The 115,343-nt window shown below is 42.2% G+C and carries 105 protein-coding genes, 7 pseudogenes and 1 other annotated feature (1 of these 113 running past the window's edge); of the genes and pseudogenes, 85 read left to right on the top strand and 27 right to left on the bottom strand.

The features are described from left to right. The 5 genes from FJU10_RS09060 to FJU10_RS09040 form a co-directional block, all read left to right on the top strand. Positions 1–1,417: the 3' portion of a beta-glucoside-specific PTS transporter subunit IIABC gene (locus FJU10_RS09060; protein ID WP_223273008.1), read on the top strand. It extends 353 nt beyond the left edge of the window; only the last 1,417 of its 1,770 coding nucleotides appear in the window; its start codon lies beyond the left edge, outside the window; its stop codon occupies positions 1,415–1,417. An 88-nt stretch (positions 1,418–1,505) separates the two neighbouring features. Continuing rightward, complete coding sequence (locus FJU10_RS09055) at positions 1,506–2,948, top strand: glycoside hydrolase family 1 protein (RefSeq protein ID WP_140965694.1); 1,443 nt, start codon at positions 1,506–1,508, stop codon at positions 2,946–2,948. A gap of 1 nt (position 2,949) precedes the next feature. Beyond that, positions 2,950–4,410 carry a glycoside hydrolase family 1 protein gene (locus tag FJU10_RS09050; protein WP_140965693.1) on the top strand — a complete coding sequence of 487 codons (1,461 nt, stop codon included), beginning with the start codon at positions 2,950–2,952 and terminating at the stop codon, positions 4,408–4,410. A gap of 247 nt (positions 4,411–4,657) precedes the next feature. After that, positions 4,658–4,858 (top strand): cold-shock protein, encoded by a 201-nt coding sequence (locus FJU10_RS09045; RefSeq protein WP_005225331.1) that lies wholly within the window; start codon positions 4,658–4,660, stop codon positions 4,856–4,858. A 583-nt stretch (positions 4,859–5,441) separates the two neighbouring features. Further along, on the top strand, positions 5,442–5,795 hold the full coding sequence (locus FJU10_RS09040; protein WP_086293129.1) for a nuclear transport factor 2 family protein: 354 nt from the start codon (positions 5,442–5,444) through the stop codon (positions 5,793–5,795). Positions 5,796–6,244: 449 nt separating this feature from the next. On the opposite strand, the gene FJU10_RS09035 is transcribed toward FJU10_RS09040, so the two are convergent. Beyond that, positions 6,245–7,645 carry a metallophosphoesterase gene (locus FJU10_RS09035; protein ID WP_140965692.1) on the bottom strand — a complete coding sequence of 467 codons (1,401 nt, stop codon included), beginning with the start codon at positions 7,643–7,645 and terminating at the stop codon, positions 6,245–6,247. Positions 7,646–8,036: 391 nt separating this feature from the next. Between FJU10_RS09035 and FJU10_RS09030 the strand changes: the two genes are divergently transcribed. Next, positions 8,037–9,413 (top strand): CHAP domain-containing protein, encoded by a 1,377-nt coding sequence (locus tag FJU10_RS09030; protein WP_223080545.1) that lies wholly within the window; start codon positions 8,037–8,039, stop codon positions 9,411–9,413. A gap of 142 nt (positions 9,414–9,555) precedes the next feature. Here the strand turns inward: FJU10_RS09030 and FJU10_RS09025 are convergent, their stop codons facing one another. Beyond that, positions 9,556–11,694: a HelD family protein gene (locus FJU10_RS09025; protein WP_081118386.1), complete on the bottom strand. Its 2,139-nt coding sequence runs from the start codon at positions 11,692–11,694 to the stop codon at positions 9,556–9,558. A gap of 263 nt (positions 11,695–11,957) precedes the next feature. Between FJU10_RS09025 and FJU10_RS09020 the strand changes: the two genes are divergently transcribed. The 10 genes from FJU10_RS09020 to FJU10_RS19040 all read left to right on the top strand — a co-directional run bounded on the left by FJU10_RS09020 (position 11,958) and on the right by FJU10_RS19040 (position 18,634). Further along, positions 11,958–12,995 carry an NADH:flavin oxidoreductase/NADH oxidase gene (locus FJU10_RS09020; RefSeq protein WP_140965691.1) on the top strand — a complete coding sequence of 346 codons (1,038 nt, stop codon included), beginning with the start codon at positions 11,958–11,960 and terminating at the stop codon, positions 12,993–12,995. 214 nt (positions 12,996–13,209) lie between these two features. Beyond that, positions 13,210–14,154 carry a tocopherol cyclase family protein gene (locus tag FJU10_RS09015; protein WP_081118393.1) on the top strand — a complete coding sequence of 315 codons (945 nt, stop codon included), beginning with the start codon at positions 13,210–13,212 and terminating at the stop codon, positions 14,152–14,154. A 78-nt stretch (positions 14,155–14,232) separates the two neighbouring features. Continuing rightward, a complete protein-coding gene (locus FJU10_RS09010) occupies positions 14,233–16,212 on the top strand; it encodes an alpha/beta hydrolase family protein (RefSeq protein ID WP_140965690.1) in 1,980 nt (659 codons plus the stop codon). A gap of 297 nt (positions 16,213–16,509) precedes the next feature. Continuing rightward, complete coding sequence (gene rpmG, locus FJU10_RS09005; RefSeq protein WP_005225339.1) at positions 16,510–16,662, top strand: 50S ribosomal protein L33; 153 nt, start codon at positions 16,510–16,512, stop codon at positions 16,660–16,662. 16 nt (positions 16,663–16,678) lie between these two features. Beyond that, positions 16,679–16,948, top strand: coding sequence for a 30S ribosomal protein S14 (rpsN, locus tag FJU10_RS09000; protein WP_005225340.1), 270 nt, complete (start codon positions 16,679–16,681; stop codon positions 16,946–16,948). A 15-nt stretch (positions 16,949–16,963) separates the two neighbouring features. Next, positions 16,964–17,098 carry a putative metal homeostasis protein gene (locus tag FJU10_RS08995; RefSeq protein WP_005237325.1) on the top strand — a complete coding sequence of 45 codons (135 nt, stop codon included), beginning with the start codon at positions 16,964–16,966 and terminating at the stop codon, positions 17,096–17,098. A gap of 29 nt (positions 17,099–17,127) precedes the next feature. Further along, entirely contained in the window at positions 17,128–17,298 is a 171-nt protein-coding gene (rpmF, locus tag FJU10_RS08990; protein WP_086293118.1) for a 50S ribosomal protein L32, read from the top strand. Positions 17,299–17,335: 37 nt separating this feature from the next. Next, positions 17,336–17,731, top strand: a complete 396-nt coding sequence (locus FJU10_RS08985) for a hypothetical protein (protein WP_140965689.1) — start codon at positions 17,336–17,338, stop codon at positions 17,729–17,731. Between the two features lie 25 nt (positions 17,732–17,756). Continuing rightward, positions 17,757–18,164: a NusG domain II-containing protein gene (locus FJU10_RS08980; RefSeq protein ID WP_005237322.1), complete on the top strand. Its 408-nt coding sequence runs from the start codon at positions 17,757–17,759 to the stop codon at positions 18,162–18,164. Between the two features lie 302 nt (positions 18,165–18,466). Then, positions 18,467–18,634, top strand: a complete 168-nt coding sequence (locus FJU10_RS19040; protein WP_005237320.1) for a hypothetical protein — start codon at positions 18,467–18,469, stop codon at positions 18,632–18,634. 43 nt (positions 18,635–18,677) lie between these two features. Here the strand turns inward: FJU10_RS19040 and FJU10_RS08975 are convergent, their stop codons facing one another. Beyond that, complete coding sequence (locus FJU10_RS08975) at positions 18,678–19,283, bottom strand: TetR/AcrR family transcriptional regulator (RefSeq protein ID WP_005237309.1); 606 nt, start codon at positions 19,281–19,283, stop codon at positions 18,678–18,680. Between the two features lie 174 nt (positions 19,284–19,457). Between FJU10_RS08975 and FJU10_RS08970 the strand changes: the two genes are divergently transcribed. Together FJU10_RS08970 and FJU10_RS08965 are read left to right on the top strand one after the other, a co-directional pair. After that, entirely contained in the window at positions 19,458–23,684 is a 4,227-nt protein-coding gene (locus FJU10_RS08970; RefSeq protein ID WP_140965688.1) for a 2-hydroxyacyl-CoA dehydratase, read from the top strand. Between the two features lie 198 nt (positions 23,685–23,882). Continuing rightward, the gene (locus tag FJU10_RS08965) at positions 23,883–24,590 is read left to right on the top strand and encodes a GntR family transcriptional regulator (protein WP_005228765.1); all 708 of its coding nucleotides are present in this window, start codon (positions 23,883–23,885) and stop codon (positions 24,588–24,590) included. A gap of 200 nt (positions 24,591–24,790) precedes the next feature. Here FJU10_RS08965 and FJU10_RS08960 read toward each other — a convergent pair whose 3' ends face one another. Beyond that, positions 24,791–25,432, bottom strand: coding sequence for a YigZ family protein (locus FJU10_RS08960; protein WP_081118399.1), 642 nt, complete (start codon positions 25,430–25,432; stop codon positions 24,791–24,793). 110 nt (positions 25,433–25,542) lie between these two features. On the opposite strand from FJU10_RS08960, the gene FJU10_RS08955 reads away from it, so the two are divergent. From FJU10_RS08955 to cls, 16 genes and pseudogenes are all read left to right on the top strand, one after another. Continuing rightward, entirely contained in the window at positions 25,543–25,836 is a 294-nt protein-coding gene (locus FJU10_RS08955; protein ID WP_005237305.1) for a hypothetical protein, read from the top strand. Between the two features lie 72 nt (positions 25,837–25,908). Further along, positions 25,909–26,229, top strand: a complete 321-nt coding sequence (locus tag FJU10_RS08950) for a PTS sugar transporter subunit IIB (protein ID WP_005228768.1) — start codon at positions 25,909–25,911, stop codon at positions 26,227–26,229. Positions 26,230–26,335: 106 nt separating this feature from the next. After that, on the top strand, positions 26,336–27,646 hold the full coding sequence (locus FJU10_RS08945; protein ID WP_140965687.1) for a DEAD/DEAH box helicase: 1,311 nt from the start codon (positions 26,336–26,338) through the stop codon (positions 27,644–27,646). Beyond that, entirely contained in the window at positions 27,636–28,319 is a 684-nt protein-coding gene (locus FJU10_RS08940; RefSeq protein WP_140965686.1) for a ComF family protein, read from the top strand. Before FJU10_RS08945 ends, FJU10_RS08940 begins: the two co-directional genes overlap by 11 nt. 137 nt (positions 28,320–28,456) lie before the next feature. Continuing rightward, positions 28,457–29,014 (top strand): ribosome hibernation-promoting factor, HPF/YfiA family, encoded by a 558-nt coding sequence (gene hpf / locus FJU10_RS08935; RefSeq protein ID WP_005237301.1) that lies wholly within the window; start codon positions 28,457–28,459, stop codon positions 29,012–29,014. 182 nt (positions 29,015–29,196) lie between these two features. Continuing rightward, on the top strand, positions 29,197–30,144 hold the full coding sequence (locus tag FJU10_RS08930; RefSeq protein WP_140965685.1) for a LacI family DNA-binding transcriptional regulator: 948 nt from the start codon (positions 29,197–29,199) through the stop codon (positions 30,142–30,144). A 155-nt stretch (positions 30,145–30,299) separates the two neighbouring features. Then, positions 30,300–31,565, top strand: coding sequence for an extracellular solute-binding protein (locus FJU10_RS08925; RefSeq protein ID WP_077453542.1), 1,266 nt, complete (start codon positions 30,300–30,302; stop codon positions 31,563–31,565). A 160-nt stretch (positions 31,566–31,725) separates the two neighbouring features. Next, positions 31,726–33,015, top strand: a complete 1,290-nt coding sequence (locus tag FJU10_RS08915) for a carbohydrate ABC transporter permease (protein ID WP_077453540.1) — start codon at positions 31,726–31,728, stop codon at positions 33,013–33,015. A gap of 2 nt (positions 33,016–33,017) precedes the next feature. Continuing rightward, complete coding sequence (locus FJU10_RS08910; RefSeq protein ID WP_077453539.1) at positions 33,018–33,851, top strand: sugar ABC transporter permease; 834 nt, start codon at positions 33,018–33,020, stop codon at positions 33,849–33,851. A 10-nt stretch (positions 33,852–33,861) separates the two neighbouring features. Continuing rightward, complete coding sequence (locus FJU10_RS08905) at positions 33,862–34,677, top strand: DUF1189 family protein (protein WP_140965684.1); 816 nt, start codon at positions 33,862–33,864, stop codon at positions 34,675–34,677. 247 nt (positions 34,678–34,924) lie between these two features. Continuing rightward, positions 34,925–37,309, top strand: a pseudogene (secA, locus tag FJU10_RS08900) (preprotein translocase subunit SecA); the annotation flags it as partial. 45 nt (positions 37,310–37,354) lie between these two features. Beyond that, positions 37,355–37,429 (top strand): annotated as a pseudogene (locus FJU10_RS19820) (SEC-C metal-binding domain-containing protein); the annotation flags it as partial. An 88-nt stretch (positions 37,430–37,517) separates the two neighbouring features. Beyond that, positions 37,518–38,625, top strand: a protein-coding gene (prfB, locus tag FJU10_RS08895) for a peptide chain release factor 2 (protein ID WP_140965683.1) whose coding sequence is annotated in 2 segments (ribosomal slippage) — positions 37,518–37,589 and positions 37,591–38,625 — 1,107 coding nt in all. Because the reading frame shifts where the segments join, the coding sequence is not laid out codon by codon here. 112 nt (positions 38,626–38,737) lie between these two features. Further along, the gene (gene ftsE, locus FJU10_RS08890; RefSeq protein WP_005237293.1) at positions 38,738–39,424 is read left to right on the top strand and encodes a cell division ATP-binding protein FtsE; all 687 of its coding nucleotides are present in this window, start codon (positions 38,738–38,740) and stop codon (positions 39,422–39,424) included. Beyond that, positions 39,417–40,301, top strand: coding sequence for a permease-like cell division protein FtsX (gene ftsX, locus FJU10_RS08885; RefSeq protein ID WP_077453536.1), 885 nt, complete (start codon positions 39,417–39,419; stop codon positions 40,299–40,301). The genes ftsE and ftsX overlap by 8 nt, the downstream gene beginning before the upstream one ends. Positions 40,302–40,423: 122 nt before the next feature. Next, positions 40,424–41,868, top strand: a pseudogene (gene cls, locus FJU10_RS08880) (cardiolipin synthase). Between the two features lie 60 nt (positions 41,869–41,928). Here cls and FJU10_RS08875 read toward each other — a convergent pair. Further along, positions 41,929–42,048: a DUF4044 domain-containing protein gene (locus FJU10_RS08875; RefSeq protein WP_005237290.1), complete on the bottom strand. Its 120-nt coding sequence runs from the start codon at positions 42,046–42,048 to the stop codon at positions 41,929–41,931. Between the two features lie 332 nt (positions 42,049–42,380). Here FJU10_RS08875 and FJU10_RS08870 point away from each other — a divergent pair. The 19 genes and pseudogenes from FJU10_RS08870 to FJU10_RS08780 all read left to right on the top strand — a co-directional run bounded on the left by FJU10_RS08870 (position 42,381) and on the right by FJU10_RS08780 (position 67,212). Beyond that, positions 42,381–42,750: pseudogene (locus FJU10_RS08870) on the top strand (DUF3397 domain-containing protein). A 198-nt stretch (positions 42,751–42,948) separates the two neighbouring features. Further along, on the top strand, positions 42,949–43,380 hold the full coding sequence (mraZ, locus tag FJU10_RS08865) for a division/cell wall cluster transcriptional repressor MraZ (RefSeq protein WP_005228792.1): 432 nt from the start codon (positions 42,949–42,951) through the stop codon (positions 43,378–43,380). A gap of 25 nt (positions 43,381–43,405) precedes the next feature. Continuing rightward, positions 43,406–44,365 (top strand): 16S rRNA (cytosine(1402)-N(4))-methyltransferase RsmH, encoded by a 960-nt coding sequence (gene rsmH, locus FJU10_RS08860; protein ID WP_077453533.1) that lies wholly within the window; start codon positions 43,406–43,408, stop codon positions 44,363–44,365. 5 nt (positions 44,366–44,370) lie between these two features. Next, on the top strand, positions 44,371–44,790 hold the full coding sequence (gene ftsL, locus FJU10_RS08855; RefSeq protein WP_077453532.1) for a cell division protein FtsL: 420 nt from the start codon (positions 44,371–44,373) through the stop codon (positions 44,788–44,790). Next, the gene (locus FJU10_RS08850) at positions 44,791–46,986 is read left to right on the top strand and encodes a penicillin-binding transpeptidase domain-containing protein (RefSeq protein WP_081118407.1); all 2,196 of its coding nucleotides are present in this window, start codon (positions 44,791–44,793) and stop codon (positions 46,984–46,986) included. A gap of 15 nt (positions 46,987–47,001) precedes the next feature. Beyond that, a complete protein-coding gene (gene mraY / locus FJU10_RS08845) occupies positions 47,002–47,964 on the top strand; it encodes a phospho-N-acetylmuramoyl-pentapeptide-transferase (protein ID WP_005237283.1) in 963 nt (320 codons plus the stop codon). Between the two features lie 12 nt (positions 47,965–47,976). Next, entirely contained in the window at positions 47,977–49,335 is a 1,359-nt protein-coding gene (murD, locus tag FJU10_RS08840) for a UDP-N-acetylmuramoyl-L-alanine--D-glutamate ligase (RefSeq protein ID WP_140965682.1), read from the top strand. Between the two features lie 15 nt (positions 49,336–49,350). Then, positions 49,351–50,445, top strand: a complete 1,095-nt coding sequence (murG, locus tag FJU10_RS08835; RefSeq protein ID WP_077453529.1) for an undecaprenyldiphospho-muramoylpentapeptide beta-N-acetylglucosaminyltransferase — start codon at positions 49,351–49,353, stop codon at positions 50,443–50,445. Positions 50,446–50,531: 86 nt separating this feature from the next. Beyond that, positions 50,532–51,518 (top strand): cell division protein FtsQ/DivIB, encoded by a 987-nt coding sequence (locus FJU10_RS08830; protein WP_140965681.1) that lies wholly within the window; start codon positions 50,532–50,534, stop codon positions 51,516–51,518. Positions 51,519–51,671: 153 nt separating this feature from the next. After that, the gene (gene ftsA / locus FJU10_RS08825; protein WP_081118410.1) at positions 51,672–52,994 is read left to right on the top strand and encodes a cell division protein FtsA; all 1,323 of its coding nucleotides are present in this window, start codon (positions 51,672–51,674) and stop codon (positions 52,992–52,994) included. A gap of 31 nt (positions 52,995–53,025) precedes the next feature. After that, positions 53,026–54,270 (top strand): cell division protein FtsZ, encoded by a 1,245-nt coding sequence (gene ftsZ / locus FJU10_RS08820; RefSeq protein WP_005237278.1) that lies wholly within the window; start codon positions 53,026–53,028, stop codon positions 54,268–54,270. A gap of 12 nt (positions 54,271–54,282) precedes the next feature. Then, positions 54,283–54,954 carry a YggS family pyridoxal phosphate-dependent enzyme gene (locus FJU10_RS08815; protein WP_077453525.1) on the top strand — a complete coding sequence of 224 codons (672 nt, stop codon included), beginning with the start codon at positions 54,283–54,285 and terminating at the stop codon, positions 54,952–54,954. A 16-nt stretch (positions 54,955–54,970) separates the two neighbouring features. Then, positions 54,971–55,624 (top strand): cell division protein SepF, encoded by a 654-nt coding sequence (locus FJU10_RS08810; RefSeq protein WP_077453524.1) that lies wholly within the window; start codon positions 54,971–54,973, stop codon positions 55,622–55,624. A gap of 26 nt (positions 55,625–55,650) precedes the next feature. Further along, a complete protein-coding gene (locus FJU10_RS08805; protein ID WP_005228822.1) occupies positions 55,651–55,914 on the top strand; it encodes a YggT family protein in 264 nt (87 codons plus the stop codon). An 18-nt stretch (positions 55,915–55,932) separates the two neighbouring features. Beyond that, complete coding sequence (locus tag FJU10_RS08800; RefSeq protein ID WP_016613826.1) at positions 55,933–56,715, top strand: RNA-binding protein; 783 nt, start codon at positions 55,933–55,935, stop codon at positions 56,713–56,715. Between the two features lie 20 nt (positions 56,716–56,735). Continuing rightward, complete coding sequence (locus FJU10_RS08795) at positions 56,736–57,491, top strand: DivIVA domain-containing protein (RefSeq protein ID WP_077453523.1); 756 nt, start codon at positions 56,736–56,738, stop codon at positions 57,489–57,491. Next, positions 57,487–57,715, top strand: a binding site (T-box leader). (Overlaps the previous gene by 5 nt.) A gap of 391 nt (positions 57,716–58,106) precedes the next feature. Further along, a complete protein-coding gene (gene ileS, locus FJU10_RS08790; RefSeq protein ID WP_140965680.1) occupies positions 58,107–60,902 on the top strand; it encodes an isoleucine--tRNA ligase in 2,796 nt (931 codons plus the stop codon). A gap of 363 nt (positions 60,903–61,265) precedes the next feature. Further along, complete coding sequence (gene gltB / locus FJU10_RS08785) at positions 61,266–65,771, top strand: glutamate synthase large subunit (protein ID WP_140965679.1); 4,506 nt, start codon at positions 61,266–61,268, stop codon at positions 65,769–65,771. Between the two features lies 1 nt (position 65,772). After that, complete coding sequence (locus FJU10_RS08780; RefSeq protein WP_081118413.1) at positions 65,773–67,212, top strand: glutamate synthase subunit beta; 1,440 nt, start codon at positions 65,773–65,775, stop codon at positions 67,210–67,212. Positions 67,213–67,295: 83 nt separating this feature from the next. Here FJU10_RS08780 and vanS read toward each other — a convergent pair whose 3' ends face one another. From vanS to FJU10_RS08725, 11 genes are all read right to left on the bottom strand, one after another. Beyond that, positions 67,296–68,426: a vancomycin resistance histidine kinase VanS gene (gene vanS / locus FJU10_RS08775; RefSeq protein WP_317615668.1), complete on the bottom strand. Its 1,131-nt coding sequence runs from the start codon at positions 68,424–68,426 to the stop codon at positions 67,296–67,298. Beyond that, a complete protein-coding gene (gene vanR-C, locus FJU10_RS08770) occupies positions 68,416–69,111 on the bottom strand; it encodes a vancomycin resistance response regulator transcription factor VanR-C (RefSeq protein WP_063856725.1) in 696 nt (231 codons plus the stop codon). Before vanR-C ends, vanS begins: the two co-directional genes overlap by 11 nt. A gap of 99 nt (positions 69,112–69,210) precedes the next feature. Beyond that, positions 69,211–71,313 carry a membrane-bound serine racemase VanT gene (vanT, locus tag FJU10_RS08765; RefSeq protein ID WP_140965678.1) on the bottom strand — a complete coding sequence of 701 codons (2,103 nt, stop codon included), beginning with the start codon at positions 71,311–71,313 and terminating at the stop codon, positions 69,211–69,213. Then, a complete protein-coding gene (gene vanXY / locus FJU10_RS08760) occupies positions 71,310–71,882 on the bottom strand; it encodes a D,D-carboxypeptidase/D,D-dipeptidase VanXY (RefSeq protein ID WP_140965677.1) in 573 nt (190 codons plus the stop codon). The genes vanT and vanXY overlap by 4 nt, the downstream gene beginning before the upstream one ends. Continuing rightward, entirely contained in the window at positions 71,879–72,931 is a 1,053-nt protein-coding gene (gene vanC / locus FJU10_RS08755; RefSeq protein WP_140965676.1) for a D-alanine--D-serine ligase VanC, read from the bottom strand. The genes vanXY and vanC overlap by 4 nt, the downstream gene beginning before the upstream one ends. Positions 72,932–73,270: 339 nt before the next feature. Further along, positions 73,271–73,819 carry a TIGR01440 family protein gene (locus tag FJU10_RS08750; RefSeq protein WP_189372282.1) on the bottom strand — a complete coding sequence of 183 codons (549 nt, stop codon included), beginning with the start codon at positions 73,817–73,819 and terminating at the stop codon, positions 73,271–73,273. Between the two features lie 5 nt (positions 73,820–73,824). Further along, positions 73,825–74,304, bottom strand: a complete 480-nt coding sequence (locus tag FJU10_RS08745) for an ECF transporter S component (RefSeq protein WP_015510153.1) — start codon at positions 74,302–74,304, stop codon at positions 73,825–73,827. Continuing rightward, on the bottom strand, positions 74,301–75,089 hold the full coding sequence (gene thiD, locus FJU10_RS08740; protein WP_081118417.1) for a bifunctional hydroxymethylpyrimidine kinase/phosphomethylpyrimidine kinase: 789 nt from the start codon (positions 75,087–75,089) through the stop codon (positions 74,301–74,303). The genes FJU10_RS08745 and thiD overlap by 4 nt, the downstream gene beginning before the upstream one ends. 103 nt (positions 75,090–75,192) lie before the next feature. Beyond that, the gene (gene zwf, locus FJU10_RS08735; RefSeq protein WP_140965674.1) at positions 75,193–76,719 is read right to left on the bottom strand and encodes a glucose-6-phosphate dehydrogenase; all 1,527 of its coding nucleotides are present in this window, start codon (positions 76,717–76,719) and stop codon (positions 75,193–75,195) included. A gap of 9 nt (positions 76,720–76,728) precedes the next feature. Then, positions 76,729–77,376: a metal-dependent transcriptional regulator gene (locus FJU10_RS08730; protein WP_140965673.1), complete on the bottom strand. Its 648-nt coding sequence runs from the start codon at positions 77,374–77,376 to the stop codon at positions 76,729–76,731. Positions 77,377–77,519: 143 nt separating this feature from the next. Continuing rightward, on the bottom strand, positions 77,520–78,755 hold the full coding sequence (locus FJU10_RS08725) for an aminopeptidase (RefSeq protein WP_140965672.1): 1,236 nt from the start codon (positions 78,753–78,755) through the stop codon (positions 77,520–77,522). Between the two features lie 230 nt (positions 78,756–78,985). On the opposite strand from FJU10_RS08725, the gene FJU10_RS08720 reads away from it, so the two are divergent. Then, a complete protein-coding gene (locus FJU10_RS08720; RefSeq protein WP_005228861.1) occupies positions 78,986–79,561 on the top strand; it encodes a TetR/AcrR family transcriptional regulator in 576 nt (191 codons plus the stop codon). A 54-nt stretch (positions 79,562–79,615) separates the two neighbouring features. Here the strand turns inward: FJU10_RS08720 and FJU10_RS08715 are convergent, their stop codons facing one another. After that, complete coding sequence (locus tag FJU10_RS08715) at positions 79,616–80,062, bottom strand: flavodoxin (RefSeq protein WP_086293074.1); 447 nt, start codon at positions 80,060–80,062, stop codon at positions 79,616–79,618. 176 nt (positions 80,063–80,238) lie between these two features. On the opposite strand from FJU10_RS08715, the gene map reads away from it, so the two are divergent. From map to FJU10_RS08675, 8 genes are all read left to right on the top strand, one after another. Beyond that, positions 80,239–81,003 (top strand): type I methionyl aminopeptidase, encoded by a 765-nt coding sequence (gene map, locus FJU10_RS08710; protein ID WP_008377375.1) that lies wholly within the window; start codon positions 80,239–80,241, stop codon positions 81,001–81,003. Positions 81,004–81,082: 79 nt separating this feature from the next. After that, entirely contained in the window at positions 81,083–82,006 is a 924-nt protein-coding gene (locus FJU10_RS08705; RefSeq protein WP_005237256.1) for a YihY/virulence factor BrkB family protein, read from the top strand. A gap of 19 nt (positions 82,007–82,025) precedes the next feature. Further along, entirely contained in the window at positions 82,026–83,246 is a 1,221-nt protein-coding gene (locus FJU10_RS08700) for a glycosyltransferase family 4 protein (RefSeq protein WP_140965671.1), read from the top strand. A 281-nt stretch (positions 83,247–83,527) separates the two neighbouring features. Continuing rightward, on the top strand, positions 83,528–84,514 hold the full coding sequence (locus tag FJU10_RS08695) for an aldose epimerase family protein (RefSeq protein WP_015510146.1): 987 nt from the start codon (positions 83,528–83,530) through the stop codon (positions 84,512–84,514). Between the two features lie 142 nt (positions 84,515–84,656). After that, positions 84,657–85,103 (top strand): CopY/TcrY family copper transport repressor, encoded by a 447-nt coding sequence (locus FJU10_RS08690; RefSeq protein ID WP_008377382.1) that lies wholly within the window; start codon positions 84,657–84,659, stop codon positions 85,101–85,103. Positions 85,104–85,140: 37 nt separating this feature from the next. Beyond that, positions 85,141–85,350: a copper chaperone CopZ gene (gene copZ, locus FJU10_RS08685; protein WP_081118423.1), complete on the top strand. Its 210-nt coding sequence runs from the start codon at positions 85,141–85,143 to the stop codon at positions 85,348–85,350. 126 nt (positions 85,351–85,476) lie between these two features. Beyond that, complete coding sequence (locus FJU10_RS08680) at positions 85,477–87,951, top strand: heavy metal translocating P-type ATPase (protein WP_081118424.1); 2,475 nt, start codon at positions 85,477–85,479, stop codon at positions 87,949–87,951. A gap of 101 nt (positions 87,952–88,052) precedes the next feature. Further along, positions 88,053–88,580 carry a type II toxin-antitoxin system Phd/YefM family antitoxin gene (locus tag FJU10_RS08675; protein WP_005237249.1) on the top strand — a complete coding sequence of 176 codons (528 nt, stop codon included), beginning with the start codon at positions 88,053–88,055 and terminating at the stop codon, positions 88,578–88,580. A gap of 161 nt (positions 88,581–88,741) precedes the next feature. Here FJU10_RS08675 and FJU10_RS08670 read toward each other — a convergent pair whose 3' ends face one another. After that, a complete protein-coding gene (locus FJU10_RS08670; RefSeq protein WP_081118425.1) occupies positions 88,742–89,461 on the bottom strand; it encodes a DUF2087 domain-containing protein in 720 nt (239 codons plus the stop codon). Positions 89,462–89,639: 178 nt separating this feature from the next. Between FJU10_RS08670 and FJU10_RS08665 the strand changes: the two genes are divergently transcribed. From FJU10_RS08665 to FJU10_RS08655, 3 genes are all read left to right on the top strand, one after another. After that, on the top strand, positions 89,640–90,809 hold the full coding sequence (locus tag FJU10_RS08665) for a pyridoxal phosphate-dependent aminotransferase (protein WP_140965670.1): 1,170 nt from the start codon (positions 89,640–89,642) through the stop codon (positions 90,807–90,809). Between the two features lie 187 nt (positions 90,810–90,996). After that, positions 90,997–91,905, top strand: a complete 909-nt coding sequence (locus tag FJU10_RS08660) for a phosphate ABC transporter substrate-binding protein PstS family protein (RefSeq protein WP_081118427.1) — start codon at positions 90,997–90,999, stop codon at positions 91,903–91,905. 121 nt (positions 91,906–92,026) lie between these two features. After that, complete coding sequence (locus FJU10_RS08655; protein ID WP_081118428.1) at positions 92,027–94,264, top strand: GH25 family lysozyme; 2,238 nt, start codon at positions 92,027–92,029, stop codon at positions 94,262–94,264. 67 nt (positions 94,265–94,331) lie between these two features. Here the strand turns inward: FJU10_RS08655 and pnpS are convergent. Together pnpS and FJU10_RS08645 are read right to left on the bottom strand one after the other, a co-directional pair. Beyond that, a pseudogene (gene pnpS, locus FJU10_RS08650) lies at positions 94,332–96,061 on the bottom strand (two-component system histidine kinase PnpS). Then, positions 96,061–96,765, bottom strand: coding sequence for a response regulator transcription factor (locus FJU10_RS08645; protein ID WP_081118430.1), 705 nt, complete (start codon positions 96,763–96,765; stop codon positions 96,061–96,063). The pseudogene pnpS and the gene FJU10_RS08645 overlap by 1 nt, the downstream one beginning before the upstream one ends. A 150-nt stretch (positions 96,766–96,915) precedes the next feature. On the opposite strand from FJU10_RS08645, the gene FJU10_RS08640 reads away from it, so the two are divergent. The 4 genes from FJU10_RS08640 (at position 96,916) to FJU10_RS08625 (ending at position 99,701) form a co-directional block, all read left to right on the top strand. Then, positions 96,916–97,389 (top strand): DUF523 domain-containing protein, encoded by a 474-nt coding sequence (locus tag FJU10_RS08640; protein ID WP_077453503.1) that lies wholly within the window; start codon positions 96,916–96,918, stop codon positions 97,387–97,389. Continuing rightward, a complete protein-coding gene (locus FJU10_RS08635; protein ID WP_005228897.1) occupies positions 97,379–97,717 on the top strand; it encodes a putative DNA-binding protein in 339 nt (112 codons plus the stop codon). The genes FJU10_RS08640 and FJU10_RS08635 overlap by 11 nt, the downstream gene beginning before the upstream one ends. 14 nt (positions 97,718–97,731) lie before the next feature. Next, on the top strand, positions 97,732–99,150 hold the full coding sequence (gene ffh / locus FJU10_RS08630) for a signal recognition particle protein (protein WP_005228902.1): 1,419 nt from the start codon (positions 97,732–97,734) through the stop codon (positions 99,148–99,150). 350 nt (positions 99,151–99,500) lie between these two features. Then, entirely contained in the window at positions 99,501–99,701 is a 201-nt protein-coding gene (locus FJU10_RS08625) for a CsbD family protein (RefSeq protein ID WP_081118431.1), read from the top strand. A gap of 46 nt (positions 99,702–99,747) precedes the next feature. On the opposite strand, the gene FJU10_RS08620 is transcribed toward FJU10_RS08625, so the two are convergent. The 3 genes from FJU10_RS08620 to FJU10_RS08610 are packed head-to-tail and all read right to left on the bottom strand — an operon-like array spanning position 99,748 to position 102,185. Continuing rightward, the gene (locus FJU10_RS08620; RefSeq protein ID WP_081118432.1) at positions 99,748–100,908 is read right to left on the bottom strand and encodes an ABC transporter permease; all 1,161 of its coding nucleotides are present in this window, start codon (positions 100,906–100,908) and stop codon (positions 99,748–99,750) included. Between the two features lie 12 nt (positions 100,909–100,920). Beyond that, positions 100,921–101,802, bottom strand: a complete 882-nt coding sequence (locus tag FJU10_RS08615; RefSeq protein ID WP_081118433.1) for an ABC transporter ATP-binding protein — start codon at positions 101,800–101,802, stop codon at positions 100,921–100,923. Then, positions 101,799–102,185 carry a GntR family transcriptional regulator gene (locus FJU10_RS08610; protein WP_170920129.1) on the bottom strand — a complete coding sequence of 129 codons (387 nt, stop codon included), beginning with the start codon at positions 102,183–102,185 and terminating at the stop codon, positions 101,799–101,801. The genes FJU10_RS08615 and FJU10_RS08610 overlap by 4 nt, the downstream gene beginning before the upstream one ends. Positions 102,186–102,285: 100 nt before the next feature. On the opposite strand from FJU10_RS08610, the gene FJU10_RS08605 reads away from it, so the two are divergent. Next, entirely contained in the window at positions 102,286–102,855 is a 570-nt protein-coding gene (locus tag FJU10_RS08605) for a DNA-3-methyladenine glycosylase I (RefSeq protein WP_077453498.1), read from the top strand. 13 nt (positions 102,856–102,868) lie between these two features. Next, the gene (locus FJU10_RS08600; RefSeq protein WP_081118434.1) at positions 102,869–103,402 is read left to right on the top strand and encodes a dihydrofolate reductase family protein; all 534 of its coding nucleotides are present in this window, start codon (positions 102,869–102,871) and stop codon (positions 103,400–103,402) included. Positions 103,403–103,484: 82 nt separating this feature from the next. Here FJU10_RS08600 and FJU10_RS08595 read toward each other — a convergent pair whose 3' ends face one another. Further along, positions 103,485–104,036, bottom strand: coding sequence for an NADPH-dependent FMN reductase (locus FJU10_RS08595; RefSeq protein WP_016613846.1), 552 nt, complete (start codon positions 104,034–104,036; stop codon positions 103,485–103,487). A 253-nt stretch (positions 104,037–104,289) separates the two neighbouring features. Between FJU10_RS08595 and rpsP the strand changes: the two genes are divergently transcribed. From rpsP to FJU10_RS08525, 14 genes and pseudogenes are all read left to right on the top strand, one after another. Then, a complete protein-coding gene (gene rpsP, locus FJU10_RS08590) occupies positions 104,290–104,565 on the top strand; it encodes a 30S ribosomal protein S16 (protein ID WP_005228917.1) in 276 nt (91 codons plus the stop codon). A gap of 11 nt (positions 104,566–104,576) precedes the next feature. Continuing rightward, positions 104,577–104,822 (top strand): KH domain-containing protein, encoded by a 246-nt coding sequence (locus tag FJU10_RS08585; protein WP_005228918.1) that lies wholly within the window; start codon positions 104,577–104,579, stop codon positions 104,820–104,822. Positions 104,823–104,934: 112 nt separating this feature from the next. Continuing rightward, a complete protein-coding gene (locus FJU10_RS08580; protein ID WP_081118435.1) occupies positions 104,935–105,192 on the top strand; it encodes a hypothetical protein in 258 nt (85 codons plus the stop codon). A gap of 87 nt (positions 105,193–105,279) precedes the next feature. Next, entirely contained in the window at positions 105,280–106,104 is an 825-nt protein-coding gene (locus FJU10_RS08575; RefSeq protein ID WP_081118436.1) for a hypothetical protein, read from the top strand. Positions 106,105–106,259: 155 nt separating this feature from the next. Continuing rightward, on the top strand, positions 106,260–106,784 hold the full coding sequence (gene rimM, locus FJU10_RS08570; RefSeq protein WP_081118437.1) for a ribosome maturation factor RimM: 525 nt from the start codon (positions 106,260–106,262) through the stop codon (positions 106,782–106,784). Further along, positions 106,774–107,520, top strand: coding sequence for a tRNA (guanosine(37)-N1)-methyltransferase TrmD (gene trmD, locus FJU10_RS08565; protein WP_077453494.1), 747 nt, complete (start codon positions 106,774–106,776; stop codon positions 107,518–107,520). Before rimM ends, trmD begins: the two co-directional genes overlap by 11 nt. A 166-nt stretch (positions 107,521–107,686) precedes the next feature. Next, entirely contained in the window at positions 107,687–108,034 is a 348-nt protein-coding gene (rplS, locus tag FJU10_RS08560; RefSeq protein WP_002357176.1) for a 50S ribosomal protein L19, read from the top strand. A 359-nt stretch (positions 108,035–108,393) separates the two neighbouring features. Next, positions 108,394–109,050 carry a hypothetical protein gene (locus FJU10_RS19035; protein WP_189372280.1) on the top strand — a complete coding sequence of 219 codons (657 nt, stop codon included), beginning with the start codon at positions 108,394–108,396 and terminating at the stop codon, positions 109,048–109,050. Between the two features lie 84 nt (positions 109,051–109,134). After that, the gene (locus FJU10_RS08550; RefSeq protein ID WP_411268836.1) at positions 109,135–109,473 is read left to right on the top strand and encodes a hypothetical protein; all 339 of its coding nucleotides are present in this window, start codon (positions 109,135–109,137) and stop codon (positions 109,471–109,473) included. Positions 109,474–109,676: 203 nt separating this feature from the next. Beyond that, a pseudogene (locus FJU10_RS08545) lies at positions 109,677–110,171 on the top strand (cell surface protein); the annotation flags it as partial. 23 nt (positions 110,172–110,194) lie between these two features. Continuing rightward, positions 110,195–110,692 (top strand): DUF3324 domain-containing protein, encoded by a 498-nt coding sequence (locus FJU10_RS19815; RefSeq protein WP_140965759.1) that lies wholly within the window; start codon positions 110,195–110,197, stop codon positions 110,690–110,692. Positions 110,693–110,795: 103 nt separating this feature from the next. After that, positions 110,796–111,566, top strand: a complete 771-nt coding sequence (locus FJU10_RS08535; RefSeq protein ID WP_140965669.1) for a WxL domain-containing protein — start codon at positions 110,796–110,798, stop codon at positions 111,564–111,566. Between the two features lie 21 nt (positions 111,567–111,587). Further along, entirely contained in the window at positions 111,588–111,902 is a 315-nt protein-coding gene (locus tag FJU10_RS08530; RefSeq protein WP_140965668.1) for an LPXTG cell wall anchor domain-containing protein, read from the top strand. A gap of 65 nt (positions 111,903–111,967) precedes the next feature. Beyond that, positions 111,968–112,306 carry a DUF7006 family protein gene (locus tag FJU10_RS08525; RefSeq protein WP_223273007.1) on the top strand — a complete coding sequence of 113 codons (339 nt, stop codon included), beginning with the start codon at positions 111,968–111,970 and terminating at the stop codon, positions 112,304–112,306. A gap of 582 nt (positions 112,307–112,888) precedes the next feature. Here FJU10_RS08525 and FJU10_RS08520 read toward each other — a convergent pair. The 3 genes and pseudogenes from FJU10_RS08520 to tnpA all read right to left on the bottom strand — a co-directional run. Further along, complete coding sequence (locus FJU10_RS08520; RefSeq protein ID WP_140965666.1) at positions 112,889–113,338, bottom strand: hypothetical protein; 450 nt, start codon at positions 113,336–113,338, stop codon at positions 112,889–112,891. A 257-nt stretch (positions 113,339–113,595) separates the two neighbouring features. Further along, positions 113,596–114,898 (bottom strand): annotated as a pseudogene (locus tag FJU10_RS08515) (ISL3 family transposase). A 202-nt stretch (positions 114,899–115,100) separates the two neighbouring features. After that, positions 115,101–115,343, bottom strand: a 243-nt coding sequence (gene tnpA / locus FJU10_RS08510; protein WP_140965665.1) for an IS200/IS605 family transposase, incomplete at its 5' end; no start/stop codon positions are given.

Here is a 115,343-nt window from a genome sequence, read left to right as displayed (position 1 = left end):
TAATCCAATCATTGTTGCTCTTGCAGGGGCAGGGATGTTGAAAGCTTTACTAGTTGTTTTTACAACCTATCATTTGATGGACGCGGAAGGAAGCACCTATAAAATATTAGCTGCTGCTGGCAATAGTGTCTTTTATTTCTTGCCTTTATTTTTAGCGATCAGTGCAGCGCGGATTTTCAAAGTCAATATGTTTATTGCTTTAGCAATCGTTGGGGCGTTGCTGGAGCCGAATTTTACAGCAATGGTGACGGAAAACGGTGTGACGGTCGATTTCTTTGGCATCCCAGCAGTGTTGATGGGGTATTCGGGTACCGTGATTCCAGCGATCGTTTCGATCTATATCTACTCGCACTTGGAACGCCTACTCAAACGGATCATTCCTAAGAGTATCGAGATTTTTGCTCTATCACTAGTAGCTCTTTTGATCATGGTGCCTTTGACCGTTTTGATCATTGGACCGGTCGGTGTAATGCTTGGGGACGGTTTAGGCAATGCCATGAACTTTATCAGCGACAAGAGCGGGCTGTTGGCTGGCTTGTTGATCGGTGGCGGTTGGACATTCTTAGTAATGATCGGGATCCATTGGGGAGTTGTACCGATTATGGTCAATAACCTAGCGGTATATGGCTATGATACGCTGCGCCCGATGATCGCAGCAGCAACATTTGCGAGTGCTGGGGTTGCTTTAGGTGTGTTTTTACGCTCTCGCAGAAAAGAAACCAAAGGCTTGGCGCTATCTTCTTTGCTTCCAGCATTGCTTGGAGGAATTACAGAGCCAATCGTCTATGGACTTTCGGTAAAATTTAAAAAGCCGTTGATTGCTCAAACCATCGTTGGTGCCCTTGCTGGTGCGTTTATGGGCATGATGCAAACCAAGGCCATCGTCTATGTTTTTCCAGCATTGACGACATTGCCAGCTTTCTTTGGGGACACCTTTGTGTACTATTTGATCGGCATTGCCTTTGCGTTCTTCGGTACTGCTATTTTGACCTATGTATTAGGATTTGAAGAAACGCTAGAACCTGTTTTAGAAGAAGGTGCAGGGCTGCAAGTGATGACACCAGTTGCTGGTGAAGCGATCACGCTTGATGATGTCAAAGATGAAGTATTTTCTTCTCGAGCAATGGGGGATGGATTAGCCGTTTATCCATCAGCCGGCGATATTTATGCGCCACTTACTGGTACGGTTGTGACAGTTTTTCCAACTGGACATGCTTTTGGGATCCAATCAGCTGCTGGGACGGAAGTGTTGGTTCATATCGGCTTAGACACGGTTGATTTAGCAAAAGGCGTGTTTGAGATTTCGGTGAAACAAGGGGATCAAGTCGTGAAGGGGCAAAAAATTGGCACCTTTGATTTAGCAAAAATTATTGAAAAGGATATGATCCGACAACCATGTTGGTCTTTACCAGTGTGATCAAAGAAGATGCATTGACAGTTGTGGATCAAGCGAAAAAAGACGTTACCGCATTGGTAGCAAATGATTTATTAAAAGGAGCGATTTCATGAGTGTATTTCCAAAAAATTTCCTATGGGGCGGCGCGATCGCCGCAAATCAAGCCGAAGGAGCTTATTTGGAAGGAGGAAAAGGATTAAGCGTAGCAGATATTTTACCAGTTGGTGAAAAACGTATTGAGCAAGTTTCACTGCAGCTTGAGGAGGACAACTTTTATCCGAGCCATGAAGCCATCGACTTTTATCATCGGTACCCAGAAGACATTGAACTGTTTGCGGAAATGGGCTTGAAGTGTCTGCGCACCTCAATTGCTTGGAGTCGCATTTTTCCGAATGGGGATGAAACGGAACCCAATGAAGCAGGTTTACAATTTTATGATGACTTATTTGATGCCTTGAATGAAAAAGGGATCCAACCAGTTGTTACGTTAGCTCACTTTGAGACACCACTGCATTTGGTGACGAAATATGGTGGTTGGCAAAATCGTGCACTGATCGATTTTTTTGATCGGTATACAAAAGTGGTTTTTGCACGCTATAAAGGGAAAGTGAAATATTGGATGACTTTCAATGAAATCAACCATACCCATACGATCCCGTTACTCGCAGCAGGTATCGATGTGTTTTCTTTCGAGACTGAAGAAGAAAAATTACAGGCACTTTATCAAGCGAGTCATAATATGTTTGTTGCAAGTGCCAAAGCAGTTTTGAATGGGAAGGCAGTAGATGAAAACAATCAGATTGGCTGTATGCTGTCACTGAGTCCGATTTACCCTGCCACGTGCAACCCGCAAGATGTTTTTGAATCGTATCAACTGCGCCGTCGTTCCTTGTTCTATAGTGATGTGCAATTGCGAGGAGCATATCCTGAATACTTCGAACGCATCGTGAAGGATAATCATCTGTTGCTGGACATTACAGAAGAAGATCTAGCGATCATTAAAGCGGGGACCTGCGATTATTTAGGCTTTAGTTTTTACCGTAGCTCATTGCATGAAGCAGGCATGAAAATTTTAGGTAATACTGGCGGATTATTGGGGAAAAAGAATCCTTACCTAAAAGAAACTGCCTGGGGATGGCCGATCGATCCGTTGGCATTACGCTATGTTTGCAGCGAATTGACTGATCGTTATCAAAAACCATTATTTATCGTTGAAAACGGAATTGGTTTAAAGGATGTTGTCAATGAAGATGGATCGATCGTCGATGAAGAACGGATGGCCTATTTGAAAGACCATATAGAAGCAATGGCGGAATCGATCAAAGATGGCGCAACGATTCTAGGCTATACATGGTGGGGACCAATCGATATCGTTTCTGCGGGGACAGGAGAGATGGAAAAACGATACGGCTTTATCTATGTTGATAAGCAAAATGATGGTAGCGGAGATCTTTCCCGCAAGAAAAAAGCTAGTTTTGCGTATTATCAGCAAGTGATCGCCACGAATGGGGAAGCGTTGGCGTACGAATCATTTTTGAAAGGCGGCAAGTAAAATGAAAAGTTATTTTCCAAAAGATTTCCTCTGGGGTGGAGCAACAGCTGCCAACCAAGTTGAAGGAGGTTCTGGGATCGATGGAAAAGGCTTGTCGGTTTCTGATGTCTATCTATTCGATTCCTCCATGCCGAAAGAACGATGGACTGACCAATGGCATATGATGACTCATCAGCAAGTTGCAGAAGCACAGGATCCAAACAGCACGAAATACTATCCGAAAAGACAGGGCATCGATTTTTATCATCACTTTAAAGAAGATATTCGTTTATTTGCTGAGATGGGCTTCAAAGCCTATCGGATGTCAATTGCCTGGACACGGATCTTTCCAAAGGGGGATGAGGTAGACCCAAACGAAGCTGGATTGGCATTTTACGACGCAGTCTTTGATGAGTGTTTGAAGTATGGGATCGAACCAGTAGTATCACTATCCCATTATGAAATGCCATTGTATTTAGTGACTGAGTATGGAGGATGGCCGAATCGGCAAGTGATCGACTTTTACGTCCGTTTTGCCAAGACGGTGATTGAGCGATACCAAAAGAAAGTCAAATACTGGGTGACTTTTAATGAAATCAATTGTGTCAAACACCATCCATATGTTAGTGTCGGGATCATTGAAGAAGGTCATCCTAATATTGAACAAGACAAGTACCAAGGGGCGCACCATCAATTTGTCGCCAGCGCAATCGTGACTGACTATTGCCATCGATTGATTCCGGATGCCAAGGTCGGCTGTATGATCAGCTATCAATTATTAACGCCGTACAGCTGTGATCCAGACGATGTTCAAAAAACAGTCGAAAGTCAACGAACCTCACTCTTTTTCAGTGATGTGCAGGCAAGAGGCTATTATCCAGCATATGCCAACCGCATGTTTGAAGAAAAAGGAGTGGAATTGGTGATCGAACCAGGAGACTTAGAAGTCATCCGGGAAAACCCTGTGGATTTTGTTTCCTTTAGTTACTATATGTCCAGTGCAGTCAGCGCGCATCCAGAACGATTGGAAAGTGCTGTCGGGAATTTGATTACTGGTGGGATCAAAAACCCCTATTTGCCAAGCAGTAAATGGGGCTGGCAGATCGATCCCAAAGGGTTGCGAACCGCATTGAATCAACTCTATGACCGCTACCAAAAACCTTTGTTTATTGCCGAAAACGGTTTGGGAGCAGAGGATGTCGTAAACGAAGATGGCACGATCGATGATTTTTATCGAATCGACTATCTGCGTCAGCATATTGAACAAATCAATGAAGCATTGCATGATGGCGTCGAGGTCTTTGGCTATACGGCATGGGGCTGCATCGATATCATCAGTGCTTCGACCTCACAAATGTCGAAACGCTATGGTTTTATCTATGTCGACCAAGACGATGAAGGCAATGGCACAAAGAAACGCATCAAGAAAGCGTCATTTGATTGGTACAAAAAAGTAATTGCTTCAAACGGCGCAACTCTTTGATTTTTGATTCTTCCAGATAAAGCAATTGCTAGGCTTAATCATAAGGTTTCTTAACAATTTCGCTTTTTATCAAGAAAAAAGCCCAACTTTATTTGCTATTTTATTTTAACCGTGCTATGATGAATAGGTAAAGTTCTGATATGTTAATACTTGTTTATCTTTTCTATTGATACACACTTCAATTACACATCATTTTCTATTACAAACAAATAAACACAGTCGATGTGTAATATGGAGGTATACGTTTATGAATAACGGTACAGTAAAATGGTTTAATGCAGATAAAGGTTTTGGATTTATTACAGGTGAAGACGGCAATGATGTATTTGCTCACTTCTCAGCTATCCAAGGCGACGGCTTCAAAACTTTAGAAGAAGGTCAAGCAGTGACTTTCGACGTTGAAGAAGGCCAACGTGGCTTACAAGCAACAAACATCGTTAAAGGTTAATTGACGTTAACAAGCGAGAATCCATTGGGTTCTCGCTTTTTTTTTTATTTTATATAAATATTGAAATGGATCGGGTTTTGTTGACCTGCTACAAGAGAATAGTTGCAGGTTTTGAGTACCTGACATGGTAAATAGTACATCTTTGATTTCACTATTCAACTAGCCCTAAGCGTTGCGTTAATCTTACCCATGATTTCTCATTCGATGATAAGCGTATCAAAAGAGGAAAAGAGAAAGAGGGCACTATACCGTATTCAATAAATAAATGCCGTTCAAAGTAAATGAAAAAGTGATTGAATAGGTTTAGGAACATCGCTATCAATAAAAGCAATGATCGCTCGTGATTCAAATGGCATGTCTCATTTGAATGGAATAAAGAAACAGGTACAATGGAAAATGCCACGATTCAATATATGGTCCCCCGTACTTATACAAGAGTAATCGATGTGAAAGATCGATAATTCTTATTCGTTTCATCGATATTGTCTTGAATGAATTGTAAAAGTAGAATATATTGATACAAATTAGCTACTTTTTTTATTGCGATTGGAACAAAGATGATTACATTTCGAGGGGGATTTATATGAAGCCAAAAGAAATACTTTGCCAATGGGTTGATGCGTTTAATCAGGCAGATGTAGAAAGTATTTCAGAATTATATGATGACAATGCAATCAATCATCAGGTTGCCAATGAGCCAGTTATTGGGAAAGAAGCGATAAAGCAGATGTTTGAGCAAGATTTTTCTAACGCAAAAATGGTTTGTATCGTGGAGAATATTTTCGAAGATGGACAATGGGCAATTTTAGAGTGGCGTGACCCTTTAGGTTTGAGAGGCTGCGGTTTTTTTCAAATAATAAATGATAAAATTTTATTTCAAAGAGGCTACTGGGATAAATTATCTTTTTTAAAACAGCACGACTTACCTATTGAATAAAAGGAATTCCTTTATACGAATGGTTAGCAGATATGCATGACAGGAAGGTTAATCGCTTCACGTAAAATTCTTAAAGGGCAACACTGTATGAAAACAAAGCTTTTTGTTTAAGTAATGTTTAAGAATAAGTACGTTTTCTTCCATTTGCACTCTGTCTCATGGTATAGTTATTTATAAGCGACAAATATTTTTGTACCACACGTTACTTGTTTTGAAGAAATTTATTCAAACCTGGCGTAACTTCAGAGTTACAAGGATACAATAGAGGTTAGGGATTGTATCGTTTAAATGAGAAATAAATAATAGTAGTAATAGTATGCTGCACTTTCAAAGAATAAATATTGACTCGTCAGATAGCCTTCTCGTTTACCCAAACGAGAGGGCTATCGTTCATTAGAAAAGAAAAAGTGTCTTTTTCCTAAAAGAAAGGAAGAAGACACTTTTTGGCTTTATTCTGCTGTGAGGGGGATCGTCAGCTTGCGATCATCGGTTTGATCGTCCAGCATTGAATCGACATATTGCTTCAAAAAGTAAGAATAGGTCGCTAACCACTGATACTCCTCGGAATCTTTGATGGCAGCTATTTTCTCGGCTGAGTAAGTATCATTGCCAGTAAAAAGGGCAGTGTTCAGCTTCGTGACAAACGTGCATAGTTGTGTGATCTGGGCATCTGACAGTTCAGACACGGCGGACAATTGGTCGCGAACCAGTTGGTCGGTATCATTTTCAAAAACACTCTTCTGGTAGTTTTGATAGTCCAGCAACTGTTCATCAGTTTGCTTCGTTTCAGCCGCCCAAGCATCGAGATCAATTTGACGAGCTTCATAGTCGATTTCCTTTTCGGAAAGAGAAAGGACGCCGTAGCCTAATTCTGCTGTTGAATAAGACCCAGTGACTGCTTCATAAAGCGAATCATTCCCTTCGTTAATGTCTTGAATGTGGATATGACCAGAGAAAACGGCTGGCACGTTGAAACGGTCCAACAAAGTGACAGTTTCGGAGGCATTGTCGAGAACATAACCGTCTTGTAACAACTCATTATGACTGAACAAGTTATGGTGTAAAAAGACCAGTGGTACTTGCTCTGCTTCTTTTGTCAGGGTTAATTGCTCCTCCAACCAAGTTAGAGTAGCTGGTTTCAACTCACCATTCGTTGTAGGATCATCCCAATTAACCTCAGAATCGTAGATACATGAATCGAGCAAAAAGAGGCGATACTTGTCATTTAACTGAATGCTGTAGCTAAGGGAAGACTTGTCGATACTGTTGGCTTTTTCGTAACCTTCAGCAAAAATCGTTTGAAAATCCTCAGGACTGATTTGATCGGCATAGTATTCCTTTTCACCTTTAAATGCTCGCGCCCAACCATTGTAAATCTCGTGGTTGCCAGGTAATGCTAAAACCATAATGTCAGCTTCTTGCAATGGTTCAAGTAATCTTGCCAACTCTTGAGCACTTGCTTTCTCGCCATTGAGCGTCATGTCACCAGTCAAAATAATTCCCGTGGGTTTCTCTTTTAAGGCTTGATCGGTGAAGGCCTCGATTGATTGTTCTTGATACGTCATCTCTTTGCCAGCAGCTCCTTGTGTGAAGGTCTGAAAGGCTTCGCCATTATCATGAAGCGTGGAGGAAAGAAAATGAATATCACTTAAGAGCCAAAACTCACTGTTGCTTGCCTGTTGCAATGGAGTATCGGCTTCATGCACCTTACGAAATTGAAAGAATAACAGGAAACAGGTGACTAAAAGTGTAAGAAGTGCCAATGGCCAAAACCATTTTTTGTGTGTACGAATCGCGATTCCCTCCTCGCTTGTTTTATTTATTATAGAAAGGAATAGGGATCTTGTCACATAAATGGTCTTTTTTTGAATGATTTCTTGTTTTCATAGTTTTTCTTTTAAGATAATTCCGAAAAAACTATAAATGCTATTAATTAGGTGTTTTTATGGGGAAAAAATAACTAAAATGGAAAGAACGTCACTTTTTGAAAATGAAAAGGAAACGCGGTGATTTATTCAGAAACGTTGATTTAACGGTCTTTAATTGTCCTGTTATTTATCGCTGAGATAAAGGGAGTGTTAGATTGAAACATTTTTGTAACATTTCCTTTATCTGTGTGTCATATCATTATGGTAGAATTCATTTGTCGTTAAATCGAACATTAAACTTTCTTAGACAAAATTAAGTTTTTATAAAGGCAGTTCATCTGTCAAATCAACCAGCTAGTCGGAGGAAAAACGAGTGAAGAATAGTTTGTTATCAGCATTAATGGTGTGTTCACTAACATTAACCGCAGTTGCAGCACCTGCATTAGCATTTGCAGATTCCATTGATGATCAAATCGAGCAGCAAGACCAAAAAATCAATTCTCTTAAAGGTCAGCAAGCTGACGCCCAATCACAGATCGATTCTCTAGAAGCAGAAATTGAAACAGTGAGTGCAAAAGTTGCTTCATTAGAAGCAAAACAAGTTGAGTTAGGTCAAGAAGCTGAGAAATTGCAAGACAAAATCGCAACATTGAAATTGCGTATTGCCAAACGTGAAGAAGCAATCCAAAAGCAAGCCCGTGATGTACAAGTTAACGGTCAAAGCACCAATTTCATTGATGCTGTTTTAGAAGCAGACTCTTTAACGGATGTTATCGGTCGCGTACAAGCGATGACAACGATCGTCAATGCGAACAATGATTTAGTTGAACAACAAAAACAAGACAAACAAGATGTTGAAGACAAAGTCAAAGAAAACGAAAGCAAGATCCAAGAAGTTGCTGCAAACCAAGCAGAACTTAGCCAACAAAAAGATGCCATTGCAGCAAAACAAGCTGATTTAAATGTCTTGAAAGCAAACTTAGCAGCTGAACAAGCAACTGCTGAAAAAGACAAAGATGCATTGAACAAGAAAAAACAAGAAGCAGAAGCTGAAAAAGCCCGTGTCTTGAAAGAACAACAAGAAGCTGCTGCTGCTCAAAAAGCAGAAGAAGAAAGACAAGCCGCTGCTTTGAAAGAAGCGCAAGAAGCTGCTGCTCAATCAACGGAGAGCACAACAGAGAATACAACTGCTTCTACTGAAACAGCAACAAGTAGTTCTTCAAGCAACACAAGCTCAAGCAGCAATACCAGCAGTTCTAATAGCTCAAGTTCATCGAACGCAGGCTCTTCAAACACTGGTTCAAGCAATTCAAGTTCAAATAACTCAGGTTCAAATTCTTCATCAAACAATGATTCTACCGGAAGTACTTCTACTGGCGGCGGAAAAGATCATTCAAGCTCAGGTAACATGTATGCTTGGGGTCAATGTACTTGGTACGTGAAAAGCCGTGCTCCTTGGGTAGGTACTTACTGGGGTAACGGAGCACAATGGGGTGCGTCAGCTGCAGCTGATGGGTACACTGTCAATGGTACACCAGCAGCCGGTGCCGTTGTAGTCTTTGCCGCTGGTCAATCAGTTGGTGGCGTTTGGACTGCTGATCCAACTTATGGTCACGTAGCCTATGTTGAATCATACAACCCATCAAACAATACGATCACGATCTCTCAAGGCGGAATGGGCTTTGACAGTCCTGGTGGACCAAACACTGCAACATTGAGCGCATCTGGATATACTTACATCCATCGCTAATCAAATCAAAAGCAAAGCATCAACGCAATCGCGTTGATGCTTTTTTATTTGATCGATAGCTTTTTCACTTCTTGATCAGTTAGGTGAGAGAACTACCCGGAGAAACAAGATAGGGTTCTCTCAAATCTAATCAAGCTACTATTCAAGGAGTGAGAAACGGCGAAAAGGTTCCTTTTGAAGTTACTACCAGTTCTTCCATTGCCCGAGAAATCGCCGTATAGAGAATCCGTCGATCTTGATCGGTATGATAATTTTCTTCTGAAACATCATATAAAAGAACCTGCTTAAATTCCAATCCTTTGGCAAGATGAATCGGTAAAACCGTTCCATGAAATGACACGGCCTGTTTATCGAAGAACTGTTTGAGCTCCTCACTAGATCGACTATCTTTGGTGATGATCGTTACTGGCTGCTTAAGTTCCTTTACTATGTCTACCAAGGCAACGTCAGTCAGATTGGCATAAAACTGTGGCAACTTTCCTGCTGGTCGAACGGCAGAGATGTTTAAATTGGTTTCTTTTGGCAGCATTTGGGCAAATAATCGTGTGATTGCACCGCTAGACCGATAACTCGTAGTCAGCTGATACGTTTCGAGGGATTTCGCCTGTTGTTGAAACAACGTTTGGATTTCTGATACGGTGATGGCACTTGTAAAGATCGCCTGTTGCTGATCCCCCACGAGGGTAAAAGCGGTCATAGGAAAAAGACATAATAGAAACTGAATTTGTGCTGGCGTATAATCTTGGACTTCATCAATAAACAGATAGCGCAACGCAGGGACAGGTTGTTTTTCGGCAAGCAAATGACGAATCAGCAATAGACAAACGGTATAATCCAAACTAGCTGTTGTTTGTGTCAAAGTGATCTGTCCATGAGTAAAATAGTCGGCACTGTCTGCTAACAATCGTTTCGTATCAAACCAAGTAAGGTCGTTGATTTGTTTCGTAACTTTTGCATATTTTTTCTTCAGGAGGCGAAGGGCTGCTTTCTGAATTGTTTTTTCTGAATCATCCTTTAAAACTGTCCCTAATAGGGAGCGCTGTTCGTCTTCAGTCAAAGAACGAACTTGGTCGTGAACATTTGCTGCTAAGGCATTTTTTTGCAGTCGTTCCTCCCAAGCGTAAGCCAATTTCTTTTTGACTGCTTGGATGCGATCGCGCAAGGATGCCTGCTTCGGTGTCTCTTGGAAGAAAGTCTCGATCGTTTCTTCAGAAAAAAGGACGACATTTTTTCTTTTGATTGGTTTAAAATGAAGCACAAGTTCTTCAGGCAGCTGTTTGCTCAAGGATTGAAGAAAGCGGCTGAAGTCCGCACTGCGCAAAAGGTCGATTGCTTCACTGGGTGTTTGCTGAATGCGGTCAAAATACGCCTCTTCCGATTCTAAGTCAACGCTAGGAAATGTTTGGCAAAACTGCCGCATGGTCAGCGTCAATGGATTTTTTTCCCCGAGGGAAGGCAGCACTTGCGAAATATAATCAATAAACCGAGAATTCGGGGAGAGGATCAAGACATTCTCTGCGGTCATCTCTTCACGAAAATGGTACAGCAAAAAGGCGATCCGCTGCATGACAGCAGACGTTTTTCCGCTTCCAGCAACACCGTTGACCAGTAGGTTTTTATGCGCTAAGTCACGGATGATGACGTTTTGTTCGTGTTGGATCGAAGCAGTGATATCTTGCATTTTTTGGCTATTATTGGCTTCAAGGGCTGCCAGTAACACTTCATCTTGAATCGCCACTGAGGTATCAAAGGCTTGCTTCAAGTGATCTTTTTCGATAATAAATTGTCGGCGATGTTCAAGAGCGGCAGAAATCGTCTGATTGTTCACTTGATAAGAGACCTGGCCCAAGCGTTTGGCATAGAACAATTCGGCAATTGGGGAGCGCCAATCATAGATCAGCCCTTCCTTATTTTCATTAACAAAACCATTGATCCCAATGTAAAAATCTTCTATCGTTTCCTCATCTTCAAATTGTAGGGAGATTTTACCAAAGTAGGGACTGTCCAGTAGACGGTCGATGGCAGCTAATTCACGTTCAGCAGATTGAAGAGCGGCGTTCATTTGGTCGATCTCACGATTCTTACTTTCGATGGCAGCAAAAGTATCTAAACGGTCAGCAAAATTATCAAAGTTTAAGCGAATCTCTTCGCCGATGCTTTGCATCGCAAGGCGATCTTTTTTTCTGTCTTCAGTCAAGAAACTGCTCAGTACTGTCTTTCGTGTCAGCAATTGCTGGTACGTGTCTGCGAGATGCTTCTTTTCAGCCTTTAGGTCGTTCATTCAGACTCACATCCATTCTCCAAAGTATCTCAATTATACGAGCATTCACCAAAAATACTAGTCTATTTTTTTGACTCTGGATGCGGTATAATAATAGTGGGAAGAGGTAGCTGATTGTTCCAATGTCATAGGAGCAAGCAGAATGCGTCTATTTTTTTGTTTTTAAAATGAGAAAAAGGGTCATTGCTTGTGTTTTTGAAGGGGCTGTTTATACTGAATATAGAGAAAAATACAAAGCGAAAAATCGTTGAGGGAGTGTCAACATGTCCAAACTATTGTCACCAGTGAAGCTAGCGAATTTAACATTGGCCAACCGCGTCGTTATGTCGCCGATGTGTATGTATGAAGTAAAAAAAGAAGACGGTGTTGCGGAACCCTTTCATTTTGTTCACTATGGGGCGCGAGCATTAAGCAAAGTCGGCTTGATCATTATTGAAGCGACTGCCGTTGAACCAGACGGACGAATCACAAACAATGATCTAGGGCTATGGAATGAAGAACAGCAAACAGAGCTGACGAAATTGGTGGAACTGCTGCATGGGTTCGATGCGCAAGTAGGCATCCAACTAAGCCATGCAGGACGAAAAGCAGTTGATGCCAGCAATCCTTTGGCACCAAGTGCCGTTGCCTTTAACGAACGCTACCCGTTACCGTCAGAAATGACCCTGTCGGAGATCAAACGGGTGCAAGATAGTTTTGTTCAGGCTGCCCAACGAGCAGCCAATGCGGGTGTCACGATGATCGAACTTCATGGGGCTCATGGCTACTTGATGGACCAATTTCTTTCGCCTTTCGTCAATCAACGCACCGACCAGTATGGTGGTTCTTTAGAGAATCGCTATCGCTTTGTAAAAGAAACGGTACAAGCAGTTCGGATGGTCTTTTCTGGGTCCTTGTGGATGCGCTTGTCATTGACAGACTATGAAGAACCAGGTCGCCAAAATTCGTTGGAAGATTGGCAGCAAGTAGCCCAATGGCTTCAAGCAGATGGCATTGATTGTCTTGACTGTTCCACAGGCGGTGTGGTGGATAAAAAGCCTAATATTCCGATCTATGATGGCTACCAAGTGCCCTTTGCTGCAGCTATCAAGCAAGTGGTTGATATTCCCGTAGCAGCAGTCGGTTTATTGGATAATCCTGATCTTTGCGAATATCTTTTGCAAACCAATCAAGTGGATTTGGTTTTACAAGGTCGCGCATTGATCAGAAATGTCAACTGGTTGGTAGATGCAGCGGCTAAACTTCACGATAAGTCCTTTCAGGCGTACAATGATTCCTACCAACGCGGGGTGAAGCGTTGATTCATTTGATAAAAAATTCTCCTAGAAGAAAATTCTTCTTAGGCGATTTTTTTAGTCTGTTAGAATATTTTTCAAACAAGTGATGAAAGAGCAATAAGCAAAGCCAGAAACAAGTGTCTTGCTTGTTTCTGGCTTTTTTTACATAGAAAAGCATTATCCTGAGGAATCTTTCTGCTTCATGCTACACTTAAAAAAGAAACGGAGGGAAATCAAGATGTTGACAACAGATCGGTTCTTTCACGGCCACGACAAGCAGACCGCTTTTTTTGAAGGCTGGTACCATAAGCACCAAATCGGTGAAGAAGTCTATGCTTTTATTCCTGGTTTTTCGATTCAAAAAGACGGGACCAAAGAAGTGTTCATTCAAGTGATCAATCATGAGGGCGCGCATTACTTTTCCTTTCCGGAAACTGACTTTCAAGTGTCAGAAGAGGAGCGTAAAGTAACGATTGGTGACAATATCTTTAGTGAAGCAGGCATTCAAGTCTCTTTAAAAAATAACGATCTTCAAGTACAAGGAGCAGTAAAATACAACGACCACAAACCGATTCAGCGGACACGTTATGCGCCGAGTATCATGGGGCCTTTTTCGTATCTGTCATTTATGGAGTGCTACCACGGTGTCTTGAGCATGAGTCATACCTTAGAAGGTACGCTGTACTGGAACGAAGAACCAATCGATTTTACGAACGGGATCGGTTATTTGGAAAAAGATTGGGGAACCTCCTTTCCAGCAGCTTATGTTTGGGTTCAGTGCAACAGCTTTGATGCGCCAGATGTTCGGTTCTTTTTCTCCGCAGCCGACATTCCCTTTGCTGGTTTTGCTTTTTTGGGAACGATTTGTGTTCTGCAAGTCGGCAGCCAAGAATATCGTTTTGCTACTTATCATGGTGCAAAGATTCATGATGTCAAACGCACGGAAGACCGTTTAGTGATCCATCTCAAACAAAAACAGTGGCTGCTGACGATCGAAGTTTTGACGAAAGAAGGCCATTCGTTGTTAGCACCTTCTATTGGACAAATGAATCGGATCATTCGCGAAAGCGCCAGTACGGAAATCACCTTAACCCTTTTAGAAAATGGGCAAGAGATCTTAAGGCAGACAGGGAAGTCGGCTGGTTTTGAAGAAGTAGCGAATTTGCGAGGATTTCACTATTAAAAAATGCAGAAAAATTCGTTTCTTTTGATATACTAGTAGATAGTTACTGCGAAAATACGTATATTTGGAGGGAAATGAATGGAAAAAATAACGAATGAGACACTGTTTGAACTGAAAACGATTGCGCAGCCTGCAGTGGGGCAAAATCAGGTTTTTTACTTGGAAACGGCAGTCAACCAAGAGACCAATACGTATGATTCAGCGATTTATAGTATTGACCCAAAGACCAACGAACGGCGTGAGTGGGGCACAGAAGCGACGACCCACAACAGCCTAAAGGTCTCGCCAGATGAGCAATGGCTCAGTTTTGTGACGACCGATCCAAAGAAAGGTGAAAGTACGTTATGGACGATGCCAGTGTCCGGCGGCAAGCCCCAAGCACTTGTCACTGAGAAGGGTCTGGGGGACTATTTTTGGAAGCAAGACGCAACGGCGGTCTATTATAAGCTGGCACAAGAAGAGATGCTCTCAGAGTATCAAGACGACACAGAAAAGACGGACAAGCAAAAGGAATTTCCACAAGTAAAAGCTACTACGAAAGTCAATTACTTGGCGGATGGCGTCGGCTTTTTAAAAGAAAAAAAACATGCCATCGTCAAAAAAACGATCGTGACACAAGAAACGGAACTGATCTTTGAGCATGATTCTCCCTTTGTTTTTTCTGGCATCGCGGATGATCAGAAGACGTTGTTCCTCACCTTTGACAAAGAGGAAGAAGACGAGTGGGATTATGGCTCGAAGGTTTGTCTCCTAAATAGTCAGACGAAAAAGACAGAAAGTTTAGAAAACATTCTGCCAGAAGGAACGTATACTTTTGCTGCAGCGCGCAATGATCAGCTATTACTATTAGGCAATGATCTTTCCTATGGTTTTGTGACCTTGGATGATTTGTTTTTGGTCGACTTAAAAACGAAAGCAGTCAAAAATCTTTCCAAGGAGTTAGATGTTGCCTTTGGCAATGCGATCATCAGTGATTTTCAGCAAAAAAATCGCGGCGTAGCGATCACCTGGTTGACGGATGACACATTCCTTGTACCCGTAACGGAGCATGGCAAGCTACAATTGTACCGTGCCACGACCCAAGGAGAATGGACCAAACTCATTGATGAAAAAATGGATATCCTCGATGCGGCGATCTATTCAGAAGCCAAACTTGCTGTTGCTTATGCGACGCCAACGATCCCTAGTCGTTTAGGCTTGATTGACTTAACAAGTGGCGAAGTAACCGATCTATACGATCCCAACCAAGCAGTTATGTCACAGTTAGCGATCAGTAAACCCGAAGCATTTTGGTACGAAGGAGCAGATGGTTGGCAAATTCAAGGCTGGTATTTACCCCCGACCGAAACACAAGAAAGTCATCCAGCAATTTTGTACATCCATGGCGGTCCGCAAGTCTGCTACGGTGAAACATTTTTCCATGAGATGCAAGTCCATGCCGCTAACGGTTATGGGGTCGTCTTGTTGAACCCTCGTGGCGGGCAAGGGTACGGTCAGACGTTTGTCAAATCGATTTTAGGTGATTATGGCAATAAAGATTATCAAGACCTATTGTTGGGGGTTGATGCCGTGGTGGCAAACCATCCAGAAATTGATACGAACACGATCCATGTAGCTGGCGGCAGCTATGGTGGCTTTATGACCAACTGGATCGTTGGCCATACCGATCGTTTTTGTGCAGCAGTTACGCAACGCTCGATCTCAAATTGGATCAGCTTTTATGGGACGAGCGACATTGGACCTGCCTTTGTCAAATTCCAATTGTTGCGGGAACTTGATGCGATCGAAGGACTTTGGAAGATGTCGCCTTTGGCCTATGCCAGCCAAGTCAAGACACCTACGCTAGTCCTCCATGGGGAAAATGATTTGCGATGTCCGCAAGAACAAGGACAGCAGTTTTACATGGCGTTGCAGCGTCAAGGCGTCGATACGAAGCTGATGCTGTTTCCTCAATCCTCTCATGGTTTATCACGCAATGGCTTGCCGAACTTGCGGATAGAACGCTTGCAGGCGATCAGTGAATGGCTTGCATCACATGAGAACAAATCAGTAAATTAACCGAAAGAAATCACCTGATAAAGGATCACGACATGGGCTGCTTGAAAAGCCCGACCAGTGATTCCTTAAAGATCAGGTGGTTTTTTGCGCGATCAAAAGCTACAGGTTCCTGTTACCTTGCCGCCAATAACAGCGACGATTGAAAACAAATTCATATGACGTTTTCTTCACTTGTTAAATAACAAAAAGAAGAAATAGTTTTGCTTGCTTCCTGTGTTTTAGTGTGATATGATACAAAACGTAATCGTTACACTTTAACCTTTTTTGGTGTGACGCAAGAGAAAGGAGCTGGTTATTATGAGAAACAATATTATTTTGGCATGTGTGGAGACAGGGGAAAGACTTTATTTGACCAATAAGAACCAGCGCAATACGCCGGAACGTTTAGAATTAAAAAAATATTCACCAAAGTTGCGGCGCAGAGCGATTTTTCGTGAAATCAAGAAATAGGAAGGAAAATAACTGAATGGCAAAAAAATCAAAAATTGCAAAATACAATAAACAAGTACAACTCATCGAACAATACCGAGCAGTACGCCAAGAACTAAAAGCGCAAGGAGATACCCAAGCATTGGCCAAACTACCGAAGGATTCGAATCCAACTCGTTTGAAAAAACGGGATATGATCGATGGTCGTCCTCGCGGCTACATGAATAAATTCGGCATGTCACGGATCAATTTCCGTAAGCATGCACACCTCGGAGAAATTCCCGGCGTTACAAAAGCAAGCTGGTAACAGAAAGGAGTCAACATGGAAAAAACGGACTTGTCTAGTGCGTATCGACGTTTAAAGAGCCCGAACATCAAAACAAGGAAACGCGCATTAAAAATCATTCATGAATTTAAACGAAACAAACGAAAAAATGCATTGCAGCTGCGTGCATAATGAAAAAGTGAAAGAAAGTTGGAAATGACATGGCAGTACCTGCAAGAAAAACATCAAAAGCAAAAAAGAATAAGCGTCGGACCCACTATGGTGTCAAATCCCCAGCGATTTCGTTTGATGGGACAACAGGAACCTTCAAGCGCAGTCACCATGTATCTTTAGCAGAATATAAAGCGCAGCACCCGATCGAAAAGAATTAACGCCGTCTTATGACGCCGTCCAGAAAGCAGGGGGAAAATGGAGATCATCTATCCGTCATTGATTGAAGAAGCCTACCATCACAGTAAAAAATTTCATCCTGAGATCACCAAAGAGGCCATCTATCGCCATTTTTACGAAGCCGGCTTGATCAAAGAAAACGGCGATCCGACGGAAAAAGCCTTGTCAGAAGGGGTCGTTAAAGATTATACTGAGGACTGGGATCTTACCTTTGAAGAATTTTTGATGATCTACCCCGTGTTTCGTTCCTTTGACTCAAAGCATTTCAAGAAGATCGAGCATTTTTGGGAAATGGATTTGGCTTTGCAAGAAAAAATTCTTGACCAATGGGAGCAAGAAACCTTCACAGAGGAAGAGATCATTGATTTAACTGCTTTTTTTGAAGAGCGATTACCTTCTAAAAAGAAACAGTGAATGAACCGTGAAAGGCGTACATGTGATGAAAAAGACGATCCAGCCATTTTTAAAACTTTTAAAACCCTATGATTATCTGCTGTTTGTTCTATTAGTTGTCGGCTCTTTTTTACCGCTTTTTCTATTTGAAGCGCAAGCCCAAAGTGATACTGGGGATCGTTATGCGATTGTACGAATCAATGGGGAAGAAGTTGACCGTTTCAACTTGGAAGAAATCGATGCGATGGAAAAAACGTATTATCCAGCAGAAGGTCAGTACAATATCGTCGAGATCAAAGATGGTGCGATCCGAGTGCGTGAAGACAATAGCCCGGACCAAATTGCTGTCAAAACCAGCTGGATCTATCGCAATGGACAGACGAGCATTTGCCTGCCTCATAAGCTAGTGATTGAGATCAAGCAAGCTGGTGCTTCTGACTATTTGATTTATTAATCGAACTTCGTGGTAGTTGGAAACTACACTATTTTGTGTTGGTGGGAAATCGTTGGATTTTCTACTGACACTTTTTTATTGAAAATATAAAATAAGTGCGTCTAACTGGAGGCAATCTGTTGAACAAATCCTTTAAACCTAGAAAAACAGTTCAGCATTACGAAGCATTGGTTGCGTCTAAATCGCTTGTCCAATAAAGAGGAACGAAAACCCTAAAAATCCTTTTTTATGAAGGGCTATAAGTTGAAGATTTTTTTTATTTGCGATAGGCTATTAGTAAAGCGTTCGGGAGATGAAAACACATGAAATTTAAATTGAATCTAAAAGAAAAAGTAACGGAAGTTGCAGAGCATGTCTATGATGTGGTGAAAAAGGAAGATTATGCGATTCGTGTGGCTCCAAAAGGAATCAAAGTAACGAAACAGCGCAAGACGAAAGACACGATCAAATGGCGTTCAAAGAATCACTAATTGAGGAATAAAAAAGAAACTGCATATTCGCAGCTTCTTTTTTTTATTCCTCAATCTCAATCCCCAAGACAGTCAGGTGGCCGTTTGCCACCAGTTTGATGACAAGTTTTGCTAGATGGTCGGGTGTCATCGTTGTTTCTGCCGTTAGCCACCAATGCAAGGTACCAACAAATATCGAGGTCATATAGTCAATGATGAAGTCTAAGGGCACTTCAATGTCTCCTTCGGTGATTCTCAACGTTGAAAAGATCTCTTGGTAACGTTCAGTCAAAATCAGGCCCAACTTTTTACGGATGATCTCAATGGCAGAGGCATCCATGATCGTCAAATAAAAGGAACGATTGTTTTGAATGTGTAAAAAAAGTTCGGTCATGGCTGCTTCGATTTTGCGGATTTTGATGCGATTGCCTTGAACAAAATCTTCAAAATCAAGAATCGCGGTAAATGATTCGACAGCCAAGTCAAATATCTTTTCATACAAGTCTTGTTTGTCTTTGTAATGGGCATAAAAGGTTGCACGGTTGATCATGGCTTCATCGGCGATATTTTGGACAGTCACTTGCTCGAAGCCTTTTTCTTCCACTAAGCGGATAAAAGCTTCAATAATGTACTTATTGGTTCGTTTGACACGTAAATCCAATTTTTTCATATTGTGAATTTCCTTTCAAAATAAACAACAAAAAACGGGTAATTGTTGTTTATCCCACACCTTCCTTAGAATTGTTTGTTGAATTATCAATTAAAAGAATTACAATGAACATAAGTATTATAACAAACGGCTTGTTAGATAATCAACAAAGTGTTGTTTAGATGGAGGCAACAAATGAAAAAATATAAGGCGGGCATCGATGTCGGTTCAACAACGGTCAAGATGGTTCTGTTAGATGAAGGCAATCAAACGTGTTTTTCAAGGTATGAACGACACTATGCAGACATCCAAAAGGCAGCGGAAAAAATTATTAAAGAAGCGCAAGCAGTAATCCAAGATCAGCCAGTTGCGCTGGCGATTACCGGATCAGGCGGAATGGGGCTGGCAGAAGTTTTGCGGATCCCTTTTGTCCAAGAGGTCATCGCTTGTACCAAAACAGTTGAGACAATGATTCCCGAAACTGATGTGGCTATCGAATTAGGCGGCGAAGATGCGAAGATCACCTTTTTTGAAGGGGCATTGGAGCAGCGAATGAACGGCAGTTGTGCCGGTGGAACGGGTGCGTTTATTGATCAGATGGCGGTTTTATTGAAAACGGATGCCAATGGGGTCAATGAACTAGCCAAAGATTATCAAACCCTTTATCCGATTGCCTCACGCTGCGGGGTCTTTGCCAAAACCGATGTGCAGCCGCTGATCAATGAAGGAGCAGCAAAAGCAGACATTGCGGCGAGTATCTTTCAAGCGGTGGTCAATCAAACGATTGCTGGCTTGGCTGCTGGTCGTAAAATCAAAGGCAAGGTAGCCTTTCTAGGTGGACCGTTGACGTTTATGTCGGAATTGCGTCAACGATTTATCGATACGTTGAACCTGCAAGAAGCAGATATCATTTTTCCCGAGAACCCAGAACTGTTTGTGGCGATGGGGGCTGCGCTATATGCAGAAGAAGAGCAACAGCTTTCCGTGCTATTAGCCCGCTTAGCCAACGGAGAAGATGGTAAACTCGCGCCAACTGATACATTAGCCCCATTGTTTAAAGACGAGGAGGAATTGACTGCTTTTCGTGCTCGCCATGCTCAAGCGGTGGCCACAGAAAAAGCGTTGTCTGAGCATACAGGCGCTACATATCTAGGCATCGATGCAGGATCAACCACAACGAAAGTGGTTTTGATCAATGATGCAGGGGAATTATTGTTTTCTTTTTATGGCAATAATGAAGGCGAACCGTTAGCGACAACGATGGCTGTTTTACAAGAGCTTTATTGTCAGATGCCTTCTGACGTTTACATCGCAAAGTCAACGATCACAGGTTACGGCGAGCATTTGATCAAACATGCACTGAAAGTCGATATCGGTGAAGTGGAAACGATGGCCCATTACAAAGCTGCCGAACATTTCCAGCCGGGGGTTGATTTTATCCTCGATATCGGTGGGCAAGACATGAAGGCGATGACGGTCAAAGATGGCGCGTTGTCTTCGATTCAATTGAATGAAGCCTGTTCCTCAGGATGCGGCTCGTTCATTGAGACTTTTGCCAAATCTATGAATCAGGATGTCAAAGAATTTGCGTTGGCAGCGACAAAAGCCCAAGCACCGGTTGACCTTGGTTCGCGTTGTACCGTCTTTATGAACTCAAAAGTGAAACAGGTCCAAAAAGAAGGGGCTTCTGTTGGCGACATTTCAGCCGGCTTGTCTTACTCGGTCATAAAAAATGCTATCTATAAAGTGATCAAGGTTCGGCGACCTGAAGACCTCGGCGAGAAAATCGTCTGCCAAGGAGGGACTTTCTATAACGAAGCGGTTCTGCGCGCTTTTGAATTGATCAGCGGCCGTGAAGTTGTTCGACCATCGATCGCCGGTTTGATGGGGGCATATGGTGCCGCTTTGATCGCTTTAGAAGAAGCAGCCCTTGACGATGTTAGTACGTTGTTGTCTCCTGCAGAAATGGCCGATTTCCAAGCAGAAAAAGAATTTACGAATTGCGGTCTATGCGAAAACAATTGCTTGTTGACGGTGACCCTCTTTTCTGACGGTCGAAAATTTATTACCGGAAATCGCTGCGAACGTGGTGCGCGAATCAAAATCAAGAAAGAAGACCGCAAAGTCAATCTTGTGGATGAAAAATATCGCCGCTTGTTTAAGTACCGTTCCTTGCGTAAAAAAGATGCCGTCCATGGTGAAATCGGCCTACCAAGAGTATTGAATCTTTATGAAAATTATCCGCTTTGGCATACCTTTTTCACCAAGTTAGGGTTTCGAGTAACCTTGTCGCCACGTTCCAACAAAGAACTATATGAGCAAGGGATCGAAACGATTCCTAGTGATACGGTTTGTTACCCAGCCAAACTAGCCCATGGACACATCCAAGCACTGATTGATCAAAACGTACCGTTGATATTTTATCCAGGGGTCATTTTTGAGCGATTAGAGAACACTGCCGCTGAGAATCATTTTAACTGTCCGATTGTGCAAAGCTATCCAGAAGTGATTCGTAACAACGTCGATGCGATTCGTGAAGGGGCGGTTGACTACCGCTGTCCGTTTTTGAATTTGGCGGATGAAGCCTCAATGGTCAAAACTTTAACGAGTACTTTTCAAGATTTTGGTTTTGTAGAAGAAGAAATTGCCCAAGCCCTACGCAGCGGTTTCGAGGAGCTGGATCAGTTCAAGGCAGATATTGCGCAACGGGGAGAAGAAACGCTACGTATGCTGATGACGACCAATCAAAAAGGGATCGTTTTATCTGGAAGACCGTATCATTTGGACCCTGAAATCAACCATGGGATTGCAGAAGTCATTACCCAAGAAGGCTTCCATGTATTGACTGAGGACAGTATTGCTCATTTAGCAAATGTCGGCGATCTGAGGGTTGTGGATCAATGGGTCTATCATTCGCGATTGTATGCGGCAGCTCGAGTGGTCGCGAAAAACAAACAATTAGAACTGGTTCAATTAAACTCATTCGGTTGCGGGATCGACGCAGTCACTACTGATCAAGTCGAAGAGATTATGGCGCAGTATGGGAAGTTATATACGGTGTTGAAAATCGATGAGGGAGCGAACCTTGGGGCAATTCGGATTCGGTTGCGTTCCTTGAAAGCAGCAGTCAACGAACGGGACAAACAGCACTTTGTACCTAAAAAGCAATACGAGGAACCGGCAAAGATCATTTTTACCAAAGAGATGCGCAAGCAGCACACGCTCTTATTGCCGATGTTGAGTCCCATTCATCAAAGCGGGTCAGTCGATGTTGCTTTGCAAGCTTCTGGGTATCAAGTGGTCTGTCTACCTAGTGAAGATCGTGAGGCGGTTAATGTCGGTTTACGCTTTGTCAATAATGATGCGTGTTATCCGGCGATCATTTCCATTGGACAGCTAGTAGAAGCATTGCAAAGCGGAAAATATGATGTTGAAAATACCAGTGTTTTGATGACCCAGACGGGCGGCGGGTGTCGTGCAACGAACTATATTCCTTTGTTACGTAAAGCACTGAACGATGCAGGATTCCCACAAGTGCCGGTGGTATCTATTTCGATGGGCAACACCGGGGTTGAATCAAATCCGGGCTTTCGCTTTACCTTACCGATGATGAAGCGTTTGGCGGTGGCATTTTTATACGGAGATCTCTTTGAACGGGTCGTTTATCGCACCCGTCCGTATGAGCAAGAAGCAGGGGCTGTCGATCGGCTCCATCAAGAATGGCTGGAAAAAATTGCCAAAAACGTTCGTAATGGCTCCTTCAGTCTGTTTAATCGCAATATGAAAAAAATCATTCAAGCCTTTGATCAAGTGCCCCTAACAGATATCAAGAAGCCGCGTGTCGGAGTCGTGGGAGAGATTTTAGTGAAATATTCACCGACAGCTAATAACGATGTCGTTCGCCTGTTAGAAGCAGAAGGAGCGGAAGCGGTCGTACCGGATATTGTCGGCTTCATGAATTATTCCCTCTACAATCAGATTTGGCGCTACGAGCATTTGGGGATGGCGAAGAAAAGTAAAATGATCGCTGATTTTGCGATCATGGCGATTGAAAGGCTCCAAAAACCGATGGATAAAGCACTTAGGGCGTCAACGCGTTTTGATGGTATCCATTCGATCCATCAGCTTGCGGAGCAAGCGAGCGAGATTGTTTCCATCGGCAATCATACGGGAGAAGGCTGGTTCTTGACCGGTGAGATGATTGATCTGTTGGAAAATGATGTCAACAATATCATTTGTCTGCAACCATTTGGCTGCCTGCCTAACCATGTAGTAGGAAAAGGTGTTATGAAAGAATTACGTCGTCAATACCCACAGGCGAACATTGCAGCGATTGATTACGATCCAGGCGTCTCGATCGTCAATCAATTGAATCGTATCCGCTTGCTGATGGCCACTGCTAATAAAGCGCTGGCTGAATAAATTCCCAAGTCAGCGACCGAACCAATTTAAAAGCAAAGAAACTGCTCTTGTTTGGACAATTTGTGATAACTTCTTTTTCTGCCTATAAAATGGGGAAAGAATTCGCACAAATTGAGAAAAACAGAGCAGTTTTTGCTTTTTTTATTAGCTATTTAGGTATATACCAGTTATAATAGGAGGGGAACGGAGGAATGTGTAGTGGTGGAAAAATTACCTGTTTATATCCAGATTCATGATCAAATTAAAGCCAATATCGAAAACAATACATACAAAATCGGGGATCGTCTGCCTTCAGAACGGGAGTTGTCGAAACAATTCGGCGTGAGTCGCATGACGTTGCGACAAGCGATCCAAACCTTAGCAGATGAGGGGATTCTTGAGCGTAAAATCGGTTCCGGCACTTATGTGGCTCGCCAAAAAGTACAGGAAAAAATGACGGGCACGACGAGTTTTACCGAAATTATGAATTCTCTTGGTCGTAAGCCTTCTAGCAAAGCGGTCGCTTATTTCTTAACTGCACCTAGCTCCAGTGAAATGGAAAAGCTGCAATTAGAAGGTCACGAAACGATTTTACGGATGGAGCGGATTCGGTATGCGGATGATGTGCCGATCTGTTTTGAAGTCGCGAGTATCCCTGAAAAGTTTATTCATGACTTTAGCAAGGAGGAGATCATCTCTTCCCTCTATAAAGTGTTGGAAGAAAAAGGACAGCGGAAAATTGGTGGCGCTTCGCAAACGATCTCAGCCATGGTCGCTTCCGAGCAAATTGCGGATTACTTACAAATCAAACGCGGCGATGCGATTTTACGTATGCGGCAAATCACTTCATTTGAAGATGGTCAACCATTTGAATACGTGCGTACCCAATATGTTGGTAATCGTTTTGAATTTTATATGGAAAAATAACCTGTCTCTTCCAATTGGCAACAAAAAGCCCAAAAAAGCCGAAAGGACCCTACGAGCGTATCTGCTGTTGCTTAGCGTCGCTGGGTGTATGACCGTTTCGGCTTTTCAAATATTTGGGCTTCCTGCATTGGTTGTAGCAAACTTGGCAGCGTCCTCCTTGAGGAAAAGAGCACACACTGGAAGGTCTTTAGTAAGCTGGCTTACTCTATTGACTGCTCGATCAAGCGTTCTACATATTCGGTAGTCCCTCTGGTCAATTGCACTTGACCTTGTAGCAAATCGATCAGAGCGGCTTCTTGGTCGGCAAGTACTGCTTCAGGAATCATTAAGGTGACAACGATTTTCTCCGTATAAGCAATATCTTTTATATAGATATTCTGAAGTTCTAAGTAGTTTTGGAGCTTGCCTAAAAGGGGATACTCGATGGTCAAGGCAAGTTCTTGATGCAAAATACCCTCGACGATTCCTACCTCTTTGATTCCAGCAGAGGCCGAACTTGAATAAGCGCGAATCAATCCACCAGCACCCAGTTTCGTTCCACCGAAGTAGCGAGTAACAACGGCGATCACATTGATCAGTTCGTTTTTCTTTAACACTTCTAAAATCGGTACCCCAGCGGTGCCGCTAGGTTCACCATCATCACTGCTGCGTTGGATCTCATGGTTTTCACCCAATACATAGGCGCTGCAATGATGATTTGCCTTCCAATGCTCTTTCTTGAGGGCTTGAATAAACGCTTTGGCTTCGTCTTCTGATTGAATTCTTTTTAATGAACAGAGGAAACGCGATTTTTTGATTTCTATTTCTGTTTCTCCGTCTTGTCGAATCGTTCGATAAGTCACGCGTACGATCGCCTCCTTTATGTTTCTAGTATAGGCAATCGGAAGGAAAGTTACAAATAGAAGAAAGAAACAGGTACGAACATAGACCCTAAAAAGAGGAGGCATTTGCTTTGGGTAGACGCAAAAAGTACGATACGATCACTCACTATTTAAAGAACAACGGCGGTTCGCAAATCACCTTAACGTTTACGCAGTTTGATGAATTTCTTTTCCCCGCATCCGGTTTGCCCAAAAGTGCCCGCACCAGTAGCGATTGGTGGGCGAATGATTACCGCCATCCAGAAAATGGGGCGTATGCGTGGCTGAATGCCGGCTACGAGGTAGTCCTCGTCAATTTAAAAAAAGAGTACGTCGTTTTTAATCGTTTAGTAAAATCAAACTGGTTGCTGGATAGAAAGCGTTGACAAATTTCAAACTTGTTCTATACTAGAGATAGGAAATGTTATCTTATTCTTAAAATTCAAGGAGTGTTCGATATGGCGAAAAAAACAATTATGTTAGTTTGTTCTGCAGGAATGAGTACAAGCTTATTAGTAACAAAAATGCAAAAAGCAGCTGAAGCAAAAGGATTAGAAGCAGATATTTTTGCAGTTTCCGCATCAGAAGCAGATCAACATTTAGAAAGCAAAGACGTAAATGTTTTATTATTAGGACCACAAGTTCGTTTCATGAAAGGCGATTTTGAGAAACGTCTAGCGCCAAAAGGAATTCCATTAGAAGTAATCAACATGGCAGATTACGGCATGATGAACGGCGAAAAAGTCTTAGATCAAGCCTTGACATTGATCGGCGAATAAGCAAGACCTACTGTTAAATGAACGATAGATTCTGTAACCGGTTCAAGTACTTTTTGAAAAGTACTTGAACCGGTTTTTTTGCGTACTTAAAACTGAGGTGTATGTTATGACTAATCAAAAAGGAAGACAATTTTTTGTTTTAGATGAAACAATGAGTATAGGAAAACCCTTTGATTCTCGACCGGCAATGCTCGAGCAGGGGAAGAGAATCGTTTGTCAGCGTTGCGGATCTTCCCACCACAAGCCGTCGGTGCAATTACCGATAGGCTGCTATTACTGTCCAACTTGTATTCGCTATGGTCGGATCACATCAGATGGCCAACTTGTAATTCAACAAACGGATCTTCCAGCCTTTGATCACAAGATCGTTTGGCCAGGAGTGTTGACTTCGTTTCAGCAAAAAATTTCTCAGCAACTAGTAGCAAATTGTCGACAAAAGAAATCGTCTCTTGTTTGGTCAGTCACGGGTTCAGGGAAGACCGAGATGATCTTTGAAACGATCCGCCACGTACGGCAAGAAGGTGGTCGTGTGGCGATCGTCTCGCCACGAATCGATGTCTGCCGTGAACTGTTCCCCCGGATTCAACAAGCGTTCCCACAAGAGGAAAGCCTGCTCCTTTATGGGAAATCAGAAGAACCTTATCGTTATACAACGATCCTTATTGCCACCACTCATCAGCTACTGCATTTTTATCGCAGCTTTCAACTGATCGTGGTGGATGAGGTAGATGCATTTCCCTACGAGGGCGATGCGCAGCTGCGTTACGGATTATACAATGCCTTGGCAGAAAACGGGTGTCTGATCTATTTAAGTGCGACGCCTTCAGAACGGCTGCTGCAAGAAATTCGTGGAAAATTCGCTGTGTTGAAAATGCCGTTGCGGTTTCATCAGCGTCCGCTGATCGTTCCCAAACCTATTCATTATAGCCGCTGGGCGCAGGCTTATCGCAAAAAACGTTGGCTGCGACCATTGCTACAGCACTTGCAGCGGTTGGTTAAAAAAAACTTTGTCTTGGTATTTTGTCCAAGTATTCAGCTGATGAAGGAAATGGAATGGGCTGTCCGCAGGCAAGAAGCATCATGGCTCATCACTAGTGTTTCTTCACAAGATGAAAAACGGATGGAAAAAGTCCAATCGGCACGCAGCCAAGTGTACAAGGTGTTGTTTACAACGATGATTTTAGAACGAGGCGTAACGTTTGAAAATGTCTCAGTGGTGGTACTGGGAGCCAGTCACCCGGTTTTTACAAAATCGGCGTTAGTACAAATCGCTGGCCGTGTCGATCGTAAAGGTGCGTTTACAGAAGGGGAAGTCATTTTTTTCTACGACCAAATGACAGAAGCGACTCGTCAAGCAATTAAAGAAATCAATGAGATGAACCAATTAGCAAGGAGCTGGTTGACCGATGAAGTGTAGTTGGTGCCAAATATTTTTTCCAAGAGAGGTAACGATCATTGAGCTGTTGGCTCCTTGGCGCATTCCCGAAAAAGAATTATGTCCACAATGCGCTCAGCGATTTACCGTGATCGATTGGCAAAGCTGCTGCCCAACATGTGGCAAAAAAGATACCATTTCCTGCAGTGACTGTCTCTTTTGGGCGAAAACCTGTCCCATGATCCATTTGCAGCATCGGGCACTGTTCACTTACGATCAAGGAATGAAGGCGTGGATTCACGAATACAAATTAATGGGAAACTATCAGTTGCGAGAGACCTTTGCTGCGGCCATCAGACAAAAGATCAACAACTTTGAATACGATTGTTTGATACCCATCCCGCTATCGGCAGAACGTTACCAGCAGCGAGGGTTTAATCAAGTGACCGCTGTGCTGGACGCAGCCGGAGTCAAGTCGCAAGAATGGCTGGATAAAGTGGTTGATACCGCACCACAAGCTCAACGTTCTCGCAAGCAACGATTAGAGGAGGCCCAACCTTTTGCGGTGAAGCCGGATGTAGCATGTGAAATTAAAGGGAAAAAATTATTGTTGATCGATGATGTTTACACTACCGGTAGAACGTTATATCACGCAGCTGAAGCATTGCAGACCTTTGCCCCCCAGTCGATTCGATCCTTTTCCTTTGCCCGTTGAATCGTTATTTTGAAAACGCTTAAAGAAAATTGTTCGATTTACTAGGCAAATGACCAAGAGTTCGATATAATAGAGTTAAGAAGAAGAAAAGAGTGGTCCTTTTCCTTCTTTACTGGTAGACGAAAGGGGTAATTTTTATGTTTAGATATAATGTGCGCGGCGAAAATATCGAGGTAACAGAAGCGATCCGTGATTACGTCGAGAAAAAAGTAGGTAAATTAGAACGTTATTTTAATGATGTGCCGGAAGCAACAGCACATGTTAATTTGAAAGTATATACTGAAAAAACAGCAAAAGTAGAAGTAACGATTCCTTTACCATTCTTAGTTCTGCGTGCGGAAGAAACCTCACCTGATCTATATGCTAGTATCGATTTGGTTGTTGACAAATTGGAACGCCAAATCCGCAAATTTAAAACAAAAATCAACCGCAAATCTCGTGAGACAGCGTTGGTTCCGCCAACAGATGGTGATTTGTTCACAACTGAAGCAAATGATGAAGAAAACAATGGTTCTGAATTAGACATCGTACGTACAAAACGTTTGTCTTTAAAACCAATGGACAGTGAAGAAGCTGTTTTACAAATGAACATGCTTGGACACAACTTCTTTATCTTTGAAGATGCGGAAACGAATGGAACGAGCATTGTGTATCGTCGAAAAGATGGCAAATACGGGTTGATCGAAACAGATTAACAAGTGTTGAGTCTTTTTCTCGACACCCCAAAAAGTCTTTTTTGACAGAGTAGCTGAGAAGCTGCTCTGTTTTTTTATATTGTCTATAGAGGGAGAAATTCTTTTTATATCTAAATCCTTTCAAGTTATCTTTTAAATTAATGTGTTATACTATAGATGAAATAATACAAGGAGAGTGAATCATGACTACGCTAGCAGATGTTGCTAAAAAAGCAAATGTTTCCGCAATGACCGTTTCTCGAGTGATCAATCATCCGGACAAAGTAACTGAAGAGTTAAAGGAATTAGTTCATCAAGCGATGCTTGAATTGGATTATCAGCCGAACATTGCTGCCAAATCATTAGTTTCCAAGCGTTCCCATATCATCAAAGTGTATATCTTAGAGGAGATGGATACGACAGAACCTTACTATATGAACTTATTGGTTGGGATCGCTCGTTCTATCGGTAAAGCACACTATTCTTTGCAGCTGGTTACGACTGACGGGGTGGATCGTGGCCCAGCAGATGGCAGTATCATTACGGGCTTTCGGCAGGCTGACATGGACTGGATAAGAAATTTAAGGAAGCCTGTGGTGTTATTTGGTGAAAATGAAGCTGGGTTCAGTTTTGTCGACAGTGACAACTACCAGGGAATCGTTTCTGCATGCAAACATGCTATCGAGGCCGGCTATCAACAATTGGTCTATATTGGTTTAGAGTTGGAAGAAGCGTTTACGAAAAGCCGAGAAAAAGGATACATAGATACAGTCACAAAAGCGGGACAAGCACCAAAAATCTATCGTTTCGACAATCGCTCTTCCGCCGCCCGCAAGTTTATCCAAACGCAGAATGAGCATTTAGTGAAAAACACTTGTTTTATCTGTGCTACTGATCGTTTAGCCTTAGGCATTAATCAAGGCTTGCAGTCGATCGGAGTGGAGGTGCCAGCTGATTTTGGGATCATCGGCTATGATGGCGTATTCCTTGATCAGGTAAGTTCGCCAAAATTGACAACGATGAAGCAAGCCATCGTGGAAATGGGGGAAGCTTGCGGCGAATTATTGATCCAAAAAATCGAACATAATGATACAAGCCAGCGACAACAGCGCTTTTTACCTCAACTGGTGGTTCGTGAATCCACAAGGTGAAAATTAAGCAAATGGTTGCGCAATTTCTTTTTGATTCTTCGATATCTTAATTTAAAGGCTTTTTCTATTTTTGTTATCGCTAACATTTAGAAAAGGTTTGCCATTTTAAGAAACCGGTTGCATAATGGAGTTACAAATTGCAGGAGGTAAAGAGGATGAAAGTGAATTGGAAAAAGGCAGCTTTAGGATTAGTTTCAGGAAGCGCATTGTTAGCGCTTGCGGCATGTGGTGGCAACAGCGGTAGTACCGATGGTAGCAATGCAGATGCAGGTTCAGGTAGCGATGAAAAAACGATCACGGTCTCTGTAGGCGCAGACTATATTGATTATATCAATGAAGTGAAATCTGACTTTGAATCTGAAAATGATGTGACCATCAACGTTGTAGAAATGGACATGTTCGATCAAATGGATGCGCTTCAATTAGACGGACCTGCTGGCAAAGGACCCGACGTTACGATGTCTCCTTATGACCGCGTGGGTCAAGTAGGATCGCAAGGGCATTTGGCAGAGATGACTTTGCCAGATGATGGCCGTTACAGCGATACAGACAAGCAACAAGTGACGATCGATGATAAAATCTATGGCGCACCAGCAATGATTGAAGCGGTTGTCATGTTTTATAACAAAGATTTGATCGATGAAGCGCCAGCAACATTTTCTGATTTAGAAGAACTAGCAAAAGATGATCGTTTTGCAGAAGGCGATGACAATGTTGGCTTCTTAGCTCGCTGGACAGACTTTTATTATACGTATGGTCTATTAGCTGGTTATGGTGGTTATGTCTTTGGGGATGAAGGAACAGATCCATCTGATTTAGGGATCAACAATGAAGGTTCTGTTGAAGCGATCACCTATGCAACAGATTGGTTCCAAAATGTTTGGCCGCAAGGAATGCTGGACGTATCAGCCAACGAAAACTTGATGTTGGATTACTTCAACCAAGGCAAAACAGCAGCTATCATCTACGGCCCATGGGGCGTGAACGGCTTTGAAGAAGCAGGGATCAACTATGGCGTAGCGAAAATCCCAACATTGAGCAATGGCAATGATTATGAAACATTTGGCGGAGGAAAAGCGTGGGTTGTTTCCAACTACTCACAAAACAAAGACGTTTCTCAACAATTTGTCGAGTATTTGACCAACGAAGCCAATCAAGAGAAATTGTATGAAATGCGTCATGATATTCCAGCAAACATTATGGCTCAAGAAACAGTCGCTGCTTCTGATGATCCAGTAGCAAAAGCAGTAATCGAGCAATACAGTGTTTCACAACCAATGCCAAATATCCCTGAAATGTCTGAGGTTTGGGTAGGGGCTGAAAACATGCTATTTGATGCAGGTTCAGGTAATATGACTCCTCAAGAAGCAGCGGATAATGCTGCCAAAACAATCGAAGAAGCGATTGAGCAGAAATATTAATAAATAGCCGATTACGGTCTGTCATTCATGTCGACGATTCTATAGAGGATGTTTGTCAAAAGGATTCCTTGCAACGTAGCACGCAAGAAATTGCTTGATGAGATTGATTTCTATGGATCGTCGGCCGCTTGGCAGACTTTCGATTTTAAGGAGGATACATATGAGGACGAATTCAAAAGCCATGCAGACAGCGCTTCTTTCAATCATCCCTGGGGTGGGACAATTCAAAAATGGTCAGAAATTTAAAGCGGGACTCTTTTTTGCGGTCTTTCTAATTTTTCTTGGCGAAATGCTTTTGTTCGGTGGACAAGCATTATATAATTTTGTCACACTGGGATCCGTACCGATGGAACACAATTCTTTGTTCTTGTTGATCGAAGGAACGCTACAGGTCATCGTTACCGTTATTTTCATTATCTTTTGGGTTTTAAATATCAAAGATGCCTATCAAGTTCGCCAAAGTATTGAAAAAGGGTTCCCGGTGGCAGTTACGAGAAAAGAGTTTTTCAATAAATTGTATGAGGATGGTTTCGCTTATCTATTGACGATCCCAGCCTATCTGGTGATGATCGTAGCAATTATTTTTCCGGTAATGGTGACACTCTTCATGGCGTTTACCAACTATGATTTTCGACATATTCCGCCAGCAAACTTAATCGACTGGATCGGTTTTTCGAATTTTACGAATATCTTCACCTTAAGTTCTTACCGCGACACCTTTGTAAAAGTGTTTAGTTGGACGGTGATTTGGACCGTTCTAGCAACTACTCTGCAAATTACCTTAGGAATACTGACAGCAGTTGTTGCCAATCAAAAATTTGTGAAGTTCCGTCGGGTCTTCGGGGTGATTTTCTTACTTCCTTGGGCGGTGCCAGCGTTCATCACGATCATGAGTTTTTCGAACATGTTTAATGATACCGCTGGAGCAATCAATACTCAGGTGATCCCGCTATTGAACAACTTGCCTTTTGTTGATATTGGCAATATTGCTTGGAAAACCGACCCGTTTTGGACAAAGACGGCGATTATTTTGATTCAAGGGTGGTTAGGTTTTCCATATATTTATGTCATGGTCTCAGGGATTTTACAATCCATTTCTGAAGATTTATACGAAGCAGCCAAAATGGATGGGGCAAATGCGATTCAGCGTTTTCGCAATATTACGTTGCCGGCGATCTTTTTGGTGGCAGCACCAACCTTCGTTACGCAATACACAGGGAACTTTAATAACTTCTCCATGATCTATCTCTTTAACGAAGGTGGTCCAGGAAGTTTAGGCGGAAATGCCGGTTCGACAGATATTTTGATTTCATGGATCTACAAATTGACGACGGGTGGCTCGCCACAATATTCGATCGCATCTGCATTGACCTTGATCATTTCCTTTGTGGTGATCTCCATTTCATTACTGGTGTTTAAAAAGACGAATGCATTTAATATGGAGGACTGAGGATGAAAAAGAAAAAGTTTTCTTTCAGCAAATTATTTACCTACTTGTTTATGATCGCTTTATCGATCATTATCATCTATCCCTTGTTGATTACCGCAACCTCAGCCTTTAAGGCAGGGAATATGATCGCTTTTCGCTTGGATTTTGATGCGGATTGGACATTGAACAACTTTCGACGATTGTTCAATGAAACCCCCTATTTGACATGGTATAAAAACACTTTGATCGTGGCTGTTTCCACGATGGTGATCCAAGTAATGATCGTAACGCTGGCAGGGTATACTTACAGTCGTTATCGCTTTGCCGGTCGTAAGAGCAGTTTGATGGTGTTCTTGATCGTTCAGATGGTGCCAACGATGTCGGCGTTGACCGCTTTTTATGTCATGGGCTTATTAGCAAACGGTCTAGATAGTTTTTGGTTTTTGACACTGATCTATATCGGTGGTGGGATTCCCATGAACACTTGGCTGATGAAAGGGTACTTTGATACGGTACCAATTGACTTGGATGAATCAGCAAAACTTGATGGTGCAGGGCATTTTCGCATCTTTTGGCAAATCGTTTTGCCCCTCGTAAAACCAATGGTCGCCGTGCAAGCATTATGGGCCTTTATGGGACCATTCGGCGAATTCTTGCTAGCGCGGTTCTTGCTTCGCTCGCAAGAGCGTTTGACTGTCGCAGTCGGTCTGCAGACTTTTATCAACGATGCCCGTAACCAACGGGTAGCACTTTTTGCGGCTGGGGCGATTTTGATCGCCGTACCGATCGCTGCACTGTTTTTCTTCTTACAAAAATACTTTGTTTCAGGTTTGACCTCGGGTGGAACAAAAGGATAGGAATGATAGGATGTCTGAACAACGATTTCCCTTAACATACTTTGGGGCCATTTTTTCTCCAACAAAAGTCTATGCATGGCGTAAAAAATTAAATCGCTGGCAGCAAGTGTTTGTCTATATTTTCTTGATGTCCTTGCTGATGGTCCCGCTGACCTTGATGATCAGCAAGCAAACGGATCAAGCCTTTGCAGCATTTTTCCCCCATGCAAAAACACTCATGACTGCTGAAACAGCAGCCAAATACAGTGAACTGCAGCTGGAAGATGGCAAACTTTTAACGGATGAGTCACAAGTCTTTTCGCAAACAGAAACGGGCATTATAGGCGTTGGGCTTTCAGAAGCGGACCTTGAGGAAGCCAAATATGCCATCAATTTCCGAGAAACAGACTGGACCATCAAAGAAGAAATCGATGGACAAACCTATCACTATGAAATGCGTTACACGGCGGAAATGATGCCTGATCAAGTGCATGATGCGACTTCGTTTCAGAAAGTGATCGAAGACGGCTTCTATCGCAACAACGAGACGGCGATTTTCTTCAGTCAGACGATCACAGTGGCATTTTTATTGGTGGCAATGAATAGTATTCTCGTCATAGGCGCAGCATTTTTCCTCTGGGTGACGAAAAAATCACGACTGTCGACAATCGGCAGCTTCAAAGAAAGCACGAACGTGATTTTAAATGCATTGGGGGTAGGCTCTCTGGTGGCAATGTTGGCAGGATTTATTGGCGCTGATATCATCTTGATGATCGGGATTCAGTCTTTAGGCATGCTGCTGATGCTTTTCTTAACTTTCTTAAAAACCCGTTTTAAAACGGCCTAATTTGCAAACATTCGCAACAAGTCATTTGGACGTGCGCTGGACTTTTGGCGCCGATCAATGGCTTGTTGCGTATTTTTTCCCTTCGTTTCTTTAAAATCTGTGAAAAAAGGTTAAGAATCCGTTTATCACGCAAGATTGATGCGATAGTTCTATCGAAAAATATTTCATTTATGGTGAACTAGTGCTAAAATAGTTAGGAGAGTTTCCAGCTAGGATAATGTAGAAGTAAAAGGAGAATTATTAAGGTATGGCCAATTTTTTTAGAAAATTAATCGAAAACGACAAAAAAGAATTAAAACGTCTTGACCATATTGCGAATCAAGTTGAATCACATGCGGATGAAATGGCCGCTTTATCTGATGAACAATTACGCGGGAAAACCGATGAATTTCGTCGTCGTTTCCAAGAGGGAGAGACTTTGGATAAATTATTACCTGAAGCCTTTGCAGTAGTTCGTGAAGCTGCAAAACGCGTTTTGGGTCTGTATCCTTACCACGTCCAATTAATGGGTGGGATCGTCTTACATGATGGGAATATTCCAGAGATGCGTACCGGTGAAGGGAAAACCTTGACGGCGACATTACCTGTTTATTTGAATGCCTTGAGTGGTCAAGGCGTCCACGTCGTAACCGTCAATGAATACTTGGCAACTCGTGACTCGACTGAGATGGGAGAGCTGTACAACTTTTTAGGCTTGACGGTCGGCTTGAACATCAACTCAAAATCAGCAGAAGAAAAACGTGCGGCGTATGCTTGTGACATCACTTACAGTACAAACAATGAATTAGGGTTTGACTATTTGCGGGACAACATGGTGGTTTACCGTCATCAAATGGTACAACGTCCATTAAACTATGCCATCGTCGATGAGGTCGATTCGATCTTGATCGATGAAGCGAGAACACCGTTGATCATTTCAGGACAAGCAGAAAAATCAACTGCGCTATACACCCGGGTCGACAATTTTGTCAAACGCTTGACGGAAGAAGAAGACTACAAAATCGATATCCAATCAAAAACGATCGGTTTGACAGAGCGTGGGATCGAAAAAGCGGAAGAGACTTTCGGCTTAGAAAACTTGTATGATATTGAAAACACGGCATTGACCCATCACTTGGACCAAGCGCTACGAGCGAATTACATTATGATTCGCGACATTGATTACGTGGTGCAAGATGGGAAAGTAATGATCGTTGACCAATTTACAGGTCGGATCATGGATGGCCGCCGCTATTCTGACGGGCTACATCAAGCGATCGAAGCAAAAGAAAGTGTCGAGATCGAAGATGAAACCAAAACGATGGCGACGATCACATTCCAGAACTACTTCCGGATGTACAAAAAACTGTCTGGGATGACCGGTACAGCGAAAACAGAAGAAGAAGAGTTTCGAGAAATCTATAACATGCAAGTCATTCAGATTCCTACAAACAAACCAATTTTACGGGATGATCGTGCGGACTTGCTTTATCCAACGCTTACCAGCAAATTCCAAGCAGTCGTTCAAGACATCAAAGAGCGTCACCGTAAAGGACAACCAGTGCTTGTAGGGACGGTCGCTGTTGAGACGTCTGAATTACTGTCATCAATGCTTGATCGTGAGAAAGTTCCTCATGAAGTATTGAATGCCAAGAATCACTTTAAAGAAGCAGAAATCATTTTGAATGCGGGACAAAAAGGCGCTGTAACGATCGCGACCAATATGGCTGGTCGGGGAACGGACATCAAGTTAGGTCTTGGTGTTGCAGAACTAGGCGGCTTGGCAGTTATCGGTACTGAGCGTCATGAATCACGACGGATCGATAATCAGTTGCGGGGACGTGCGGGACGTCAAGGAGATCCAGGGATGTCGCAATTTTACTTATCGCTAGAAGATGATTTAATGAAGCGTTTTGGTTCTGAACGAATCAAAGTGTTCTTGGATCGGATGAAAATCGATGAAGGCGATGCCGTGATCCAAAGTAAGATGCTTTCAAAACAAGTAGAATCTGCCCAACGACGAGTGGAAGGGAATAACTACGATACCCGGAAAAACGTCTTGCAATACGATGACGTAATGCGAGAACAGCGGGAAGTTATTTACGGACAACGTCAAGAAGTGATCATGGAAGAAACGGATCTTTCACCACAATTAATGAATATGGTGAAACGCTCCATCAGCCGGGTCGTTGACAGTCATACGCAATTAGAAGAAAGCAATTGGAATTATGAAGGAATCGTTGATTTTGCGGCCAATGCACTTGTTCATGAAGATACCATCAGCATCGAAGACATCAAGGGCAAATCAGCTCAAGAGATCAAAGATTATCTAAACCAACGGGCAGAAGAAGTCTTTGAACAAAAGAAAACACAACTTAATAGTCCAGAACAATTACTGGAATTTGAAAAAGTAGTGATTTTACGAGTCGTTGATACGAAGTGGACCGACCACATCGATGCTATGGATCAGTTGCGTCAATCGGTTGGGTTACGGGCTTATGGACAAAACAATCCATTAGTTGAGTACCAAACAGAAGGATTCAATATGTTTGAAAACATGGTTGGAGCCATCGAGTATGAAGTAACGCGTCTGTTTATGAAGGCAGAGATTCGTCAAAACGTTCAACGGGAACAAGTAGCCCAAGGAGAAGCGCAAGGGGTAGAAGAAGCACCGGCTGCCCAAGCGCCAAGTTTCAAAAACGTGGGTCGCAATGATCCTTGTCCATGCGGAAGCGGGAAAAAATTCAAGAATTGCCACGGGAAAAATATGTAACAAGTTTTGAAAAAGGTGAGAGTAGGCTGGCAGACGTTTTTGTCCAGTCTACTTTCGTTTGTAAGAAAAAAAGAAAGAAGGAATTTTAATGGAAATCGCAGATATTCGGAATCAATTGACCCAGATGAATGAAAAAATAATCAGTTTTAGGGGGTCTCTTTGACTTAGATCAGTTAGAAGAGGACATTGCGGAAGCGGAGCACCAAATGGCAGATCCCACCTTTTGGGATGACTCGGAAAAAGCCCAACAAGTCATTAACGCCAACAATTCCAACAAAGAGACCTACGATCAGTTCAATCAGCTAGCAGAAGAATTGGAAGAGCTCGAAGTGATGCTAGAAATGATTCAAGAAGAAGCTGATCCGGAAATGGAAGCAGAACTTGAAGCACGAATCGGTAAGTTAAATGAGAAAATGGCTTCTTATGAATTGTCGATGTTGTTAGATGAACCCTATGATCGGAACAATGCGATCATCGAGCTTCATCCGGGCGCAGGCGGTACCGAGTCGCAAGACTGGGGCAGCATGCTGTTACGGATGTATACTCGTTTTTGCGAACAACATGGATATCAGGTGGAAACCTTGGACTATCAAGCCGGTGATGAAGCGGGGATCAAAAGTGTCACATTACTTGTGAAAGGGCACAACGCCTATGGCTATTTGAAGTCGGAAAAAGGCGTGCATCGCTTGGTCCGTATTTCACCTTTTGATTCTGCTAAGAGACGGCATACGTCATTTTGTTCGGTGGATGTGATGCCAGAATTAGATGGGGCGATCGATGTGGAGATCAACTCAGATGATTTGAAGATCGATACGTACCGCGCAAGCGGCGCTGGTGGACAGCACATCAACAAAACCGAATCTGCTGTGCGGATCACCCATATCCCGACAGGTACGGTAGTTGCTAGCCAAGCCCAGCGCTCACAATTGAAAAACCGTGAGCAAGCGATGGGGATGTTGAAAGCCAAGCTGTATCAATTAGAAGTGGAAAAGAAAGAACAAGAAGCAGCAGCTTTGCGAGGCGAACAGTTAGAAATTGGATGGGGCTCGCAAATCCGTTCCTATGTCTTCCATCCCTATTCGATGGTCAAAGATCACCGGACAAATTTCGAAACTGGGAATGTACAGGCAGTCATGGATGGCGATTTGGATGGCTTTATCGATGCGTATTTGAAGCTAAAACTGAATCAAAAATAACCTGGTGTGACTTAAACAGATTGAAACATAATTGTAATCTGTTGCAAGCAAGGTGAAATATATTCATGCTATAATAAGCCAGAATGAAAATTTGAGATGGAGAGATAGCTGTATGATAGAAATGAAAGATATAATGAAAAAGTACTCTAATGGTACGACTGCTATCCGCAACCTTTCGATTTCAATTGATCAAGGGGAGTTTGTCTATGTCGTTGGACCATCCGGTGCCGGAAAATCAACCTTTATCAAATTGATGTATCGAGAAGAAAGAGCAACAAAAGGCGTTTTGAATGTCGCAGGATATGATTTGGTCGGCATGAAAAACCGTGAGATCCCTTTGATGCGCCGAGAAATCGGCGTGGTCTTCCAAGACTACAAACTTTTACCGCGGAAAACGGTCTTTGAAAATGTTGCTTATGCAATGCAAGTTATCGGACGCAAACCCCGTGATATCAAAAAACGGGTGATGGAAGTTCTGGATTTAGTCGGACTGAAACATAAAGTACGGGTATTTCCGAGTGAGCTTTCCGGTGGGGAACAACAACGTGTGTCAATCGCTCGTGCCATCGTAAATACGCCGAAAGTATTGATTGCGGATGAACCAACGGGGAATCTAGATCCTGAAAACTCATGGGAAATCATGAAATTGCTTGATCGGATCAATGCCCAAGGAACAACGGTCGTTATGGCGACCCATAATAGTACGATCGTAAATACGATTCGTCATCGCGTGATCGCGATTGAGAATGGCCGCATTATTCGCGACCAAGCGGAAGGAGAATATGGTTACGATGATTAGAACATTTTTCCGTCATCTCCTGGAGAGTATCAAAAGTTTAAAGCGTAACGGCTGGATGACCATCGCGTCGTTGAGTGCGGTAACGATCACACTGACATTAGTCGGTATTTTTCTAGGTGTAATCTTAAATGCAACAAAATTGGCCGAAGACATTCGTGAGAATGTGGATGTTTCGGTTTTCGTTGATATTGGTACGGAACAAGAAGATATGGATGCTTTAGAACAATCCTTAAACGATCTACCTAACGTTTCGGAAGTGAAATTTTCTAGTCGAGACGAAGAATTGCAGAAGATCCAAGATGCCATGGGAGATTCATGGAACTTGTTCGAAGGCGACAGCAATCCGCTCTATAACGTGTTTGTCGTCAGTGCAACAGATCCAGAGTATACGACAGAGATCGCTGAACAAGCGGGCGAATTGCCAAATGTTTTCAAAGCCGATTACGGCGGAGATTCTTCTGACCGAATCTTTGAATTATCTGCGGCTGTGCGGACTTGGGGCTTAGCGGCGGCAGTCTTACTGATTTTTGTAGCAATGTTTTTGATCTCCAATACGATTCGGATCACGATTTTGTCTCGTCAAAGAGAAATTCAAATCATGCGTCTGGTAGGGGCGAAAAACGGCTACATTCGTTGGCCATTCTTTCTTGAAGGTGGCTGGATCGGACTCTTAGGATCAATCGTCCCAATTGCGTTGATGTACTTCGGGTATCATCAAGTTTATGCAATGGTCAATCCATCCTTGCTACGTTCAAATTACAGTCTAATTGCACCAAATCTGTTCTTGATTCAAGTATGTGGTGTGATGGCGTTGATTGGGATCGTGATCGGTTCACTTGGTTCCGTCTTATCGATGCGCCGATTCTTAAAATTCTAAACCGATGTTTTCTTAAGTCGATCGTCAGATCGGCTTTTTTTGTTTCCTCACAGTGTTTCTTTACTTTAGGTACTATTTTTTGATATGCTTTAGTAGCGGGAAATCGGGGAAGAGGTGAAAAAATGGTTGTAATGGACAATCTAGTAACCATTTTGTTTATAGTCAATATTTTGTTATCAATTATTATCATTTTCAGAGAAAGGCGGCAGACTGCTCAAACATGGGCCTGGCTTTTGGTCTTGATGTTTATTCCTATTGTTGGTTTTGTTCTTTACTTTTTCTTCGGAAGAGGGATCTCCAAGGAAAAGATCTTTGATATGCGCTCGCAAGCAAAGATTGGTCTAAATGTTGAACTAGAAGAGCAAAAACAAGCACTTTCGCGTCATTTGTTTCCGCATCCGCCGACTGCTCAAGTAGAAGTCCAGCAGTTAGTCTATCTGTTGACAGTCTTTGGTCAATCTCTCTATACGACAGCCAATAGCATGACGCTTTATACCGATGGACGGCAGAAATTTGATGCTTTGATTGCTGATATCGAACAGGCGAAAAATCATATTCATATGGAATATTATATTTATCGCAGCGATGCATTAGGGAATGAAGTCAAAGAAGCATTGGTACGAGCGGCAAAGCGAGGTGTGAAAGTAAGAGTCTTATTAGATGCTTGGGGCAGTACCCAAGTATCCTTGAAGTTTTTTGATGAGTTGCGTCTACATGGCGGGCAAATTGCCTTTTTCTTTCCTTTGTTCGTTCCTTATGTCAATCCGCGAATCAATTATCGGAATCATCGCAAAATCGTGGTGATTGATGGTGAGATTGGTTATACAGGTGGATTTAATGTGGGAGACGAGTATCTAGGACAAGTGGAAAAATTCGGTTATTGGCGAGATAATCACTTGCGAATTGCCGGCTCAGCAGTCTATTCGCTGCAAAATCGGTTTCTAATGGACTGGAACTCACAACATGCCTTGGAGATCAAATATGATCCGGCATTGTTTCCTGAGATCAAACAAACGGGGACAGTCGCTGCCCAAGTCATCACTAGTGGTCCTGATACGGAACATGAAGAAATCAAAATGACTTATTTGAAATGATCAATTTAGCTAAAAAAGAGATCCTAATCCAAACGCCGTACTATATTCCGGATGAAGCCATTCATAATGCCTTAAAGTTAGCCCTGCTCTCTGGGGTGAAAGTTCATATACAAATTCCGAACAAACCTGATCATCCTTTAGTTTATTGGGCGACCTATTCATTTGCGGCTGAATTGCTCCGCTTTGGCGCAATCATCGAGACTTATGAAAAAGGGTTTATGCATGCAAAAACGATGATCATTGACAGTGGACTTGTATCGATTGGTTCGGCAAATATTGATGTCCGATCTTTTCGCCTAGATTTTGAAGTTAATACAATCATCTATGATGCGCAGCTAGCGACCAAAACGAAAGAAGCGTTTCTAGCAGATTCGATCGATTCAAAGCCACTAACGATCGAAGCATATCAACAAAGAAAGTTGACGATCAAAATCAAAGAAGGTTTGGCACGTCTTGTGTCACCGTTACTATAAAAAAAGTGCCCTTTCAAAGATGGAAGCCATCATTTTGGAAAAGGGCACTTTTTAATAGGATTAACCCATAATACTTGTGTATGCTGCTAAGAAAATCGAGCCGACAGTGAGAATAAGCATGGTCCAGATCACGACTTGTGTGATTTTTGCAAAGGTACTTTTTGGTTTTTTCTCGTTCATTCTAATCCACCTTTTAGAGTTATTCTAGTGACAGTTTACCCTCAATTTCTCAAGAACTCAAGTTGATCCAAGGAGAAATTAAGAAAATTTCAATTTCACCATAAAAAAATTCGTTAGAATGGCAAGATAGGCTTGTTGAAGCTACGCCCTTCTGCTTTAATAGGTAAAGAAATACATTCTTTAAAACTTTCAAAAGTTAGTTGCTGAAATAAGAGCCTCCTTAAAAAATTTCATGGCTGTCTTATTCCGGCTTAGATTTTTAAAAGAACTGAAACATGGATGTAAAGAAAATAAAGTATAGTGACACTAGTTGTTAGAAAGGATTTTGCTGTATGTCTGGATTTAATCCAATCGTTTTGTTTTGGTATATTTTTCCTGTGCTCGTTTATTTTGCTTGTCGTTTTATCGTTTCTGCACTTTCGTTGAATGATCGTTTCCATGTGAAGGCACCGGATTTAGCGGTACCATTTTTAATGGTGGGGATTCACCAATTATCAAAATATACTTTTGATCAAGCGATCACATTGTACTATTTGATCTCCATTTTTTTTATTAGGCATTCTACTGGCCGTCTTTCAGGCGTACTACTATGAAGAAATCCAATATAGTCGCTATTTTAAGATGTATTGGCGCAGTATTTTCCTCTTTACAATCATCTTTCATATCGTTTTGATCATTTTAAATATTGTAAGTTACTTATAGTAGTTTGACCATTGATAAACGTCCATTTTTTCTCTTAGAGTTTTTTTAAAAACTCTAAGAAGTCTTTTTCTCCCTTTTTGTTCATTTGGTAAAGAAAAGTCAAACAACTTCCCTTTCAAATTTCATATAATTTGTGGTAGAAAGTGGGGGATTGTGGTAGACTGTGAATATCAGGTGGAGATCGGGGGTTATTTATCGATGTTTATGGGAGAATTTCAACATTCGATAGATGCAAAAGGCCGACTAATCGTCCCTTCAAAACTACGAGAAAAACTCGGAGAAAAATTTGTGGTGACACGTGGATTAGATGGCTGTTTATTTGGCTACCCCTTATCTGAATGGGAAAAACTTGAAGAAAAACTAAACGAAATGCCTTTAGCGAAAAAGGATGCTCGGACATTTGTCCGCTTCTTTTATTCTGCTGCAACAGAGTGCGAGATCGATAAACAAGGTCGGATCAATATCCCTGTTACATTGAGAAATCATGCAGACCTTACTAAAAGCTGCGTGATCATCGGGGTTTCAAACCGGATTGAGATTTGGGATGAAACGCGTTGGCAAGCATTCTCTGAAGAAGCAGAAGAAAACTTTGATGAAATTGCTGAAACAATGATCGACTTTGGCTTATAGGCTTGATAGGAAGAGGAAAAAACACATGGCAGATTTTCAACACTACACCGTTATGCTACAGGAGACCGTTGATGGGTTAAAGATTCGTCCAGAAGGCGTCTATGTCGATTGTACATTAGGTGGAGCCGGTCATAGTGAATATCTATTGTCACAACTATCTGAAGAGGGACATCTCTTTGCCTTTGATCAAGACCAAACCGCCATCGACCATGCTAAAGAACGTTTAGCACCATATGTTGCTAAAGGGATGGTCACGTTTATTAAAAGTAATTTTCGCTATTTAAAGGAAGCATTGCATCAACACGGTGTGAGCCGAGTCGATGGGATTTTGTACGATTTAGGTGTTTCCTCACCCCAATTAGATGAAGCCGAACGTGGCTTCAGCTACCACCAAGATGCACCGCTAGATATGCGGATGGATCAAACTGCAGCATTGACTGCCTATGAAGTGGTCAATCAATTCGACTACCATCAATTAGTCAAAATCTTCTTCCGCTATGGAGAAGAAAAATTCTCAAAACAAATCGCTCGTGAAATCGAGCGGGTGAGACAAGATCATCCCATCGAAACAACGGGGGAATTGGTCGATATCATCAAAGCAGCCATTCCAGCTCCAGCAAGAAGAAAGGGCGGTCACCCAGCAAAACGGGTTTTCCAAGCCATTCGAATTGCAGTCAATGATGAGCTAGGTGTAATTGAAGAATCTCTTGAACAAGCAATTCATCTTTTATCAGTTAACGGACGTGTCAGTGTGATCACGTTCCACTCATTAGAAGATCGAATCGTGAAATCGATGTTCAAGGAATACAGTACACCAAAGGACATGCCGCCAGGTCTGCCGATGATACCAGAAGAATTTCAACCAACACTAAAACTTATAACAAGAAAACCACTGCTTCCTACTGAGGAAGAAGTAGCTGAAAATAATCGTTCTCGTAGTGCGAAACTACGAATCGCGGAAAAAATCAAGGAAAGCGAAGGGTAACAACTATGGCAGAACTAAAAGTTCATGACTATGAATTCAGAGAACCACTTGAATCACAACCTTTGGATCACTCTGAACCGACAACTGAAAAACTGCCTACTGATCCCCAGCGTCCTGAGGTCATCCGTGTACCAGCATCTCCGGCTCGTCGGTTAAAAAGTATTTCTACTCTAGAAAAACTGATTGCTGCCTTTGTGATCATCGCTGTATTGACGTTGGCGATCTTGACCATCAATATTCGGACCAATATCAGCCAAGTCGAACATGATATTTCTCTTATCCAATCGGATATCAGTGAAAAAACGACACAAGCAGAACAGTTGGAACAAGAGAAAAATGAGCTTTCTAAAACCGAACGGATCCAAAAGATTGCTGAGGATAATGGATTGTCGATCGATGATGGCAATTTAAGGAAAGTGGACTAAATGAAGTTAACAGATAAATTCAAGCAATACTTAAAAAAGAACAATCAAACTACAACGAACAATCGCAAAAAAGTAGGTATTATTCTGTTTGCTACGAGTATTGGATTGTTCTTTTTGTTTGTCACGCGTTTGAGCTATATCGTCATTGTCGGAGATGTTGCGGGGACTTCATTAGCAGAAAAAACCAAAAATCTCTATGAGGGCAGTGAAGTCATCAAGGCGAAACGAGGAACGATCTATGACCGCAATGGAATCCCGATTGCTGAGGACGTGACCTCATACTCTATTTACGCTGTTTTAAATCAAAATTACAAAGATGGTAATAAGAATCTCTTTGCAGAAAAAGCAAACTTCAATAAGTTGGCCAAAATCTTGTCAGATGTCTTGTCCATTGATCAAGAGACAGCAGTCAATACGTTAGAGGATGGTCTTGAGCAACAATTGTGGCGAGTGTCTTTTGGGAGTAAGGGAAATAATATTACATTAGAACAAAAAAATGCGATTGAAGATGCGATGGAACAAGAAGATATTGCTGGCTTCCATTTTGATAGCCATCCAGCTCGCCTTTATCCGAATGGGGTCTTTTCTTCTCACTTTATCGGCTATGCGGTTGCCAATGACGACGATACTGGTCTAGTCGGTAAAACCGGGTTAGAAGCTGCCTACAATGATGTGTTATCGGGAACCGATGGCGAGATTGTTTATCAAAAAGACAACAATCAAAATCCGCTACCAGGAACAGTTGCCGAGACCGTCGCAGCGGTGGATGGGAAAGACGTCTATACAACCATCGATAGTCGGATCCAAAGCTATTTGGAAACGCTGATGGACAGTGTCTTTAAAGAAAACAAACCAGAAAACTTAACAGCCAATTTAATGGATGCCAAAACCGGCGAGATCATAGCGATGGCGCAACGACCAACCTACAATCCAGAAAATTTGGATTCAATCAATGATTGGCAAAATCTATTGGTTGAAGACAACTATGAGCCAGGATCCACCATGAAAATCTTAACGACGGCAGCTGCCATCGATCAAGGTATCTTCAATGAGAACGAAACTTTTACCCCAAGCCCTGATGGATTGAAACTTTATGATGCCACCATCAATGACTGGGACTTTGGTCAAAAAGGAACCTTGACGATGCGCCAAGCTCTTTCGTGGTCCAGTAATATTGGAATGGTGACCTTGGAACAGCGAATGGCTGACCGCTGGCAACAATACTTAAAAGAATTTGGCTTTGGTCGTAGCACCTATTCAGGATTGCCTAACGAAAATACGGGAATCACCCCAGAAGATAATCCTGTCAGCCAGGCGATGACTTCTTTTGGTCAAGCGATTGGTGTGACGAATTTCCAAATGATGCAGGCTTTTACATCGGTCGCCAATAATGGAACGATGCTGAAACCACAATTTATTAGTAAAATCGTTGATGGCAATACTGGAGAAGAAACGGTCACGCAACCTGAAGAGGTGGGACACCCCATCACAGAAGAAGCGGCAGCGAAGGTTCGCGAATATATGCGTGATGTTGTCGAAAGTGAAAATTACGGAAGTGCCTATGGCGTTTATGAATTACCTGGCTACAACATTTCTGCGAAAACCGGGACGGCCCAAGTAGCTGATCCAACAACCGGCAAGTATTTGTCTGGAGGCACCAATTATCTGTATTCTGTCGTTTTGATGTTTCCTTCAGAAGAACCAGAATATATTTTGTATTTGACCATTAAACTACCAGAGAAGCATGAAAGTACCGTGTTAGGTGAGATTGCCAATCCATTGATGAAACGGGTCATGGATCTGAAAAACTCTGCATTAGAAGAAAGCACAACATCTGGTAGCGAAACGACTGTGGGGGATTATCGCAATCTCGATACAGAATCTGCTGCAACCGACGTTCAAAAAGCTGGGTTGATTCCGATAGTCATCGGGGATGGTGAAAAAGTCATTGCCCAATCGGTTGACAGTGGAACTTCGATCATGCCAGGAGAACGAGTACTGCTCGTTACCGATAGCGATAAGTACTATATGCCGGATACAACTTCCTGGTCAAAAGCAGATTTGATTAAATTTGGCAGTCTACTAAATGTAGATGTTAGTTTTGAAGGAGACGGCTATTGTACCAAACAAAGCGTTGAGCCTTACACCGAATTATCGGGGCAATCGATCAAGTTTACACTAAGTGAAAACGAATAAATAGGAGAGAACAATATGGAATGGACAGAGATGATATTACCTTTGGCAAGTGGCTTTGCGATCGTAACAGCCACAATGCCTTTGTTTATCGGCTATTTTCAAATGAAGAAATACGGACAGGAAATACGTGGTGACGGTCCCAAATGGCACAATGTAAAGGCCGGAACACCAACGATGGGTGGGTTTGTATTTTTGATTTCTGCAATGATCACTGCCATCTGGGTAGGAGCATGGCAAAATCAATTGACTGCTTCATTGTTCATTCTTTTGTTCATTACCTTGGTTTATGGTGCATTAGGATTTCTTGATGACTTCATCAAGATTTTCCGCAAAAGAAATATGGGCTTAAACTCGCTGCAAAAACTGATTGGACAGATTTTAGGCGGACTCGTCTTTTACTTTGTTTTCCGATCTGAAGGCAATGCGGATGTACTGAATTTCTTTGGGATCGATGTATCGCTATCGATTTTTTATGGCTTATTCGTCATTTTTTGGCTTGTGGGTTTTTCAAATGCAGTCAACTTGACGGATGGGATCGATGGACTAGTCGCAGGACTGGGCACGATTTCTTTTTCAACATACGCACTGATTGCTTGGCGACAAGATCAAATCGATGTTTTGATCGTTTGTCTTGCGATCATTGGCGGATTGATCGGCTTCTTTCCCTACAATCGCAAACCGGCAAAAATTTTCATGGGAGATGTCGGCTCACTGGCTTTAGGCGGTCTGTTGGCAGCTATCTCGATTCTTTTACACCAAGAATGGACCCTCTTGCTTGTCGGATTGGTCTATGTTTGTGAAACAGCAAGCGTGATGCTGCAAGTTGCCTCATTCAAATTAACGGGCAAACGAATCTTCAAGATGTCACCCATTCATCATCATTTTGAAATGAGTGGATGGTCTGAGTGGAAGATCGATACTGTATTTTGGTGTATCGCGTTAGGTTGCTCGTTGCTCACAATAGCCCTTGTATGGTAGGAGATGAAGAAAATGAAAAAAATTACAACATATCAAAATAAAAAAGTTCTTGTGCTAGGATTAGCGCGTAGTGGATTCAGTGCGGCCAAATTGTTACATGATTTGGGCGCACTTGTGACCGTTAATGACGGAAAGCCATTTGCTGAAAATCCAGAAGCACAAGATCTTTTGGCTTTAGGGGTCAAAGTGATCACTGGCAGCCACCCAATTGAATTATTGGATGAAGGCTTCTCCCTAGTTGTTAAAAATCCAGGGATCCCTTATTCACAACCTCTTGTCCAAAAAGCTTTAGAGAAAAAAATTCCTGTGATCACGGAAGTGGAACTGGCGTATCAAATCTCTGAAGCGCCGATTATCGGTATTACTGGTACGAATGGAAAAACCACTACAACGACCATGATCGCCAATGTCTTGAATGCCGGAATGGAAAAAGGACAGGCATTGCTTTCTGGAAATATCGGGTTTCCTGCAAGTTCCGTTGCTCAAACAGCTAAGCCTGAAGATCGCTTGGTGATGGAGCTTTCAAGTTTCCAATTGATGGGAATCGATACCTTGCGGCCGAAAATCGCTGTCATCACGAATATTTATGAAGCCCATATCGATTACCATGGTAGTCGCCCGGAATATGTTTTAGCAAAATGGCGCTTGCAACAACGAATGACCGCTGACGATTATTTAGTGATCAACTGGAACCAACCAGAACTAGAAGCACTGTCGGCCAAATCAAAGGCGAAAATCATTCCTTTTTCCACCAAGGAAAAAGTAGCAGGAGCATATATGCTTGATGGGATGCTCTACTATAAAGAAGAAGCAATTATGGCAGCGGAGGAACTCGGTGTACCTGGGGCACATAATATTGAAAATGCCTTAGCGGCGATCGCTGTTGGGAAACTTTGCGATATGTCGAACGAAGCAATCAAACAAGCGTTACAGACCTTCACTGGGGTGCCTCATCGGACCCAGTATGTCACCACTATCAATCAGGTGAAATTTTTCAATGATTCCAAAGCAACCAACATCTTAGCAACAGAAATGGCCTTAGGTGGTTTTGACAATGAAAAATTGGTCTTACTGGCAGGCGGATTGGATCGTGGCAACAGCTTTGATGAGTTGGTTCCAGCACTAAATGGGCTCAAAGCTATCGTTGTGTTTGGAGAAACAAAAGAAAAATTAGCCGCTGCTGCTCAAGCAGCTGGTGTAAAAACGATTGAAATGACAGAGAATGTTGAAACAGCCGTCCCATTAGCCTTTTCTTTAAGTGCTGCTGGAGATACGATTCTATTGTCACCGGCGAATGCAAGTTGGGATCAATACCCTGATTTTGAAGTTCGCGGCGACAAATTTATGGCGGCAGTAGCAGAACTTAAATAGAAATGAGTGAAGGATATGAAAATACTTGTGACTGGCGGCGGTACTGGCGGACACATCTATCCAGCGTTGTCTTTTGTGGATTACGTGAAGGAGATTGACCCGACAGCCGAATTTTTATACATTGGTGCAACAAGGGGCTTAGAGAATAAAATCGTCCCTCCAACAGGTATTCCTTTTAAAACACTAGAGATTCAAGGCTTTAAGCGTAAGCTATCTTTGGATAACGTAAAAACGATCCAGCTTTTTATGAAAAGCTACTACGCAGCAAAGAAAATCATCAAAGAGTTCCAACCGGATGTAGTGATTGGCACCGGCGGCTATGTTTCCGGCGCCGTGGTCTTTGCTGCCTCGAAGTTGAAAATACCTACTATTATTCATGAACAAAATAGTGTACCTGGAATCACCAATAAATTTCTAACCAAATATGTGGATAAAATCGCCATTGCTTTTCACGATGCTTCTCAATACTTTCCAGCGAAGAAAACGGTGTTGGTGGGCAATCCTCGTGGTCAAGAAGTACGGAATAGTCAAAAGTCGACAATTTTGTCTTCTTACGATTTAAATCCGGCGAAAAAAACAGTCTTGGTTTTTGGTGGGAGTCAAGGAGCCCTGAAAATCAATCAAGCGATCATTGATGCGCTGCCGCTGTTTGCTCAAAAAGAGTATCAGTTACTTTATGCATCTGGCGAAAGGTATTACAAAGAGATCGAAGAAAAAATTGGGATGTCAAAAGATGCCTTTCCTAATATCAGTATTCGTCCCTATATCGATCAAATGGCAGAAGTGATGGCAAATAGCGATTTGTTGATTGGTCGAGCGGGTGCCACATCGATCGCCGAATTTACGGCATTAGGGATTCCAGCGATTCTGATTCCAAGTCCTTATGTGACCAATGACCACCAAACGAAGAACGCCCAAAGTTTAGCTAATGCAGGAGCAGTCAAAATGATTGCCGATCATGAATTAAACAGCCAAAACCTCGTGGAAGCAGTAGATAGTATCATGCAAGATGAAGCCCTTCGTAGTAAGATGGCCAAAGCCTCAAAAGAACAAGGGATCAGCGATGCCTCGGAACGATTATTTCGACTTGTGCAAGAGGTAATCAAATAGTACAATGTGTGGGATAGAAAGGAGCGATTATCATTAGTAAAGACAAAACACCTCATGATGATCAAACCCCCTCGTCAACGGAAGAGTTGACCCCTTGGCAAAAAGAAAATCTAAAATATTTGCAAGAAAAAGGCAATCAGCCAGCTTGGTCGTCATCCGCGTCTGATGAAACAGAAGACATGTCCCAAGCACATGAAGATGAGTTGACAGAAGAAACACTTTTTGAAGCAGAACAAGCGATAGAAGAAACAGACGATGAGAAAGAAGGGCTGCCTGAGCCAGAAAAAAAAGCTCGCTCTTTCGCTGATCGGTTGCCTAATCTAAAGGCGTACCGTAATCAAGTATTGATTCGCCGCTTAGCGCTGATTATCGGTCTACTGATGATTCCTTTGTTGATTGTTTTGTATTTTGTTTCGCCGCTTAGTCGTTTGGCTAATGTGGTGGTCAAAGGCAATCAAGAAGTATCCGCAGAAGCGATTCTCGAAAATTCTGACCTAGCCGTCAATGAAGAGATGTGGCCGCAATTTTTTGAACGGAATCAGAGTGTGGCCGCAATCAAAAAAGAATTGCCGCGCATAAAAAATGCTTCCATTTCTCTATCTGGTATTAATCGTTTCGATATCACTGTTACTGAATTTCAAGAAGTGGCTTTATTAGCCAAAGACGGCGGCTATGCACCAGTTTTGGAAAATGGCGCTGTTTTGGAAGACATCAGTGAGCAGCCAGAGGAAGGATTGCCGGTTTTAGAAAATTTTTCGGCTGAAGACAAAATCAAAGCGACACTCAGTGCCTATCAAGAATTAAGTTCAGAAATTCGCGATGGCATTTCTCAAATCAAATACACCCCCCGTGACAGCAATGATGAGCTGCTGACTCTCTTTATGAATGATGGCAATCAAGTGATCGTCAACATCTCAAATATGGTGAGTCAAATGCAGTATTATCCGCAAATTGCCAAAGATTTGACCGAGGACAGTATTGTGGATATGGAAGTTGGGATCTTTACGTATCCTATTTCAAATACACAAGAAGACGATGCAGACGAAAATCAAACAGCTGATAGTGATTCTTAGGAAAAATTCAAGAGTTTTTTTCATTAACTTGTTTCTAAAAAGCGCCATTATATGGTAGAATTGGTAACAGTGAACAAATTATTCGAATGAACTCTAAAAACGGACTGTGATGGTTCGCTATATATCCAATTTAAGTAGGAGGGAACCCCATCCATGGCAAAAACGGGAATGTATGTTGGCCTTGATATCGGTACGACATCTGTAAAAGTTGTAGTAGCCGAATACGTTGACAGCCAAATGAATATCATTGGTGTAGGAAATGCAAAATCAGAAGGAATCAACCGTGGGATTATTGTAGATATCGATAAAACGGTACAAGCCATTCAAAGAGCAGTAAGACAAGCAGAAGAAAAAGCAGGAATTCAAATTCGCAGTGTAAGTGTTGGTGTACCAGCCAATCTTCTTGAAGTGGAAAATTGTCAAGGGATGATCGCGGTCAATAGTGAATCAAAAGAGATCACCGACGAGGACGTCCGCAATGTTGCTTCCGCAGCACTTGTACGTTCAACCCCTCCTGAAAGACAGATCATTGCTATTTTACCGCAAGAATTTACTGTGGATGGGTTTGAAGGGATCAAAGATCCTCGAGGCATGATCGGTGTTCGCTTAGAAATGTTTGGTGTGGTTTATACAGGACCAAAAACCATCATTCACAACATTCGAAAGTGTGTGGAAAAATCCGGACTGATCGTCAATGAAGTGGTCATTACGCCATTAGCATTAACAGAATCGATTTTATCTGATGGTGAAAAAGATTTTGGCACGATCGTTATCGATATCGGTGGCGGCCAAACAACGACAGCTGCGATGCACGACAAACAATTGAAATTTACTCATGTGAACCAAGAGGGCGGCGAATTTGTCACCAAAGACATTTCAACGGTTTTAAATACCTCTTTCAACAATGCAGAAGCATTGAAGATCAATTATGGGGATGCGTATCCTGAACGAACTTCAGCTAGCGAAGAGTTTCCGGTCGATGTGATTGGAAAATCAGAACCTGTGAAGATTGATGAACGCTATTTGTCAGAAATCATTGAAGCCCGTATGGAACAAATTTTCACTAAATCAAAAGAAGTCTTAGACGAAATTGATGGACTTGATTTACCAGGTGGCGTGATTTTAACTGGTGGCGCTGCAAGCCTGCCAGGTGTCGTAGATCTTGCTCAAGAAGTATTCGAAACAAACGTTAAGCTTTACGTTCCTAATCATATGGGACTTAGAAATCCTGTATTCACCAATGTAATCAGTATCGTTGACTATTCAGCAAACTTAAGCGAAGTCTATCAGCTTGCCAAAAGTGCGATCACCGGTGAAAAAACAGTCGCGCAACAGCCCGTTGCTATTCAACAACAAGAAGTACATTACGAACAATATGAAGCTCCAGAAGAAACTTATGAAGAAGTAGAAGAAGAGAAAAAAGGTGAGTCGATCACAAACCGAGTAAAAGATTTCTTCTCAAATATCTTTGAATAATCTAAAACGATTCTCAGGAGGAAGATAAACTATGGAATTTTCAATTGATAATAACATCAATGACGGCGCTGTGATCAAAGTCATCGGAGTCGGCGGCGGTGGCGGCAACGCAGTCAACCGTATGATCGAAGAAAATGTCAAAGGCGTAGAATTTATTGCGGCCAACACTGACGTTCAAGCATTAAAAAATTCAAAAGCAGAAACAGTGATTCAATTAGGCCCTAAATATACCCGCGGTCTTGGTGCTGGTTCTCAACCAGAAGTTGGTCAAAAAGCGGCAGAAGAAAGTGAAGATTCTATTCGTGAATCATTAGAAGGCGCGGACATGATTTTCATTACCGCTGGTATGGGTGGCGGAACCGGGACCGGTGCTGCACCGATCGTAGCGAAAATCGCCAAAGAAATCGGCGCATTGACAGTCGGTGTCGTTACTCGCCCATTTACTTTTGAAGGACCAAAACGCGGCCGTTTTGCGGCTGAAGGAATTGCTAAATTGAAAGAGAATGTCGATACACTATTGATCATCTCGAACAATCGCTTGTTAGAAGTTGTCGATAAGAAAACACCAATGCTTGAAGCATTCCGTGAAGCAGACAATGTCTTGCGTCAAGGGGTTCAAGGGATCTCAGACTTGATCACTGCTCCAGGCTACGTTAACTTGGACTTCGCTGATGTGAAAACAGTGATGGAAAACCAAGGCACCGCTTTGATGGGAATTGGTGTTGCTAGCGGCGAAGAACGTGTAATCGAAGCAACGAAAAAAGCAATCTCTTCACCATTACTAGAAACTTCGATCGATGGTGCCGAACAAGTACTATTGAACATCACTGGCGGATTGGATATGACTTTATTTGAAGCACAAGATGCTTCTGATATCGTCGCTCATGCAGCAACAGGTGATGTAAATATTATCTTAGGTACCTCAATCAACGAAGACCTAGGCGATGAAATCCGTGTGACTGTCATTGCAACTGGTATTGACCCTTCAAAAAAAGAACGTGGGTCTCGCTCTAGCAGACAAAGCCAAAGCCAAATTCATTCTATCCCACAAAAACCCACATTAGATATGGACCAAGCACGCCCTGCGCAAGCAGAGGAAAGCAACGGTTTCGGTGATTGGGATATCCGTAAAGAACAAAATGTACGACCTAAAGTAGAAGAAAACACATTTGAAAATGTAGAAAAGAAAGAATTCGACACCTTCAGCCGTGATGAAGTACGCTCGAATGATGACGACGAATTAAGCACACCACCATTTTTCCGTCGTAAACGCTAGGGGGCAGAGCACATGATTTCTGAGAACTTGCACAAGATCCAGCAAGAGATACAGGACTCCTGTGCTCTTGTTTCTAGAAACGCCAGTGAGGTCTGTTTGACAGCTGTAACAAAATCCGTCGATACAGAAACGACAAGAGAACTTCTAGAAAATGGTGTGCGGAATTGTGCTGAAAATCGAGTAGAAAAACTACTTGAAAAAAAAGCAGCATTAACGGATTTTCCAGATGTCCGTTGGCATTTTATTGGCAATTTGCAGCGTAGAAAGGTAAAATCAATTATAAACGAGATTGATTTTTTCCACGCGTTAGATTCAATCAAACTGGCACAAGAAATTCAAAAACGAGCAGAGCATCCGATCAACTGCTTTGTGGAAGTAAATGTTTCGCAGGAAGCAACGAAACAAGGGATTTTCGTAGAAGAGGTGATGGCTTTTATTGAAGCACTCGCTTCGTTCGATAAAATTCGTGTTGTTGGATTGATGACGATGGCCCCGCTCACTGCTTCCAAAGACGAGCAGCATCAGATTTTTAAAGAATTAAAAAGGATTCAACAACAAATCGCTGACCTGCATCTTACACATGCCCCTTGCTTAGAAACGAGTATGGGAATGAGTAATGACTTTCCCATTGCGATCCAAGAAGGCGCAACATTTATTCGTGTAGGAACAGCATTATTTCAATAAAAAAGGAGGTTGACCGATGTCGCTCAAAGAGAAACTGACCAATTTTTTTGGATTGACTGACGAAGAAGATTATTACGAAGAAACATATGCCACTGAAGAACCGGCACGAACAGCATCTAAACCGGCTGTGAACCAAGGAGGAGCTTTTACGGCCTCCAGAACATCCGCGAATACGTATGCATCTGGCCAAGCGGCAACCCGTACAACAAGTCAACCACAAAATCAAGCTTATCAATACAGACAGCAACCTCAAACTGCTGCTTATCAACAATCCTCAGCTGCGGCTGAACGAGTAAGATCGGTACCTAAGACGGAAGAAAAAGTCGTTCCGATGGCGCAACAAAGAACCAATACGAGAGTCAAAGATACAAAAGCAAAAGAAACTTCCTCGCAAGTGGCAGGAAAAATAACGATCGTAGAACCACGTGTTTACTCTGAAGCAATGGGGATTGCGAAGCAAGTCATCAATGGTGATGCTGTACTTGTTAATTTTCATTTAATTGAAGAGTACCAAGCTCGTCGAATAGTTGATTTTTTAACAGGAACAGTGTACGCTGAAGATGGTGATATCAAGCGCGTTGGCGATGAAATTTTTCTTTGCACGCCTAAGGGTATGGAAATTGAAGGCACTGCCCAAACATTAGCAGATACCAATTTTTTTGATATCTAAAGTGAGGAGGAACGCCAATTTTATTCTTGAGATTCGTTAAATTACTGAGTGATGCTGTTTATCTGTATACCATTTTATTAGTGATCTATGCACTTTTGTCTTGGTTTCCAGGAGGGTATCAATCCGCTTTTGGCCGTTTCTTGGCAAAAGTGTGTGAACCGTATTTGAGTTTATTTGATCGATTGAAATTAAGTTTTGCTGGTATCGATTTTACGATTGCATTTGCAATTATTGTCTTACAGCTAGCATCACAAGCATTGATATTGATCCTACAATCAATTTTATTTTAACGTAAGGGGTGGTTATCGGTGAACGCAAATGTCTATCAACATTTTCGAAACGATGAACGCCCTTTTATTGATTCCGCTCAAGGATGGATCGAACAAGTGCAAATGCAGTATGCGCCATACTTGACTGATTTCTTAGATCCAAGACAAGCGTATATCTTAGAAAGCTTGATTCGTCAATCAACGGATTTAAGCTTCCGTTTTTTTGGCGGATACGAAGCTGCTGAAAGACGACGCTGTTTAATTTATCCTGATTACTATGAGCCCACCACCGATGAGTTTGACATGACTTTATTTACGATTCAATACCCGAAAAAATTTACGGTTTTGAGTCATGGAAAAGTTTTGGGCACGTTAATGGGGACTGGAGTCAAGAGGGAATACTTTGGAGACATTCTTTCCGATGGTGAAATATGGCAAGTATTCGTTGCTACTGAAGTCAGTCATTTTATTCAACTACAAGTGGATAAAATCGGCAACGTATCGGTACGTTTGGAAGAAACGAAATATACCGATTTGATCGTGCCTAAAGATGGCTGGACCGAGGAAAGAGAAACGGTTAGTTCATTGCGTCTTGATACAGTGATCTCCGCCGTGTACAACATCTCTCGTCAGCGTTCGAAACAGTTGATCGAATCAGGAAAAGTAAAAGTAAACTGGACAGAAGCATTACGACCAGATTTTGTTCTGGATTTACTGGATATCGTTTCAGTAAGAGGATTTGGTCGGATTCAAATACAGGGGTTAGAAGGAACCACGAAAAAAGAAAAAGTTAGATTGTTATTAGGTGTATTACGTAAATAAATCAAAGAGGTGTATAGAATATGGCATTAACTCCATTAGACATTCAAAATAAAAACTTTTCAGTAAAAATGAGAGGCTACAATCAAGACGAAGTCGATGACTTTTTGGATATGATTGTTCGTGATTATGAAGAAGCTGTTCAACGCAATCGTGAGTTAGAGAAATCATTGAAACATGCAGAAGAAAAACTCGAATACTTCAATGAATTGAAAGACGCCTTGAACCAATCCATTATCGTGGCTCAAGATACGGCGGATAAAGTAAAAACAAGCGCAAGCAAAGAATCAGAAGTAATCGTTACTTCTGCCCAAAACCGTGCGGATGAGATGGTTGCTACTGCAGAAAAACATGCCCATGCCTTGATGACCTCAGCAGAAGAAAAAGCCAAAGAGATTTTGACAGATGCAACAAATAATGCACGTCAATTGGCGACAGAAACAAATGACTTGAAGAAGAAAACCAGAGTCTTCCATAACAACTTATTAGTTATGTTGCAAACGCAATTAGAACAAGTGAAGAGCCCTGAATGGGAAGAAATTTTGGCGCCATTTTCAAGCTATGTACAAGATTCCCACCAAGTGATCAGAGAAGTTTTGTCAAAAGAACTTGACAGTGAAAATGGTTCTGGAGTAAACTCAGAAGCAGTGGAAACATTTGATGTGGACATTGTTGAATCAGATGAAAAAATCGTTGATGTAAGTGAAAGCCCTGAAGTGAAAACGTTAGATGATGCGAGAAACTTATTAGACGAGTTGAACAAAACAGATAACAACTAAGACACAGAACAGAAAAATTTCTTATATTTTTCAAGCGAGTTTGGGAGAGTGGAAGCCAAATAAAACCCTGTAAGAAATCAGATCATCTGTGAGTTGCGTTCTTGAAAGAGCTGACTTTTCAAAGACTCGAGTAGAGAACGACGCCTGATCCCGTTACCGATCATCAAAGAATTGTCAAATGACAATTAAATTTGGGTGGTACCACGAACACGTTCGTCCCTTGCCAGGGACGGACGTGTTTTTTGCTGTGAATCACTATGATTGGCTTGCGAAGCAAGACAGAATAGATGATGAACAGTACTAGGCGACCATAGGGGGCGTAGTAACCGTACTAGGAATCACAATGACTGGTCCGCAAAGCGGAACAGAGCAGACGATGAACAGTACTAGGCGACCATAGGGAGCGTAGTAACCGTACTAGGAATCACAATGATTGGTCCGCAAAACGGAACAGAGCAGACGCTAGCCAGCTGTTAACAATCAGTGAATCCTAAATGCATTGAGTTTATGGCAACCAATCCATTTGACAGGTTCAATAGAAGTAATCGGTTGATCGAGTCGATGGATTTTGAAACTATACCAAAACGTTGAGAGACGAAAAGGAGCGAAACAAGAATGAAAATGAAAGAAACACTGCATCTTGGAAAAACCGCTTTTCCAATGCGAGGCAACTTGCCAAACCGTGAAGTGGATTGGCAAAAAGAATGGGAAGAAAATCAATTGTATCAACGTCGTCAAGAATTAAATGAAGGCAAGCCAACCTTTGTCTTACACGATGGCCCTCCCTACGCAAATGGAAATATCCATATCGGACATTCATTAAACAAAATCAGTAAAGACATCATCGTACGTTCCAAATCGATGTCAGGTTTCCGTTCCCCTTATGTACCTGGTTGGGATACTCATGGTTTACCGATCGAACAAGTACTGACCAATAAAGGGATCAAGCGCAAAGAAATGAGCTTGGCAGAATATCGCAAAAAATGTGAAGAATATGCTTTGACACAAGTGGATACACAAAGAGCTGATTTCAAACGTTTAGGCGTTTCTGGTGACTGGGATCATCCATATATCACATTGACACCAGACTATGAAGCAGCAGAAATCCGCGTGTTCGGAAAAATGGCAGAAAAAGGCTACATCTACAAAGGATTGAAACCAATTTACTGGTCACCATCTAGTGAATCATCATTAGCAGAAGCTGAGATCGAATACAAAGATGTGAAATCACCATCGATCTATGTGGCTTTTCCAGTCGCAGATGGCAAAGATTTGCTTGATTCAGATACAGCTTTTGTTATCTGGACGACGACACCATGGACCTTACCAGCGAACCTAGGAATCTCTGTGAATCCAACCTTTGCCTATGTTCAAATCTTGGCTGATGGTCGTAAATTCGTCGTGGCAAAAGATTTATTAGAAACCGTGACGAATGAGATCGGTTGGGAATCTGTCGAAGTATTACAAGAATTGGCTGGCGATCAATTGGAAAAAATGACGGCACAACATCCTTTTTATGATCGTACATCTCTAGTAATGTTAGGTGACCATGTGACATTGGATGCCGGTACTGGTTTGGTCCACACTGCACCAGGACACGGGGAAGATGACTACATCGTCAGCAAAAAATATGGTCTAGATGTCTTATCACCAGTCGATAGCCGTGGGGTCTTCACAGAAGAAGCACCAGGATTTGAAGGGGTCTTTTATGACAAAGCCAATCCAATGATCACTGAGCTTTTAGAAGAAAAAGGAGCCCTACTAAAACTAAACTTCTTTACTCACAGCTATCCACATGATTGGCGGACGAAAAAACCAGTCATCTATCGGGCAACACCACAATGGTTTGCGTCTATTGATAAGTTCCGTCAAAATATTTTGGATGAGATCGAAAAAGTAGATTGGATCATTCCATGGGGCAAAACCCGTTTATACAATATGATTCGCGACCGCGGCGACTGGGTGATCTCTCGTCAACGTGCGTGGGGCGTTCCGTTGCCAATCTTCTATGCAGAAAACGGCGAAGCCATCATTACGCCTGAAACGATTGAGCATGTGGCAAACTTATTTGCTGAACATGGTTCAACGATTTGGTTTGAAAAAGAAGCAGAAGAATTACTGCCAGCTGGCTTCACGCATCCAGGCTCACCAAACGGCAAATTCTCGAAAGAGACTGACATCATGGATGTTTGGTTTGATTCAGGTTCTTCTCACGAAGCGGTGTTACGTCAACGTCCAGAATTGACATTCCCAGCTGACATGTACTTGGAAGGTTCTGACCAATATCGTGGGTGGTTCAACTCAAGTATCACGACTAGTGTTGCGATCAACGAAGTCGCACCATATAAAGCCGTCTTGTCTCAAGGCTTCACCTTAGATGGCGAAGGTCGCAAGATGAGTAAATCTCTTGGTAATACCATTGCACCAGAAAAAGTGATCAATCAAATGGGTGCGGATATTTTGCGCCTTTGGGTCAGCAGTGTTGACTACGAAGCGGATGTCCGAGTGTCTATGGATATCTTGAATCAAGTGTCAGAAGTCTATCGGAAAATTCGCAATACCATGCGTTTCTTATTGGCTAATACGAATGATTTTGATCCAGCAAAAGACAGCGTACCATTTGAAAACTTGCGTTCTGTTGATAAATACATGATGGTTCGCTTGAATCAAACGATCAAAACGATTCGGGAAGATGGCTATGAAAAATATAACTTCTTGCATATTTACCGAACAGTCATTAACTTCTTGACAGTCGATATGTCATCCTTCTATTTGGATTTTGCGAAAGATGTCGTTTATATCGAAGCTGAAAATGATTTCCAACGTCGCGCCATGCAAACCGTCTTCTATCAAACAGCGGTTGCGTTGACGAAATTACTGACGCCGATCATTCCCCATACGGCAGAAGAAATCTGGTCACATTTGAAAGAAGAAGAGGAATATGTTCAATTAGCGGAGTTCCCTGGCTATGATACATTTGCTAACCAAGAAGAGCTGCTTGATTTATGGCGTGCTTTCCTTGATTTCCGTGACAATGTCTTAAAAGCATTGGAAGAAGCACGTAATGCAAAATTGATCGGGAAATCGTTTGAAGCGAAAGTCACTGTTTATCCAACCGAACCGGTTGCGGCATTACTAAAAGCTATCGATTCAGATATTGCACAACTGCTGATCATTTCACCAGACTTCTTAACGATCAAAGAAGCAGGGGAAGCAGTACCAGAAGCGGCCTATCAATTCGAAGACGTGGCGATCTTAGTGGAAAAAGCCGAAGGTGAAGTCTGCGAACGTTGCCGCCAAGTCCGTGTAGATGTTGGTGTAGAAGAGCAACTGCCAACACTTTGCGGCCATTGTGCAGCCATCGTCAAAGAAAACTATCCCGAAGCAGTTGCAGAAGGCTTTGAAAAATAAAAGAACGAAAAAAGATGACCCCATTGCGGGTCATTTTTTTGAAATCAGTCAAGCTTGTTCCTTGAGAATGGGACATAAACAGCTGTTTGTGACATCTAAATGAGAAAATCCGACTTAATTGATAACGATTCTCATTTGTTTGCAATAATTTTCCGATAGTTTATTGTATAATAAAAAAACCTTATTAGACGAAGATTCCTGCCTGTGATTTACAAGTCACTACTTGTTCAATGGATTTAAGTAACCCTTGAAGGAAGAAATCAACGAGCACGGATCAAGTAAAAAAAACTTGCCAGATAGAAAAACAGGTTGTAAACTGTTAAAAATCGGAATATTCAGAATATTGAAAGAAAGTGTGATTCCATGAGTGATTTAGAGATGATGAGGAAAACGAACCAAATGATGTACGATGCCGCTTTTGAAAAAGATGCTTGTGGGATGGGCTTTATTGCACAAAAAGATGGTCGCTATTCTCGAGAACTTGTGCAAAATGCCTTAACGATGTTAGAACGGATGAATCATCGAGGGGGAACTGGCGCTGAACCTGACACGGGGGACGGAGCAGGAATCTTGATGGCGATGCCAGATCCATTTTTTCAACAGCGAGCAAAAGAGGCCGAAATCCCATTGCCTGAAAAAGGCGCCTATGCTGTTGGGATGTTTTTTTTACCGAAAGAAAAGCTCCGAGCAGCACAGGTCCAAGAAGAAGTAACTAAAGACATTCAACAAATGGGTTTTACGGTTTTATGGCAACGAGATGTGCCTTATGATTATTATCAATGTGGGCCAGGGGCTCAAAAAGTCATGCCCTCATTTGTGCAAGTCTTTATTGAAAAACCTGTCGATGTAGCTGCAGGCCGTCCCTTTGAAGATCAGCTTTATCGGTTACGGCGAAAACTGGAAAAAACGTATCATACCGATGAGCTGTCTATCTGCAGCTTATCTAGTAAGACAGTTGTTTATAAAGGGATGCTGCATGCCTATCAAGTTGGCTTGTTTTTCAAAGATCTTCAAAGCCCAGAAATGACTTCCAGTATTGCTTTGACCCATTCTCGTTTTTCAACGAATACCTTTCCAAGCTGGAGTCGGGCGCAACCTTTTCGTTTCTTAGCCCATAATGGCGAAATCAACACCTTACGTGGGGCGGAAAATTGGATGCATGGACATCAGATCGAAGTCTACGATGACGAAAACTCCGATTCGGCGAAGTTGGAAAATTGTATGGAGTATTTGTATCGTCAAGGTCGAGACATTCCCCAAGTACTGTTGATGATGGTGCCAGAAGCATGGTCCAAAGAAGCTGGCTTGACGCCAGAACTGACGGCTTTTAATGAATACAATGCAAGCTTTATGGCCCCTTGGGATGGACCAGCAGCTTTATGCTTTACCGATGGGGATCTGGTAGGAGCTGCACTCGATCGAAATGGGTTGCGGCCATCTCGCTACTCGATCACGAAAGCTGGTTTTGTTATCGTGGCCTCTGAGTCAGGGGTTGTCGATCTGCCAGCGTCAGAAGTGATTGAAAAAGGGGTGCTTGGACCAGCAAATATGTTTTTGGTGGATACCAAAAAAGGGGTGATCTTACGCAATCAAGAAATCAAAGCGCATTATGCGAACGCCCATCCTTACCAAGAGTGGTTAGCGGATCACTTATTAACACCAGAGCTGCTTCCTGACGCAGAAAGACAGGAGGAAACGGCAGATGATGCGATCCAGACCCTTTGGAAACGAAATGGCTACACGGATGAGATCATTCGCACGTTGATTTTACCAATGGCTCAAACGGGAGAAGAACCAGTGATTTCCATGGGGTTTGATTCACCCTTAGCCATCTTAAGCGAACGTCCCCAATCTTTGTTTACGTACTTTAAACAACAATTTGCTCAAGTGACCAATCCGCCAATCGATGCGATTCGTGAAAAATTGGTAATTGGTACCGAACTGTTTTTAGGTCGAGATGGTGATGTTTCAAAGGACATTCGAATCAATTGCAATAAGCTGAAGATTGCTAGTCCTGTGTTAAAAACGAGTGAATATGAAAAAATCAAACAGTTAGATCAAAAGGGGCAAAAAGCGGTTTTACAGTCGATTCTCTATGATTATGTACCAGAAAATGGAGCAGCATTGCAGCAAGCGTTAGAAGCGCTTTTTAAAGAAACGGAACAAAAAATTGATTCTGGGGCAACGATCGTCATTTTAACTGATCGGGAAGTCGTTCAGCCGCAAGAAGGAAAATTGGCAATTCCGATCCTTTTGGCAGTATCTGGCCTGCACAATTACTTGGTGCGAAAAGGCAAACGTTCCTTGGCATCGATCGTTGTAGATACTGCGGAAGTCTGTGAGGTCCATCATTATGCCATGTTAGTCGGCTACGGAGCAAGTGGGGTCCACCCTTATGGGGCTTACCAGACATTGGCCCACTTTGAGCTTTCAGAGAAGATTGAAAGTTACCGCAAAGCTTGTGAGAAAGGTATTGTCAAAATTATGTCACGGATGGGGATTTCAACGATCGCCGGTTACCATGGGGCGCAATTGTTTGAAGCTGTTGGTATCTCTGAGAAAGTCATCTCCGAATACTTTACCGGCACGGTTACTCGTATCGGTGGACTTTCATTAGCGCAAATCGAGCAAGAATACTTAACGCGTTATGAAGCGGCGTATGGCGAGAAACGCGTGGATTATCTTGATTCGGGTGGTAGCTTCCAATACAAAGCTGACGGGGAACATCATCTGTTCAATCCAAAAACGATTTATGGATTTCAAAAAGCTGTTCGTACCGGCAGCTATGCGCTTTATAAAGAATATGCGGCGGAGATGAACCAAGACGCGTTAGAGAATCCAACGACCCTACGTTCTATGTGGACTTTTGCGAACACAAGACGCAGTATTCCATTAGCTGAGGTGGAGCCAGTTGAAACGATCGTCAAACGATTTAAAGTCGGCGCGATGTCTTACGGCTCTCTAAGTGAAGAGGCGCATCGCTGTATTGCTGAAGGAATGAATGCGATCGGGGCAAAATCCAACAGTGGAGAAGGTGGAGAAAACCGAAATCGTTTCAAACCAGTGAATGGCATTAATTATAATAGTCGCATCAAACAAGTAGCTTCTGGCCGTTTTGGTGTCAATGCCGAATATTTAATGAGTGCGGACGAACTCCAGATCAAAATGGCGCAAGGTGCGAAACCTGGTGAAGGGGGGCAATTGCCAGGCAACAAAGTCTTCCCGTGGGTCGCTGAGATTCGTGGCTCAACACCTGGTGTCCGATTGATTTCGCCGCCACCACATCACGACATTTATTCGATTGAAGATCTAGCCCAGCTGATCTATGACTTAAAGGCAATCAATCCCTATGCACGGATCAATGTCAAATTGGTTTCTAGTACGGGCGTGGGTACGATCGCTACCGGTGTCGTCAAAGCCGGCGCAGACGTAGTCGTGATCTCAGGCTATGACGGTGGGACCGGTGCTTCTCCGAGAAATTCGATTCGTGATGCTGGCTTGCCTTGGGAGATGGGGCTTGCAGAAGCCCATCAAACGTTAGCTATGAATCATTTGCGGCAGCGAATGACCTTAGAGACAGATGGAAAATTAATGACGGGTCGAGACATCGCCATTGCTGCTCTTTTAGGAGCAGAAGAATATAGCTTTGCCTCTTTAGCGCTAGTTGCGATTGGTTGTGTCATGATGCGGGTTTGCAGTATCAATACATGTCCTGTCGGCATTGCTACGCAAAATCCAGCGTTGCGCAAATTTTTCGCAGGGAAACCTGAGCACATCATCAATACGATGTACTTTTTAGCAGAAGATTTACGGGAAACAATGGCCGAGCTAGGGTTTCGCACGATTGATGAGATGGTAGGACACGCGGAAGTGTTGACACCACGCTTCGTTGCCAAAGGCAAAGCAAAGTCATTAGACTTTTCTAGAATGATAGGGACGACGATCCCAATCGAACGGAAAGTGACGGACCCATTCCTTGAGAAACGACAATGGCCAGAATTAGACGCTTTTGCCCAAGCAGCTATCGACAATAATCAAGAAATCGTTATGAATCATACGATCAATAATGTTCAACGTTCAGTCGGCGCTCGTTTTGGGGGCTGGATCGCAGAACGCTTTGGCAATTACGAAGTAACACCAGGTTTGTTGCAGTTTACGTACCGCGGCATTGCTGGACAAAGTTTTGGGGCGTTTGCCACCCAGGGCATCCAGTTGAAACTGATTGGCGAGGCCAACGATTATGTAGCCAAAGGACTGAGTGGTGCCCGTTTGATCATTGTGCCGCCTGAAGATGCCGCTTATGACGCAGAGCATTCACCGATTGTCGGTAACGTTGCTTGTTTTGGGGCGAATCGAGGTGAAGGCTATTTCCGCGGCATTGCTGGCGAACGCTTTTGCGTCCGTAATAGTGGAGCCAAAGTCGTTGTAGAAGGTGTTGGGGACCATGGCTGTGAGTACATGACTGGCGGCGTCGTGGTGATTTTAGGAAAAACCGGCCGCAACTTCGGTGCCGGAATGTCCGGTGGCGTGGCATACGTCTATGACCCTGATCAAACTTTTGCAGAAAAATGCAATCGGGAAATGGTTGATTTGTACCGAATTGGCGAAAGTGGCGATGACCATCAGCTGAAGGAAATGATCCAGCAGCATTTTGCCTATACAGATTCATTAAAGGCTGCGGAGATTTTAGAAGATTGGGAAAATCAGCAGCAACATTTCATCAAAGTCTATCCGACAGAGTACCATCAGATGATCCAAGCAACGGAGACTTTGGCTGAGCAAGGATTTATCGGGGAGGAACTTGTGACGAAAGCTTTCGAAGCCGTCGTCGGTCCACAATTGACTATTCCAGGAAAGGAGCGCGACTAATATGGCAGATCCATTTGGTTTTTTAAAGTACCCAAGAGTAGAAAATCCTACCCGACCGGTTTCAGAACGTATCCAAGACTGGCAAGAATTACAGACGCCATTGCCTGAAAATGAGCGTCAAGAGCAAGCGGCGCGCTGTATGAATTGTGGCATTCCTTTTTGTCATACAGGTTCTTTTTACGGCGGTCAACGGGCGGTTTCAGGTTGTCCCAATGACAACCTGATTCCTGAATGGAATGATCTGGTTTATCAAGGGCGTTTCCAAGCCGCCTTTGAGCGTTTAGCCAAAACCAATCCACTACCAGAAATGACAGGGCGTGTCTGTCCTGCTCCATGTGAAAAAGGCTGTACCGAGGCACTGAATGGCTCAGGTGTCACGATCCATGACAATGAACGTTTTATTATCGATACTGCTTTTGAAAACGATTGGGTCAAAGCTTCCGGGTTGCCTCAAGAAGCGACTGGTTTCAAGGTGGCGATCGTTGGTAGTGGACCGGCTGGTTTATCCGCTGCTTGGCGCTTGAATCAACTAGGACATCAAGTGACGGTCTATGAACGCAGCGATCGCTTTGGCGGTTTGCTAATGTATGGTATCCCAAACATGAAATTAGACAAAGATGTCGTGCAGCGACGTATTGATCTAATGGCAGAGCTAGGCGTGACCTTTGTCGCTAATACGGAGATCGGTCGTGACTTGTCAGCAGAGGAATTGGCTGCTCAGTATGATCGGGTCATTTTGGCGACAGGTGCCAGTGTTCCTCGTGACTTGAAAATTCCTGGTCGTGAATTGACTGGGGTCCAATTCGCAGTCGATTATTTGACGGAAGCAACCAAAGATGTATTAAAGCATGGCAAAGCGGCAACCAGTAAAAAACTTGCTGGCAAGCACGTCGTCGTGATTGGCGGCGGCGACACTGGAAATGATTGTATTGGCTCAGCGATTCGGCAAGGAGCCGCTTCTGTGCGCCAATTGGAGATCACGCCCCAACTGCCATTGACACGTACCGACAGCAACCCTTGGCCTGAATACCCAATGACAGCCCGCACAGGCTATGGGCAAGAAGAAGCGGCTGAAGTGCTGCAAACACAAGTGACGTATCATGGGGTGTCCACAACGGCCTTTATCGGCGCCGAACGTGGCCAGTTGATTGCTATTGAAACGGTCTCGGTGGATCAACAGTTTCAGCCGATCCCTGGTACAGAGCAAGTGATCAAGGCGGATTTAGTCTTGTTGGCAATGGGTTTTATTGGCGCAGAGACCCAACTCTTTGATGCCTTTGGTGTGCGAGAAGTTTATGATGATTATACAACAAATAATGAACGGGTCTTAGTGGCAGGCGATGCTAAAAGAGGACCAAGCTTAGTGATCTGGGGGATTCGTGAAGGACGCCTAGCGGCAGAAAAAGTCGACCAAGCGTTACGATCATTGGTGTATCAATAAGCAAACAATAAAAAACAACCTGAGCAGCTCGTCCTCCTTCTAAATCAGAAGGGGAGCAGTGAAATGCTCAGGTTGTTTGCATGTTAGGAAGTTGGCTCAGATGGATGGGGCTTTGATCGCTGTTCATTTTTTTCCATTGCTGCCTTTGGTAGGCGAATCGAAAAGACGATGGTTTCGTCACGGCTTTCCGCCCAGATTTTTCCACCTAATGCTTCAACGATTTCTTTGGCGATCGGCAGCCCCAGACCGGTTCCACCAGTCGCAGTCGCTCGTGAAGCGTCCATCCGATAAAAAGGCTCAAAAATCAAGCCAATTTTTTCAGCAGGGATCGTTTTCCCATGATTGGTCAATCGAATCAAAATATCATCAGAGGCACTGATGGCTAAATGCAAGGGGGAATCGGTATAACTATAGTTGATGGCATTGCGGATCAAGTTATCAAAAACGCGTTCCATTTTCTCCGTATCAACGGTCGCAAAGACTTTTTTCTGTAGCTGCAGTTGCCAATGAAGGTTCTTTTCTTCTAACAGCGGTAAAAATTCGAACGTCAACTGTTCCAGCATTAAGCTAAGATCCGTGGTTTCGGTCTGTAAGGCGATCGTTGTAAGATTAAAACGGGTGATTTCGAAAAACTCGCTGATCAATAATTCTAGCCGCTGGGCTTTTTGCAAGGCGATCTTGGTATAGCGTGCCCGTAGTTCGGTAGAAAGCTGTGGTTCCTCTTCTAACAGCGTCAAGTAGCCGATCACACTGGTCAAAGGTGTACGTAAATCATGTGCGAGATAGACGATCAAATCATTTTTCCGCTGCTCTGCTTCTTTGGCTGCTCGTTGATCTTGGAGATTTTTTTCCCGTAACTGGTTCATTTCTTCTTGCACATCGTTCAGATTGCTGGAGAGAATGATTCGCTTCGTGGGTTCGGCAATCAATTGATTCGTGGCTTGGATCGTTTCATTCAAATAGCTGATGGCTTTACTCATATAATAAATCGTTGTACTTGCCCAGATCAGCAAGGCACCGATGGCTAGACAGACGAGCCAATAATCAGCAAAAAGCCGTAATATTTGATAAATGGGTTCATAGCCGTACCAAACCCTCAATCCTGCTACAAAGCGAACAGTTAAAGGGATCAGAATCAAGAGGAGCATTAAAACACCTGTGGTGATAAAGTATTGAGTCAAAAGTTTCCGAATCAATGGACTTCTATTTTTCAATGATATAGCCGACCCCCCATACAGTTTTGATTAATTTCGGTTTGCGTGGTTGTTCGTTTAGCTTTTCCCGCAGACGGGCAATATGTGCCATCACTGTGTTATTGTTGTCTAAATATTTTTCTTTCCAGACTGCTTCAAAAAGGGTTTCCGAGGCAACGACCGATCCCTGGTGTTCAAATAAGTAAAGCAAGATTTTAAATTCGATTGGGGTCAAAAAAACCTCTTTGCCATAAAGAAAACATTGGTGGCTGTTGATTTTCAACAGTAAGCCTTCCTTTTCGTATTCTTCAATCTTCTGCGGAACAGCTGACTGATTGTATCGTTGGTATCGCCGTAGTTGCGTTTTGACCCGAGCAACAACTTCTAATGGATTGAAAGGTTTGGTCACATAATCATCTGCACCTAGACTTAGACCGGTAATTTTATCCAGATCTTCTCCTTTAGCAGTGAGCATCAGTACTGGAAAAAAGTGGGTTTTGCGAATGTTCTGTAACAGCTGAAAGCCGTCGATATCCGGCAGCATCACATCTAAAACTGCCACATCGACTGTTTCTTTTTCGAGATAAGCCAAAGCACTCGTTCCATCATAAAAAGGTTCCACTTGGAAGCCTTCATTTCTTAGAAACGTCGTGACTAACTCGGCGATTTCTTTTTCATCATCAACAACGATTATTTTTTCTGCCATCCTTGATTCACTCCAACTATCTACGATCATTTTTTCATTTACATTACCATTTACTCTACCCACATCATACCGTAATCCGTAAGCGAATGCATTCGTTTTCTACTTTGCACTAGAGGTGATGCGGGAACCTAGGCGGCTGATCAATTCATTGGTAATGGTTTGTGCTTGATCAGCTGCAGTCGTCCAATCGCTGATTACTTCGAGCGAACTTTCGACCGCCAGTTCTGGATAGTCCGTTAAATCGATCAAGAGCATGTCCATACAAACCAACCCAATCTGCGGGAGTAAAACCCCTTGATAAGACAATTGGAATCCTTGATTTGATAGGGCACGGGGGATCCCGTCGCAGTAGCCGATACTAACGATCCCGATCGTGGCTGGTCGATCAAAAACAGTGCCTAGTCCATAGCCGATCGCTTCTCCGGCTGCAACTGTTTTTTTGTCTACCAGTAAGGCTTTGAGTGTCAAAATCGGCTGTACGTTTATCTTCTGCTTCGTTGGTTCGTTCGGGACGCTCAATGAACCAGTTAGAAGAATACCTGGACGTACATAATCATAGTGTTTCTCTGGGTAATTCAATATTCCGTAGCTGCTTTGCAGATGCGTCAGTCCATAGGCAATATTTCTAGCGGATAAGCCAGCCAATAGATCATCAAAACAAGTGATTTGGGCTTGTGTCCGTAAGATACTTGCCGTATCTAGCTGATCTGAAGAGCCTAGATGGGAAAAAATGCCTGTGATCTTGAGGGATGGCAAGGCGAAAAGCTTTCTAACTGTTTCGAGGTCAGGGGCAATACCTAGACGATGCATGCCGGTATCTACCGCTAAATGACACTCGATTGGAAGGCCTGTTCGGGCTAACGCTTGTCCATGTGCTTCACTAACGATGGTTTGAATTAAAGAATATCGGTTCAGCTCTTTGGCACGTTGGGCAGAAGTGTACCCTAAAATCAGTAAGCGACTTTTGATGCCAGCTCGCCGTAATTCAATGGCTTCTTCAATGGTAGCAACGGCAAAGAAATCAACGCCGGCTCTTTCTAGGGTGCCTGCGACCGTCTTCGCATCACAACCATAGGCATCTGCTTTAACCACCGCCATCACTTTTGTTTTTGCGGGGATCAATCGCTTGATTTCCTGCAAGTTGTGCAGCAAGGCGGGGGCTGAGAATTCTTTGGCTGCCCGCTGCAAGTGGAGCGGCGTTTTTTTCGGAAACGAGAACAGCTTTTGCAAAGCAAAGAGACCATAAATCAACCCGATGGTCAGCCCTAAGACCACAATGTAATTGATCAAATTGTTTTGCAGCAAGGGCAGTTTCTGACTAAGAAAATGGGTCACCGCAATGGTATAAGGATGGAGCAAATAGAGCCAAAGGGACAGTCGACCCGCTTGTTTCCAGATCATGGGTGCTTGCCATTGCTGGATGATCGGAAATAAAAACAAGAGGACGAAGGGCAAAAAAACATACATGCTGTCATGTTTCGGCGTGGTAAAGTGATGCAAGAGATAACTTTCCAAAAGCAAGCAAATCAGACTGATCATTAGATAACTATAGCGATGGGGAGAAGCAGGTTTTTGGGCAAATCTTCTGGCTAGTACCCCTAAGAGCAAAAACAAGGGAGCAAAGAAAATGCCGTTGCGAGTTCCAGCCAATAGTTGGAAAATCAGTGAATAGAGTGACGCGAGGGGTGTTTGGGCAGCCAGGCCAGACCAACTGTCCCCACCTAAACCAACCACATACAAACCGACAGCAATGAAAAACACCTGCTTGAAAGAAAGACGTGTCAAGAGGCCCATCACTAAAAGACTGCCGGTAATGATCGCAGGAAAATACCATAGATGATAAAGGATGCCATTGACTAGCAAAGTTTGAATAAAAGTGCCTAGGGGCATGTTCAATCCTAACATGCCGCTGTACCAAGCAAGCGGCAAAAAGAGCAGTGTGGCTATGAGATAGACTTGTAGCTGCTTTTTAATAAAATGCCAGACACGCTGTCTGGCAGGATAGCTGTTTTGGGTGGCCAAGTCGCTGAACACGTAATATCCGCTGATCATAAAAAAGAAGGGGACGGCGATTCTGAAAAGCGTCAATGTGATCAGGATATCACCATCGGGCCACAATCGATGAAGGGGCAGACAGTGGATCGCCACCACCATCATCGCTAGAATCACCCGAAACTGATCGATTCCCTGATTCTTCTTCATGCGAACTGCCTCGTGGTCTGTTCAAGATACTGATGGTATTCTTCCAAGGTCCACTGTTGATTGGCCATGATTTGACTATGAGGCAAACCGACATAACGAAAATGCCATGGTTCATAGCCAATCCCTGTAATTTCTTGTTTGTCTGCGGGGTAGCGTAAAATAAATCCGTAGTTCATCATTTCCTGGGTAAATAAATCAGCGGCTGCGCTGTCACGAAAACGTGGACAGATCAAATCATTCTGGCTGCCCTTTAAACCAACATCGATCGCTAAGCCTAACTGATGCTCGCTACAGCCGGGCAACGCCACAAATTGTTTCGTATAGGCTAATCCATTTTCTTTTAAGGAATATTCCCATAAATGCCGTTGCTGCTTTTCGGTTCGATAGCCGTCTAATAAGCAGATCTCGTTTTCAAGTTTTAAGGCTTTGACGAGGCGTTCCCATTGTTTGGCTGCTTCAGGCTGCAAGTAAACTTCTTCTTCACTAAAAGCAGCAAGGACTAGGTGGGGCGGCTCTTGGTTTTTTTCTAATGGAAACTCTTTGCTAACTAACTGTAGATAGGGATTCATTTGCCTTCCTCCTTTGCTAAGACAAGCAGTTTTTGTAGTAGTTCTTGATAGGATAAGCCGACCGCTGCCATCATGGCAGGATAGCGGGAGTGACTCGTAAAGCCCGGCATAGTATTGATTTCATTCAAGTATAGTTTTCCTTGATCCGTGACAAAAAAGTCGATGCGAGCAAGACCTTTAAGACCAAGACTACGATAGAGCAGCTGAGCTTGTTCTTTGACCTTGGTTTCAATCGTTTCAGGCAATGGTGCAGGAACGGTGATCTTGGCGCTGATCAACTGGTACTTTTCTTCAAAATCGAAAAAGCCGTCTACTAATGAAATAGCGTCACAAGCACCGACAGTCAAAGAGTCGTTGCCTAAGATACCGCAACCAATCTCAACGCCAGCGATATTTTTTTGTAAGAGCACTGCGGAACAATAAGCGAAGGCTTCCTTCAAGGCAGGAGCGATTTCTTCAACACAAGTTACTTTTGTGATCCCTTTTGAGGAGCCCGCTTCATTAGGCTTAAAGAAAACTGGAAAGCCATGGGTCTGGATGAAGGCTTCGATTTGTTGCTGTTGGTTGTCTTGATTTGTCAAGAGAATCGTAGGGGCGCTTTGTACGCCAATGGTTGCTGCAGCTTGATGCAGCAACCATTTATTCATACATAAGGCAGAGGCTGCCACCCCACAGCCTACATAAGGCAGCTTCATCAATTCAAACAATCCTTGGATACTGCCATCTTCCCCGTATTTGCCATGCATAATGGGAAATAAAACATCAGGTACCAACGTTTGCTGCGCTTCACTTAGCCAAAAGCCGTTTTCTTCAAAAAGTGGCTGGATTTTCTGTGTATGTTTCGTATCCAACAACCACGTGTCTTGTCGGATGTTTTCCAGTTCGCCTGTATACAAATACCAATCCATAGCATCTGGGGCGATCCCGATCAAAGAGAGGTCATAGTCATAGGGAGATGATTGGAGTGCTTCGATTGCGCTAGTTGCTGAGGCTAAAGAAACGGTGTATTCCGGTGAATTGCCTCCAAAAATAATGGCGATTTTTTTCATGTTTTTCTTCCTTCCGCTTTTCGATTCTTACTACATTCAGTCTATCAAGGAAAGAAAAAAGAAATTTGCGGGCTTACTGGTATCTTTCTTTTCTTTTTGTGATGAAATTCTGACGAATTTATGACAAAAGGAAGGCGACAGCTGCCGCTCTTTTTACACCAGAAAGAAACTAGCCTTTGAAGTAGAAAAAGCTGCCATAAGATGGAATGGAAAAAATAGTGAAAAAAGAGCACTCTGAAGGAAAGGGGGAGGCAATAGCAGGAACGTTGACACAAAAAAAGCACGCCGAAGCATGCTTTTTCTTTTTGATGAGGGCTTTTCGATTATTATACGATTCGCTTATTGTGCGTAATGCGCACGAGGACCACCAATATATTTAGGCCGTGATCCCAGAGCTGTGACATGGGCAGCGCCGAGGGTCTTAATAGAGGGACGAATCGGGATTTGAACATGTTTGACATGCATGCCGATCGCTGTGTCACCAATATCGATGCCAGCTTTTGCCACTATGTGCTCCACTTCAATAGGCTCATCGAACAGCTGGAAAGCCGCAACTGAGCAAGCCCCGCCTGCATGTAGCTGGGGCACTACAGCGACTTCTTCTAATTGATATAGTCGAGCCGTTTCACGCTCAACGGCTAAAGCCCGATTGAGGTGTTCACAGCCTTGAACGGCTAAATGAATATTTTTGGGACGCAAGATCGCTCGTAGTGTTTCAACGATAACCAGGCCTACTTCTTGACTGGAATTTTTGCCAATCAAGCCGCCAACGACTTCACTTGTTGAACAGCCAAGGACAAAAAGATCGTTTTCACCAACGTTCGCTGTCGTAATGACTTCTTCAACGATCGTAGTTAAATCTGTTTTTAATTGATTGATATCTGTCATAAGAATCACCTTTCATTTAAAGAAAACTTTTTCGTGCGGCGCAAGGCATGCGTCAGCGGTAAAGCAACGATGCTGCCAAAGACCGTTTGGATCAAATTACTTGGAATCGAGGCGATCCCAGCGCCTAACCCGAATAGCAAAACTGTTGCTGCTGCATAGCCGGCAATCATGATCAAGCTGCCGACAATGACGGCTGCTAGTGGCCGATGGCTCATTCTACCTACGATCCAGCCTTGCACACCATGGATCACGATGGAAAAGAAGGCCCATTCAGGGTAACCTGATAGAAAATCAATGATGCCGCCGCTCATTCCACCGACGAAGGCCCCGGCGCTAGGTCCGAACAACAGGGCCGAGATATAGATCCCTGCTTCACATAAGGTCACAAAGCCCTTCGTTTGCGGAACAGGAATGATAAAGGTCAAAGAAAGTGCACAGGTAAGTGCGGTCAGCATAGCGATCGTGGTTAAATTTCTTACTTTCATACGTATTCATCCTTTCTGAAGTAGGCAAGTTGATTGACGTTTCCGGAGGTACCTAAAGGTAGCCCCTCTTCGATTCCTGCCCAAACAAATGCTTTTGCAGTTTGAACAGCTGTTTCCAATGAAGTACCTTTGGCAAGTAAAGCGGCAATCGCCGATGAAAGGGTACAGCCAGCACCGTTGGTTGTGGGTCGGGTACTTTTTTCTGCTTCAAAAACAGTATACTGTCCAGAGTGGTATAAAAGGTCGTAGGCTGTTTCCCCAGTTAGTCGACTGCCACCTTTGATCAGAACATTTGGGGCACCAAGCGCATGGATTTTTTTTGCCGCCGTTTTCATCTCCGCTAAGGAGGTAATCCTTTGTCCAGATAAGTGTTGTGCTTCGAGTAGATTAGGTGTCACTAATGCTGTGTAAGGAAACAAGGAGATCAATCCTGCTTGATACGATTGATTAAAGGCGGTATCTCCTTCTTTAAAGGCAAGCACGGGATCGAGCACGATCGGTCCGGTAAATGCTTGTAAAAAATCCCGCAGCAATTCAATGATGGCCGTTTGATGAAGCAGCCCGATTTTGATTGCATCTAGTGAAACGACCGAACGCAGTGAATCTAGCTGTGCTTGGATCACAGGCTCAGGAAGATCATGGAACAAAAGATCATCGTTAATAGCGACAACACAGGTCAATAAGGCATGACCAAATACCCCGAATTCCTCAAATGTTTTCAAATCCGCCGTCATGCCGCCGCCTGCCAAACTGTCAAGACCGGCGATCGATAAGACTTGTTTCATCTTTGCTGCTCCTTTCATTTCTCATTTCTTTCTATTATAAACAGACGGGAAAAAAGAAAAACGGCCAATTGGATGTTTTTTCCTCATCCAATTGACCATTTGCTTATTTTTCATTTAGTAAATCCCGTTCTCGATACCATTCATCGGGACGCCAGATCCATTCAAACCCATCGGCAGCTAAGAGATCATAGGCAGCTTGGGGTCCCATCGTTCCTGCGGCATAGTTTGGAAAATCAGGTGTTTCTTGGTCCCAAGCGTGACGGATCACATCAACGATGCGCCAAGATTGGGCAACTTCATCCCAGTGGGTAAAGTTAGTGCCATCCCCGTTCAAAGCATCTAAAATCAATTTTTCGTAGGCTTCAGGGGTGTTTTCGACGATTTCAGTACTATTTCGGTAATCGAGCTTCACTGGCAATGTTTCAAACCCTTGGCCAATCTCTTTTCCGTTCAAGGAAAGAGAGAAGCCTTCCGTCGGTTGAATGTAGATCGTCAGCACATTCGGTGCCAAACTCTCGATTTGCTTTTGTTCATTCAGGTCTTGCTTAAAGACATTGACTGGGACTTGTTTAAAGACAATGTTGATGCGAGTGCCTTTTTCCGTCAAGCGTTTCCCGGTGCGTACATAAAATGGTACGCCGGACCAGCGGAAGTTATCGATCAAGAATTTCCCAGCAACGAAGGTTTCCGTTGCCGATTTTTCATCGACATTGGCTTCTTCACGGTAGCCAACAAATTTCTTGTCTTCTAATTGTCCTTTATCGTATTGACCACGAACGAAGTGTTGTTTCACTTCTTCTTCGGAGTAGATACGGATCGCATTTAAGGCTTTGATTTTTTCTGTCCGTAACTCTTTTTCAGAAAAAGCCACTGGCGGCTCCATGGCTAATAAGGAAAGGATCTGTAGAATATGGTTTTGGACCATATCTTTTAAGGCGCCGCTCTTATCATAATAACCACCGCGTTCTTCAACACCTAAGTTTTCTGCGATATTGATCTGAACATTGTCAATGTACCGATTGTTCCACATCGACTCAAAAATGTTATTGGCAAAACGAATCGCAGAAATGTTTTGGATCATTTCTTTTCCTAAATAATGATCGATCCGGTAGATTTCTTGTTCTGTAAAGACTTGATTGATCTCTTCATTCAAGTCTTTTGCTGAGTCATAGTCGCTTCCAAATGGTTTTTCGATGATCACCCGATGGTAGCCGTCAGTATCTAGCATCCCTTGGGATTTCAAGTGAGAAACGATCGTCCCAAAGAAGTTAGGAGACATCGCTAAGTAAAAAATTTGATTGCCTTCTAAATGGTATTTTTGATCTAAGGTTTCCGCTAAATCTTTCAATGAATCATAATGACTCGTATCTGTTACATCATGTGATTGGTAATAGAAATGAGAAGCGAATGTCTCTGCTTGCTCTTGTGAGTCGCTCAATTCTTTGATCGTACCTATTACTACTTCACGATAGTGTTCATCCGACCAAGGACGGCGAGCAGTACCAATGACTGCAAAATCTTCTTTCAAATCGCCTTTTTTGTACAACCGAAACAAAGAAGGGTATAGTTTGCGTTGGGCAAGGTCGCCCGTACCGCCAAAAATCGTAAAAAGGACCTTTTTTTCCATCATCTTCACTCCTTACAGTTTATCGACAAAAATCGTGCTGGCGGCTTTGTAGCTGACAGCAATTTCTTTTGTGTCATTTTTGATCGTAATCGGACCCTCGTATGCTGCCGCATCGACGATCTCGTATTCTTCATGAATATTCAATTGGATCGAAACGAGGTAATCCAGCAGTTCTCGTTCGTCAAGGACACGGGCGATACGAATTTTTGTTCCTACCGGATAGGAACTCATGGTGTTTTTTTCGCCTTCGTGAATGAGTTCTCCTTGTTCAGGGATCATTCCGCCATGTGGGCAATACCGAGGATGATCAAGGTAGGCTTCTAAGCGGCTCGCCAGTGTTTCCGAGGTGACGTGTTCTAAAACTTCTGCGTCATCATGAACTTCATTCCATGAGTAATGCAGGTGCTCCACAAGAAAGACTTCCCATAAACGATGCTTGCGGATCAGAGTACTTGCAGAAGCTAAACCAGTTTCAGTCAACTGTACCCCTTGATAAGGTGAATGTTCCACTAAGCCTTCTTTTAATAATTTTGAAATCATTTCACTTACTGAAGCTGCTGAGACGTCCAGACCTGACACGATTTGTTTGTTATTGATTTTCTTTTGGTCACCACCAAGCTCTAAGATGAGCTTTAAATAATCTTCACGATTTGGTGTCATCGGATCCATCCTCTCTTATCAAAGACTATCAAAGTAGATTTTATCAAAAAAGCCGGCTGATTACTACGAAAAAAGCCGCCGGTTTCCAATATTCTATGTAAAAGAAGGCCGAGGGGAGCAACTCCACCTCAGCCTTTTTTTTATTAAGCCCAGTCACCATTGCGGAAGACAGGAACCGTGGTGCCATCTTCTTTGATGCCATCGATGGACATTTGGTCAGAGCCAACCATGAAATCTACGTGGGTTTGGCTGCGATTCAAACCAGCCGCTGCCAGTTCTTCTTCACTCATCTCAGTGCCGCCTTGCAAGCTGAAGGCATAAGCGGAGCCTAAAGCCAAGTGGTTTGAGGCATTTTCATCAAACAACGTATTGAAGAAGATGATGCCGGATTGTGAGATAGGGGAAGGATCAGGAACTAATGCGACTTCACCTAAAGATTTTGCTCCTTCATCGATTGCTAGCAGTTTGCCTAACACTTCTTCGCCTTGTTCTGCAGAAAAGTCCACGACTTTGCCGTCTTTGAAGGTGAACTTCATCCCAGAGATGATGGTGCCTGCGTAGCTCAATGGTTTTGTACTTGAAATATAGCCATCGATGCGACGATTATCTGGGGCAGTAAAGACTTCTTCTGTTGGCATGTTCGCCATGAATTTTTCATTGCGGGTATTGTAACTGCCAGCACCTTCCCACAAGTGATTTTTAGGCAAACCGATGATCAAATCGGTACCCGGTGCTGTATAGTGTAATGCGCTGAATTGTTCTTTGTTCAATTCTTCAGCTTTAACTTGCAAGGTTTCATCGTGTTTTTTCCAAGCTGCGACAGGATCTTCTTCATAGATACGTGTCGTTTTGAAAATTTGATCCCAAAGCTTGTCTTGTGCTTCTTCAGGGGAAGCGTCAGGGAATACTTTTTGGGCCCAATCTTGACCAGCCGCCGCAACCACAGTCCAGCTGACTTTGTTGGCTTGTGTTGCTTGACGTAATTTCATCATCGCTTTACCAGAAGCAGCTTGGAAAGTTGCCACTCGGTCTGAGTCGACGCCCGCTAACGCATCGGGATTGGCAGAAACGACACTGATGCGGCTCGCACCTTTTTCAACCCAATCTTCTGTTTGATCTATTTTGTGCTGAGGAATCGTAGACAAACGATCTTCGGCCGCATGAGTAAGAAATTCTTTTTGGATCTCATCGTCGGTCCATTGGACGATTACTTCGTCCGCACCTAATTCATACGCTTTTTTCGTTAATAGACGAGCTAAAGGTGCTTGGTCCACGGCGATTTGGATGACGATTGTGTGCCCTTTTTGGACATTTACGCCAACTTCAGTGATCAGTTGGGCATATTTTTCAAGGTTCTGATTAAAGTTTGGTAAAACCATTAAAATTCCTCCATTTATTCTAAATTTATAACTGTCTTCATGATAGCACTAAGTATTTTTGAAAACAAACGAAAAAGTGAGCAAAAAAACAGTGGTCTTCAAATTGAAAAACTGGAAACACTAAGGGCAATAATTTTAAAAGTTTTTTGCAAACTTAAAAAAACATGATACAATAAGTAAAAGGTATTTCTGAAAGCGATGTATAGCAGAATTAAGGAGATTAAAAAATTATGGCAAGAAAGAAAACTATTACTAGAGACCAGATTTTAAAAGCTGCCTATGAAGTTGTCGCAACCGAAGGATTTACACGTTTTACCGCACGCAATATCGCAGCGAAGATGAAATGTTCAACGCAACCGATCTACTTAGAATTTAAAAATATGGATGACTTAAAAAATGCATTGATCAATCAGATTTACGACTACTTAGCGACAGAAGTCTTTCCAGTTGAGAGACGGGGAGATGTCATCGTTGACTTAACGTTAAATTATATTGGCTTTGCAAATAAAGAAAAACGATTATACCGAGCGCTATACTTAGAAGAGCATGGTGGTGGGGATTCCATGCAACAGTTTTCATTTGACCTTTTTGTGAAATCAGTGAAAAAAGAACCAAAATATCAAGATCTATCTGATGTAAAATTACAATCTTTGCACACCGGTGTCTGGATCGTCGCTACTGGCTTAGCGGCATTGATGTCTTCGGGAATCATTCATCCGACAGAAGATCAGATTGCTAAGCTGATGACGGAAACCACCGATAATATTTTAGCAAGAGAAACACCCATCGATATCAGCTATCATTAAGCAAACAATAAACCTCCGGCAGAATCAAGTGATTTTGTCAGAGGTTTTCTTGTTTTATTCAGCGAATGCTTCTGCTAGTTTATTGGCAAAGGCTTCTAAGTTTTGAATATCGTCTTCTTCTGCAGCCAAGTCAACTTTGACGCTGTCTGCTCCTTTTGTCGCACCAGTTTTGCTAAAGGCGGCTTCAAAGTCGTCAACGGATTTACAAAAGTCATCATAAAAAGTATCGCCGGAGCCACAGACTCCAAAGATTTTGCCGCTTAAATCAAGTTCTTGCAAATCTTCATAAAAATCGACGATCTCATCCGGTAGTTCCCCGTCTCCATATGTATACGTTGCGACGATACAGATATCAGCATCTTCAAAGTCATCTGCATCCACTTGGGTACACTCATTCATTTCTACTTCCATGTCAAGATTTTCAAGGGCTTCAGAAACGATATCCGCAATTTCTTCCGTATTCCCCGTCATGCTTGCATAGACGATTTTTGCTAAAGCCATGGGCTTTTTCCTCCAATCTCATTCCTATTCTCAAGGAAAACTCTCTTACAGATTATAGCAAATGCACGAAAGTTTGAAAACAAAACTTGAAAAACTCTTTACAATGTCTGTGAATTTTGTAAAATAAGGGATTTCTATGGTAAAATAAGAGGAATTTAATTAAGGGAGACGAGAACATGATTACATTAAAATCTGCCAGAGAAATTGACCGCATGGCCGAATCCGGCGCGCTGTTAGCAGATGTCCACAAACAATTACGCAGTTTCATCAAACCAGGTATCACGAGTTGGGATATCGAAGTGTTTGTCAGAGATTATATTGAAAGCCACGGTGGCATCGCTGCCCAAATTGGTTTTGAAGATTACAAATATGCCACTTGCTGCAGTATCAATGATGAGATTTGCCACGGGTTTCCTCGAAAAAAACCATTGAAAGACGGCGATCTGATCAAAGTCGACATGTGTATTGATTTAAAAGGTGCCATTTCTGATTCTTGTTGGAGTTATGTCGTAGGGAACTCGACGCCTGAGATTGATCGATTAATGGAAGTAACCAAAAAAGCGTTGTATCTAGGAATCGAACAAGCGCAAGTGGGCAACCGAATCGGTGACATCGGTCATGCCATTCAAACGTATGCGGAAAAAGAAGGGTACGGGGTTGTGCGTGATTTCGTAGGACACGGCATTGGCCCAACGATCCATGAAAGTCCGATGATCCCTCACTACGGAGAAGCCGGCAAAGGGTTACGTTTAAAAGAAGGAATGGTTATTACCATCGAACCTATGATCAATACAGGGACGTGGAAAATGAAAATGGATCCTAATGGCTGGACCGCCTATACATTAGATGGCGGTTTAAGCTGCCAATATGAACATAGTTTGGCGATCACCAAAGATGGTCCGAGAATTTTAACTTCTCAAGGAGAAGAAGGCACCTACTAAATTTTGGCGGTAGGAGACTTCTGATTGTTACGTATGACAAAGAAAAAAAGGCAGATGATTCGCTGGCGGAGGAAGAAACATGAAAATCGTTGATAAAGTAAAAAGCAATCAAAAGCTGATGCGTTTCATTGAAACAACGCAAAATAGAATAACCGATTCAGAAATGGGGACTACATCAGTCGTTGTGGCCTACTATTTATTGCTTTCACTTTTCCCGTTAATGATTGCGCTGGGGAATCTTTTGCCTTATTTATCAATTGATCCGAACACGGTTTTATCTTATGTACAGGAATTGATCCCGAATCAAATCTATGATTTTATCGGACCAGCAATCGAAAATCTCCTCACCACTAGCTCTGGCGGACTGTTGTCGATCTCCGCTTTAGCGGCGTTGTGGTCTGCGAGTCAAAGTATCAATGCCTTACAAATTGCGATGAACAAAGCCTTCGGTGTGGACCAGCGTTCCAATTTTATCGTGGTGCGCGCAGTATCATTTGTGATCATCCTGCTCTTTATGATTGCGATCGTTGGTGTTACGATGGTATTTGGGCTTGGAAAAATCATTCTTGATTTTTTGCAGCCGATTTTTAAGTTTCAAGACAATCTGATCGATACGTTCCAAACAGTCAAATGGCCAGTCACGATCGTTGCTTTGCTGTTCATCATGATGCTGATCTATTGGTTAGTGCCGAATGCAAAGGTCAAGTTGCGTTCGACTTTGCCGGGGGCGATCTTTGCAACGATTGGCTGGATGTTGCTGTCACAAGTGTTTGGCTTATACGCCCGTTACTTTGCTGCGAAAATCATTGGCTATCAAATTATTGGAAGTTTTATTGTTTTAATGATCTGGTTGAATCTTGCTGCGACGATTATTATCTTGGGTGGAATCATCAACGCAGTGGTAGAAGAGTATGTATCAGGACAAGAGATCAAAGAACGAACAGATCCTGTTCAGCGGATTTCTTCGAAAATCGAGGATACATTTACCAATAAAGAGAAATAACGGAAAGCGAGAATAAACGATGGATTTTGCATTCAAATTTGTAATGCGCTTATTTATAACAATGATCGTGTCTTTAATCCTAACACCGATCATTAAATTGATTTCTTTTAAGATCGGCGCAGTCGATCGACCAGGAGATCGCCGAATCAACACCAAAACAATGCCGACCGCAGGGGGATTAAGCATCTTCCTCTCCTTCTCTTTTGCATTGCTTTGGGAATTTCGCGCAATGATTCCTTTTGACTACGTCTGGCCGATGCTTTTAGGGGCAGCCATCGTCGTAGTTACTGGATTATTGGATGATATCTTCGAGTTGACCCCTATGCAAAAAACGCTAGGCTTGACGTTAGCGGCTTTGGAGATCTATTTTGTTGCTGGCATCAAAATCAGCACGGTTTCGATCCCTTATCTCGGGGTTTTTGACTTGGGCTGGTTAGGCTTACCTATGACGATCCTATGGATTTTGGCGATCACGAATGCGGTCAACTTGATTGACGGTTTAGATGGTCTAGCGAGTGGGGTCTCCATTATCAGTCTGACAACGATTGGGATCATTAGTTACTTCTTTTTACCAAACTCCGTTGAAGTACCGATGGTGATTTTTACATTGATTGCCGCGATCGTAGGCTTCTTTCCTTACAATTTTTATCCAGCCACGATTTTTTTAGGCGATACTGGGGCACTTTTTCTAGGTTTCATGATTTCCGTCCTATCGTTGCAAGGCTTAAAAAATGCGACCTTCATTACAGTGATCACCCCAATGTTGATTTTAGGGGTACCCATTACCGATACCGTCTATGCGATGATTCGTAGAAAATTCAATAAACAAAAGATCTCTTCAGCAGATAAGATGCACTTGCATCATCGCTTACTTTCATTAGGGTTTACCCACCGTGGCACGGTCTTGACGATCTATGCCTTGGCGATGGTTTTTTCATTTATTGCATTATTGATGAATTATGCCAGTAACACCGCAATCATCTTGCTGATCATTAGTACAGGTTTTGGCATCGAATTGTTTATCGAGTTGATTGGTTTGGTGGGAGAAAATCGTCAACCACTCATGTGCGCGCTGAAGTTTCTTGGAAACCGTCGATTCAGGCAAAAAGTCTTGAAGGCGCGAGCGGAAAAGAGAAAAGACAAGCAAGAAGAGGAAAGCGAAGATTTAGCTGCTAGCGCTTCTCAAATCAAGGAAAAGCGACGAAAGAGAAAACATTACCAAGCAAAACACAAAAAATAAACGATACAGTTGCGGCAAAGGTGTCCAACAGGTGAGATGAATACGAGTGATCGTTGAAGGTCAGGAGGAGTCAGTGCTTCTTCTAGCGCGTTCTCTTACGATCAGCTGTCGATGATTCGATCAATCCGTTGGCGATGCTTGCCGCTTTTTGTTTGTTTGAAAATGGTCAGACAAACAGTATTTCCTGTCGAATTCTTCCGTCTTGAATTGACGGATCTAGCCCTAAACGTCTATACTTAAAAAGAGCAGCAGACTAATCAAAGAAAGAAGGATATGAACGAATGCCAAATGTGAAACAACTGACGTCAGAAAGAATGGGAACAATTTATGAGCTTTCCAATGATAGCGGTACCATCGTAAGGCTAAGTCCTGAAGGCGCACGCTTATTGGATTGGGTCGTTCCAGTAGAAGAAGGTCGCGACATTGTGGTCGGTTATGACACGATCGAAGGACATCGCCAAGCACGTTATTATGGCGCAACGATCGGCCCTGTGGCGGGAAGGATCGCAGGTACTCGCTTTGAGATCGACGGACAAGAATACCAAACGGAAGACAATGATGGCGGCAATACGCTTCATGGCGGTTCAAAGGGGCTGGATACTGATACATGGATCACTGAAACCTTTGAAGAAGCAGACAAAGCTGGGGTGATTTTTACTACCACACGGCAAGATGGCGATGGCGGGTTTCCTGGGAATGTTCGTTATCAAGTCACCTATACGTTGACGAATGACAATGAACTATTGCTTGCTTATGATGCCAACACTGACAAAGCGACTTTATTTAACCCAACGAACCACGGTTATTTCAATTTGACAGGTGATACCCAACAGCCGATCGATGACCACTTGGTTCAAATCAATGCCGAACATGTGGCTGAAACGAATGACGATGTGACGACGACCGGTGAAAAAACGCCTGTCGCAGGCACAAAGTTTGATTTTAGACAAGAACGCCCGATGGGAACGACGATGTTGGATGATCCGTTCTTATTAGACCATACTCAAGAGTGGGATCTAAAAGTAACCAGTCCCGATCAAAAAGTGCAGCTGACTGTAACTACTGACCGTCCTGCCGTTGTTATTTACACAACGGGTGAGGGAGAAGCTGGTGCATCAATGAAGACTGGTCCTTTTGCCAATCATGGCGGGATGGCGATCGAAACACAAGGTGTTCCTGGTTCTGAGAAATTTACCCACTTTGGTGAGATCGTGTTGCGTCCAGAAGAACCCTTCCACTCTGTGACGACGTATCAGGTCCACTTTTAAGCATAGGAACCAAATCATTTTTAATGAAATAGAAAAAAAGCATTGTCAAAACGCAGAAAGTTTGGCGATGCTTTTTTTTGACAAAATACGATTACAGATGTAAACTTAAAAATGTGAATCACTTATGAAAGGAAGTGGACAAATGCAATCTGTGGTCGAACCAATCAAAATCAGCGATTCTGAATGGGAAGTCATGCGTGTGATCTGGACATTAGGACAATCCGACGCGAAAGAGATCACCGCTTTATTGAGCGAAAATAAAAATTGGAAAGCAGCAACGGTCAAGACGCTTTTAGGACGACTCGTCAAAAAAGGCGTATTGAAAACAGAAAGCCAAGGGAAAAAATTTGTTTATTCGCCGCTTGTTTCCGAAGAAGCAACCGTTCGCAGCGCAGCTGAGAATCTTTTTTCTCATATTTGTGCCAAAAAAGTTGGGCAGACATTAGCAGAAATGATCCAAGAAGCAGCATTGACGGCAGAAGATTTGGCGATGCTCCAAGCAGCAGTCGACCAAAAAGTGCCAGTAGCAGCGATCTCATGTAATTGTATTCCTGGTCAGTGCCAATGCAAAACCCATGCAACAAAATAAGTAGCCAACGAACTGTTAAAAGAAATGAGGAATCGTAATGAAAAAAAATATGCAAATCAGCGGAATGAATTGTGCCCATTGTGCCGCAAAAGTTGAAAAAGCGCTTAGTGAAGTACCGGGTGTGAAAAAAGCCAAAGTGGACTTGAAAAAAGCTCGCGGAACAGTCAAGTTTGACGAGTCGCAAGTGACAGAAGCAGCCTTAGTCAATGCGGTCACCGAAGCGGGTTATCAAGGGGTATTTGAGTAAGCAATGGAATTGCTAAAGTGAAAATGAAAAATCAAAACAAATGAAAAGTGTCCAGCCGCTTGAAGCTTTTGTATGAAGGAGCAAGACTGTACGCACATTCAGTGAAATAGGAAGGGGAATACTAGGATGAATCAGAAAAAAACGTCTTCCGCAAGTAATAGTCAGACGTCAAGCCATCATAGGCATGAACCTGCTTTGAATGAGCGGGATAATGGTACACAGGGAAAAGAGCAACATGCGCAATCACAAGTGACAGAAGTCCCTGAGCCTAGCCATGAGATGAATGGGATGGATCATCACAAGGCGACATCAAAACAGCAGGAGCATGAAAGCTCCGATAGTAACCATGGTCCTATGGATCATGAAGTGTCCAGCATGGACTATAGCCATAAGGGCCATGAGATATCTGGCATGGATCACGGCCACAAGGGCCATGAGATATCTGGCATGGATCACAGTCACACGGACCATGAGATCTCTAGCATGAACCATAGTCACATGAATCATGAGATGTCTGGCATGGAACATAGTCACATGGATCATGAGATGTCTGGCATGGAACATAGTCACACGGATCATGAGATGTCTGGTATGAATCATAGTCATATGGATCATGGAATGGGTGGCATGGATCATAGTATGCATATGGGAAATTTTAAGCAAAAGTTTTGGCTATCCTTGGTTTTGGCGATTCCAATCGTCATTTTATCACCAATGATGGGCATCGAATTGCCCTTTCAGTTCACGTTTCCTGGCTCAGATTGGGTCGTATTGCTTTTAGGAACGATCCTGTTTTTCTATGGAGGGCAGCCGTTTTTAAGTGGTGCGAAAATGGAATTGAAACAAAAAAGCCCAGCCATGATGACGTTGATTGCTATGGGGATCACGGTTTCTTATTTCTATAGTCTTTACGCGTTTATCGCCAATCATTTTCTTGCTGTTCCTCATGTAATGGATTTCTTCTGGGAACTAGCGACTTTGATCGTGATCATGTTGTTGGGGCATTGGATCGAGATGAATGCAGTTTCTAATGCTGGCAATGCATTACAGAAATTAGCAGAACTATTGCCAAAAGAAGTGATTCGGAAAAATGCGGATGGATCAGAAGAACAGATTCCATTAGAAGAAGTGACCAACAAAACACAGTTGATCGTTCGCTCAGGAGATAAGATTCCTACAGACGGAACGATCCTTGAAGGAGAAACAACGATCGATGAGTCGGCAGTTACCGGTGAATCCAGACGGGTACCTAAAACCATCGGCAGTACTGTCATTGGAGGATCTGTCAACGGCAATGGTACCATCACGATGGAAGTCACAGGGACTGGGGAAGACAGTTACTTAGCAAAAGTCATGGAAATGGTGCGAAAAGCCCAAGCTGATAAATCCCGCTTAGAAGCACTTTCGGACAAAGTGGCAAAATGGTTGTTTTATATTGCGTTAGTTGCTGGTGTCTTGGCATTTGCTGTGTGGCTGTTTGTTGCTGACCTACCGACTGCTCTTGATCGAATGGTCACGGTATTCGTCATTGCCTGTCCCCATGCGTTAGGCCTAGCGATTCCCCTCGTCGTGGCTCGTTCAACATCGATCGCTGCCAAAAATGGCTTGCTCTTAAAAAATCGCAACGCACTGGAGAATGCGCATCATGTTGATTATCTGATCCTCGATAAGACCGGTACGTTAACAGAAGGAACGTTTACCGTAACTGGCATCGAGGCGACAGGCAGCCTTTCTGCATCAGAAGTACTCGCTTACCTAGCAGGTCTTGAGAAAACCGCCAATCATCCGATCGCAGAAGGCATTTTAGCCCAAGCAGAAAAGGAAAACATTACAGCCAAAAAGGCGACTGATGTTCAAACAAGGACGGGTATTGGTCTGGAAGGTGTGATCGATGGACAGAAGTGGTTGATCGTCAATCAAAAAGGATTGGAGCAATTAACCATTCAATATCAAGGGAACTCCTTGAAAAATTATCAAGAACAGGGCAATACCATCAGCTATTTGGTTCATGACGGCAAAGTGGAAGGAATCGTCGCCTTAGGGGATAAGGTGAAACCAGAAGCGAGTCAATTTATTCAAAAAGTGAAAGACTTAGGCATCACGCCAGTTATGGCTACTGGGGACAACCAAGCAGCGGCGCAAGCCGTAGCCGATTACCTAGGAATCGAAGCCTTCCATGCGGCAATGTTACCAGATGATAAAGAACGTCTAGTCAGTGACTATGTCAAAGAGGGCAAGCGCGTCGTAATGGTAGGCGATGGGATCAATGACGCCCCAAGTCTTGCAAGAGCGACGATCGGGATTGCGATCGGAGCGGGTACCGATGTAGCGATCGATTCAGCCGATGTCGTTTTGACGAATAGCGAACCTCAAGACATCTTGCACTTCTTGACTTTGGCGAAAAAAACACGGCGCAAGATGATTCAAAATCTCTGGTGGGGCGCAGGATACAATATTTTTGCTATTCCTTTGGCAGCTGGCGTGCTCGCACCAATCGGGATCATTTTGAACCCAGCAGTCGGAGCTGTCTTGATGTCTATGAGTACGATCATCGTTGCCATCAATGCAATGACCTTGTCAATCGAAAAAAGCGGCGATTAGCCGCTTTTTTGTTTCTTTTCCTAGGAGCAGTGAAATACCTCTATAATCTGCTTCTGGATTTATGCTATAATGTGTTCGTTGAGACAAGGAGGACGTTGATTATGGAACTGAAGAAGTTGGATGTTCCCACTACTTCAATTACTGAAGTAAAAAAATCTCCGATGGATGTATTTAATCAAGCGCGAGAAGCAGGAACAGCAGTATATGTATTCAATCGTGAAAAAGTGGCGGGGGTCATGTTGACACAAGAGCAGTATGAAACGTTATTGCAGGAATTAGATTATTTGCGTCAGCGACCGCTGATGGAAGAAGAACCCGAACAGCCGCCAGTGGCAGGGCTAGAGGAATTCTTACAAATCATGCGGCAAGCGCTGATCACCGGTGCCAGCATCTCGGCAAAAAATTTAGATGAGCGGATGGTGGCGTTAGGCTTCATCACTCGTAAAACAGGTTTTGGCGGTGTCGTCGATATGGTGAACGAATTGAAAGAAACAGGCAAGATTGTTTATCAGTTGCGCAAAAAACAAGACGGCAAATCGGTGACTGCTGAAGTCATTGGGGAACAAGACAATCAAACGCAATTATTTGATAAATTGATCATCAAAAAAATCTTTCTAAAAGAAAAATAAACGCTGGAACTTGTCCCAGCGTTTCAGACAGTAGACAAAGTACGGGTGTTTTCGTACTTTGTCTTTTTTTTGTAAAAAACTGGAGCTTTTTGACTTTTTAACACTGTGAAAGATACTGTCCATCCATCCAACAAAAGTTCCAGCCAGTTACAGACTAGGTTTTAAGTCAACCAGTAAGTTTTCCCGTCTTTCGTCCGTTGCATAAATCCGTATTCGATCAAATAACGTCGGACAGTGACGTAATCGGTGATCGCTTGTTTTAATACATCGTTGACGGCAGCTTCTGAATAATTTTTCTTTGGATCAAATTTTTGTGCCAGTACACTTAAGACAACGATCTTGCGCTTTTCTTTGCTGGGAAATTGTTTGATAAACCCCGTTTCATCAAAATAAGTGGCAATGATCTTTTCTCTTTCACTAGCCGTAATGGCATAGCGATCATCAAGCATCGTCGCCCCTTTGTGAGGCGGTAGCAACGGGCTATCTTGCAACAAGGACATGATACTTAGAAAAACAGTCGCTTGTCGCTGCTTTTCTTTTAGCTTAAAGCGATGATTCCTGACAGTCGAAGAAGAGATAGCTAAGCGCTGGGCAATCACAGTATCGCTAATATCTTGGGCAAACAATTGTAAAATCTCCTGTTGGCTCTCTGATAAGCCTGTTTGTTCTTTGGGTAAAGCCAACAATGCGGATAGAACGGTTCCGTGATGCTCAGTGATATGCTGCATCATTCGTTTTTTTGCCGTAAAAAAGGCGCCATCAACGGGATAGATTTCTTCTTTGTCGAAGGTCTCCTGACAAAATACGCAACAATATTCCGTTGATGTTGCGACATATCCTTGCTGGTAATCAGAAATGGTAAACTCTTGATAAGGTTTCATTTTGGGTGCTCCTCTTATTGTTTATATATATACTAACATAAGTTGATTTCGTTTGTAAATAAGCAAACGGATTTATCGTTATTAGATTAATTTCATCCGTTGCTTAAAATCGTCGCCTTTTTGTGTTAGGATTAACAACAATAGCGAATGAATTTGCTTAATTCAAAGGAGTGATACTATGGCAGACGTAAGCCAACGCTTCAATCACGAAGTGTACAATATAGCTGTTTCATTGATTCGTAAATTTGATGAACGGGTTTCTTCAATTCCTGATATTTTAAAGTTAACGTTAGGCGAGCCGGATTTCAACACACCGGAGCACGTGAAAAAATCGGGTGTCCAAGCAATTGAACAAAATTTCAGCCACTATTCTGGAATGGCAGGCTTAGCAGATGTTCGGCAAGCAGCCAGTCTCTTTTTGAAAAATAAATATCAGCTTGATTACGACTTTCAATCAGAAGTATTAGTGACGATCGGTGCAACGGAAGCAATCTCAGCTTCGTTATTAGCCACGCTGGAACCTGGTGATAAAGTGATTCTACCAGCACCAATTTATCCAGGCTATGAACCAGTCATCCATTTAGCTCATGCCAAACCGATTTATCTTGATACGACGGACAATGACTTTGTTTTAGCGCCAGACGTTTTGGAAGCAGCCTTAAAAGAGCATGGGGAGCAAGTCAAGGCAGTCATTTTGAATTATCCTAGCAATCCAACAGGGGTCGTTTATACCCGAGAACAAGTCAAAGCATTGGCAGAAGTTTTAGAAAAATACCCCGTTTTTGTTATTAGCGATGAAATTTATAGTGAGTTGACTTATGATGAAACCCATGGATCCATTGCCGAATACTTGCGGGACCAAACGATCGTGATCAATGGCTTGTCGAAATCTCACGCGATGACTGGGTGGCGTGTCGGCTTCATTTTTGCACCAGAAGCGTTGACTGCTCAGATCATTAAGGTTCACCAATACTTAGTGACTGCGGCATCAACGATTTCTCAAAAAGCAGCTGTGCGGGCATTGATCGAAGGCATCAATGATGCAGAAGTCATGAAAGCCGATTACCGTGAACGTCGAGATTACTTGTTTGAAAAAATGACTGCCCTTGGTTTTGAAATGGCGAAGCCATCTGGTGCATTCTACATTTTTGCCAAAATACCAGCTGGTTTCAACCAAGATTCCATGGCTTTTTGTGTCGACTTAGCCGAAAAGAATCAATTAGCAATCATCCCGGGTATCGCCTTTGGTCCCGAAGCAGAAGGCTATGTTCGTTTAAGCTATGCGGCAAGTATGGAAAACTTGGTGGAAGCGATGGATCGCTTGACACGCTATATGCAAAGCAATTGATTCTACAAACGTTTCTTTCGTTTTTAGATAAAGTAAGCCCCCTCTGATGGATTCAGTGGGGGCTTTTATAGGCAATCGACGAACTTTACAAAAGATTTACATCGCTTTATCGATTCTTTACATGAAATCCATCAAGGGTTTACACCGCCTTGCTAAACTAAGCATATAACGAAAGGAGATTTACTAAATGAAAAAATTGGGACTTTTATTTTTTGCAACTGGTTTATTATTAGCTGGCTGTGGGAGCGGTGGCGCAAGCACTGAGAGCAGTCAAGCATCAGGCGGATCTTCATCAGGTACCGCATCAAATGAAAATGTAGAAATTTTAGCGGTAGGCTCAACTGCATTGCAACCCTTGGTTGAAGCAGCAGGTGAAAGCTTCTCAGCAGACAATCCCAATTATACAATTACGGTTCAAGGTGGCGGTAGCGGAACTGGCTTAAGTCAAGTAGAAGCAGGCGCTGTGACGATCGGTAATTCCGATGTTTTTGCGGATGAAAAAGATGGTGTGGATGCCAGCAAATTAGTTGACCATAAAGTAGCTGTAGTTGGTATGGCACCAGTAGTGAATAAAGACGCAGGCGTTACGGATCTTAGCCAACAAGATTTAATCGATATCTTTACAGGCAAAGTGAAGAATTGGTCTGAACTAGGTGGAGCAGATCAAGAAATCTCTGTAATCAACCGCGCATCAGGCAGCGGTACGAGAGCGACCTTTGAAAAATGGGGCTTAGATGGTGCAGAGACGATCCAAACACAAGAACAAGATTCTTCTGGAACAGTTCGTAAAATCGTTGCTGAAACACCAGGAGCAATCAGCTACCTTGCTTTATCCTATGTGGACGATTCGATCCAAGCGCTATCTCTTGATGGAGTAGAAGCAACTCCTGAAAACATTGCAGATAACAAATGGCCAATCTGGTCTTATGAGCATATGTACACGAACGGCGAGCCAGATGCTAACGTCAAAGCCTTTCTTGATTACATCATGACAGACGATGTCCAACAAGGAATCGTTATCGAATTAGGATATTTGCCAATCACTGATATGAAAGTAGAACGCAGTGTAGACGGCGAAGTAACGAATGTTGAATAAACAGTTTTCATAAGGTACAAAAAAAGAAGGGAAGAACTCCTTCTTTTTTTGTACCTTTTTTTTATTTTTTATGTAAAATAGATAGTGAATATAGATGAATATTCAGTGAAAGGGGAAAAAAATGAAAAGATTTCCAAAAAAAATGTTAATAGCAGCATTGTATGCGGGAACGGCCTTTGTCATTTTTGGCATGCGTGTTGGTTTTGCAGACACAGAATCAACAAGTGAGTCAAAAGAGGCTGCTATTGTTTACTCTGAGACGAATGATGTGACAAGCAGTGACAGCCAAACAATTCGCTCGAATACAGGTGAAACCAGCGAAGACTCAATTGATTCAACGAGTGAGACAACATCATCAAGTAACCGCAGTGAAACGGGCAGTACGACTGTTGATAGCAGTACAGCCGAAAGTGAAGAAAAAAGCCCAGACAATGCTTCGGATTCTGTCTATGATATCAGCTCAGGATTAGACCCAACGTATCGAAGCCGTTCAGATTTGAAAGTCAGCTTAAGCCGTTCGGCACGGTCTGTTTCTAGTGTTCCTTATATTTCAGCAGGAGATCCCTCAACCCCAAAGCAAGACTTTATTGATATTTCCTCCCACAACGGAGAGATCACTGTGGAGCAGTTCAAGTTGATTAAAAGTTATGGCGTTTCTGCAGTGGTGGTGAAATTGACAGAGGCAACTTCTTATCGAAATCCCTTAGCTGCAAGTCAAATCGCAAATGCTAAAGCTGCAGGCCTGATTGTACATGCTTATCACTACAGTTGGTTCACCACTGAGGCACAGGCAAAAGCGGAAGCAGATTATTTTGTAAGCTATGCCAAACAGCTAAACCTGCCGACCTCTGCTTTGATGGTCAATGACATTGAAGAGCCAAACATTAAGAAAAAAGCAGACCATACACAATTGTCAAAAGTTTTTGAAAATAGATTAAAAGAGTTGGGTTATTCAAATACGCATCATTATATAGGTGTGTCGTGGGTCACGGATAACGCGATCGACCCTGTTGCTTTAGGAAAAAACAAAGTTTGGATCGCACAATATCCATACGAACCGCAAAATCAGAAGTATACGGATTATAGTGCATGGCAGTGGACATATAACGTTACATTCCCAGGGATCAATGGCACCTTTGATATGAATTCAGATTATAACAAGTATTTTATCAGTCAAGGACAAGGTGGTGCGATCAATGATGGCCGTTATGCCACCGTTGTAAAAGACAATTATACGATTTGGCAAAATTTTTCTTGGACAAAAAAAGCAGACTCTAAAGCTTATCTGGGTCAGACCCTGCAAATAAAAGTGCGTTATGAGCATATTAACGGTAGCACCTATTATTCGTTATACGACAACCAAGGGAATTGGGTTGGGTACATTAACTCTGGGGGCGTCAAAGTTGCTGATGGTCCTCAAGGGAATTGGCAATCAAAACAAACCTATGTCAAATTTAAAGAGCCAGGAACAATATATCGAGATTTTACGTTTACTAGGACTGCACCGATAACTTCAGATATGGTGAAAAATACCTATAAAGTAACCGGTACCTACCATCACTTTGATGGCACGTATTATGATTCAGTTTATGATTTTTCTGGAAAATGGATTGGGTACATCGCTTCAACGAAATTAGCAGTTCAAACGAATCAAGGCCCCGCATTGGCCGATGGACGCTATGTAACGATCACCAGTGGAAATTACTCGATATGGCAAAATTTTTCATGGAAAGTAAAGGCATCCAGCAAGGATTACTTGAACAAAACAGTTCTAGCGAAATATCGCTATGAACACTTAAATGGCAGTATTTATTATTCACTATATGATCAATCTGGTACATGGTTAGGCTATATGAACGCTAATGGTACCAAAACAGCGAATAATGCAGGTGGAACAGCTATTTCAAGTGGTAAATATGTCACTGTTACAAGTAAAAATTATTCGATTTGGCAAAATTTTTCTTGGAAAGAAAAAAATAAAAGTAGTAATTTTTACGGTCAAACACTCCAAGTAAAAGTATATTATAACCATTTCAATGGAAGTACCTATTCATCATTGTACGATAACAAAGGAACTTGGCTTGGCTATATCAATGCCAATGGAACAAAGGAAGCAAGTAATGCTGCCGGAATAAACCAAAGTTACCATAAAAAAATAACGTTTACTCAGAATTTTCCACTCTGGCAAAATTTCTCTTGGAAGCAAAAAAGTACGGTGACTAATGCCATGAAAGGACAAACTTTCGAAGCGCGCTATGTGTATCGCCACTTTAATGGTAGTAATTACCTGTCAATTTATGATAATAAAGGAACTTGGTTAGGTTACGTTAATGAATCCGCAACAAAAGTTGTTAAGTAAGCATGGTTCCAAAAAAACAGCCGAGAAAATGCCACTAGGCGTTTTCTCGGCTGTTTTTTATCAATAATCATCTTTCTTCATGAAGCGGCAAAGTCACCGTAAAGGTAGAACCAATTTTAGGGAAACTGTCCACCTTGATGCTGCCGCCTAATAATTTGGTATAGTCTTTGACGATAGCCAGTCCGAGTCCAGTGCCACCAGAATTGCGGGCGCGGGCTTTGTCTACCCGATAAAACCGTTCAAAAATTCGTTCTTGATCTTCTTCATCGATGCCGATGCCTTGATCCTGCACTTGAAATAGTAGCTGGTCGTCTTGCTCGGAAAAGGATAATTTGATGGTTCCACCAGGTTTTGAATAGGTGACCGCATTTTCAACTAGATTTTTTACGATGGGCTGCAGCAGCTCTTTTTTGGTAGACAAAATGTAGTGTTCTGGTCCTTCAAATTGAAAGGTCAATTGCTTCTTAGCAGCTGCGGGACCATAAGTTTGAAGGACTTGTTGCAGCAGTTCGGAAAAGTCGATTGGCTGATTGACATACTGGAAAGAATCGCTGTCTTGAGACAATTGGATGATATCTTGTATTAGATTTTTCAAGCGATAGGCATCTTTTTGGATGATCTCTAAGAAGGTCTGCAAGGTTTCAGGATCTTCTTTGGCACCGTCCAACAATGTTTCAGTAAACCCGATCAAGGAAGTTACCGGCGTTTTTAATTCATGGGAAACATTGCCGACAAAATCTTTTTGCATCTTTTCTAATTGTCTGATGCGCGTCAAGTCATAGGAAATACCAATCAACTGGTTTTCTTGGAAACTCCGCAAGGTAACATCCAGGACTTTTGAACGTTCTCCGCTAAGGGTGGTCTCCGCATGGAAAATAGGGGTCTCGTCATTAAATTGATAGATTAACTGGATCAATTGTGTGTCATGAATCACTTCAGTAAAAGGTTGCGGCAAGGTAGGCACAGTTTCCATCCCCAACTGATCTTGCATCGTCGGATTCAACAGCAGCAGTTGATTTTCTTCATTGATGATAAAGACACCGATCATCAATTCACTGAGCAATCCGTAAAGTTGTTGTTCAGATGCTGCATAGGCACGATAGGTCTGGCTCATTTGTTCGCTCAGCTGATTGATCAGTTGATACAACTCATCATGTTCAGGTGTTTCTTGCATAATGATTGCTTGTTGATCGGGCGAGCTGATCATTTTCTTTACGACGGGCAGAATCGTTTGGATCGGACGATTCCGCTGACGCAAGGTATGGAAAATCAGTAGGCTGATCAAGAAACAAAAGACAAGATAGACAATCAAGATCGACTGCTTGATTCCTTGGTTTTTGCAAAAAAAGCAGCAGTCGGTTCGGCGATTCGTAAGATTTGCGTCAGATTTCCTTCCTCTTTGACAGGGACTGCCACGTAGAGCAATTCTTCATGTAAGGTATCACTTTCCCTCAGAGACTGACCGACGGCGCTTCCGCGCAAAACGGCTTGGACTTCTGGACGATCGGAGCGGTTTTCATGCAGTGTATGATCATAGGTATCGAAAATAATCTGACCTTGATCATCTAACAAAGTGATGCGACTATTGCTATCTTCCACATAGGTATCCGCAAATTGTTCGAGCGCTGCGGTTTGGTTATCTGAGAGATTCAAAAAAACGGTAGCTTTTTCTTGAAGGAAATCCACTTGTTGAGCAATGACTTGTTGACGGTAAAAACTGCTAAGAATTTGCCAGCTTAGAAAAAAAATCAGCAATAGGCCAATCGACCATAAACCATAGCCATAGCGTTTTTTCATTAGACTGGCTCCTGAAATTTATACCCGAATCCCCGAACCGTTACTAAGTATTCCGGCCGTTTTGGATCAGCTTCCAATTTTTCTCTTAAATGACTGATGTGAACATCCACGATGCGACTTTGTCCATCAAAGTCGAAGTTCCAAATGCGATTGAGCAAGGTATCGCGATCGATCACGCGGCCTTTTCGTTTCATAAAGTAAACTAGCAGCTCGAATTCTTTTGGCGTTAGGAAGATTTTCTCACCATCCACACTGACTTGGAAATTCGTCAGGTCTGCTTGGATCCCACCGACTTGCAGAATCTCTGCAGGTTGATCTTCTTCTCGTGTTTGTTGACGGGGTTCTAAACGACGGAAGATAGCTTTCATTCGAGCCAATACTTCTCGAGGGCTGAAAGGCTTCGTCAAATAGTCATCGGCGCCGATTTCTAAGCCTAAGATCCGATCGATTGGATCATCTTTTGCGGTCAAGACGAGAATCGGGGTCTCGATTTTTTCTTGGCGCAATTTCTTCGTGATCTCGATACCGTCCATATTTGGCAGCATGACATCTAAGATGATAAAGTCAAAAGGCTTAGACAAAGCTAATTCGTAAGCTTTTTTTCCATCTGCGGCTGAGACGACTTGGTAGCCTTCTTTTTCTAAATTAAAGGTTAAAAGTGTGACGATGGAAGGTTCATCATCGACAACGAGAATTTTTTTCATGATACACTCCTTTCGTTTCTTTTTTTCAAGAAACGATTAAATTTCAACGAACAAGTCCTATTTTAGCATGAATAGACAATTGGTACTATTGCAACCACTAAATAAATGCTATAATAAAGGACGATTTCATAGGAAAGCTGAGGGTGCGAAATGATCGGAATCAGTGCGTGTCTAGGCGGTGCACTTTGCCGCTATGATGGAAAACACCAAGCAGTGCCACAATTGATCGAACTGGTAAGAGCAGGTCAAGCCATGATGGTCTGTCCAGAAGTTCTTGGCGGTTTGCCGATCCCACGGGAACCGGCCGAAATCGTCGGTGGTGATGGGGTGGATGTTTGGGCACAACGGGCGAAGGTCGTCACCATCTCAGGAGAAGACGTGACCGAAGAGTTTACTACCGGCGCGAAAATTGCTTATCAAAAATTACAAGAGCAAGGCATCACCCAACTGATCCTAAAGGAGAAAAGTCCCTCTTGTGGCAGTCAGACGATTTATGATGGCAATTTTTCTGGAATCAAAAAAACAGGGGTCGGTGTCGCTTGTGCGTATTTTCGACAACAAGGCATGACTGTTTTGTCCGATGTCGAATGGCTTGCAAAACAGGAGGAAGCAAATGGAAATTGAAAAGACCAATCGCATGAATGCGTTGTTTGAGTTTTATTCCACGTTATTGACGGAAAAACAGATGAATTACATGGAATTGTATTACGCAGATGATTTTTCTCTAGGAGAAATCGCTGAAGAGTATCAAGTAAGCCGTCAAGCAGTTTATGACAACATCAAACGCACCGAACGTATTTTAGAAGACTATGAAAAAAAACTACATATGTTTTCGGACTATATCATGCGGGAAGACTTGCTGGATCAGCTAAGCGAGTATACGAAAACTCACTATCCAAAAGACGAAACCTTACAGGGGTTTATTCAACAGCTCCAAGAAATTGAAGAATAAAGGAATGAAAAAAAATGGCATTTGAAAGTTTAACTGAACGCCTCCAGCAGGCAATGAGCAAACTGCGCAGAAAAGGAAAAGTATCTGAAGCAGATGTAAAAGAAATGATGCGTGAGATTCGTCTAGCTTTATTAGAAGCCGACGTCAATCTCCAGGTTGTAAAAGAGTTTACCAAAAATGTTCGTGAACGGGCAGTTGGGGTAGAAGTATTAGAAAGCTTATCTCCAGCGCAACAGATCGTTAAAATCGTTGATGAAGAATTAACTAAAACATTAGGATCTGAAACAGTTGGTATCGAAAAATCACCGAAGATTCCAACGATCATCATGATGGCTGGTCTGCAAGGGGCAGGGAAAACCACCTTTGCTGGAAAATTAGCCAACCATTTGATCAAAACCGAAAACGCACGTCCATTAATGATCGCTGGTGACGTGTATCGTCCAGCCGCGATCGACCAGTTGAAAGTATTAGGACAGCAATTGGATGTACCTGTTTTTGATATGGGAACAGATGTCAGTCCAGTTGAAATTGTGCGTCAAGGACTGGCTTTGGCTCGGGAAAAGAAAAATGACTATGTTTTGATCGATACGGCAGGTCGTTTGCATATCGATGAAAACTTGATGGAAGAGCTAAAACAAATCAAGGACCTGGCACAGCCAAATGAAATTTTACTGGTAGTTGATGCGATGACCGGACAAGATGCTGTCAACGTGGCAGAAAGCTTTAATCAACAACTGGGGATTACAGGGGTGGTCATCACCAAACTAGATGGTGATACTCGTGGCGGGGCGGCATTGTCGATTCGTCAAGTTACTGGCGCTCCAATCAAGTTCACTGGTACCGGTGAAAAATTGACCGACCTTGAAGTATTCCATCCAGATCGGATGTCTAGTCGGATTCTCGGTATGGGTGATATGCTGACTTTGATCGAAAAAGCACAGCAAGATTACGACGAGAAAAAAGCAGAAGAACTTGCTCAAAAAATGAAGGAAAACTCCTTCGACTTCAATGACTTTGTCGAACAGATCGATCAAGTCATGGGCATGGGCCCAATTGAAGATCTCTTAAAAATGATTCCGGGAATGAGCCAAATGCCTGGTATCGAAAATGTCAAAGTTGATCCGAAACAAATTGCTCGGCAAAAAGCCATGGTTTATTCTATGACACCAGCTGAACGGGAAAATCCAGATTTGTTGAATCCAAGCCGCCGTCGTCGGATTGCCGCCGGTTCTGGAAACAGTGTCGTCGAAGTCAACCGCATGATCAAACAATTCAAAGAATCTCGCAAAATGATGCAGCAAATGAGTAAAGGGAATATGAACATTCCTGGCATGGATCAAATGTTTGGCGGTGGGGTCAAAGGGAAACTTGGAAAAATGGCCATGAACCGCATGGTAAAAAAACAAAAGAAGAAAAAGAAAAAACGCAAATAACAATTCTGATGCTAAAAAGGATTGCGTAAAAGACCTGATTAGCGAAGGATTCCAAAAGACATGACCGAAAAAAGGCGCTCAGAGAAACCTCCTTGCTAGAATCAGCAAGAACAGCTTCTCGAATCAAAGCCTTCGACGGTCCTGTTTTTTTATGCAAGCAATGTTTTTTATGGCCTCCTAAAAGGGGAAGCACTTTTTATCGTGTGAGTATGATATCTATGAAAGGCCAAAAATTTTCCACGATTCAAAAGAAACTAGCACCTGTAAAAATAGTAGAAGCAGAACATTCGTGCTTTCTGTCAAATGATGCTACTATTAACTTATAGCAAGTATGAAAGGAGTTTTTTACGATGACAAACAAAGATCGCATTGAAGGAAAAGTAACCGAAACAAAAGGGAAACTTACAGGAGATGACTTCGAAGAATTAAAAGGAAAAACCCAAAATAAATATGGGAAAGCCAAAGATAAGGTTGAAGATTTTGCGGATGATGTTTCTCGCAAAGTAAATGACTTCTTTGACAAAAAAGACGACGACAAACCTAAACATTAAATATAAAAGCGTCCCTACAACAAGAAATTGTTGCCGGGACGCTTTTTTAAATATTGCTGACCTGTTTGTTTTTTCGTTTGTACCACCAATTCATCAGTGCTTTAGGATAGACAAGCAACAAACTGATGAATAAGCAAGCAACCAGCAACAAACCAAGCCGGAGGGCGATATTCCAAAGACTGACATCATATCCTTCGTAAAGATCACGGTAAAAAATTTCTAACGGGTAATAAGATATCATGGATAGATAGAACCAGGTTCCCAAAGAAAGCAGCCAATAAACCGGGGCGCGCAATTTAGGGATCGTTAAATAATCACCATCATTTTCTAAAGAAATTTTCGAGAACACTTTTTCGGCAGCAAGAATCAGCAAGCCGCTCAAGCCGAGGTAAAGGAGCAGCAGCCACCAAGGGTAGACATATCCTTGCGGCCAATCGATCCACGTTTGAAAAGGAAGCAGAAAATCCCCATGACCAAGAAACACAAAACTAAAAAACTCGCGGGTACATTGGAAAAAGCTATACCCCATTGATCCTAGAGAAATAGTGAAGAACACCGATAGCAGGCCAGTAAACAAATTCCCCAGCAAAACGCCCAACAGGAGGCCTGTAGCAAATACGAGCAGATTCGTTGCCAAGGTACTAAGGGCAGAAAGCAGCACGTCTTGAAGCGGCACAGCGAGATAGCGAGCTGGAATCATCGTGTATTCGATCAGGATATGACCTAACAGACCCAACACTAAACAAGCCGTCAAGGGTAAGCCGATAAAAAGCACTTTCTTGCGAAAGACCTGCTTTCTGCTAAAGGGTAAAGCAAATAAAAAGCGATTGAAATGGGTGCGGCCATCGACAAAAAAGGACAAAAAGCCTATAAGAAACAGAAAGACAATCACAAATTGGTTCATGGTAGTCATATAAGGGTGATTGTAATAAATCTCATCAGAGTACTCTTTGTTGATCGTCAATGCCGCATCGCGGTACTCTGCCGCCGAATCAAAGTAAACCGGGGTTTCACCGTTGTAGCTTTTGACATAGTACTCTCGATTTTCGTTGAAATCTTTGATAAATTCTTCAGATGCCAAATAGCGTTCTTGCTGATGCCAGGCTTTTTGTGATTGCCAGCCAGCACTAAGATACATGAAGAGCACGACAAAGCAAAAGCCGATCAATAGCTTGCCGTAGCGTTCTTTAAATAAATTGCTTAACATCGTTTTCCACCTCTATCCTTCCACCAATGCTTCTTGTCGTAAATTTGCTTCAAACAGATCTTCCAAAGTCAAAGGTAATTCTTCAAAAACCAAAGGATCAAGTTGCTGAATCTCAGCCGCCAGCTCCTCTGTGTAATTGTCAAATAAAGCGGTCAAGACTCGGCCTTGCTTTTGAATCAGCTTGGAGTGCTGCTTGATAAGGGGAGGAATCTGTTTGCTGCGAAAGACGAGTTGGAGTTTGCGAGATTGTTCGCGAATCGTTTCCAAACGGTAGTCTCCTTCAATCGTTTTCCCTTTGATCAACAAGGCACGATCAATAATATGTTCTAATTCATTTAGATTATGAGAAGCGATCAATGCGGTACGATTCGATTCGCTGAGGCTTTCCAGCAATAGTCCGATCACTTTTTTACGGACGATCACATCAAGCCCATCAAAAGGTTCATCTAAAAGTAAGAACGTCGCATTTGAGGCAATCGCAAGAATCATTTTATAAAGACCTTGCATACCTTTTGACATCCGTCGGTAGGAAAGCGTCAGAGGAAGACCGTGACTTTGCATCAATTCTAAATAAAGATTTTGATCGAAATTTGGATAAGCAAGCCGATAAAATTGATTGAGCTTTTTCAAAGAGTAGGCCGAAAGAAAGTTTTCTTTTTCATCAATATAAAAAAGTTGTTCTTTTAATTGCGGGTACTGATCTAGGCGTTGGTTATCGATCGAAATTTCGCCATCATCTAATAAATAATGTCCAGCGATCGTTCGAAACAACGTGGTTTTCCCAGAACCATTGCGGCCGATCAATCCTACGATTTCTCCTTTTTCCAAGGAGAAGTTCACGTTTTCTATGATAGTTGTTTGCTCCATTTTCTTGGTCACATGTTCGATCTTCACTGTGGGTCGCCTCCTAACTCTTGTTCAAAGCCATTCATCCAATCGGTCAACTCGCGTATGCTGATCTGTAAATGGCGTGCTTCAATCATCAATTCTTTCAAACGTTCTTTCACTTGTAAGATCCGAATCTCATCGCGAGGCAAGTCCTCGGTGACTTTCACAAAAGTGCCTTTTCCTTTGATGGTGACAAGGACTTGCTCATTTTCCAATACTTTGTAAGCTTTGCTGACGGTATTTGGATTCATCAACAGGTGCTTGGCCATTTCACGAACTGAAGGCACTTGGTCTCCGGCGGTTAGAACACCGTTCAGAATATCTTCTTTGATACTTAAAACCAATTGCTCATAATAAGGTTTGCTGCTGGCTTTGTTAATGCGAACCACAAAATCAGCTCCTTTCATTTATGTGTACTAGTATACGTAGTACACTAGTGGAAGTAAAGTCTTTTATGATAAAATAAGCAAAAAGGAGCTGATGAGAACAATGAAGCGATGTGAGTGGGCCAACAGTACGCCAGCAATGCAAGAGTATCATGATTCGGTCTGGGGAAAACCTGAGTATGAGGATCAGCAGTTATTTCGAAAACTGGTGTTAGATATGAATCAAGCAGGATTGAGCTGGCAAACGATTTTAAATAAAATGGCAAATTTTGATGCGGCATATGATCAGTTTGAAATCACCAAAGTAGCGAACTATACGGAAGAAAAAGTGGAAGAGCTGATGATGAATCCAGGAATCATTCGCAATCGACGAAAGATTGAAGCAGCGATCATCAATGCCCAAGAAGTTTTAAAAATCCAGCAAGAATACGGCAGTTTCTCTGCATTCTTGTGGCGATATGTCAATCATGAGCCGATCATCAATGAATTTCAGCAGCAATCCGATGTACCAACCCATTCGGAAATCTCCGATCAGCTAGCAAAAGACTTGAAAAAGCGAGGCTTTAAATTTGTCGGAACGACAACTATTTACGCCTTTATGGAAGCGGTTGGTATGGTCAACGATCACTTAGTTACTTGTGTTTGTCGAAGGTCAGAAGCAATCGTAAAATAAAGGAGTGAGATTAATGGGAAAAGTGATATTTTATGGTGCAATCAGCCTAGATGGCTATTTAGCAGGGCTAGAGGATCAACTGGACTGGCTGTTTCAAACCGACACCGGTGTTGCAACGACCTATGAAGCATTTTTTGCGACTATCGACACGACCGTGATGGGAAGAAAAACCTATCAAGAAGCGAAAAAACTGATGGATGAGGGACCGTTGTATCCTGAAACGACAAATTATGTTTTTTCCCATACCCGAAAAGAACCGCTGCCGGATGCAACCTTAGTGGCATCGGATCCAGTTGCATTTGTTTCAGCATTGAAACAAGAGAAAAACGTATGGGTAGTGGGTGGGGGTTCCCTATTAAAACCCTTACTAGAAGCGGATCTGATTGATGAATGGTTTATTCAAATCGCGCCGGTGCTTTTAGGAGAGGGCAAGCCACTGTTTGAAGCAGGGGATTACGCGAGGCGCTTGACGTTTGTTGAAACAAAACAGATGGGGGAACTGACAGAACTTCATTATGTTCGAAAAGCTGAGCAAGCAAGCGAGTAAAAAATACAAACTATTTTTCTACGCAAAAAAGACCAAGAAACTCAACGCTGAGTTCCTTGGTCTTTTGATACAGATTCATGGATTAGTTGAATCGTTGAAAGAGTTCAATATATTTTGCAATGATCGTTTCAAAGAAGCTTACTGTATCTGGATTGATTTCGTTGTTTTCATCAATCAAGTTGGTGATTCCACCGATATAGGCTTCTGGTTGTTGCAGAGTAGGCATATCCAAAAAGACTAATGATTGACGTAGGTGATGGTTTGCACCAAAGCCGGCGATCGCTCCTGGAGAAACGCTGACGACTAATGCTGGTTTACCACCCCAGCTGCTCGCACCATAAGGACGAGAACCGACATCCAAAGCATTTTTCAACGCTGCAGGAACAGAGCGATTGTATTCTGGTGTAAAGAAGAAGACACCATCAACGGCGCTTAATGCTTCACGAAATGCTGTCCATTCAGCAGGAACTTTTCCTTCAACTTCCAAATCTTCATTGTAAAATGGCAAGTTGCCGATCTCAATGAAAGATGCTTCAAAACCTTCTGGTAATAATGATGCGAATTTTTTCGCTACGAGTTTATTAAATGATCCTTCCCGTAAACTGCCGACGATAAAACCAATTTTTTTTGTCATGTAAAATTCCTCCTTGTTGTTTTCTACTCTTTTAGCTTACCAAAAGTAAGTGAATGGTGCAAATAAAACGATTTGACTTTAAAAAGTTTCTCTATCACTAATGATACGCGTCCTGATCCATTCTGGCAAAAGATAACCATGCTCAGAAAATAAGAAAGAAGAAACTTTTTTTAGCTGTAAAGAAAAACTCTTATCACCACCAGAAAAACCTGTTAAACTAGCTCTTGTGATTAAATCAATGGAGGTGTAAATAATGGCAGTAAAAATTCGTTTAAAACGCATGGGTTCTAAAAAGAAACCTTTTTACCGTATCGTCGTAGCAGATTCACGTTCTCCTCGTGACGGACGTTTCATCGAAACAGTTGGTACTTACAATCCTTTACTAGACCCAGCTGAAGTAACAATCAAAGAAGATCTAGTTCTTGATTGGTTATCTAAAGGTGCGCAACCTTCAGATACAGTTCGTAACATCCTTTCTAAAGAAGGCGTTATGAAAAAACACCACGAAGCAAAATTCACTAAGAAATAAGGTGACTTTGGATGAAAGATTTGCAAGAATTAGTCTTAACGATCGTTTCACCACTTGTTACCAAACCTGAGGATATCAAGCTTGAGCTGGTAGAGTCAGATGATTTCTTGGAATATAATCTTACTGTGGCACCAGAAGATATTGGTCGTATCATCGGTAAACAAGGTCGGGTTGCCAAAGCAATTCGAACGATCGTTTACAGTGTACGGACAAATGGACCAAAGAAAGTTCGTTTGAATATCATTGATGGTAAATAAGCAAGAATGAAAAGCATTTCTCTTTGAGGAATGCTTTTTTTGTAAAATTCATGCTTAAGATGGAGGACAAAAAAAGGTGGTTTTGAGATAATCAAAAGAAGGAGGTGCTTGTATGTCTCAACTAATCGCATGGATCGTCGTTCTTTTGATTCTCGTATTTATTTATAAAATTGGTTCTTTTCTTTGGCGAACGCTAGGGATCTTGTTGTTGCTCTTTTTAATTTGGGTCTATCGTGAGGAGATCATGACGCAATTAAACCAATGGACACAAAACTTTCGTTGGGGCGACCTATCAACGATCGCCAATCAAGTTTGGCAATGGTTCAAGGATGGCTTTCAATCACTGCAAAATTGGGTGACAAATCTTTAAAAAATCAACAAAAAAAATGACAGACAATCTGACTTGTTTGTCATTTTTTTTATTGAGGGGTATCCTTTGTATAAGGAGGGGAACATCATGAAAAAAGAACTAGGATTATTCGTTACGCTGCTGACGATGGGCGCCTTAGCTGGCTGCAATAATCAACAGGAACCAGAAACAAGTCAAGCCAGTAGTGCCGAAACAACAGCGACGAGTATGGTGGAAAGTACCCAAACGCAAGCAAGTAGTCAATCAGAAACCAGTCAATCAAGTACGTCTTCTAGTCAGGCGGCTTCTAGGGATTCTTCAAACACGAATAGTACTGCAGATATCTACGCTCAAATACAAGCGGTATTCCCTGATCTTGTCTTACCCAAGGACATTCCACTTGCTTCAGGTAAAGTGTTGAATGCAGCCACAGCTGGCAGCCAAGCCGATGCCTCAATTCTTTATTATGGACTTGATCAGCAGTTGCCTCTCAATGACAAGGCTTTGAACGAGGAAACACCGATTGCTGCTTTTCAATCAAAAGAGTATCAATCAGCGGATGAAGCTGCCGCAGCGGTCAATGTAACAGCTGATGATGGCGGACAAGCCGTTGATCTCGGATATGGGATTACTGGGCATATGCAAGGAGCTGCTGGCTCCAGTTATTTGAGCTGGCAAGAAGGAAATTGGTCATTGACTGTTCGAGCAGTCAACCAAGAAGAACAAGATCCTGTGCCGGTTGCCAAAGAAGTGGTGGCGTATCTGGAAGAAGCTATGCTCCCAGCGCCTGAGGTCGGTCAAATCACTATCGATATGGGAAAAAATGACCATACAGCAACTACCGTGGTCTGGCAACAAGAAAAGACCCTTCGAACGGTGCAACATCAAGATGCACGTTCGGCATTGAAGATGGCCGTTTCTATGAATCAATAAAGCTTATATTAGGACAATGCCCCTTTGATCAAGCGTCGAAGGGGCGTTTTTCGCGCGATGATTTTGAGGAAAACATGGGGCGCTAGGAAACGGCTAGAATTCGCTACTTTGCTATGCTAAAATAGAACAGAAGTTAGAAGAAATGGGGAACGAACGTGACAGAATATTTAAACGTAGGGAAAATCGTCAATACACATGGGATCCGTGGAGAAGTACGAGTGATATCGCAAACGGATTTTCCAGAAGAACGCTACCGTAAAGGGGCTGAATTGACACTTTTTCGTGAAAATAAAGAGCCATTACCATTGATCGTTTCAGGTCATCGCAAACACAAAAATTTTGATTTGTTAACATTTGAAGGCTATCCCAACATCAACGACGTTGAACCGTTTCGTAACGGCATTTTAAAAGTTACCAAGGATGATTTGGTGGATCTAGCAGAAAATGAGTTTTACTACCATGAAATTATTGGTCTGGAAGTCGTCGAAGAAGATGGCACAATCATTGGTAAAGTAAAAGAGATCCTTTCACCAGGTGCCAATGACGTTTGGGTCGTTCAACGAAAAGGGAAGAAGGATGCCTTGATTCCTTATATCGAGTCGGTTGTCCACACGATCGATCTTGAAAATGGTCAGGTCACTGTGGAAATCCCAGAGGGGTTGTTAGACGATGAGAATTGATGTGTTGACACTATTTCCGCGAATGTTCGAAGGTCCTCTAGGAGAATCGATCATCGGCAAAGCACGGGAAAAGGGACTGTTAGAAATCAATGTCTCTAATTTCCGTGACTATTCCGATAACAAACATCAAACAGTGGATGACTATCCTTATGGTGGCGGAGCAGGAATGTTATTAAAAGTCCAACCTGTCTATGACAATATCAAAGCGATCGAAGCAGCGGCACCAGAAACGAAAAAGCGGGTGATCCTATTAGACCCAGCGGGAAAACCCTTTGATCAAAAGATGGCGGAAGAATTCTCTACCGAAGAGCACCTTGTTTTTATTTGCGGTCACTATGAAGGCTATGATGAACGAATCCGTTCATTGGTCACTGATGAAGTGTCACTGGGGGATTACGTCTTGACTGGTGGCGAATTGGGGGCAATGGTCATGATCGATGCGACAGTCAGGCTATTACCAGAAGTTTTAGGCAATCAAACCTCCGCACAAACCGATTCTCATTCCACTGGTTTATTAGAACATCCGCAATATACACGTCCGGCAGCGTTCAAAGGCATGAAAGTGCCGGAAGTTTTGATGAATGGCAATCATAAATTGATCGAGCAGTGGCAATTAAAAGAATCATTGCGCCGAACGTATCAGCGCCGACCTGATATGCTAGAAAATTATCCGTTGACGGCAGAAATGCAGAAACTTTTAAAAGAAATTGAAGAAGAAGCGAAAGCTGGCAACTAAAATAGTGCCAGTTTTTTTTATATTCTGCGCCATGACAAGAAAATTCTCTTTACAGCCTATGGTCGACTGTGGTAAGATGTTTCAGTGAGTGTAAACTCAACTATTACGATGTTCCGCTGGAGCTTTCATGCTTTAAGAATGTTTGGGAATAAGGAGAATGATAAACATGAATCCATTGATTCAAGAACTAACTCAAGAACAATTACGTACGGACATCCCAGCTTTCCGTCCTGGGGACACTGTTCGCGTTCACGCGAAAGTTGTCGAAGGAACTCGCGAACGTATCCAGTTATTTGAAGGTGTTGTCATCAAACGCCGCGGTGCTGGTATCAGCGAAACTTATACAGTTCGTAAAGTATCAAACGGTGTAGGTGTTGAACGTACCTTCCCATTGCACACACCACGTGTTGCACAAATCGAAGTTGTTCGTTACGGTAAAGTACGTCGTGCAAAATTGTACTACTTGCGTGCATTACACGGAAAAGCAGCTCGTATCAAAGAAATTAGAAGATAATAACGGAAAAACTCCTGAAATCTCTAAAATCTGTGAAAAGTCCTTGTATATCAAGGGCTTTTTCTTTTTTCTCTATCACAGTTTTAAGCCTGAATTGGCTGTTTTGGACCATTTTTTACTCATATTCCCCTAGAATGTCCGATATTGACTAGCAGTGTCGTCAAAATAGGGCAAAATTTAGTAGTCAGTCTGACGACAAATTTAATACGAAAAATACCAAAACATTTACCGAATTTATCATATTTTTAACCCCTTAGGATAAAAAGGTACCAGTTTTCAAAAAAAGGCAAAACATATACTTTGGTGATAAAAAGTTAGTGTGATAGATATTCTCTAAATAATTTTTAGGAGATTTATTAATGGATAAGATTGATGGTCGAATTATTTGGAAGAATCAAAGTGACTTAAAATTGATTTTAACAATTAATAATTTTATTAAAAAACACGGAATTACATCTACGAGACAATATCAGAAAAAGTTAGCAGAATATCCCAATGAATCACCTAGTATTTGGTTCATCAATAAGAAATATGGGTCATGGGACAACTTGCTAGATAGTATTGGCCTTGAAAAAAATGATTATGGAAAATGGGCTAAGAGGACAGACGACAAATTGATGGAAATAGTAGAAAGCTTTATAAGTGACGAAAAAATTCGTTCACAGCGAAATTACGAAACAAAAGCAGTTGGTAGAGATGTCCCTTCTCTAAGTACGTTGAAAAAAATAGTTGGTGATGTACGGCCACTGTTTAGAAAAAAGGAAGAGAAAAATTTATTAACTGACTTTCAATTATTGATGGAGCTGAGAGAAGAAATTATTCGATTAGGACTTGAAGAAGATTTATCAATGACAAAATTCCGTAAACTATCAAAGTCAGATAAACTTCCGTCAGCGATCACAATATTGAGAAGAACAAACAAATCTTGGGAGGAATTAATGGAAGAAATTGGATTTGATTATCGGAAAATCAAAATTTATAAACAAAGAGACAACTTATCTCGAAAGAAAAATTAATAGGATCAAGCTTAAAGAGGCGTTCAAAACTAAAAATTTGAACGTCTTTTTTTATTACCCAAAAACGTAAGGGGATTTTATTTTATGAAAAAGCCGAGATTTAAAAATTGGCGATTGTTTGCGGCTTTGTCTCTATTAGTTCAAACCATTGGTGTAGCAATCGGCCCTACGATTGCTTTTGCGGATGAGGTTACTCATCCACAGATTGTTACTATTCATTATGATGCAAGTAATCTATACGAGGTAGAGGGTAGTTTTAGTGATGGTAGAACTCTTACAGAGAGAACAACATCGTTATATGCGGAGTTTAATGGGGTAAATCAAACAGTATTCTGTATTGAGCCTAGTGTTAGCATTTCAGCTGAGATAACGCCAGGCTATGAAAAAATCCATTACCGTCAGTTTCTGATAAAGCGAAACTAGTTTCCGTTCTTTGGAAAAAACTGGGACAGATATGGACACCAATATGGTGGGACAAAAGATGATTTGGAGTGCGAAACGTTTTCCTATAGGTGTATAAGCATGAAATGGAAGGGTTATGAGTATTCATAATTACAACTAATTATTAGATAGTTGGAGTGATACCATCATGTTGGTTGAAACAACTAGCCTAATACTCCTACATGCATGTCTTTACCATTACCAAACAAGGACGAAAACAACCAATTAAGACGGTGACCGTTCCTTACGAAAAGCTAACGAACAAAGCGTTTTCTGTTAGTTTGAATCGTTTGATGCTTTATGATTTTTCTGAGGAAGAAGATAGCCTAACTTCTCTTGCGACTTGGAAAGACGGAGGCAAAAAATTGATGATTCTTGATTCTACCAAGGTAGGCGATAAACTAAGTTACAATCTTCATGAAATCAAAGAAGACTTGTATGTCGTAGCTCAAGCCATTGATGTGGAAGCCACAAAAGCTGCCCAAGAAAAAGACGAAAAAGCCAAACCTGTGGTGATTACCAAAACAACCGTAACGTTTGCGAACAAAGATAAAACAGGAACTTGGGAAATTCTGCATAAATTAACCGCTGAACAAGTTTTGGATAAAAGCATCGTCTTGTTGAATTGTGTGTATGAAAATAAAAAAGCCTTTGAAGCAGGCGATGAGCCAGTAGCGAAAGTAATCAACCAAAAGAAAAAACAATTACACATGAGGACCCCTATACAATTGGCATACTGTTAAATAAGAAAAATGCAGCGGGCGTTGAAAATATCCTTCATTTGAACAATGTAAATGTCGGTCAGCGGAATTACCAAAATTACATAGAAGCAAATCTACAAAATAGTGCACCAAAAATAGTAAAAGATTTATCAGTTAAATCTGAAGTTACACGGTCGGACAGCGAGACAGTTCTGTATCGATCTGAAGTCTCAAATATGCGAATGGCTCCCAATTCGAATTTTTCTTTTGGAATACCAACGGGAGACAGCACTATAAAAGCTGGCAATTTTCTGTTAAAGCTGTTAGTGGTAGCGGATGAAAAAGAGTATGAGTTCACAAAAAAATTTTCAGTCAGTGCACAAGAGTCACAAAAATTAAATCAAAGCGCAGTGAATGTATCGGTGGAATCTTCGAAAACACTCTATGTAATTAGCGATAGTGGGAGGGATGGTTCTCTTATCCGTATTGCTTTTATATAAATATAAAAAGGAGGATAGAGAAAAGAAATAAGAAGTAAGAAACAAAAATAGATTATAAAGATAAAGAATGAGGAATATTTTACGAAAAAAAAGATTTTGACCATTGCAGCAGCAACATTATGAAGTAACTTCCGATCAATTTAAGACATTAAAAATAAATCAAGTTGTAGTAAATAATGATAACAAAATTGCACTGAATGAGACAGATGAAAACTTAGTGAATAGAATTTCTGAATTTGTTGACTTACCAGATGGGGTTTCTTTTGTTGAATTTACGCAATATCCTGATCGAGCAACTTTAGGTGAAGCAGTAGGAAAAATTGTTCTTGAAGAGCAGTTATCAACTGGAAAAATGATTCAAAAAGAGTATGAAATCACATTCACAGTTGAACCTGGGAACCTATCAATTAGTCAGATAGCTGATTTTGATTTTGGAGAAATCACAAAGTCAAGCAGAGAGATAAGAACCTATGCTAAAGGAAATGAAGTACCAAGAATTATCATTCAGGACTATAGTACACTTACTGGCTGGTCTTTAAATGTATCCGCTACGAGTTTCTCAAATAAAAAAGGAGAAACGATACCTGGTGCAACAATTTCATTGAAAGATATTAATCCCGTCTCCACTTCACATAAATGGATGCATCTCCCAGAGGAACTAGAATTAAATGAAGCGGGCAGAAGCTTGGCTGTGATGACCAATCCGCAACATGTAAATGGGTTAGAGCAAGGTGAGACCGTTATCGAAATGGGAGACGAAAAAAATGGTGAACTAACCGGGGTAGAACTTACCATCCCAGCACATTCTAGTATTGATTCTGATGACTACTCTGCCACTATCACTTGGGAGCTAGTGACAGACCCAACTATGTAAATAATTGATTTGGAGGTAAGTGTGAACGATACAGAATCAGTGTTTTTTAAAGGGGATGATGAATTGATCAAAAAAATCTGTGTCATTTTATTTGCAGGGATCATATTGATTCAAACGAGTGGATTTGTCGAGGGAAATGCTCAGAGTGTTACTTATGAGAATAACGCCATCGTTAGTTTTTTCTCACCAGAAGAGGAGGAAATGAACGAAACTGATACGGTGAAAGAATTGCCTAGAACTGGAGAAAAAACGTCATATATGGGAGTTCTTGGGGGATTTACACTGGGTTTAGCATGGACAATCAGACACATAGAGACTAAGAATAGGAAAGCATAGAACAATAAACGGCGCTAGAAAATAGTAAGTTTTATCAAGAATAGAGAAAAGACGTGAGTATGAAGATGGATGAAAACGTGCAGCAATATAGTACGAAGTTTTCTTCATTTGAAGAGAAACATATGAAAATTCAAAACTATCAGAAAGAGCAGCTTGAGAAGTTAGGAGAATATGTATCAGAAATAACAGAAGAAAGTTTTTGGTCAATTTTTCCCTATATTTTAGGAATTGACTCAAAATTAGTCTTGTTAGAAGAATTGTACAGTACTATTGAAGAATTTGAGGTAACGGAAAAAGAAGTCATTGAATGGGTAGAGAAAGATTATGTTTGTTATAACAAAGAACAGTGTGGCTACTTGTTAAATGCAGTATCTAAGCATTCAATGATTTTTAATTTTAAATGACTCAAAATACTTAGTTGTTTTAGACCACATAATATTAATGCTTTTTAAAATGTTGTGTTAAAACAATAGCTAAAAATTTAGTCAAAACCAGCTAGGGCTAGAGAACAGGCCCCCTGTTAAGTATAACTATGATAAATAAAAGACCAACAAAAAAAGAAGCTTTACTTGCAATTGAATCCGTAATAGCTTACCATTGTTCTGTAGCTTTTTGCTACAAAAAAGGAGAGACATCAGGCGCAATTATTGGGGAAGATTCTGCGTGGGAGCCTGATACCTCTCCTATTTTTTTATTGTACCACCTTTGTCAAAGAATAGATAACGGTTGTTTAAAATATTAAATTCTACAATTCTTTTATAAATGTCTATACCTTTTTCTTGAAACAAAAAGTTTTATACTATATATTATTGAGTAACGTGCATTATTTTATGAAGAGTATTAGACCAGAAAGCTTGGGGAAGTCTTTCGTGATCGCGCCTAACAATCTTCTTTTTTATTTTATCATGATTCTTAAATAATAGATATTATTGTTCAGAATATCGTCTAAAATACTCCAGTATTTTTAGTAAATTATCACTATAGCTTCATATTAAAGCAAAAAAGCTCTTACTCAATATCGAGTAAGATGCTTCTTTAAGCTTGCAGATTAAATTTTTTGCAATTTTAGTATTCTCCACTGTGTAGACAATTTCTCCATCATCGGCCTTCACAGTAATGGAATTTCCGAAGAAAATATAAGTTTTAATTACTTTTCCGTTATCAATCAGTTCCAAGGTATAAGTATTTGCTCCTACGAGCCCCACCCTATCGTCAATTTTATTATTATTGATCTTTAGTTCATTTATCATGTCTTGAACCTTTGAAATAGTTTGTGGGTCAGAAATTTCTTTATTTGTCCCTCCGAACTGGTTTATACTTCCATTTGTAACCGTAAAGTGAATTTTATCTACATTCTCAGTTTCAGTGTGTTCTCCTTTTAGGGAACATCCGCTGAAAACTAAAATAAGTAGTACTCCTATAAAAAATTTTCTCATAACTAATCTCCTTTGCATTTTATAAATTATAGCGAAAGTTTATGAAATGCAAAGAGTGAAAAGTAAATCTTAAAAAATAATGTATTTATTTGAGAACCAGATGTAAGATAGTTACATACAGACTAAGAAAATTTTTTCATAATTAGACTTATTGAACTTCCACTCTATGAATAATGGCTCTTTGTCAATAAGGACTGATGAGTTGCGTAAAATCAAATCTGGGGCAGAATGAACCACATTCTGGCTCAGATTTTTTGTTATCTTACTTTGATTAATTGATTGATCAAAAAGATTCTAATTCTCATGTTCTCGAATGATTTAAATCCGTAGGATACTCGTTTCATTGTCTTTATGTGGGTATTCTTCGCTTCTATTTTTCCGTTGGAATAAGGATAGATCATTGCGTTGGTGATGCCTTCTTCATAGGTCAGAGGTCAGAAGGTTTTGAAGCTTCTCCCGAAAGCTGTCATCTAACGTTTCGGGGAGTTCTGTCAATAAGGAGAAAAATAAGTCAGGGTCTTTGTCTCGAAAGGCTTCAACTAATTCATGAAAAAAGGGATACGCCTCCTTCAGGGGCGTAGAAAACTCAAGCAATCGATCAATCATCATTGCTTCAGTAAGAAATGGGTATTTTGGTGCTCGGAAACTTTTCCATGTTTTGTATTCATAATGGTTGATGTTCGCACGATTTTTTAGCAAAAAGCGCCAGTTCTTTTTCAGTTTTTCTGCCTGGCTTTTCTGTCCTACTTTACGAAGTTCATTCATTTCACGGATACGCAACTCATTGAACGCTTGATTCATGTGTTTGACAATATGAAACCGATCAATCACTATTTTCGCATTTGGCAGAACACGTTTGGTGAGCTGGAAGTAGGCAGCGTTCATGTCTGTCACCAAGAATTCTACTTCTTCTGGATTGGTACAACCTAAGAAATAGCTTGTTAATCGAGGTAATTTACGCGTAGGTAAAACATCAATTAATTTTCCTGTTTCGTCATCCGCGCGAATAAAGCTCATCTTATCTTCTATGGAAGCATGCGAACGAAATTCGTCAACCATCAATACTCTGGGGAGAATCTTCTTAGATTGCTTTGGCAAATAGCTTTTAAACTCTTTCAATGTACGAATAACGGTGGTCAAAGATACCTGACAGCTTTTCGCAATAAAAGATAAAGATACTTTTTCAGTCAGTAAAGAAGCAATTTTATATCTAACATGATCTGCGATTGAATGTCTGGGTTAGACAAAATAACTTTGAGCCGTCCAATGGGTTTGGCAGTTTTTACAGGTATAGCGCTGCTTTTTTAGGCGCATAACCAAAGGCATGTGATTGTATTGTTCAAAACGGACAATCGTTTCCTTCTTCCCATTTTTCACTATAATTGTTTTCCCGTTTCCATCTACCACAGTAGAACCACAACTTCTACAAGCACGAGGAGCAGGCGAGAGAACAGCATCGACGACCAACGTCTTTTTCTTCTGAAGGGGCTCGTAAGAGACCTCTGTAATCATCAAATCTTTCTCTGTTATTCTCAACATTTTTTTGATAGAATCATTCATATAGCATATCGTCCTCTCAGTTGTTTATTTTGTGGTGATTTAATCATACTAGAGAACGATATGTTTTTTAATACCTAAAGTAAATATCCACCCGTGAAACGGGTGGCTTTTTAACAGCCCTAGAAGGGCTCACCACTCGCTAGCCCCTTAAAAGGGGCTTTTTAAATGACCACCAACCGCTCACAGCCCTATCTCTCTTTAACTATTTAAATGGATCTACATACTCTTGTTTACTTATACTATCTCTTATTCGATCATCTGCTTCTTGTTCTCGAATATATTTTTCCATTGTTTTTTGATTTAACCCAACCGTACTCACGTAGTATCCTTTGGACCAAAAGCTTTTATTCCCATACTTATATTTCAAATTCGCATGTTTTTCATGGATTAAGGTTGCACTTCGTCCTTTTAAGTAGCCCATAAAACTAGAAATACTAATCTTTGG

Origin of the sequence: Enterococcus sp. OL5 (genome assembly GCF_006491895.1) — a bacterium.
Taxonomy (GTDB): domain Bacteria; phylum Bacillota; class Bacilli; order Lactobacillales; family Enterococcaceae; genus Enterococcus_D; species Enterococcus_D innesii.
Note: the sequence above shows the minus strand (reverse complement) of the source record. Positions and strands in the feature narration are given on the sequence as shown.

Excerpts from the sequence above, each read along its gene's own strand:
- vanC (WP_140965676.1), bottom strand. The coding sequence starts at position 72,931 with ATGAAAAAAATCGCCATTATTTTTGGAGGCAATTCACCGGAATACACC.
- FJU10_RS08645 (WP_081118430.1), bottom strand. The coding sequence starts at position 96,765 with ATGAAAAAAATTCTCGTTGTCGATGATGAACCTTCCATCGTCACACTT.
- ftsX (WP_077453536.1), top strand. The coding sequence starts at position 39,417 with ATGATTAGAACATTTTTCCGTCATCTCCTGGAGAGTATCAAAAGTTTA.
- FJU10_RS08670 (WP_081118425.1), bottom strand. The coding sequence starts at position 89,461 with ATGAAACCTTATCAAGAGTTTACCATTTCTGATTACCAGCAAGGATAT.
- FJU10_RS08625 (WP_081118431.1), top strand. The coding sequence starts at position 99,501 with ATGACAAACAAAGATCGCATTGAAGGAAAAGTAACCGAAACAAAAGGG.
- map (WP_008377375.1), top strand. The coding sequence starts at position 80,239 with ATGATTACATTAAAATCTGCCAGAGAAATTGACCGCATGGCCGAATCC.
- rpsP (WP_005228917.1), top strand. The coding sequence starts at position 104,290 with ATGGCAGTAAAAATTCGTTTAAAACGCATGGGTTCTAAAAAGAAACCT.
- FJU10_RS08665 (WP_140965670.1), top strand. The coding sequence starts at position 89,640 with ATGGCAGACGTAAGCCAACGCTTCAATCACGAAGTGTACAATATAGCT.
- vanR-C (WP_063856725.1), bottom strand. The coding sequence starts at position 69,111 with ATGGCAGAAAAAATAATCGTTGTTGATGATGAAAAAGAAATCGCCGAG.
- FJU10_RS09050 (WP_140965693.1), top strand. The coding sequence starts at position 2,950 with ATGAAAAGTTATTTTCCAAAAGATTTCCTCTGGGGTGGAGCAACAGCT.
- rpmF (WP_086293118.1), top strand. The coding sequence starts at position 17,128 with ATGGCAGTACCTGCAAGAAAAACATCAAAAGCAAAAAAGAATAAGCGT.
- FJU10_RS08875 (WP_005237290.1), bottom strand. The coding sequence starts at position 42,048 with ATGAACGAGAAAAAACCAAAAAGTACCTTTGCAAAAATCACACAAGTC.
- ftsE (WP_005237293.1), top strand. The coding sequence starts at position 38,738 with ATGATAGAAATGAAAGATATAATGAAAAAGTACTCTAATGGTACGACT.
- gltB (WP_140965679.1), top strand. The coding sequence starts at position 61,266 with ATGAGTGATTTAGAGATGATGAGGAAAACGAACCAAATGATGTACGAT.
- FJU10_RS08930 (WP_140965685.1), top strand. The coding sequence starts at position 29,197 with ATGACTACGCTAGCAGATGTTGCTAAAAAAGCAAATGTTTCCGCAATG.
- rpmG (WP_005225339.1), top strand. The coding sequence starts at position 16,510 with ATGAGAAACAATATTATTTTGGCATGTGTGGAGACAGGGGAAAGACTT.
- FJU10_RS08550 (WP_411268836.1), top strand. The coding sequence starts at position 109,135 with ATGAAAAAGCCGAGATTTAAAAATTGGCGATTGTTTGCGGCTTTGTCT.
- FJU10_RS08850 (WP_081118407.1), top strand. The coding sequence starts at position 44,791 with ATGAAGTTAACAGATAAATTCAAGCAATACTTAAAAAAGAACAATCAA.
- FJU10_RS19035 (WP_189372280.1), top strand. The coding sequence starts at position 108,394 with ATGGATAAGATTGATGGTCGAATTATTTGGAAGAATCAAAGTGACTTA.
- FJU10_RS08640 (WP_077453503.1), top strand. The coding sequence starts at position 96,916 with ATGATCGGAATCAGTGCGTGTCTAGGCGGTGCACTTTGCCGCTATGAT.
- FJU10_RS08675 (WP_005237249.1), top strand. The coding sequence starts at position 88,053 with ATGGAACTGAAGAAGTTGGATGTTCCCACTACTTCAATTACTGAAGTA.
- ffh (WP_005228902.1), top strand. The coding sequence starts at position 97,732 with ATGGCATTTGAAAGTTTAACTGAACGCCTCCAGCAGGCAATGAGCAAA.
- FJU10_RS08995 (WP_005237325.1), top strand. The coding sequence starts at position 16,964 with ATGGAAAAAACGGACTTGTCTAGTGCGTATCGACGTTTAAAGAGCCCG.
- vanT (WP_140965678.1), bottom strand. The coding sequence starts at position 71,313 with ATGAAGAAGAATCAGGGAATCGATCAGTTTCGGGTGATTCTAGCGATG.
- FJU10_RS09025 (WP_081118386.1), bottom strand. The coding sequence starts at position 11,694 with ATGAACGACCTAAAGGCTGAAAAGAAGCATCTCGCAGACACGTACCAG.
- mraZ (WP_005228792.1), top strand. The coding sequence starts at position 42,949 with ATGTTTATGGGAGAATTTCAACATTCGATAGATGCAAAAGGCCGACTA.
- FJU10_RS09015 (WP_081118393.1), top strand. The coding sequence starts at position 13,210 with ATGTTGACAACAGATCGGTTCTTTCACGGCCACGACAAGCAGACCGCT.
- zwf (WP_140965674.1), bottom strand. The coding sequence starts at position 76,719 with ATGATGGAAAAAAAGGTCCTTTTTACGATTTTTGGCGGTACGGGCGAC.
- rplS (WP_002357176.1), top strand. The coding sequence starts at position 107,687 with ATGAATCCATTGATTCAAGAACTAACTCAAGAACAATTACGTACGGAC.
- FJU10_RS08585 (WP_005228918.1), top strand. The coding sequence starts at position 104,577 with ATGAAAGATTTGCAAGAATTAGTCTTAACGATCGTTTCACCACTTGTT.
- FJU10_RS09020 (WP_140965691.1), top strand. The coding sequence starts at position 11,958 with ATGTCCAAACTATTGTCACCAGTGAAGCTAGCGAATTTAACATTGGCC.
- FJU10_RS08705 (WP_005237256.1), top strand. The coding sequence starts at position 81,083 with ATGAAAATCGTTGATAAAGTAAAAAGCAATCAAAAGCTGATGCGTTTC.
- FJU10_RS08975 (WP_005237309.1), bottom strand. The coding sequence starts at position 19,283 with ATGAAAAAATTGGATTTACGTGTCAAACGAACCAATAAGTACATTATT.
- FJU10_RS08980 (WP_005237322.1), top strand. The coding sequence starts at position 17,757 with ATGAAAAAGACGATCCAGCCATTTTTAAAACTTTTAAAACCCTATGAT.
- ftsL (WP_077453532.1), top strand. The coding sequence starts at position 44,371 with ATGGCAGAACTAAAAGTTCATGACTATGAATTCAGAGAACCACTTGAA.
- FJU10_RS09010 (WP_140965690.1), top strand. The coding sequence starts at position 14,233 with ATGGAAAAAATAACGAATGAGACACTGTTTGAACTGAAAACGATTGCG.
- FJU10_RS09045 (WP_005225331.1), top strand. The coding sequence starts at position 4,658 with ATGAATAACGGTACAGTAAAATGGTTTAATGCAGATAAAGGTTTTGGA.
- FJU10_RS08595 (WP_016613846.1), bottom strand. The coding sequence starts at position 104,036 with ATGACAAAAAAAATTGGTTTTATCGTCGGCAGTTTACGGGAAGGATCA.
- FJU10_RS08690 (WP_008377382.1), top strand. The coding sequence starts at position 84,657 with ATGCAATCTGTGGTCGAACCAATCAAAATCAGCGATTCTGAATGGGAA.
- FJU10_RS19040 (WP_005237320.1), top strand. The coding sequence starts at position 18,467 with ATGAAATTTAAATTGAATCTAAAAGAAAAAGTAACGGAAGTTGCAGAG.
- FJU10_RS08750 (WP_189372282.1), bottom strand. The coding sequence starts at position 73,819 with ATGACAGATATCAATCAATTAAAAACAGATTTAACTACGATCGTTGAA.
- FJU10_RS08720 (WP_005228861.1), top strand. The coding sequence starts at position 78,986 with ATGGCAAGAAAGAAAACTATTACTAGAGACCAGATTTTAAAAGCTGCC.
- FJU10_RS08815 (WP_077453525.1), top strand. The coding sequence starts at position 54,283 with ATGATTTCTGAGAACTTGCACAAGATCCAGCAAGAGATACAGGACTCC.
- FJU10_RS08635 (WP_005228897.1), top strand. The coding sequence starts at position 97,379 with ATGGAAATTGAAAAGACCAATCGCATGAATGCGTTGTTTGAGTTTTAT.
- FJU10_RS08905 (WP_140965684.1), top strand. The coding sequence starts at position 33,862 with ATGTCTGAACAACGATTTCCCTTAACATACTTTGGGGCCATTTTTTCT.
- FJU10_RS08780 (WP_081118413.1), top strand. The coding sequence starts at position 65,773 with ATGGCAGATCCATTTGGTTTTTTAAAGTACCCAAGAGTAGAAAATCCT.
- FJU10_RS09040 (WP_086293129.1), top strand. The coding sequence starts at position 5,442 with ATGAAGCCAAAAGAAATACTTTGCCAATGGGTTGATGCGTTTAATCAG.
- ileS (WP_140965680.1), top strand. The coding sequence starts at position 58,107 with ATGAAAATGAAAGAAACACTGCATCTTGGAAAAACCGCTTTTCCAATG.
- murG (WP_077453529.1), top strand. The coding sequence starts at position 49,351 with ATGAAAATACTTGTGACTGGCGGCGGTACTGGCGGACACATCTATCCA.
- FJU10_RS08525 (WP_223273007.1), top strand. The coding sequence starts at position 111,968 with ATGGATGAAAACGTGCAGCAATATAGTACGAAGTTTTCTTCATTTGAA.
- FJU10_RS08910 (WP_077453539.1), top strand. The coding sequence starts at position 33,018 with ATGAAAAAGAAAAAGTTTTCTTTCAGCAAATTATTTACCTACTTGTTT.
- FJU10_RS08970 (WP_140965688.1), top strand. The coding sequence starts at position 19,458 with ATGAAAAAATATAAGGCGGGCATCGATGTCGGTTCAACAACGGTCAAG.
- FJU10_RS08715 (WP_086293074.1), bottom strand. The coding sequence starts at position 80,062 with ATGGCTTTAGCAAAAATCGTCTATGCAAGCATGACGGGGAATACGGAA.
- FJU10_RS08745 (WP_015510153.1), bottom strand. The coding sequence starts at position 74,304 with ATGAAAGTAAGAAATTTAACCACGATCGCTATGCTGACCGCACTTACC.
- FJU10_RS09055 (WP_140965694.1), top strand. The coding sequence starts at position 1,506 with ATGAGTGTATTTCCAAAAAATTTCCTATGGGGCGGCGCGATCGCCGCA.
- murD (WP_140965682.1), top strand. The coding sequence starts at position 47,977 with ATGAAAAAAATTACAACATATCAAAATAAAAAAGTTCTTGTGCTAGGA.
- FJU10_RS08700 (WP_140965671.1), top strand. The coding sequence starts at position 82,026 with ATGGATTTTGCATTCAAATTTGTAATGCGCTTATTTATAACAATGATC.
- vanXY (WP_140965677.1), bottom strand. The coding sequence starts at position 71,882 with ATGAATCCCTATCTACAGTTAGTTAGCAAAGAGTTTCCATTAGAAAAA.
- FJU10_RS08985 (WP_140965689.1), top strand. The coding sequence starts at position 17,336 with ATGGAGATCATCTATCCGTCATTGATTGAAGAAGCCTACCATCACAGT.
- FJU10_RS08695 (WP_015510146.1), top strand. The coding sequence starts at position 83,528 with ATGCCAAATGTGAAACAACTGACGTCAGAAAGAATGGGAACAATTTAT.
- FJU10_RS08660 (WP_081118427.1), top strand. The coding sequence starts at position 90,997 with ATGAAAAAATTGGGACTTTTATTTTTTGCAACTGGTTTATTATTAGCT.
- thiD (WP_081118417.1), bottom strand. The coding sequence starts at position 75,089 with ATGAAACAAGTCTTATCGATCGCCGGTCTTGACAGTTTGGCAGGCGGC.
- FJU10_RS08795 (WP_077453523.1), top strand. The coding sequence starts at position 56,736 with ATGGCATTAACTCCATTAGACATTCAAAATAAAAACTTTTCAGTAAAA.
- trmD (WP_077453494.1), top strand. The coding sequence starts at position 106,774 with ATGAGAATTGATGTGTTGACACTATTTCCGCGAATGTTCGAAGGTCCT.
- FJU10_RS08810 (WP_077453524.1), top strand. The coding sequence starts at position 54,971 with ATGTCGCTCAAAGAGAAACTGACCAATTTTTTTGGATTGACTGACGAA.
- FJU10_RS08945 (WP_140965687.1), top strand. The coding sequence starts at position 26,336 with ATGACTAATCAAAAAGGAAGACAATTTTTTGTTTTAGATGAAACAATG.
- FJU10_RS08600 (WP_081118434.1), top strand. The coding sequence starts at position 102,869 with ATGGGAAAAGTGATATTTTATGGTGCAATCAGCCTAGATGGCTATTTA.
- mraY (WP_005237283.1), top strand. The coding sequence starts at position 47,002 with ATGGAATGGACAGAGATGATATTACCTTTGGCAAGTGGCTTTGCGATC.
- rsmH (WP_077453533.1), top strand. The coding sequence starts at position 43,406 with ATGGCAGATTTTCAACACTACACCGTTATGCTACAGGAGACCGTTGAT.
- FJU10_RS08655 (WP_081118428.1), top strand. The coding sequence starts at position 92,027 with ATGAAAAGATTTCCAAAAAAAATGTTAATAGCAGCATTGTATGCGGGA.
- FJU10_RS08680 (WP_081118424.1), top strand. The coding sequence starts at position 85,477 with ATGAATCAGAAAAAAACGTCTTCCGCAAGTAATAGTCAGACGTCAAGC.
- FJU10_RS08730 (WP_140965673.1), bottom strand. The coding sequence starts at position 77,376 with ATGACACCAAATCGTGAAGATTATTTAAAGCTCATCTTAGAGCTTGGT.
- FJU10_RS08605 (WP_077453498.1), top strand. The coding sequence starts at position 102,286 with ATGAAGCGATGTGAGTGGGCCAACAGTACGCCAGCAATGCAAGAGTAT.
- FJU10_RS08725 (WP_140965672.1), bottom strand. The coding sequence starts at position 78,755 with ATGGTTTTACCAAACTTTAATCAGAACCTTGAAAAATATGCCCAACTG.
- FJU10_RS08950 (WP_005228768.1), top strand. The coding sequence starts at position 25,909 with ATGGCGAAAAAAACAATTATGTTAGTTTGTTCTGCAGGAATGAGTACA.
- FJU10_RS08940 (WP_140965686.1), top strand. The coding sequence starts at position 27,636 with ATGAAGTGTAGTTGGTGCCAAATATTTTTTCCAAGAGAGGTAACGATC.
- copZ (WP_081118423.1), top strand. The coding sequence starts at position 85,141 with ATGAAAAAAAATATGCAAATCAGCGGAATGAATTGTGCCCATTGTGCC.
- FJU10_RS08915 (WP_077453540.1), top strand. The coding sequence starts at position 31,726 with ATGAGGACGAATTCAAAAGCCATGCAGACAGCGCTTCTTTCAATCATC.
- hpf (WP_005237301.1), top strand. The coding sequence starts at position 28,457 with ATGTTTAGATATAATGTGCGCGGCGAAAATATCGAGGTAACAGAAGCG.
- FJU10_RS08925 (WP_077453542.1), top strand. The coding sequence starts at position 30,300 with ATGAAAGTGAATTGGAAAAAGGCAGCTTTAGGATTAGTTTCAGGAAGC.
- FJU10_RS08580 (WP_081118435.1), top strand. The coding sequence starts at position 104,935 with ATGTCTCAACTAATCGCATGGATCGTCGTTCTTTTGATTCTCGTATTT.
- FJU10_RS08520 (WP_140965666.1), bottom strand. The coding sequence starts at position 113,338 with ATGAGAAAATTTTTTATAGGAGTACTACTTATTTTAGTTTTCAGCGGA.
- FJU10_RS08575 (WP_081118436.1), top strand. The coding sequence starts at position 105,280 with ATGAAAAAAGAACTAGGATTATTCGTTACGCTGCTGACGATGGGCGCC.
- FJU10_RS08620 (WP_081118432.1), bottom strand. The coding sequence starts at position 100,908 with ATGTTAAGCAATTTATTTAAAGAACGCTACGGCAAGCTATTGATCGGC.
- ftsA (WP_081118410.1), top strand. The coding sequence starts at position 51,672 with ATGGCAAAAACGGGAATGTATGTTGGCCTTGATATCGGTACGACATCT.
- ftsZ (WP_005237278.1), top strand. The coding sequence starts at position 53,026 with ATGGAATTTTCAATTGATAATAACATCAATGACGGCGCTGTGATCAAA.
- rpsN (WP_005225340.1), top strand. The coding sequence starts at position 16,679 with ATGGCAAAAAAATCAAAAATTGCAAAATACAATAAACAAGTACAACTC.